The following is a 115,343-nucleotide window of genomic DNA, read 5'->3' on the forward strand; positions in this document are numbered from 1 at the left end:
CTCCGATGCCGGTTCGCAATACACGAGTTTCCGACTCGCCGAGCACCTGGACGCCGCCGGCATCGCGGCCTCGATCGGCTCCGTCGGCGACGCCTACGACAACGCCCTCATGGAGTCCACGATCGGCCTGTTCAAGACCGAGCTGATCAAACCCGGGCGACCCTGGAGGACGCTCTCCCAGGTTGAGCTGGCCACCGCGGAATGGGTCGACTGGTACTGCCACCGCCGACTCCACGGTGAAATAGGGCACATCCCACCCGCCGAGTACGAGACCAACTACTACTTCATGGCCACGAAACCCCAGGTCACAACCACAAACTGAAGTCTCTACCGAACCCGGAACGGTTCACTCTGACCTGGGCTTTTCCGTGATGCGCTCAGGCCGACCTCTTCCCGATGACCCACCACATGGAGTGCGTCGCCATCCTGGAGCCCGCTTCGAAGCGCTCCTGACCTGCGGTTGTCCCGCCGAGGAGTTCCGCCCCTCCTGCTGATCGGCCTACCGAGCCGGAGAGGTCGGGACCTGGCGGGGTTTCCACGCTCTCCGCACACGAGATGCGGCTGGGATGGGCCCCCTGCACACCCGGGGCCAGTGTGTTCCCACGACGGTGAATCGTGGGTGGCCCAACGTGATCCCACCACGTCGCGCGCGCCGCCTCGTACGAAGTCCGCGGTGGGCACAGGACATGTGCCTACCGCGGACTTCGGCGCTTCTCCCGGGGTAATTCCGCTGTAATGTCCGTCTGGGTGGCTGTGCGGGCCGCTGGTAGTCACGCAGCGGCTTGCCGGGTTTCGGGCGAATCGAGTCAGGGTCCGGCGTCGAACGTACTTCCCACTCGATCGGCCTTTCGTGGTTCAGCGAAGGGGCAGGCGGTCTCCGTCTGGCCCCGGGCGAGGGAGTGCACCAGAAGGTTCCGGGTCGGCCATACTCGGTGGCTGCCGTGCTGGAGACGTAGGCCGCACGAGACTCTCCGAAGGGCTGGCTCTCGGCCGCGAAGAAGCAGCTGACCTGCCTGGTTCCTGGAAGGTTCAACCACGCACCTGCGTGATGACCCACCACGTGCAGTGCGTCGCGATCACCTGCGTCCGCATGGCCGCACGCGATGGTCGCCTCCAGGTACGCGTCGAGCGGGTGGCGTCGGGCGGTCCGATGGTCGAGGCCGTCGCGACGTGCCCGCTCGGACCTGGCCCCTTTCGTCGGCGTCGCGTTCTGCGCGCCTCCCCAGCCGTGGTGTGAGATTCAGCCAAGCGCTCGGACCCCCTGTTCTCGGGAGCGTTCGCGGCACGACAAAATGGCTGCCGATGACTGACACAGCCGACGGTCTGGCCGGTGAACCGAACGGGTTCGGCCCCTTTGTCCACCTCGCTGTGCAGAACACGGCGCTCTACCGCCAGGTGATGCGGGCGTTCGTCACGGCCAAGGAGCGCTTCGCCGTGCACCTGCGCCCCGAGGACGTGCACGCCGTGCTGCCTGGGGAGGTGCGGCCCGGTGAACTCGACGGGGTCGTCAAGGCCCTGGACAAGCTGGTGGAATGGGGAAACCTGCGAGCCGACCCCGATACGGGCCGGGTCGCCGCCGTCGAGGACTTCTACCGCAAGCGGTTCATCTACCAGCTCACGCGAGCCGGGGAAGCCGCTGAGGAGGCCCTTGCCGCATACGACGAGGCGCTCGGGCGGCGCGGCGCCCTCCAGGCCGTCGCCTTGCACGACATCGTCACGCAACTGCGGGCCCTTCTCGTACTCACCGGCGACGCGCAGCCTGATCCCGGCAAGGCACATCTCGCGCTCGACGCGCTCGCGAGCCGGTTCGCCGCCCTCGCGGACAACGCGCGCGCCTTCATGGGCTCGCTCCAGCGCACCATTGATCTCCACGAGGTGGAGGAAGAGGTCTTCCTCGCCTACAAGGATCGCCTCATCCAGTATCTGGAGCGCTTCATCCAGGACCTGATCACCTTGGGAGGGCGCATCGCCCAGCTGATCCTGGAGCTGGAGGAACCGGGCCGGATCGAGGTCCTGCTCAGGGCTGCCGCCGGGCGGGAGGCCGCCGATGCCGCGCCCGAGGAGGCGGAACACGCCGCGCGGGAGGCGTACGCGCACTGGGCCGGACGCTGGGACGGGCTCGCGGCGTGGTTCCTCACCCGGAACGGTCGTGAGTCGCAGGCCAGGCTGCTGCGTGGCCGGGCTCTGGGAGCGATCCCGCAGATGCTGGCAGTCGTTCGTGCGCTGGGGGAGCGCCGGGCCGGGCGCTCCGACCGTTCCGCCGACTTCCGCACGCTCGCCCGCTGGTTCGCCGAGACCTCCGACGACACGTCACGGCACCGGCTGTGGCGGGCGGCCTTCGGGCTCTATCCCGCCCGCCACCTCACCATCGACGCCGACACCCTGGCCGCCCGCGTGGCCGCTCCGGTTCCCGCCGCCACTCCCTGGGCCGCCGCGGAGCCGCTGCGGATCAGCCCTCAACTGCGCCGCACCGGGAGCTACGAGCGGCGGGGCAAACCCCGCAAGGTCGAGGGCCGTCAGGAGCTGCGTCGCCACCTGGCCGAGGTGGCCGCCAAGCAGGTTGCCGAGACGGCAGCGGCCCGGGCCCGGCTGGTCACGGACGGAACGGTCCGGCTTTCCGAACTGAGCGATCTCGACCCGGCGTCCTTCGGGCTCTTCCTCCAGTTGCTCGGCGACGCACTGGCAACGTGGCGGCCCGGTATGCGGCACACCGTGGCCACCAGCAATGACGGCGCCATGGAGATCCGGCTCAGCGCACTGACCGACGGATCGGCGGCGGAGATCCGGACGCCGTCCGGCACGTTCCACGGGCCTGATCACCTCATCGAGATCGTCGACCTGACCGAAGGCGTGACGCACAGGGCAGGCGAGCGATGATCACGCCACTGGCCGAGGTCCTTGAAGGACAGCACGCCGCGGATCTCCGCAAGGCGGCCCGCGCCCTTCTGAAGCAGCCCCTCCTCCTTTCCCACGGCAGGCACGCGGACGAGTTCCGCCTCGTGCGGCGGCACGCTTCCGAACTCCGCGAATGGTTCGACCGCAACACCGGCTGGCTTCTCCACGTGGATGCCGAGACCGCCCGGCTGCGTAAGATCCCCGGTGTCCTCGACGACGCGACGCACCCCGCTCGCGAGGCGACCCGGTCTGCCGCTCCCTTCACCCGCCGCCGCTACGTCCTGCTCTGCCTGGCCCTGGCAGCCCTGGAGCGCGGCGAGTCGCAGATCGCCCTCGGCCGTCTCGCCGATCAGGTCGTCCTGGACGCGGCCGATCCCCATCTCGTCGCGGCAGGCGTGCAGTTCACCCTGGACCGCCGAGACGAGCGTCTCGACCTGGCCGCGGTGGTACGGCTCCTGCTCAGTCTTGGCGTACTGCGCCGGGTCGCCGGAGACGAGGACGCGTATGTGAAAGGCGCCGGCGACGTGCTGTACGACGTCGAACGGCGGGTGCTGGCGGGACTGCTCGCGACGCGTCGCGGCCCCTCCACCGTGCAAGCCGACAGCCTTGCCGACCGGCTGGCGCAGCTCGTCGCCGAGACGGCCCTGGACAGCGAAGAGCTGCGCTTCCGCGCGGTGCGGCAGAAACTCACCCGCAGACTCCTGGACGATCCGGTGCTCTACTACGACGAGTTGAGCGACACCGAACTGAGCTACCTCACCCGGCAGCGGGGGTTCCTCACCGCCCGCGTGGCCGACCTGACCGGTCTGGTTCCCGAGATCCGGGCCGAGGGCATCGCCATGGTCGACGCCGAGGACGACCTCACCGACGTCCGGATGCCCGAGCAGGGCACCCACGGACACATCACCCTGCTGCTCGCGGAGCACCTTGCCAGGGCGGGCGGGCCCGTCACCGCCGGCCAACTCGCCCAGCGAGTACGGGAACTCGCTGCCGAGCACGGCGGATTCTGGGCCAAGACGGCGCGGGAGCCGGGCGTGGAGGCAGAACTCGTCGAGCAGGCCGTGGCCCGGCTCGCCGCCCTCGGCCTGGTCTCCCGTACCGCCGAGGGGGCCGAACCCCGCCCCGCCCTGGCCCGCTACGCGGTCGGTGCGCCTGTCGTGCGCGAAATCGGCAACGCACGCATGCCGACACAAGGAAAGGCCGGTCAGGCATGACCACCGCACATCCCGAACCGCTCCGCTCCCGCTGGCAGCCCCTGCGGATCGGGCTCGTCGATCTCTTCCACTACGACGTCGAGGAATTCCACTTCCGCGACGGACGTCTGCTGCTGCGCGGAAACAACGGCACCGGCAAGTCCAAGGTGCTCGCGCTCACTCTGCCCTTCCTGCTCGACGCCGATCTGAGCCCGCGCCGGGTCGAACCGGACGGCGACCCCGGTAAACGGATGGAGTGGAACCTCCTGCTCGGCGGTGAGCACCCGCACTCCGAGCGTCTCGGCTACACCTGGATCGAGTTCGGCAGACTCGACTCGGCTAGCGGCGAGGCTCACTTCCGCACACTGCTGTGCGGCCTCAAGGCGGTGAGCGGGCGGGGCATCGCCCGACACTGGTACGCGGTCACCGGCCAACGCGTCCACCACGGCTCCGACACCCCCGCGGAGGGTTACCTGAGCTTGGTCGACGCCACGGGCACGGCGCTCTCGCGGGACCGTCTCGTCGAAGCCGTCGGCAGCCACGGCATGGTGTACGACCAGGCCAAGACCTACCGCCGAGCCGTGGACGAGGCGCTCTTCGTGCTTGGCGAGCAGCGGTACGGTGCCTTGGTCGACCTGCTCGTCCAGCTGCGTCAGCCCCAGTTGTCCAAGCGCCCCAACGAAGGGGCCCTGTCCCGCGCGCTCACCGAGGCCCTGCCGCCGGTGGACCAGGCCGTCATCGCCGACGTCGCCGAGGCGTTCCGCTCGCTGGACGAGGAGAAGGACGAACTGGCGGCCGCCTCCGCCGCCGAACGTGCAGCCGCCGGCTTCCTGGAGCACTACCGGCGCTACGCCCGCATCGCCACCCGCCGGCGCGCCCGCCTGCCGCGCGTCGAGCACTCCCGCTACGAGCATCGCCAACGGGAACTCGCCGAGGCACAGGCTCAGCAGGCCAGGGCCGAGGAGGAGCGGGAGGCCGCGGCGGAGTCGACCGGCATGCTGGAGGAACAACAGGCCAGGCTGCGCGCACAGGACGCCGCCCTGCGCGAAGGCCCCGAGATGCGCAGCGCCAGGGAACTCGGCCAGGCACACCAGGAGGCGGAGCGAACGGCGCAATCCGCGGAGCGTGCGCGGAGCGACCGGGACCAGGCGGTCGGCCTGCACGCCCGGAGCCTGGATCGGCTCGGTGCCGCCGAGAGTCGTCTGCGGTCGGCCGCGCAGCACGTCACCGACACCTATGGACAGGCGGCGCAGGCGGCTGCCGCCGCCCGGGTCGCCCTGCCCGGCGAGGACGGGCTCACCGCGAGTGAACTGCGCAGCTCCGCCGAGGAGTCCATGGAGCGGGGCCGACGTGCCCTCTCCCATGTCGAGGGCCTGGCCAAGGCGGCCGCTCGTGCTGCCGAGGAGCGGCGCACGCAAGCCCTCCGGCTCGATGAGGCCGATGCCGACCGGGCCTCCGCCTCCGCCGTGCTGGAGCTGGCCGAGGAGGAGGTGGCGCACACCGGCCGGGCACTGCTCGACGAGGTCCGTACCCGCGCCCGTGGCTGGACCGAACTCGCCTATCCGGACGAGCCGGGGCTGCTGGACGAACTGAGTGAGTGGGTCGGTCGTCTCGACGGTCCCTGCCCGGCGCGGGCCGAGGCTGCGCGCGCCCACAGCGCCGCGTCCGCCCGCCTGGCCGAGCAGGCCGCCGAGACCTCCCGCCGCCGGCGGGAACTCAACGAGCAGGCGGACGGGCTGCACCAGGAGCTGGCCGCGCTGGAGGCCGGGGTGCGCCGTCCGCCGCAGCCGCCCCACACCCGTGCCCCTGGTCTGCGTGAGCGGCTGACCGGCGCCCCGCTGTGGAGGCTGGCGGATTTCCACGAAGGGCTCCCCGAGGGGGAACGCGCCGGTCTCGAAGCGGCGTTGGAGGCGTCCGGACTGCTGGACGCCTGGGTACTCCCCGACGGCGTGGTGCTCGCGGCCGACAGCCATGAGGTCCTGCTCGCTCCTGCCTCCGGACCGGTCCGGGGGCCCTCGCTCGCAGGGTTGCTGCGCCCGGCCATGGACCCCGAGGACGCCGGGGCCGTGGCCGTGGGGGAGGGCACGGTGGCCCGGCTGCTCGCCGCGATCGGTGCCGGACCGGGCGCTGCCGGACCGAGCGGTGCACAGGCAGACGCGACGGGTGGTGAGGCCGGAACCTGGGTGGCGGTGGACGGACGCTTCCGGTTGGGTGCGGTCACCGGCCGGTGGGCCAAGGCCGCCGCCGAGTACCTCGGTGAAGGTGCGCGGGAGGCCGCCCGGCGGTCTCGTATGGCAGTACTCCATGCCGAACTCGGCCTGGTCCAGGAGGAGTCGGCGGCCGTCGCGGATCTGGACGCCTCCGTGACCGCCCGGCGTGGCGTCCTGGACACCGAGCTGGCGCAGGTACCCGACGAAGGCCCCCTTACGCGGGCCCACGCGCGGGTGGCGGCCGCCGCCGAGGCCCTGCGCCGGTTCGCCACGCGGCGCGAGGAGCGGGCCGCCGCCCTCCGCGCGGCGGCTGAGCGAAGCGAGCTGGCCGCGGCCGAACTCGCGGAAGCCGCCGGGGACCTGGGACTGCCCGCCGACCACGAAGGGCTGGGCGCGGTACGGGACGCGCTCGCCTCCCTGGCCGAGCGGCTGGCCGCCCTCTGGCCCGCGTTGCGGGAACGCGGCGAGGCCGCCGTTCAGGCGGAGGACGAACGTACCGAGGCCGGACAGGCGGCGGAGCGGGCAGCGGTGCTCACCGAACGCGGGAGGGAGTCGGAGCGGGAGGCGGCGCTGGCCGACGAACGCCTCACCACATTGCGCGCCACGGTCGGCGCAGCCGTCGCCGAGCTCCAGCGCCTGCTGGAGCAGACGGCGGAGGCACTGCGCACCTGCGAGAAGGAGCAGCGCCTCAGCCGCACACGCCATGCCGAAGCCGACCGGGCGGCTGCCAGGGCCGAGGGCCGCATCGAGCAGTTGCACGACGGGCTCAGGGAGGCGGCCGAGGCGCGCACGGAGGCAATCGCCGCACTCCAGCGGTTCACCGGGACGGGTCTGACGGCCGTGGCTCTGCCGGAGGTGCCCGTGCCCGCCCAGGACGGCGAGGCCTGGGCGGCCACCCCCGCCATCACGCTGGCTCGCGCCCTCGACGCGGGTCTGTCCGCCACCGACGACTCCGACAGCGCCTGGGAGCGGGTGCAGCGCCGGCTCAGCGAGGAGCTCAAGACTCTTCAGGACACACTGTCCCGGCACGGGCACAGCGCCTCCGCCCGGATGGTGGAGGACGCGATGGTCGTCGACATCGTCTATCAGGGCCGCGCGCGGGCCGTACCGGAACTGGCCGACGCGCTGGCCGTCGAAGCCGGGGAACTCGCCCGCATCCTGTCCGCACGGGAACGGGAGATCCTGGAGACCCATCTGGTCACCGAGGTCGCGGGCACGCTCCAGGAGTTGATCGGGGCGGCGGAACGCCGGGTACGGGACATGAACGTGGAGCTGGAGGAGCGGCCGACCTCCACCGGCATGCGGCTGAGGCTGGTATGGCGAGCATCCCGCAAGGCTCCCCCCGGGCTCGCCCAGGCCAGGGACCGGCTGCGCCGGTCGGCTGACGTCTGGAACGCCGAAGACCGCGCGGCGGTCGGCGAGTTCCTCCAGGAGCAGATCGCGCGTCAGCACACCGACGACGTGTCGGGCAGTTGGCTGGAGCACCTCACCGCCGCACTCGACTACCGGGCCTGGCACGAGTTCGGCGTCGAACGGCACCAGCAGGGCCGCTGGGTCCCGGCCACGGGCCCCGCGTCGGGCGGCGAGCGGGCGCTGGCCGTCTCCGTGCCGCTGTTCGCCGCCGCGTCCTCCCACTACGCGAGCGCCGGCAGCCCGTACGCGCCGCGCCTGGTCACCCTCGACGAGGCATTCGCAGGCGTGGACGACGACTCCCGCGCCAAGTGCCTGGGGTTGCTGCACGCTTTCGACCTCGACGTCGTGATGACCAGCGAGCGCGAGTGGGCCTGCTACCCCCAGGTGCCCGGCATCGCCATCGCCCAGCTGTCCCGGATCGACGAGGTCGCGGCGGTGCTCGTCACCCGCTGGGAGTGGGACGGCACCCGCAGGCTGCGCGGTCCGGACCCGGTGCGCCCCGAGGACCAGGCGATCCCCCGGCCGAGCACCGAAGCGCCCGCAGGGGCGGAGCGGCTGTGGAACTGACACCCGGCACGGCGGTGACCGTCGACGAGGTACGGCTGCGCAGACTGCTGGGCGCCCCTGGGCTCGACTGGCTGGTCGACCGCGCACGCCGACGCCTGGAACGCGGGCAGCCGCTCACCGGACCGGTCTCGCTGAGCGCACCGACTGAGGGACAACGCGCGGCTGCCGAAACGTTGTTGGGGCGGGCCCCCGGCAGCGGCCGGTCCCTGTCCGTACGGCTCGACGCGGTGGACGGCCTGCTGCGCCGCTCCGGCATCAGCCCGGCAGGACTGGCCGCGGCCGTGGTGGTGCTCACCGGGCCGGTCACGCACCTGGGCCCGGCCCGTGCCGAGGAAGCGCGGGCGTGGCAGGAGGCGTACGTTCCGGTGGACGCGCTGGCGGCACAGGTCCCGGCCCTCCAGGGCTGGGCCGACCGGCTCCGGAGTGACGGGCTGGTACGGCGCCTCGCCCGCACCCCGGCGGAGGCGGCCGAACTGCTCGGACGGGCCGCGATCGCCCTGCGCGCTCTGCCGAAGGAACCGCCGGTATCGCTGCCCGCCTTCTCGGTCCGCCTTCTCGGCGGTGCGCACGCCCTGGACGACGGAACGCCCCTCTCCACCCTCACCCTCTCCGGTGTCCGGGCGCTGACCGGCTTTCCGGACGGCGGCGGCGCACAGTGGCGACGCGACGCGTGGGCTTCGGCAGGACTGCTGCGTGACGAACTCTCCTCCACCGTGCTCACCCTGAATCTGCGGGGCACACCCGCCCTGGACTGGGCGGCCGACGTGGGCGAGCCCGCCGTACTGACCCTGCGGCAGCTGACCCGGCACCCGCCGCTCTGCGCACCGCCGACGGTCCGGATCTGCGAGAACCCCGCTGTTCTCGCCGCGGCGGCCGACACGTACGGCGCGGGTGCCGCACCCCTGGTCTGCGTGCAGGGGCAGCCGTCCGCCGCCGCCCTCGTCCTCCTGCGCCATCTCCACACCGGCGGCGCCCGCTTGCGCTACCACGGCGACTTCGACTGGGGAGGTCTGCGTATCGCGGCGTCCCTGCTGCGCCGCGTTCCCTGGCGCCCCTGGCGCTACACCGCCGCCGACTACCGGGCCGCTGTGTGCGCGCTGCCCGAAGGCCCGCCCCTGACCGGGGCGCGGGCCGACGCCCCGTGGGACGCGGACCTGGCGGACGCCTTGGAGGCCTCGGGCGTGCAGGTGGAAGAGGAAGCGGTACTGGACGACCTGCTCTCCGACCTCGGACAGGGGGCGCCACAGGGGGAGGACGTTGACGCGAAACCCCCTGGATACACTCTGCGGGCGACCGAGATCCACCACCGCGCAGGGGAGGCCCGCCACCCGTGGAGCCATTGAGGGACGACGATCCGCGGACCATCGGCGCGTACACGCTGGCGGCCCGGCTCGGCGCGGGCGGCATGGGGCAGGTCTACCTCGGGGAGTCACCGGCCGGACATCTGGTCGCCGTGAAGGTGATCAAGCCGTCGGTGCTCGACGAGGACAGCAGGGCCCGCTTCCTGCTCGAAGTGGACAGCCTCAAGACGGTCTACGGGCCGTTCATCGCGTCCTTCGTCGCTGCGGACGCTCACGCGGAGCGCCCCTGGCTGGCCGTCGAATTCGTCAACGGGCCCGACCTGCTGGCCCAGGTCACCGGCCACGGCCCGCTGCCGCTGGTGGAGACGGCCAGCCTCGGGGCGCTGCTCGCCGAAGGGCTCGGGACCGTGCACGAGGCGGGGCTGCTGCACCGTGACCTCAAGCCGCAGAACATCCTGCTCGCCCCGACCGGCCCCAAGGTGATCGACTTCGGGCTCGCGGTGCTGGCCGAGCGGCGCTCCACACTGACCGCCACCGGCGTGGTCGTGGGTTCCGTCCTGTGCATGCCGCCGGAGCAGACTCAGGGCGAACACCGCCTTGACCAGGCCGCGGACGTATACGCCCTGGGGGCGGTCCTGCTGTACGCGGCCACCGGCCACTACCCCTACACCGGCACCAGCTGGCAGGCCATCGCCCGGCGGATCGAGGACCCCGCCGTCCTGCCCGACCTGACGGGCCTGCCGCGCCAGCTGCGACCGCCGATCTCCGCGATGCTGGCCCTGGACCGCGCCGACCGGCCGACGCTGCTCCAGGTCACCGAGCTGCTAGTGCACGTCATGACAGGCCGGGGAGTCACCCCTGTACAGGCCAAGCACCGGCTCACGGCACTGGCTCCCGAGGCCGCGCCGCCGGTGCCCCCACCGTCGCCCGAGCCGCCGCGTCCTTCCGAGGACAGGGCTGGCTACACCCCGACCATGACGGACGTCGCCGTGCGTGAGGACGACGAGACGCCGTGGCAGGACGATGTTCCGCCGACGCGGGAGGACGGCCGACCGCACGAGGACGGCGACGCCGACGGTGACGAGGACGCCCCGGGGAAGCCGCAGGCGAGCGAACCGGCCCGGCCGAGCCGGCCGGGTCCCCGGCTCGCCGCGCCACTGCGGATCGCCGAGCAGCTGAGGGTCGCGTACGCGAGCGACGCGCGTTTCTGAGCAGCCGCCCGCACCTCCCTCCTGGCGCGAGCCCGTGCGCGGTGTTCTGGACCGGACTCCTCTCGCCCGCATTCCGGCACGGTCCTCCCGCACCCCGTGAAAGACTTCGCGCGTACGGAATCACGCCGCATTTCCCGGTACGAACAACGGAGTGACCACGGGTGGCAGAACAGGGACAGACGCGGTTTCCGCCTGGGGCCCAGATCCTCGTCCGGGACGAGGAGTGGCTGGTTCGGACGGCCCGTCGGACCGACTACGACGGCGACCGGATCGAAGCCACCGGTGTCTCGGAGTTCGTCCGGGACGAGGAGGCGGTGTTCTTCACCGGCATCGACACCGTCGAGCTGCTCGACCCGGCGAGGACGCGCCTGGTATGCGACACCTCCTCCTACTTCCGGCGCGGGCGCCTCTTCCTCGAAGCCGTCCTGCGCAAGACCCCGCTGCCGCAGACCGAGCGCGGGCTCGCCCTGGCCGACCGCTTCCTCCTCGATCCGCTGCCCTACCAGCAGCGCCCCGCCGAGCTAGCCCTGTCGATGCGCAACCTGCGCCCCCGCATCCTGATCGCCGACGTCGTCGGCCTGGGGAAGACCCTCGAAATCGGACTCACCCTCGCCGAGCTGATCCGCCGGGGCCGCGGCGAGCGGATTCTCGTGGTGACCCCGCAGAGCGTGCTGGAACAGTTCCAGCACGAGCTGTGGACGCGCTTCTCGATCCCGCTGGTACGGCTCGACTCGCTGGGCATCCAGCGCATCCAGCGCGAGATCCCCGCGGGCCGTAATCCGTTCACCCACTACAAGCGCGTCATCATCTCCGTCGACACGCTCAAGAACATCGGCCAGTACCGGCACCACCTGGAGCGCATCCAGTGGGACGCGGTCGTGATCGACGAGTCCCACAACCTCATCAACCAGGGCAGTCAGCGCCGCGCCCTCGCCGAGACGCTGACCCCGCGCACCGACGCCCTGCTCCTCGCCAGCGCCACCCCGCACAACGGCGACAAGCGCTCCTTCGCCGATCTGGTGTCGCTGCTCGACCCCGCCGCCATCGCGGACCGTGACCACTACGACCCGGCCGGCGACCTCGGACACCTCTTCATCAGGCGTACGAAGATCAGTCCCGAGGTCCGCAACGGCATCGGCACCGAGTGGGCGGACCGCGGCCCCACCCGCTCGCTGCACTGCCCGGCGAACGAGGCCGAGGAGCGGATCTTCGCGGAGCTGACCGAGCACTGGCTGCCCGCGCCGTCCGGAAGCAGCGAGTTCGGCACCGCGGGGGAGGAACGGACCTCGGTGAGCACCGATCCGCTCTTCGCCTACAACGTCCTGAAGACGTTCCTCTCCTCCCACCTGGCCCTGCGGGAGCTGGTCGACCGGCGCGTCACCGCTCTGGGTAGACGGGCAGCGGACAGGGCGGCCGGGGGCGAGCGGCCGGACCCGGCGATCGACGACGAGCAGGCCGCCCTGGTCCGGCTGCGCGGCCTCATCGCCGGGATGGGGGACGGCACCGCACCGGGCGACTCCGCCAAGCTGGACACCCTCGTCGAACAGCTGGCACAGATCGGCGTCGGGCCGCGCAGCGACACCCGCGCGGTGATCTTCTCCGAGCGGGTCGAAACCCTCAAGTGGCTGGCCGAGAAGGTACCCGCGCGCCTCGGTTTCCCTCCCGGCGAGGACGGCGGCCACCCTGCCGTGCGCCTCATGCACGGCGGGATCGCCGAGGAGCAGCAGCGCGTGATCCGCGAGGAGTTCAGCCTCGCCGGTGCGCCGGTCCGGCTGCTCTTCGCCGGTGACCTCGCCTCCGAGGGGGTCAACCTGCACCGCCAGTGCCACCATCTGATCCACTACGACATCCCGTGGTCCCTGATCCGCATCGAGCAGCGCAACGGACGCATCGACCGGTACGGCCAGCGCCACGAGCCGCAGTTCCGCGCACTGATCCTCACCTCCGGCCGGCCGGGGGCCAAGGACGACCGGACCGTCGCCGAGAAGCTGCTGGCCCGTGAGGAGGAGGCCCACAAGCTCAGCGGTACGGCGGAGGCGGAGACCGGCTACTACCGTGCCGACGAGGAGGAGCGCCGCCTGATCAGGGAACTCATGGAAGGCGGCACGGTCGAGGACTTCCTCACCTCCGCACCCGCCGCGGACGACGCCGACCTGGCGGGGCTGTTCGGCCAGGTCGACACCATCACCGCCGAGGAACTCCCGGACCGCGCCGAGGTCCCCTCGCTGTTCGACGGCGACACGGCCGCCTTCGTCGACACCGCCCTCGCGGAGCTGTACGAGGGCCGTGCCGAGGATGCCGTCGGCCTGTCGCGCAGCGAGGACGCCCAGCAGCGCCCGTACTTCTCGCTGTCCCCGGAGAAGGCCCCCGACCTGCTGCGCCGCCTCAAGGCCCTGCCGCCCTCCTATCTCAAGGAGCAGAAGGTGGCCGAGCGCATGATCCTCTCCTTCGACCGCGGCCTCGCCCAGGACAAGCTGACCGAGGCGCGCGAGGCGACGGACACCATCTGGCCCACCGTCTCGTATCTGAGTGACATCCACCCGGTGGTGGAGTGGCTCACCGACAAGGTGCTGGTGCAGTTCGGGCGGCAGGAGGCGCCGGTGATCACCTCCCCGTACGTGGATCACCCCACCTTCCTCATCCAGGGCATCTGCTCGAACGCGCTCGGCCGCCCCACGGTCGTCCGGTGGATGGCCGTCAGCGCCGACCCCGACGCCCCCGTGGGCGAGATGACCGAGGCCCTGCGCGCGGCGAAGGTCCGGCCCGACCTCGCCCGGACCGGTGACCCGGGTGATCTCGCACACCTCCAGTCCCTGGTGCCGACGGCGGTGGCACGCGCCCGCGCGCACCTGGAGACGCACCAGGAGAACTGGGCCCGCCAGATCAGCGGCCCGCTCGCCGCCTACCGCGACCGGCTGGCCGGCTGGCGTCAGGACTCCCTGGACTCGCTGTCGGGCGAAAGCGCCCGGCGCAAGCGGCAGGTCGAACAGACAGCGGACGAACAGGCGAACCTCCTGGACCAGTTGCACACCACCGGCCTCCCGCTGCTGCGAGTCCTCGCGGTCCTGGACCGGCCGGCCCCGGACGGAGCACTGACGTGACGTACGACTCGCTGGTCAACCACGGCGACTACCTCTCCGCGCACTACCTCGCCGCAGTCCTGCCGAAGGATCTCAAGGCCAAGGACGGCCTGCTCGCCCGGTGGACCGAGGCCGAGGAGCGCGAGCGGCGCGCCCACAGCGCGGCCGTCGCCGAGGCCAAGGCCGCCGGGCGCGACCCCGCGACCGTCCCGCCGCGCGCCCGCACCCCTCGCGAGGGTCTGCGTGCGCTGCACGGCACCTATTTCGCCTCCCGCGCCGACTTCGCCCGGGACGCGGAGGCCCTCGCCGTACCGGACGCGCCGGTCCCCGCGGACTGGGCGAAGCGCCTCACCGAACTGCATCTGGCGACGCTGCGTGCGCTGGGCTTCGCCGAGGCCCACGAGCAGGCCGTCACCCTGCACCGCTCGGGCCACGACCACCCGGTCCAGGCCCTGCACACCGAGCCCGGCTTGATCGCCGTCTCCTGCGGCTGGACCGACGCGCCGGACGCGGCCCTCGACCCGGAGGGCGCGGGCCGCCTGCTGCACCCGGTGGCCCTGGAGGCATCGGCCCGCCTCACCGACGCGAAGGCCCTGGCGGACTTCCTCTTCGAGTGCGACGAGCCGCCGCGCTACGTCCTGATGCTGGTCGGCGGCGTCGTGGTGCTCGCCGACCGTCTCGCCTGGCACGAGGGCCGCTACCTCGCCGTCGGCCTGGACGCCGCCCTCCACCGCCGCGACGTGCGAGGCGGCGGTGAACTCGACACGATCGCCGCGCTGTTCGGCGCGGACTCGCTGCGCCCGCCGGAAGGGGGCGGCACGGCGCCGCTCGCCGGTTTCGTCGACAAGTCCGGCAAGCACGCGGTCGGCGTCTCCACCGAACTGCGCGAGGGCCTGCGCCTGTCCGTCGAGTGGATCGCCAACGAGGTCCTGGCGCGCCTGCGGGACCAGGGCGTCACGCCGGAGCAGATCGACGAGCCGACCCGCCTGGCCAAGGAACTCGGCCGCGAGTCGCTGCGCTATCTCTACCGCGTCCTGTTCCTGCTGTACGCGGAGGCTCAGCCCTCACTCGGCATCCTGCCGGCCGACGACCCCGAGTACGCCCAGGGCTACGGCCTCCAGCGCCTCGGCGATCTCGTCGTCCGCGACCTGGTGGGTGAGCGCTCCCGGCACGGATACCACCTGTACGAGTCGCTCGACCTGCTCTTCCGGCAGGTCCAGACGGGCCATCGGGAGTTCGGCAGCGAGCCTGAGGACCAGGCGGCCCAGGCCGCCGACCGGGCGGCCACCGAGGCCGAGCGGGAGGCCGCCGCGCTGCTCGCGTCCGGAGACATCACCGGGGACGAGTGCGCGGAGCGCGTCCGCGAGGCCGACCGCGCCCGCCGGGCCGCCGCACGCAGCGCCGATGTCGGCCTGCGCTTCGAGCCGCTGCGTTCCGACCTCTTCCGGGGTGACGCGGTACGCCTCATCTCGGCCGACCAGATCGAGAACCCGGCGTACGAGGAGGGCTCGGGCCTGCCCGAGTTCCTGGACACGCGGCTGCGCAACGAGACCCTGCACAAGGTGCTGCGCCGCCTGATGCTCACCCGGGGCAAGGGGCGCGACCGCGGCGGCTTCATCTCGTACGCACAGCTCGGCATCAACCAGCTCGGCGCCGTGTACGAGGGCTTGATGTCCTACACCGGCTTCATCGCGGCCGAGGATCTCTACGAGGTGGCCAAGGGCGGCGACGCGTCCGGCGGCAGCTGGATGATCCCCGCCTCCCGGGTGCAGGACTACCCGGACGAGGTGTTCGTCGCGCGCCCCCACGAGGAGACCGGCCGACCGCAGCGCGTCGTTCACCCCAGGGGCTCGTTCGTCTACCGGCTGGCGGGCCGGGACCGTCAGACGTCGGCCTCGTACTACACGCCGAAGTCCCTGACCGAGGTCACGGTCGAGCTGGCGCTCAAGCACCGCCTCGACCAGGACGGCACGCAGACGTCGGCAGCGGAACTCCTGGACTGGAAGATCTGCGAGCCCGCGCTCGGCTCGGGCGCGTTCCTCAACGAGGCCATCGACCAGGTGGCGGCGGAGTATCTGCGGCGCAGGGAAAGGGAGTCGGGCCGCCGTGTCGATCCGGAGGCGCGCCCCGTCGAACTCCAGAAGGCCAAGGCGTACATCGCCCTTCACAACGCCTACGGCGTGGACCTGAACGCCACCGCTGTGGAACTGGCCGAGGTCTCGCTCTGGCTCAACTCCATGCACCCGGGCATGCGCGCACCCTGGTTCGGCCTGCACCTGCGGCGCGGCAACTCGCTGATCGGCGCGGGCCGCAAGGTGTACGGGGCGGACGCGCTGCCGCACGGCCAGTGGCTGTCGAGGAGTGCTCCGCTGCCGCCCACCGAACTCCCCTTCCGGGACGGCGGCTTGCCGGAGGGCGCGGTGCACCACTTCCTGCTGCCCGCACTCGGCTGGGGCGCGGTGGCGGGGGAGGCCGAGGCGAAGAGGCTGGCACCGGACCAGGCGAAGGCGCTGGGGCAGTGGCGCAAGGGGGTGCAGAAGGCGCCCAAGTGCAAGCCGTTCCAGGAGCGGGAGGACGAGCCGCACGACAAGCGGCAGGCACGCTACGCCAAGTGGGAGAAGGCGGCGGCCAAGTCCGAGCTGGGACGGATGCAGGCGGTGGCCCGCCGGGCGGAGTTCCTGTGGAGCCTGGTCGCCAAGCGGCTCGAACTCTCCGAGCGGAAGATCTCGCGCCGCATCGACGTCTGGGGTGCGGACTGGCTGGAACCTGCCGGCGAATCCACCGACAAGCAGCGCGTCCTGGACGACCTGACGGCGGCGGGCACGCCGTACTGGCGGCTGAAGACGGTCATGGACGCGTGGTGCGCGCTGTGGTTCTGGCCGCTGGACCAGGTGGGGCTGCTGGACGGCACGGACGCGCAGTACGCGGCGGGCGGCGGGGCGTCCGAGGCGGCGCCCGGCTCGGAGGCCGGGGAGGCGGAGGAGGCTGCGGAGCGGGAGGCTGCGGAGCCGGAGGCCGCCGCCCCGAGTGGCCCTGCGCCGGGCGACCTCGCCTGGCGGGCGGCCGGGCTCTTCGACGACCCGGACGGTGAACAGGACGAGTTGGGCGCGGCCGGGGGCAGTGACGGCGGCTTGGAGATCAAGCGCCTGACGATCAAGGGGCGCAAGGCGAGCGGCCGGAAGTCCGGAATCGCGGAGGACCGGCGGCGCCCCGTCATCCCGCTGAAGACGTGCGCCGACTGGCTGGAATTCCTGGAGCTGACCCTGGGCACGAAGGACGCGGACGCGGGTTCGTTCCTGGACGGCTTGGACGATCTCTCGGTCGACGAGGCGCTGCCTTTACTGGAGGGGTACGAGCGCAGTCTGGACGGCGTGCTGGGCATGGACTCGCCGTTCAAGCTGGCCGAGCGCTTCCCGTGGCTGGACGTGGTCGAGGACATCGCGGGCACGACCGAGCGCGACATAAAGACGGAGGACGGTCACGGCTTCTTCCACTGGGAGCTGCACTTCGCGCACATCTTTCGGGGTGAGCGCGGCGGATTCGACCTCCAGGTCGGGAACCCGCCGTGGGTGCGGCCGGACTGGGACGAGGCTACGGTTCTCGCGGAGTTCGAGCCGTGGTTCAAGCTGGCCGAAAAGCCTTCGGCTGAGCGGTGGCGTGAGCGCAAGGACAAGGCGCTGGGGGAGAAGGGGCGGCTAGGGACCTATTTCGCGGAGCTGGCTGCCACGGTGGGAACTGCGACGTTCCTGAGTGATGCGACGACCTACCCCTTGCTGGCGAGGACTCGCCCGGACCTGTACCGGGCGTTCATGTGCCAGGTGTGGCGACACGCAGGGGGTGCAGGAACCGCCGGACTCGTTCATCCAGACACCCATTTCGGTGGAGTGAAGGAAGGGCGACTACGGGAGGCCGCGTACCGGCATCTACGGGTGCACGCGCATTTCTCGAACCGGCGCGGAATTTTCTCGGAGATCCACGCGAATACCGAGTTCGGTGTTCAGATCTATGGAGTGGATCAGGAGCCCCGCTTCACCCACCTCAGCTGGCTCTTCGATCCGACAACGCTACGGGACTCTTTCGAGCACAACGGCGAGGGAGAACTGCCGGGCATCAAGTCCGGCGGTCAGTGGGAACTCCGCTCACACCGAGAGCGGTTGATCGAGGTTGATGGGGAACTGCTCACGCAGTGGCATCGGCTCGCAGGCGAGTCGGCAATCCCGGACCGTCAGGCGGCTCTGCTCTATCCCGTGACCACTGACGAGGAGGGGGCAATCGCCGCTCTGTCCGCAGTCGTGGTCCGGCTTGGCCAGCACGAACCGCGAATCAGCCAGGGTTACAACGAGACGAACGGGAAAAAGGACGGCTTGATCGCCTGGGACACTTCGCATCCCGACTCCCTGCCTGAGTTGATCCTGCAAGGCCCCCACTTCGGGATCGCGGCTCCTGTGAGCAAACAGCCGAACATTCCGTGCCGGACCAATCGGGACTGGTCGAGTTGGGACTACACGAATCTACCTGCTGACACCTTGCCGCGCACCAACTACGTGCGAGACTGCGATGTGGAACGCTATCGGGGGGTTCAGGACCGCTGGATGGACAGGGCGCGGCTGAACGTTGACTGGCAGCCCACGGTTGAGCAGTGGGCGAAGCGTGGTGAGGTGCTCGGAGAGGCGGAACTCAAGCTTTCCGAGGAAGAACAGCAAGAGCTGCTGCGGAAGCGGCTGTGGTGGTTCCGGCCATACACAGAGTTCTATCGGTTGGCGTGGCGGCGCATGATCGCCTTCGATACAGAGCGAAGTCTTTTCGCTGCGTTGATTCCGCCAGGTCCTGCACACGTGGACGCTGTAAACTCGATGGCCTTGACGAATAACTCCGACACTGCGGTGAACGCGGGGTTCTGGTCTTCCCTGCCCGTCGACTACGTGCTCCGAATCACGGGCAGATCAGACTTGAGAGTCGCCGAGGCTCACAAGATGCCCTACGCCGACCCCAGTCATCCTCTTGCGGGCGCTTTGCTGCTCCGTACCCTTCGACTCAATTGTCTAACCGAGGCTCACGCCCCGATCTGGGCAGAGCTTTACGACCGGGCCTGGCCAACTTACGAGAACTGGGCGGTGAAGTGGCCGAGGCTCCTGCCGCTCTCGGAGCACCTCACGCCAGCTTGGGGGTTGGCCACCCCGTTGCGTACCGAGTACGAGCGCCGGGCGGCTCTTGTCGAGATCGACGCATTGGTTGCGGTATGGCTCGGGGTGACTGCCGACCAGTTGGTGGCGCTCTGCAAGGGGCGCTACCCCATCCTCACCGACTATGAGGAGGTCACCTGGTTCGACGTCAACGGGCGCAAGTTGACCGGGAACCACCATGCTTACGGCCACGGCCAGACGAAGCAGGACTACGAGCAGTTCGTCGCCTACGACAAGGGCGAGCGTCCCGAGCCGCCGGACGGCTACACCGCCCCCTTCTACAAGGCCAACCGCGAGGCGGAGATGCGCGCCGCGCACGCCGTCTTCGAGGAGCGGCTGCGGAAGGCGCAAGAAGGCGGGGCGTAAGGAGAGCGCCCTGCCCGGGACATGTGTCCGGACAGGGCGCTCAGGCGCGCGGCGCCGTCAGTTCTGGGTCGCGTAGGAGAGGAAGCTCCGCCACGACTCCGGGGCGACCGCGAGCTGCGGGCTCTGCCGGAGCTTGGAGTCCCGCACGTGGACGGCCGTCGGGCAGGTTGCCACCTCGATGCAGCTGTCGCCCTCTGAGCCGCTGTAGCTGCTCTTGAACCAGGTCAGTTCGGACGTGCTCATAGCGCTCCTCGCATTCGCTTCAGCAGGCCCAGGGAGTCCTCGGGGGTCAGAGCCTGTGAGCGCATCTTGGCATAGCGCTGCTGGAGCACGCTGATCTCCTTCGGATCGGTGATGAGCCGTCCGTTCTTCTGGCCCTCCGAGTACCCGAACCACCGGTTCTCCGGTGTCTCCGCCAACTGGAGCGGCCCGTCCAGCCCTGCGTGCACCGGCTGTCGCAGCGGCATCAGCTGGAACTCGACGTTCCAGTGCCGTTCGATCACGCCCAGCAGGTGGTCGTACAGCTCCCGCGTCACCTCCTCCCCGCCCGTGTGCCGCTCCAGCACCGCCTGTTCCACGATGAAGCTGAACGCCGTGGGCGGCTTCCGGCTGGTGGACAGCAACTCCTGGCGGGCGAGCCGGGCAGCGATGCGTTCGCTCAGCTGCTCCTCGTCCGGCAGCGGCGGCACGCTGAAGGAGACCGCCCGCGCGTACCCCTCCGTCTGCAACAGCCCCGGCACCACCCGGCACTCGTACGTGTACAGGCTCACCGCCTCCGCCTCGAACCTCGCCCACTGCCGGAACCAACTCGCCAGCCCCGGCTGCCGGGACAGGTGCCGCGCTGCCGCCCGCAGTACCCCGAACGCGTCGAGGACGTCCTCCGCGCGCTCCACGAACTCGGCCGAGGGATACCGGCGGCCTTGCTCGATCGCGGCGACCGTGGGGACCGAGTACCGCACCCTCGGGGCGAATTCCTCCTGTGTCAGGCGTGCCCGTTTGCGGAACGCCTTGGTGACCTCGCCGAACGTCTTGAGGCTGTCCGACACTTCCGGCTCGCCGCCACCGTTGCCCGCACCCGTACCATCCGTCATGCCAGGAACCTCCCGCGCACCAGACCCACTGCTACCCACGACCGAGTCTTCAATGGTCACAGTCAGTCACCAGGACTGTCTACCCCGCGTACCCCTACGCTGGCCCTGAGTAGGGGTTGCTGACCTGGTGAACCTCCCCTCCGGGCCGCCACGTTGGCCGCATGACAGCGCCATCGCCCTCCCCCCACCCCGTCACCGTACGTGTGTTCGCGCAGCGGCTCAGCTCCACTCCGCGCGGCGCCCGCCTCGCCCGCCGCCTCGCCGTGTACGCGTTGAACGACTGGGGCATCCCCTACGGCTCCGACACTTCGGACGTCGCCGCGCTGCTCGTCGCCGAGCTTGCCGCCAACGCCGTCACCCACGGCCGCGTCCCCGGCCGGGACTTCGAGCTGAGGCTCAGCCTCGACGCGCACACCCTCCGCATCGACGTGTCGGACTCGCGAGGTGAGCGCCGCCCCGACGGGCCGGGCCGCCTTGCCGCCCCTGCCGACTGGGTGGACGGCGGCCAAGGGCTGCTGCTTGTCGAGGCGCTGGCCGACCGGTGGGCCGTACTCGACCGTCCGCCGTCCGGCAAGACGGTCCGCGCCGCGCTGGATCTGCCGCACTGACGGGCCCGCCCGCCGTCTATAGGCTTGCCGTGGACCAAGGTCATCAGTGACGGACGAGTCAGGGCGATGGGGATTCATGACGGGGCTTGAGGACAGTGGCAGCGGCCTTGCTTCCGGGCGCGGGCGGGTCGTCGGGTATCAGCGCTACCAGTTCCCGCAGGAGGACACCGAGCAGCTTCAGCCCGGTCTCTTCCCCTCGCTGCACGGGCCCGTCGAGGTGGGGAACGACGGCCTGCCGACGGGCGTGGAGCTGGAGCAACTCGTCGACGAGGAGGACGAGGCCCGCGACGCGGGCGAGATCTCCGCGCCCTTCCGGCCCGAGAACATCAAGATCGAGACCCAGACGACCACCGTCGATCTCCTCCTCTCCCGGCTGCGGGAGGGGATGATCGACCTCGCGCCCGACTTCCAGCGCCGGGCCGGTATCTGGACCGACGTGCAGCAGAGCCGCCTCATCGAATCGCTGCTGCTGCGCATCCCCATCTCGTCCTTCCACATGGCTCAGGACGAGGAGGACAACTGGGCCGTGGTGGACGGCATCCAGCGGCTCACCGCCATCGCCCGGTTCATGGAACCCGCGACGGTGGGCATGCCGCCGCTGAGACTGTGCGGGCTGGACTATCTGCGGGACTTCCACGGCGACGGCTACCAGGACCTGACCGGGCGGCTGAAGATCAGGCTGCGCGAGACCCAGCTGGTCGTGCACATCATCCAGCAAGGCACCCCGGAGGCGGTGAAGTTCAACGTCTTCGCGCGCATCAACACCGGAGGGATGCCGCTCAAGCCGCAGGAGATCCGGCACGCCCTGATCGGCGGCCCGGTGCGCGGCTATCTCGCCGATCTCGCCGAAGATCCGGCCTTCGGCGAAGCCACCGGGAACAGCGTCTCCAGTGAGCGGATGGCCGACCGGGAGATGGTGCTGCGCTTCCTGGCGTTCCGGCTGAATGACCCGGCCGAGCACACGCAGCGGGACTTCGACCAGTTCCTCATCGGCGCCATGCACCAGGTGAACCGGCTGAGCGAGGAGCGGCGGAACGAAGTGACCGTGGAGTTCCAGCGGGCGATGGAGTGCGCGGCAGTGATCTTCGGCGGCCACGCCTTCCGGAAATGGCGGGGGGGAAAGGCCAAGTCGCCCATCAACAAAGCCCTGTTCGAGGCCGTCGCGGTCAATCTCGCCACCCTGGACGATCACGAACGTGAGCGACTGGTAGCGTCGCGTGACGAGGTGCTCGAAGGGTTCTTCGAGCTGATGGGGGACTGGGACTTCGACCGCGCCATCTCCGTCGCCACCGGTGACACGAAGAAGGTGCGCACGAGGTTCACAGCGATGGCGAAGCTCTTCCGGGGAGTACTGGACAGTGATTGACCAACTGACGCTGGCGAACTTCAAGGCGTTCCAGCGGGTGGACCTGCCGCTCGGGCCCCTGACCCTGCTGACGGGGCTGAACTCCTCCGGCAAGAGCAGCGTCCTGCAGGCGCTCGGGTTACTCCAGCAGTCGCACACGGCCGGTGTCCTGGACGACGTACGGGACCTCGTAGGCGAGGAGAGGTCGGGCGAGGTCACCACCGCCGACAACGGCTTCCTCCTCAACGGCGAGCTCGTCTCCCTGGGCACCGGACGCGACGTCCTGCACGAGGACTTCGGCGGTGAGCACGCGGAGATCACGCTCGCGGTGAGCGAGGGGGCCTACCGCTACTCGTGGACCGTCGCCTACGAGGCGGAGCAGAACCTGCTGCCGCTGACGCGTGTCGACCTCCCGCTGACCAGCGAGGGGGCGAAGCCCCCCGCCGGTGCCGCCGCCGTGATCCCCGGATACCTCACCGCCGGGTTCCAGTACCTGCACGCCGACCGTGTCTCGCCCGCCGAGTTCTATCCGCGCGACCATCACGCCGCCATCGGGCGAGGATTCCTGGGCGTGTGCGGTGAGCACACCGTCAACTACCTGCGCCACCACGCCAGAGACGTGGTTCCCGACGGCCCGATGCGGCACGCGGGCGCCGCATCGGCGCGGCTGCTGGACCAAGCTGTGGCGTGGATGGGCGAGTTGTGCCCGGGGGTGGACCTCCAAGCCACGGCCATCGAGGGCACGGACTCGGTGCGCCTGTCGTACGGCTTCGACGGCCCGCAGGGCACCCGGCGGCGCCCCACGAACGTCGGCTTCGGTCTCACCTACGCCCTGCCGGTCGTCGTGGCCGCGCTGACGGCGCGGCCCGGATCGCTGGTCCTCCTGGAGAACCCCGAGGCGCATCTGCATCCGCGCGGCCAGACCCGGATGGCCGCGCTCGTCGCGGCGGCGGCGGCGCAGGGGGCGCAGCTGGTCGTGGAGACGCACAGCGATCACGTGCTCAACGGGGTGCGGCTCGCCGTCAAGCGCGGGGTGCTGGCGCCGGAGGGTGCCGTTCTCCACTACTTCCGGGGCGGCTCCATGGGCAGCGAGGTGGCCAGCCCCCGCATCGACCGTGACGGGCTGCTCGACCAGTGGCCCGAAGGGTTCTTCGACGAGCTGGAGAACACGCTCGACGAACTGCTGACCTGAACTCTCCTGACCTGACCTGATACGCGGACCGGGCGGGGCCGGTCGGCAGGCACGTACGACATCACCGAGGGGGAAGTGTGCCGCAGCTGTTCCTGAACGAGATCTCCTGTGACACCGCCTGCGACCCGGCACGCGCCGAGCGGGCCATGACGGACCTGGCCCGTGCGGTGCTCGCGGTAGTCCGGGTGGATCGGCGGGGCACGGTCCTCGTCGCGCGCGAGCCGGTCACCGGACTCCAGATCGCGAAGGGACAGCCGGTCGGGAAGTGGTCGGGGAAGAACAAGGAGATGTGGCAACGGCTGCTGCTCATGCAGAGCAAGTGGCCGCACCGCGCGGTGTACCCCGAAGGCGAGGGCTTCCTCGACGTCGAGTACCGGCACCGGGGAGGTACGGCGGACGGCCTCGGCGCCGCACACCTGATGGAAGGTCTCGGCGTCTCCTTACCGGTGGAGTCCTGCTGGGACGCCGCCGAAGTGCGGGTGGAACGCGAGCGGCTGGTGGAAGGCGCGGACGGTGAGAGCCGCTTCGAGACCGACGAGGTAGCAGTCCGGCACCTGTCGTCCGAGGCACACTGCGAGACGCACGGTGCCTGGATCAGGGAGGGCGTCGAAGCGGCCCGCAGGGGTGGCCTGGCAGCGGTGACGCGCGGCACCGAGCTGTGGGAGCGCCGCGCCGCGCTCTTCCCCCACCTGGAGTTCCTGCCGGAGGTGGAAGCGCAGTTGCTGGGCCTGCCGACGTACTGGGTCCGTCCGGCGGGGAGCCGGCTGGACGAGCTCGATCGGGCGGTGGCCTCCTGGCGTCCGGGCCGCGAGCCCGAGGGACCGCGGTGGCACTCCTGGGTGACGGGGGAGCACCAGCAGCGGGCGCGCGAGTTCTGCGTGTTCACGGACCTCGACGGCCAGCCGCGGATGTTCGACACGCACGCCCGCTTCACCCCGGTCCCGGGCAGGGTCTACTTCCGGGTCGTCCACGAGAAGGGGACCGTGCGCGTCGCCCACGTGGGACGCAAGCTCGGCGTCTGAGAGCAGCCGGGCGGCCTCGGGCCGCATACGGGCCCGGCGCGATTACGGTAGGGCTTGGCCCAGGACGGGCCCTCACGAGACGGAACACCAGGAGGAGCGCGCGTGCGACCGACCCTCGCCGCTGAGCAGGTACGCGACAGCCTGAGCCAGTACCTGTCGACGACGTACGCGCTGGCGGACGAGAGCACCCGCAGCGCCCTGGAGCAGTTCCTCGGCGACGCCGACGACGGCATCTTCCGTGGCCCGTACCTGCGCATCCGTACCCCCTTCCGTCCGGCCGGGAGTGACGACTGGCAGCGGCACCTCACCTGGTGGCCGCGCGGCTTCCACCCCCACCGGCACCAGGAGCGGGCCTGGGAGCGCCTCTCCACGCTGCACGGTGCCGCCCTGCCCACGCTCGTGACCACCGGCACCGGATCAGGCAAGACCGAGGCGTTCCTCGTACCGCTGCTCGACCACTGCCGACGGGAGCGCGAGGCGGGCAGAGAGGGCGTCAAGGCCGTCCTCCTCTACCCGATGAACGCGCTCGCCACCGACCAGGCGCACCGCATCCACAGCCACCTCGACAACCCCCGGGACGCCCGGCTCCGGGACGCCGGGGTGCGCGCCGCGCTCTACATCGGCGACAAGGCGTCCAAGGAGTTCAAGCAGTCCAACCCGCGCGTGGCGGTCGACCGGGACGAGATCCGGCGCACCCGGCCCGACATCCTGATCACCAACTACAAGATGCTGGACCTGATGCTCCAGCGGCCCGACGACCAGCGGTTGTGGCAGGAGCCGGGCGGCTCCGCGCTCGCCTACGTCGTCCTGGACGAGTTCCACACCTACGACGGCGCCCAGGGCACGGACGTGGCCATGCTGCTGCGCCGGCTCGGCGCCGTCACCGGCCTGGCCGAGCCGGGGCGGCCACTCGGCCCGGTCTGCCCGGTCGCCACCTCGGCCACCCTGGGAGAGGGCTCCTCGGGCACCGGGGGCGGGGCGATGCTCGGCGTGGCGGAGCAGGTGTTCGGCGTGCCCTTCCCGCCGGAGGCCGTGGTGGGGGAGGACCGGCGCAGCGCCCAGGACTTCGCCGGGAACAGCGACTTCACCCTGCCCTTCCCCGCCCCCCACGAGGTGGCGGGCCTCGCCGATCCGGCCGTCGGACCCCAGGCGCTGGACCAGCTCGCCGCCGCCTTCACCGGCAAGAGCGGCCTGGATGCGGTACAGCTCGGCAGGCGGCTGCGCCGCCACCGGCTGACCGCCGCCGTCCTGGAGATCCTCGACGGCCAGCCGCGCACCATGTCCGAGATCACGGACGTCCTGCCGCGCTACGCCTACCACTGGGGTCTCGCCGTCCAGCAGCGCCCGGCCCTCGCCGCCGCGGCCCTCGCGCGCTACGTCGCCCTGCTCTCGGCGGCCCGGGACCCCGAACACCCCACCCGCCCGCTCCTGTCGATCGAGGTGCACCACTGGGTGCGCTCCGTCTCCCGGGTGCTGCGGGGCATCAGCGCCGCGAGGGCCGAGTTCCGCTGGGACGACGAGCGGGTCGCCACCGGCGGCAGGCTGGTCGCCCGTGGGGCCGGTCGCGGTGAGGCCGTTCTCGGTGAATCCGGTGCGCTCGGCTCCGGAGGAGACCCGGGCCCGGCCGCTCCCGCCGGCGACAGCGCGCCCCCACCCGCGCAGGTGTTCCTGCCCGCCGTCTTCTGCCGGGAGTGCGGACGCTCCGGCTGGGCGGCGCTCTCCCCGGAGGCGGACCCGGCGGAGCTGGACATGAGTGCGCCGAAGATCCGCCGGGCGTCCGTCGGCCGGGACAAGAGCCGTGTCCGCAACATGATCGCGGCGACCGGGCAGCAGGCGTACGACGCCGCGTTCGTGGCCGAGAAGCAGCGCAGCGGGCCGACCGTGATGGTGCTCGACGGCGAGAGCGGGCGGGTGCGTCCGCTCTCGCGCGAGACCGACTTCGATCCGCCGCCCGACGGCGAAGGCCCCTACGTGGCCAAGCCGTTGCACGACGCGGCGTTCGTCTGGGCGGATCTCGGTGACGACCGGGCGGCGCGCGGCGACCAGTGCCCCGCCTGCCGCACCTTCAACGCCATTCGCTATCTCGGTACCGGCCTCGCCGCGCTCGCCGCAGCCGCCATCACCCAGCTGTTCACGGGCGGCGAGCTGGACAAGAACCTCAAAGAGGACAAGACCCTCCTCTTCAACGACTCCGTCCAGGACGCCGCCCACCGCGCCGGGTACGTCGCCAGCCGCTCGTACACCTTCTCGCTGCGCGCCCTGCTGGCCAGCCGCATCGACGAGGACGAACCTGTCGCGCTCAACGAGCTGGCCGCCGACCTCATCGCGGACGTCGTGGACAGCAAGGCCGTCCAGGCCGCCGTGATCCCTCCGGACCTGCACGTCGTGCGCGGTGTCGACACGCTGCTGTCCGGGCGCGGCCACGGCTCCCGCGCCACCTGGGAACTCATCGCGCAACGCCTCGCCTTCGCGGCGGTGCTCGAATTCGGGCTGAGATCCCGGCGAGGCCGCACCCTGGAGCTGACCCGCACCGTCGCCGCGGACGTGCCCCTCCAGGACCCGGACGCGGTCGCCGAGATCGTCCGGGAACTCCTGCACACCACCCCCGGGGACATCGCGCTGCCGGACGGCTCCCTGCCCGGCCCCGACTGCTGGGTCGGGCACGTGCGCGGGCTCCTCGAACGGCTGCGCACCCGCGGCGCCATCCGGCACGCCTGGCTCGACGGCTGGCTGAACGAGGCCGGTGTGCGGCGCTGGCTCGTCTGGGGCGGGCGCAAGACGGGAATGCCGGCCTTCCCGCCCGGCGTGTCCGCCCCGGCGTTCCTGCTCGGCAGCCCCAAGCAGGGCAGCGACGACTTCGACGTGGTCACCGGCCGGCTGGGCTGGTACCAGGACTGGACCAGGCGGAGCCTGGGCCTGCGCCCCGACGCCGCCAACGCCTTCCTCGCGCGGCTGCTGCCCGCGCTCGTCGACGTGGGCGTGCTGTCGGCCCGTACCGCCAAGGACGGGGCGACCCGCGTCTACGGCCTGCAGCCCGGTCACGTACAGGTGCGCAGACTGGCCGACGACCAGGTGGCCGACGCCTCTGCGCACTGCCCGGTCTGCTCCTGGGAACAGACGGTCCACCCCGACCTGGCCGACCAGTGGCACGGGCAGCCGTGCCCCCGCTACCGGTGCGGCGGTCTGCTGCGCACCGGGCAGGACCTGGCGAGCGGTGTGCGGCGCCGGGACTTCACCCAGGACTTCTACCGGCGGATGTACCGCGAGGCGGGCGTCTTCACCATCAACACGGCCGAGCACACCGGCACCCTCAGCCGCCCCAGGCGCGAAGCCGTGGAGAAGGCGTTCCGCGCCGGTGTCCAGGCCCACTACGCCAACCCGCAGGTGCTGTCCTGCACCCCCACGCTGGAACTGGGCATCGACATCGGCGACCTGTCGGCCGTGGTCCTCGCCTCCCTGCCCAAGGGGCCCGCCAACTACGTGCAGCGGGTCGGCCGGGCCGGGCGTGCCACCGGCAACGCCTATCTGCTGACCATGGTCGACCGGGGCCCCCGGGACCGCTACTACCTGGACGACCCCCGGCAGATGATCGCCGGGGACATCCAGCCGCCCGGCTGTTTCCTCTCCGCGAGCGAGATCCTGCGCCGTCAGTACCTCGCGCACCTGCTCGACCTGGTCGGCGCCGGACGGCTGCCCGCGCCGGACCGCAGCGGGGAGGCGCTCGCTCCGATGCCCCGCCTGGCCTCCGACCTCTTCGGCCCGTCGGCGTGGCTGTCCGAGTTCCAGCAGGCCGCACTGGCCGCGGGCCCCGGTCGCTGCGAGGCCTTCCTGCGGCTGTTCCCGCCGTACGACGAGGCGAAGGGCACCGGGGTCAGCCCGCAGGCGGCCGAGGAGCTGTGCGCGTACGCGGCCGGGGGGCTCGCCGATGCCCTGGGCGCCGCCCGCGCACAGTGGGAGGACCGGCGCGGCGAGATGCAGCACCGGATCACCTCGATCGACCAGGCGCTGAACGCGCTGGTGTCCGGTGACCCGGACCACGCACGGCAGCGCAGGGAACTCATGGCCGAACGCCGAGCCGTCTCCCGGCACGCGGGCGAGATCAGCCGCGGCACCGCGCACGGCGCGCTCGTCGACCTCGGACTGCTGCCCAACTACAGCCTCGTCGACTCGCTGACCGAGCTGGAAGCCACCCTCACCTGGCGGGAGGACGGCAGGGACGGAGAGCCCGAGCACCACAGCAAGGTCCTGCGGTACGAGCGTTCGGCGCGCCTGGCCCTGACCGACTTCGCACCCGGCAACCACTACTACGTACAGGGCTACAAGCACCGCGTCACCGGGCTGGACATCGGCAGCCCGAACCGCCCGGCGTGGCTGTGGTGGCGCTTCTGCCCCGACTGCGGGCACGTCCGCACACGCCAGGCACGAGCGGACTCCACCGCCTGTCCGCGCTGCCTGTCCCCGGCCATCGGTGACGTCGGCTGCCTGCACAAGGTGCTGGCGCCCCACCGCGTGATGGCCCGTGACCAGCGGGACGACATCCGCGTACGCGACGACACGGACGAGCGGGAGCGGCGCCACTACACCGTCGTGCCCGCCGTGGACATCGCGCAGGAGGACATCGAGGCGGGGTGGAAGCACCAGCGGGCCACCTTCGGCTGGGAGTTCACCCGGAATGCCGTGATCCGGCACATCAACGTCGGCGCCACCCGCGTGGACACCGGGGTGGAGGACGCCTTCGCGGGACGCCAGGTGCGGCTCAACCCCTTCTGGGTCTGCGACTCCTGCGGATTCGCGGACCCCGACGGGGGACCGGCCGCCGCACACACCGGACAGCAGGACGCCTTCGGTGCCCCCCGAGCCACGAAGTACCACCGCCCATGGTGCCCCCGGTTGCGCGACGGGCTCGGCGAGACGAACACCGCACAGCAGGGCGTGAAACTGCTGCTCGCCCATGAGCTGCGCAGCGAGGCGCTGCGCATCCTCATCCCCGCGGTCACCGCCCACACCGAGGAGCGGCTGGCCACCTTCAAGGCACTGCTCCTCGCGGGTATCGCCCAGAGCTACGGCGGCGACCCCGACCACCTGGCGGTCGTCACCGACTCCATGCCCGACCAGGGCAGCGACGTGCGCAGGCACTTCCTCGTGCTCTATGACTCCCTGCCGGGCGGCACCGGCTATCTCCACCGGCTCGCGGGACCGGACGGTCTGTTCGACGTACTGACCCGGGCCCGCCGGGTCGTCGAGCAGTGCCCGTGTGTCGGTGAGGAGCGGTCGGCCTGCCATCGCTGCCTGCTGCGGTACGTCGACAACAATGAGTACGAGCTGGTCTCGCGCGAACACGCCCTCGACATGCTGGGTGAACTCCTGGGCCGGGGCGGCGAGTCCTGGAGCATCGTGGAGGCCGGGACGACCGAGGAGATCAGCCTCGTCCGGCAGGTGGAGAGCGAACTGGAAGCGCTGTTCCGCCGGGGATTCCTCGCCTGGGCCGAGGGTTCCGACATGGTGAGCGTGCGCAGCGCGGGTCCGCCCGACGGCGAGCGTGACACGAGGCTGCGGTTCACCGCTCCCGACGGCGAGGTCAGCAGCTGGTGCATGGAGACGCAGCCCGACCTCGGCTTCACCGTGCCGGATGTGGTCTTCCGCAGCCTGAAGGACGAAAGCCGGCGGGTAGCGGTCTACCTCGACGGCTACCGCTACCACGCGAGTCCCGACCACAACCGCATCGCGTCCGACGCCACGAAGCGGACCCGGCTGCGCTCCGGAGGCGGCTGGCAGGTCTTCCAGCTGACCTGGGACGACGTACGCGCGTGGACCGCCGATACGAGGCCTCCGGCCGATCCCGTATGGGTGCCGTACCAGCACACGGCGCAGAAGACCGCCTCGGACATCCACCGGCGCTTGCACGGAGACGACCCGCGTGACCTGCAGCGCTTCGTGTGGACGAATCCGGTCGAGACGCTGATCGGCTACCTGACCACCCCGGATCACGGGGTGTGGCGGCGGCGTGCCCAGAGTGCGCTGGCAGGGTTCGCCGCGGTCTCCGCGACCAGCCGGGCCCTCGCGGACGGGCCTGAGATCGGGCACCGTATCGCTGAGGCGCTGGAAGGCAAGCGGCTTGCGGGCGGCCAGGGCGGCGTCCAGGTCATGGCCACCCAGGACGGCAGCGGATGCCCACTCACGGTCGCCCTCGACCTGCGTAAGGGGCAGGCGGGCGCGGTGTGGACCGCGCTGGCCGTGCTCGACGACAGTCCGGAAACGCTGAGCCGGGACGAGAATGCCCACCGCAGGCGTTGGCAGGCGTGGCTGTACTGGACCAATCTGCTGCAGTTCCTCGGCGACGGGGAGGGTGACGGGGTTCAGCTGGCGACCAGCCAACTGCCGGGCTTCGATCCGCTGGAGCTGGCCGTGACGGGTGGAGCGGGCTGGCTGGAGTCGTGGCGAGGGCGACAGCGGCCCGACGCGGAACGGTCCGCCGCTGAAGCCACCGAGCCCGCCGGAGCACCCGGCGAGCCGTCGTCGCACGCCGGGGCACCGCTGCACGCGGATGAGGCGTCGGGGGCTGTGCGCGATCCTGCCTGGGACGAGGTCCTCGCCTACCTCATGGAGGAGCCCGGCCTCGCCGAACTCGTCGACGTACTGGTCCGGTGCGCGGCACCCGCTCCCCAGGCCGGATTCGAGCTCGGCGACGCCGCCTGGCCCGCCGAGCTGGCCTGGCCCGCCCACCGCATCGGTGTCGTCCTCGCCCCCGCGCGGGAGGACGAAGCCGCGGTGGCCGAAGCGCTCGACCGCGACGCCGCGTACGCGGCAGCGGGATGGACGGTGGCGACCGCGGCGGACTGGGACGCGCGAGCACTCGCGGCTGCCCTGAGCCGGCCGGCCGAGGCGGCCGGTCACCCGGCCGCGTACAACGAGGAGGAACGGGACCAGTGATCAGCACAGGCGCGCCGGCCACGAGCGCGACCCTCCGCCTGCTCGACAAGGCGGACAAGGAAATCGTCAAGCTGGACCGGGCGATCATCGGGGCGGTCTACAAGTTCCAGCACGAGTTCCGCAAGAACCCCGGGGCTCCGGGATTCGACCTCAAGCCGCTCAAGGGGCACGAACGGCTGTGGTCGGCGCGGGTCAACCGTGAGTACAGGGCGCTGCTGGTGCGGTTGGGCGGCAACGACTGGCTGCTGGTCTCGGTCAAACACCGCGGACACGTCCACCGCAACCTCGGCCGGCTCGCGTACGGCATCAACCAGATCACGGGTGCGATCGAGTACGTGGACCTCCAGGTGGTGGAGGACGACGTCCTCGGTGCGCGAGGCGACCGGCCGCGTGCCGGAACCGCCGAGGACTCCGCTCCGGAAGCCGCCCCCGACGCACCGCTGTTCGCCGGATACACCTCGGAGCAACTGGCCGGCCTGGGCGTGGCCGAGCCCCTGATCCCGGTCGTCCGCAAGCTGACCACGGACGACGAGCTGCTCGGGCTCGCCGAGTACGCCCCGCGGCACACGGGAGAGGTACTGCTGCGCCTGCGCGACGGCGTGCCGTACCAGCAGGTCATGGATGAGGTCACCGCACCGGTCGCGGTCGCGCCCGGGGAAGCACCCGAGAGCGCCGGTGGCGAGGACCGGCAGGCGGCCGACGGGTGGCAGGCGGCGGCCGACCGCTCACAGGCCGTGGTGCTCACAGATGACGAGTCGCTGCGGAGCGTTCTGGAGGAGGGCGACTTCGGCCGGTGGAAGGTCTTTCTGCACCCCACCCAGGAAAGGCTGGTGGGGCGCACGTATTCCGGGCCCGCCCGGGTGAGCGGCGGCCCCGGAACGGGGAAGACGATCGTCGCCCTGCACCGGGTGAGGCATCTCGTGGACCAACTGCCTCCTGGCCACAGCAAGCCGGTCCTCTTCACCACCTTCAACAAGAACCTCGCCGCTGACCTGCGCTCCCGCCTCCTTTCGCTCGGCGGTCCGCAGACGCTCGCCCGCGTCGACATTCTGCATGTCGACCAGCTGGCGACGCGGGTGGTCAGTGAGGCTGACCCCGGGAACGCCAAGCGCAGGATCGATGACACGCACGCGTTGCGCGAGTGGCGTCAACTGCTCGTGGAGGCGGGGGAGAGCCGTTGGGACGCGGAGTTTCTCAGCGATGAATGGAACCAGGTCATCCTCGGTCAGGCGGTGGCCTCGCGGGCCGACTACTTCCGGGCCCGGCGGGCCGGGCGGGGCCGCAGCGTGAGCCGTGCCGACCGGGCCGAGATCTGGCAGCTGGCTGAGCGCTTCACCCAACGACTCGCTGTCAAGCGTGTGGAGACGCACCGTCAAGTAGCCGAACGTGCGGCTCAGCTGGAGGTGGCCCGGCAGCACAAGATCGAGGAGCGCCGCCGTCAGGAGGAGGCGCGTGGCGGGCCGGGCAACATCCATGCGGAGTCGGGGACCGGCGCCTGGCTGCGCTACCGCTACCGGCACGTCGTCGTGGACGAGGCCCAGGATCTGGGTGCCGCGCACTGGAAGATGCTCCGGGCCATGGTGCCCCACGACACCGACGACATCTTCCTCGTCGGTGACACACACCAGAGGATCTACGACAACCAGGTCACTCTGGGAAGCCTGGGCATCAACATCCGGGGCCGCTCGGCGAAGCTGACGCTCAGCTATCGCACCACGCGGGAGATCCTGCGGACGGCCATCGGCATCCTGGAAGGCGCCGACTTCGACGACCTCGACGGCGGCACCGATGACCTCGCCGGATACCGGTCGGTGCTGCACGGCGGACGCCCGTGCCTGCGCAGCGCGGAGAGCTGGGACGAGGAACTCGATCTCGTGGTGGAGCAGGTGCAGGCGTGGCACGACGTCCCGCGCGAGTCCGTCGCGGTCTGCGTGCCGACGAACGAGAAGGTCGACGAGGTGGTGGCGCGGCTCGGGCGGCGCGGAATCATGGCCACGAAGATCACAGGTGACGGGGCGCGAGGGGCCGAGGGGGTGCACGTGGGCACGATGTACCGCTTCAAGGGCCTTGAGTACCGCTGCATGATCATCGCTGGCGTCTCGGAGGGCTCGGTCCCCCGCTCGACTGTTGATGCCTGGGAACGGACCGACCGACTCCGCCACCGGCGCGAACTGCAGCGGGCCCGCTCCCTGCTGTTCGTCGCAGCCACCCGAGCGCGGGACGCACTCACCATTTCGTGGAACGGTGAGCCCAGCCGCTTCCTCCGCCCGCTTCGGGAACACCTGTGCCCGCGCTGCCGTCATGGCCGGACGCCGTCGACGGCGCCCTGCCTTCACTGACAGCTCAGCTGTCTCTCAGGCTGTGCCGCCTCATCGCCTGCCGCGAGGGCAGCGCAGGGTGCCGTGGTGGGGAGACGCTAGTGCTGCTTGGCGAGCCACTCGTCGAAGGTGGTCGGCGCGATGCGGGCGCCCGCATGGGGCAGCAGCACGTCACCGGCCATCGCCGGGCCGAACAGCGATGACCACGTCGGCAGGAGCTTGACCGTGCGGCCGCGCGCGTCGTTGGTGCGCCGGGCCATGTCCACCAGGTCCTGCGGCTCGGGACCGGCGACCTCGCGGTAAAGCCCCTGCGGTGTGCCCGTGGCGATCTCGGCGAGGACGTCGGCCGCGTCCGCGGGTGCGATCGGCTGGACGAGCAGTGGCGCGATGGCGGCGGCGCCGTCCTGCTCGGTCCAGCTCGTCACCATCGCGGCGAAGTCGTGGAACTGGGTGGCCGGAACGATCGTCCAGGGCACCGGACCTTCGGTCACGAGGCGCTCCTGTTCGCGCTTGCCGGCGTAGTGCGCGTTGCCTTCGACGCGGTCGGTGTCGGCGATCGAGAGCAGCAGGTGGTGGCGGACACAGTCCGTTTCTCGGCGGTGAGCAGGTTCCGGGTGGTGGCGCCGAAGTACGCCACCGCTTCGTCCCGGTCGGTCGCCGTGCAGTTCGTGGTGTCCACGACGGCCTCGACGCCGGCCAGGGCGGCGTCGAGGCCGTCGCCGGTGGCCAGGTCCACGCCGAGTGAGTGAAGCTGCCTGTGAGTACGGAATGGCTGTTGCACTGCGCCACGTCGCTGGCGCAGCTTGAGACGGGGAGCACCGCGTCGGCGGCACGACTCGCCCGGCACTTCGACCTGCCGGCGGCCTATCTCGCCAAGCAGCTGCAGGCGCTGGTCAAGGCTGGCGTGCTGGCCGCAACGACGGGCCCGCGCGGCGGTTTCCGACTGGCCCGCCCTGCTTCCGAGGTCACGCTCCTGCAGATCGTCGAGGCAGTCGACGGTGCGTCCTCGCCGGGACCTCCCTTGCCGAGGTCATTGCCACACTGCCCCCCGTCGGCGCCGTCCCGCACCCGCCTGCGCCTGACCGGGACGCCGTAGCGCATCCGGCGCCACGTGCGGCGTCTTGGAGGTCGCGCAGACGGGCGGCTGGTCAGGGCTGGCGTCGGAGGTCACCCCACAGCCCCTCAGCGGCAGGTGGTCCAAGTCTGGCGGATCACGTACGCACGGTGATGATCGCGTCCGCGAGGTCGAAGAACGCGTCAATGACGAGGGTGCAGGGTGTCGACGAGCCGGGAGAGGGTCGGGTCGGGGCCACCGGCCCGAACACGGCCGGTTCCGGCGGCTCCTTTCGCTCACCTGACCACCCGTCGGACAACCTGCTTCATGAAAGCGCGAGGCCAGTGCACGGTCCGGTTCCCGCATGGCTGCCGCAGCCCGAAAAGTAACACTGAGTGACCACTGCTCGATGGTCCGCCTCAGGGCAGCTCCGGGAGGCGAAACAGCCAGCCGGGGCCAGCCCTGAGGAGCGTTCACTTTCGCCGGAACAGGTGGCGCGTCACCGAAGCCAGGTCGCCTATCCGTTCCGTTGCGGCCCAGTGTCAGATTCGCGTCATGGTCGAGGTATAGCCGCCTCCGCCCGGGTAGACCCAATCACCCGTCGCCGTGGTGCCGTCGGCGCTGAACCTGCCCTCGAAGTAGGCCGGGCTGCCCTTCGCGCCGGCCCAGATGGTCAGCTTGTCGTCGACCAGTTCGTACACGTAGTCGAAGGTGTTGCCGTTCGAGTCGTAGAACCGCGACACCACGTCCGCACCGACCGGCTCGCCGAACGGGTGGAGGTTCCCGATCAGCTCCATGCCGGTGATCGGCTCGCCGAACTGGGTGAGTTCAACGTGCTGGATCAGGAAGAACCGGCCGGGCATCCACTCGTATCGCACGGTTCCCTCGGCGCCGCCGGTAACCGCCCAGGTGCCGACCAGTCGGTCCAGGGCTTTCAGTTCGGCGCTCGGCAGGTTGGTCTCAGACATGTCGTCCTCCTTGATGGGTTCTCACGGCTACCTCGGAGCTGCTCGCCGGTTCTCGACGCCCGCCGGATGTGCCGTAGGTCACTTTTCCGGTGAGTCGAGATCCCGGAACCGGCACCGAGGTAGCCGCGAGAACCCATCAAGGAGGAAGCCATGACCGCCCCCGCTGTCGCCACCGCCCGCACCCAGGACCGCTTGCTGGCCGCCGGAGCCCTCGCCGGTCCGGTCTTCGCCGCCTCGGCCGTCATCCAGATGCTCACCCGTACGGGCTTCGACATCACCCGGCACCCGATCAGCCAGCTCGCCACCGGCGGCCTCGGCTGGATTCAGGTCCTGACGTTCGTGCTCGCGGGACTCGGCGGTCTTGCACTGGCCGTCGGCATCAGGCGCACCGTCCGTGACGGATCGGGACGGCGGGTGCTGCCGGTCTGCGTCGGTATCTTCGGCGTCGGGATGATCGCCGCCGGCGTGTTCACCATGGATGCGGAGAACGGCTTTCCGGTGGGCACCCCGGACCGGCCGGTCGCCCAGGTGTCCTGGCACGGCGTCGTGCACTCGGCCTCGGCGGCGATCGCCTTCTTGGCGCTGGCCGTCGCCGCCGTCGCCCTCACCGTACGGTGTGTCCGCCGCCGTGCGGTGCTTCCGGCCGTGCTGAACGCCGCGGTCGCGCTCGTCCTGTTCCTGCCCATGTCACCGGACCACATGAGTATCCAGATCGCCGTGAACGGCCTGTTCGCGTTCGCCTGGACAACCGTCGTCGCGATCTCCCTGCGGCGCACCCCGTGACCTGCTCTATTCTTGTCCGGGAGAGACAGAAAGGGGCAAATGCAATGAAATATCTGCTACTCGGCTACACCTCGGCTGCCTCCTGGGACGCCGCGACCGCCGAGGTCCCGTCCCCGGATGCGCTGGCCGCGTTCGCCGTCTACCAGAGGTTCGAGCGCGAGCTGCTCGACACCGGTGAGCTGGTCAGCACCGAGGGCCTGGGCCATCCGGCGGTCAGCACCACGGTCCGCCGGACACCGGACGCCACGATGGCGACCGACGGACCGTTCGCCGAGCTGAAGGAAGTTCTGGCCAGCTTCGCAGTGATCGACGTGGCCGACCGGGCACGGGCCGTGGAGATTGCCTCACGGATCGTGGAGGTGCTGGGCGAACCGATCGAAATTCGGCCGATCATGAGCGAGGACTTCACGGCGTGACCGGCGGAGCCTCACCCGGACCGACCCGGCCGACAGGCCACGCCGGGCCGGTGAACGGCGGCCCGGGCACGACCACCGACGTCGAGAACCTGTTGCGCGCCGAAGCACCGCAGGTGCTCGGCGCGTTGCTGCGACGCTTCGGCCGCTTCGACATGGCCGAGGACGCGGTGCAAGAAGCGCTGCTGGCGGCGAGCCGGACATGGCCGACCCAGGGCGTCCCGGAGGATCCGCGCAGCTGGCTCATCCGCATCGGCTATCGGCGTATGGTCGACGTGCTCCGCTCCGACCAGGCCCGGCGTCGACGTGAGCGGGAAGCGGGCGTGGCCGAGTTGGCCATGCAGGAAACGAACCGCAGGGCGAGCCCTCCGCAGGAGACCGACGACAGCCTCACCCTGCTGCTCCTCTGCTGTCACCCGGTGCTGAGCCACGCCTCCCAGGTGGCGCTCACACTGCGCGCGGTCGGCGGCCTGACGACCGCCGAGATCGCGCATGCCTACGGTACGTCCGAGGCCACCATGGGGACGCGGATCAGTCGCGCCAAACGGCAGCTCACCCGGGCCGGGGCCCACTTCACCGCGCCCACCGCCGCCGACCGGCCCAGCCGCGTGAGCGCGGTCATGCGGGTGCTCTATCTGATCTTCAACGAGGGTTACGCGGCTTCCGCCGGCGACGAACTCGCGCGCCTCGACCTGACCGACGAGGCGATCCGGCTGACCCGGACGCTCGTCGACGCCATGCCGGACGAGGCGGAGGCGACCGGGCTGCTGGCGCTGATGCTGCTCACCGAGTCGCGGCGCGCCGCCCGCACCGGCGAAGACGGGCGATTGCTGCCACTGGACGAGCAGGACCGGACGCGATGGAACCGTGGCCTCATCCGGGAGGGCACCGAGCTGATCGACAAGGTCTGGAACCGGGGCGAGACCGGACCGTACCAGCTCCAGGCGGCCATCGCGGCCCTGCACGCCGCCGCTGCGGCACCGCAGCACACGGACTGGCCGCAGATCGCCATGCTGTATCTCTGGCTCGAGCGCCTCACCCCGACCGCGCCGGTGCGACTGAGCCGGGTGGTCGCCGTGGCCCAAGCCTTCGGACCGGCCCGGGGTCTGGCGCTGCTCGACGACCTCAACCGGCGCCACGGACTGGACCAGGACCCTCTCACCCGGCGACGCGAGCGTGCGGTGCGCGCCCATCTGGTGCAGATGACCGGCGACACGGCCGGAGCCGCGACGCTGTACCGCGAGGCGGCGAGCCTGTCCGACAACCAGGTGGAGCGGCGCTACCTGCTCGGCGAAGCCGACCGCCTCACCTGACCGGCCCACGCCGGGTGCCGGGCCGCTGCCGGCGCCCAGGCACCAGGCCACCGGCCGCCGCCACCTCGTCGGCGCAGATCGGTGTGGGTGGCGTGGGACGAAACGGGTCGGATCATGGCGTGGCCCCGTCGGGTTCGGCGTGGGAGACGTCTGCGGTGGTGCGGTCGAAGGCGGCGGTGGCCGAGGCGTACGCGGCACCTGGTCCTTGGGCTCGGGTGACGATCGTGTCGTGCCGGACGCGGACCGCGTACTCGATGGCGTCATCGGCGTCGGGAACGGCCCCAGGCCCGGCGCGTGGTGGCTGCGTTGGCCGAAAGCCCAGGTAGGCCCAGTGCAACTGGCTTTCGGCCGCCTTGCGACCGGGCTCGGTCTCCGGGGACCCGGGACAACAGCCGGGACGTCGCGGGTGAAACGGGCCCTGCGTCCCCCGGGCCCGCAGGGCCCGGGGGACGCACCAGCACGCCTCGCTACAGGCAAACCCCGCCTGACGCGGCGCTATCGGACGTGCCGCGCCGGGCCCACCTCCAGCCAGGTGTAGCGGTCCGCGGGGAGGTTCCGGTCGCGGATCTTGAAGGTCGTCTCCAGCAGCATCCCCGTCTTGGGATCGACGATGTAGCGGTCCGTGGACCAGTACGTCTCCGGCTTGTCCGAGCCCTCGGCGACCGACGTCTTGCGGCTGGTCTCCAGCGCGACCCCCGAGCGGCCCTTGCTGTCCTTCGTGGCACCGAGGAGCTTCACGCCGGGGACGTCCGCGAGGATCCGGAAGAGCGCCGCGCGCAGTCGAGGACCTGCGGGCGAGTCCTCCAGCATGGCCGTGACCTCGTGGAGCCGCGCGGTGGCGTCCTTCGAGAAGCGGGACGTGAGGGCCTTCTCGTCGGTGGGCAGCTTGCTGAGCTGGGGCCAGGTCAGGAACTCGTCGCCCACCAGCCACTTCTTGAGCTTGCCCCCCTGGCCGACCGGGGTCGCGTGGACCGTGCCGTCCGCGTCGACCTGCCAGATACGGCCCTTTCGGTCGAAGTAGTTCGTCTCCGTGCGCCTCCCGTCGTCCTGATTGACCGTCTCGAACCGCACCTTCCAGTACGGGGCCTGCGACGCGTGGCCCTCGGCCGCGACCTCCGCCATCTCGTCCAGGAACTCACTGGCCGAGGCCGTCGCCGCGGGCTCGCTGCCGAGGTCGAGGACCGGGTACGCCACGGCTCCCACCGCGATCGCGGCCACCGCGGCGGCGGCCACGTACAGCCTGCGGCGGCGCGGCGGCGCCCCGGCGTGCAACGGCACGGCGGCTGCCGGGGGCGGTGCCGTCCCGTGCCGTGTCCGGAGGCTCGCCTCATCCTGTGCCGCGGCGGCCACCGCGGCCTGCGCGGCGGCGACCACCCCGGGCGCGGGCGCGGCCACGGCGCCGGCCGCGACCAGTTCCGCGGCACCGGGGAAGTCGAGGAGACCGGCCTCATCCGGGACCTCGGGGCGCGCCGGGTGCTCGGCGCCGCCGCCTGTGTGCTTCGTACGTTCGCTCATACCAGGTCTCCTGTCATCTTGAGGGGAAGGCCCACGCGCAGCCGGGCCCGGGCGCGGTGCAGGCGCGAGCGGGCCGTACCCGCAGGGATACCGATCACCGAGGCCGCCTCACTGGGTGTCAGCTGCTCCCATGCGACGAGCAGCATCAACTCCCCTTCCTCCGGCGGTAGTTGCCGGAGAAGCTGGCGCAGCCGCGGCGCGACGGCCGCCGCGTCGAGCCGCTCGTCCACGGCCTCCCACGGGTCGTCACGGTCACCCTCGTGCGGCCCTGGGCGCTGCCGCTCGGTCCGCCGCCAGTGCGCGGACAGGATGTTTCTGGCCACGCCGAACAGCCAGGCCCGCGCGGGCCCCCGGTCCGGGTCGAAGCCGTGCCGTGCGGTGTACGCCTGGAGCCATGCCTCGGACAGCAGGTCGTCCGCGGCGTGGGGCGCGCGGCGGGCGAAGTAGCCGTGCAGCGCCGCCGAGTGGCGCCGTACCAGCGGCTCGAAGGCCGCGGCGTCGCGCCTGGCCCGAGCGAGCAGCTCCTCGTCCGTCGCGTTGCCGCCTGTTTCGGGGCCGTCCCGTTCGTTCGGAGTCACGAGCCCTCCCTCTCCGACCGCCGGTCGACGGTCTCACCCCTCACTTGGCGGCAGCGCGCCGAAGCGTTCGCGGTCCTGGGCGGGGACATCAACTACGCGCCGGCCTCCACCAGGCACCCGCTCCCGGGCTTCTCCGAGATGAGGCCGTACAAGCTGGGCTCGCGCACGCTCCTGCGGGACGGCGTCGCCTGGCATGGTGCAGTCGGGTAGGGGAGCTCCGAATGCTCGGAGCGCGCCACGCTCTCTTTTGGTGCGGTTCGACAACAGGCGCGCGGTCTTGGCCTGCGAAGGTTCGGCTTCCGAAGGGCACGGTAGCGGTCGGCCGATACTGCTCGTAGGCCCGGAGCGGCCGGTCTGGCATCCGCGCGTTGCGGAGCATGCCGCGGTCCGGGGCCGCTCCGCAGGCGCGTCGGTACGCCGTCGAGCGAACGCGGGTGCACGGCCCCACGCGGTCTCTGTCGGTGGCCGCCGCTACCATCCCCGGATGCTCCCCGCAGATGCCGAACGCGCGGCCCAACGCGTCCTCACCGATCCCGCCCGGCTGGTGCACGACGCCCCCGCTGACATCATTCCGCTGCTGCGCCACGCGCGCGGCGGCCCTGCCCTCCTGGCCGCAGCGGTCTACCGCACCTCCCTCCAACGCCACCGCCGGGTCGACCCCGCGCGGCGCGCACAGGCGCTCGCGCTCGATGCCGCGCGCTGGGGTGCCGACGACCTCGCGCGTGCTCTGGCCGCCGTGCCGACCAGCTCCGCGTACGAAGGCACCGCCGTCGACTGGAACACCGGGACGCCGCCCAACGACCGCCTCGTCCGGCGGTTCTCCGGCCGCACCGATCACGTGGCGGCGGTGGCGACCGCGGACCTCGACGGCCGCGCCGTCATCGTCACCGGCAGCTACGTCAGAGACAGCGTGCGCGTGTGGGACCCTGCCACCGGAACCGAACTGCGCGCCCCCCTGGCAGCCTGCCCCACTGCCCTGGCCACCACCGTGCTGGATGGCCGGCCCGTCATCGTCACGGGTGAACTGCGCGGTGGCATCCGCCGGTTCGATTTGGCCACGGGCGTGGAGATCGGCGTCGCCCTGCCCGCACACGGCAACTCCCACGCGATCGTCGTCACGGAGCTGGGCGGCCGCCGCGTGGCAGTGAGCTGCGCCTACCCGTCCGACGCCGTCCAGGTGTGGGACCTCGCCTCGGGAGCACGCGTCGGCGAGCCGCTCGACGGCCACACCGAGCTGGTGAAAAGCGCCGATGTGGCCGAGGTCGACGGCCGTGCAGTGCTCGTCACTGCCAGCATGGACCGCACCGTGCGCCTGTGGGACCTCGCCGGTGGCACGCAGCTCGGCGAGCCCCTGGACTGCGTCAGCAACGCCGTCGCGACGACCGTCCTCGACGGCCGTCCCGTGGCGGTCACCGGCGGCGGCCCTGGAGGCGGGCTGCTCGTGTGGGACCTTGCCGAACGCGTCCCCGTGGGCGCGCCGCTGCACGGCCATCGCCTGGGCCCCGCCGCCATAGCCATCACCCAGGCCGAGGGCCGGCCGGTCGCCGTCAGCGCCGGCTTCGACCACACCGTCCGGCTCTGGGACCTCGCCGAGGGGGTCCAGCTCGGTGCCGCGCTCACCGACCACACCAAGGCGGTCACCTGCGTCGCGGTCACGGAGCTGGAGGGGCGTCCCGTCGCGGTCACCGCGAGCAGCGACGACAGCGTGCTGCTGTGGGACGTCTCTTTGCGGGGCCCCGCCCGGCCGCGAGGGGAAGCACGGGAGGGCCGCCCGGCGTGGCGTCCGGACTGGGCCACGGGCTCCGATCTCAGTGAGCGCGCGCTGACGTCATTCTCCGGGACGGCGAACGCGCTGGCGTCCGGGTCCCTCCACGGCCGTCCCCTCGTGGTGTCCGGCGGCGACCGCGAATTGCGGGTGCTCGACCTCGCTACGGGGGAACCGGCCGGGCCGCCCCTGACCGGTCACAGCGAAGCGGTGAATGCGGTGGCAGTCACCGAGCTGGACGGGCGGACCATCGCCGTGAGCGCCTCCGCCGACACCACGGTGCGCCTGTGGGATCTCGCCGGAGGCGACCGGATCGGCGAGCCGCTCAAGGGGCACACCCGGGCGGTGCAGGCGGTGGCCGTCGCCGAGGTCGACGGGCGCACCATCGCCGTCACCGGCGGGCGCGACACCACCGTGCGGCTGTGGGACCTCGCCGAGCGCGCCCAGATCGGCGAGCCGCTGACCGGCCACACCACCGCGGTCAGCGCCATCGCCGTCACCGAACTCGCCGGCCGCCAAGTCGCCCTCACCGCGGGCGGAGCCTTCCCCCACAAGGACACCGCAGTGCGGTTGTGGGACCTGGCCACCCGGGAACCGCTGGGCGACCCACTCGACGCCGGCACGAGCGAGGTCCTCGATATCGCCGCGGCGATGCTGGACGGCCGGCCCGTCGCCGTCGTCGTGGCCCGGGACGAGGACGCCGTCGTGTGGGACCTCACTACGCGCACCGAGATCCGCCGCCTGCCGACCGCGCGCCACCGGCCCCAGGCCGTCGCCGTCGCCCGGATGGACGGGCGCGCCGTGGTCGTCATCGGCGACGGTACCGGCGAGATACTGGGCGGCACAGTGCGCCTGTGGGACCTCGCCACCGGCGAGCCGATCGGTGAGCCCCTGGCCACCGATCCCACCACGGCAGTGACGACCGCCGAGATCGACGGCCGCCCGGTGGCGGTCACCGGAGGGGACGGCTCCCCCGTGCGCGTGTGGGACCTGTCGCGGAACGCGCCGATTCCGGCCCGCCCCCGCGCCGGACAACTCGGCGGGCTGGTCGCGGCCGGGCTGACCGAGCTCGACGGCCGTCCCGTCGCGGTCACCGGGGCCCATATCGGGGGCACCGTGCGCACGTGGGATCTCGACAGTGGCGAGCACGCCGGCGCCCCCATCGACGTGGGCTACCTCAGCGACCTGGCGGTCACCGAGATCGACGGCCGCCCCGCCGTCGTCCTCAGCCCGAACAACGACTTCGGCGCCTGGGACCTCGCCACCGGCGAGGAGCTGCTGCGCTACCCGACCGACCACGTCGCCGAGGTGCTCGCGATCGCGGTGGCGCGCGACCGCGACCGGCAGCTGGTCATCACCGGGACCTGGGACAACGCGGTCTCCGCGCATGTCCTGGGAACCGGGGCCCGGGCCGGGCGGCGCAGGACGACCCTGCACGGTGACCCCGTCCGCGCCGCCGCCGTCGCCGAGGACGGCCAGGGCCGTCCGGTCGCGATCACCGCGGGCGGCTCGGTGTCGGCCGAGGCGAACGTGTGGCAGGCGCGCAACGGCCGCCAGGTGTGCTGGGCGGACGCGGGCCACACCGACGACGTGAACGCAGTCGCCACGCTGCCCCTCAACGGCCGGACGGTGGCGGTCACGGCGGGCCGCGACAAGGCGGTGTGCGTGTGGGGCATCGACGACGGCGAGGCCGTGCTGCCGCCCCTGCGCGGCCATACCGGATACGTCAACGCGGTGGCGGCGGCCGTTGTCGACGGCCGGCCGACCGTGGTCTCGGGTGGCGACGACCGCACCGTCCGGGTGTGGGACCTCGCCGGCGCGCACCCGGCCGGTGACCAGCTCGTCTTCCCGCACCCGGTGACGGCGCTCGCTCTCAGCCCCCAGGGGCGCATGGTCGTGTGCTTCGGCGGCGACGTCGCGGTGTTCACCCGGCTCCCCGCGGCGGCGCGGGAGTGAGCGCGCGGGAGTGAGCGTGCGGGGCGGGCGCGGACCCGGGCCGAGCGGGAGCGACCAGCGCGCCGGACTACTCGGCCGATCAGGCGACGCAGGTGATGGCCGTGCCAGGGCGGCTGGCGGGTCGAACGTTGCCTGAGGCGGCGCTGGGCGGCGAAGCGGCCCCGCTCGGGCCGGGCATCAGCCTGCGGGCTGGCGGCTTGTGTGCTGGGGCTTGCGGGGCATTCGGCGGGTCCCGCAAGTGACCCCGCACGGTCCGCCCGTCGCTCCTGCGACCCTCCTGGCCCGGGGAACTGCCCGTCGCCGGGGTCGCGTCCCTGCGTCCGCTCCGTACGCGTCGCCGCTGCGGAACGTCAGGCTGCGGACGGCGCGTTCGCCCCGGTGGGCCTCCCGCCCGTGCCGGCAGCGGCAGTTGCCGGGGACGAGGGGTGTGGTCCGCCTCGCCGGTCAGGGGGTGTCGCTGCGGGCGGGGGCCCGGGAGAAGGTACGGGTGCTGGGGACGAGGGCGGCGGCGGCCGGTGCCGTGAAGCAGACGACCGCGCAGCCCGCGAGGACCGGCCTGGTCCCGAAGGCGTCGACGGCGGGGGCGATGAGGGCGAGGCCGACCGGGGCGAGGCCGTAGGAGAGCAGGAAGTCCAGGGAGGAGACCCGGGCCAGTCTGTCCGGGGCGACTTCGCGCTGGGCGGCGGTGAACCAGGGCACCTGGAACAGTTCGACGCCGATGCCCGCGACGGCGTAGGCGGCCAGCACGACGGCCGGGTGCACGGGGAACACGAGGCTGAGCGGGGCGAATCCGTAGGCGGCGAGCCCGGCCAGGGCGGCCCGGCCGGGGGAGCGGGGGCGCCAGCGGGCGATGAGCAGCGCACCGGTCAGCGCTCCGCCGGTGTAGGCGGTCATGGCGCCCGCCAGGACGACCTCGGTGCCGTACTCGTCCCTGCTGATCAGGGGGAGTGCGACGCCGGTCGCGGAGTAGCCGGTGGCGATGACGGCGGTCAGCGCGCCCAGTCCGGCGAGAAACCAGGGGTGCCTGCGGGCCTCGCGGACTCCCTCGGCGAACTCGGCCCACAGGGACGCCCGGCCCGTACCGGCCGGGGCCGTGTTGTGCGCGGCTCCTGGCCGTGCGTCGGGTGCGGGAACGCAGGCCGCTACCAGCCAGAGCAGTCCGATGCCCACCAGCAGGGCCCGGATGTCCAGGAAGACGGCGAGCAGGGCGGCCAGTGAGGGTCCCACGAGGGTGGTGACCCGCACCGCCAGGGTCATGGCGGCGTTGGCCTGCTGCCTGCGGTCGGCGTCGACCACCTCGGCGGTCAGGGCCTGGAAGGCGGGTCGGCAGGCGCCCTGGCCGGCTCCGGCCACCGCGGTGGCCGTCACCATCAGCAGCACGGAACGGTCCAGGCCGACGGCGATCACCGGGGCCGCGGCTGCGGAGGCGAGCCCCGCCCACAGCACGACGCCCCGGCGGGAGTGCCGGTCGGCCAGCACTCCGGCCACGGGCACCGCGGCGATGAATCCGATCGTCCGCGCCGCGAGCAGCAGGCCGAGTCCGGTGGCGGTGAGGGTCCGGTCGAGGACCGCGAGGCCGAGGACGAAGGGCAGGGCCCAGGTGGCCAGGCCCGATGCGGTGGCGCCCGTCCAGAGGCGGAGGAAGGGCGGATGGAGCAGGATCGAACGCTGCTCGAGGGGCGGGGACCCGGCGGAGGCGGGAGGGGCGGAGGGGGCGGGCACGTGGGGCGTACTCCTGTCCTGTCGGGGATGACGGATCGGACGCGAACGGGCCGCAACGTCCCTGCCTGGCAGTGGGGTTGTGCGACGGGAGCGGTCGTGGCGCACGGCGGGCAGCGTAGCGGCGGCAACGCACTATCGCAATGATAATCATTTCCATTAGAGTGCGACCGGTCACCCCTCGTGCAGCCGTGCTAGGTTCCCGTACATGAATATGATTTCCATTAGCGAGAGGGTGTGAAGGTGCCGCACACGACTCCGCCCCCGGTCTCCGCGCCCTCGGCCGACGGGGACGCGGTCGGCCCGGCCGGGGAGCCGGAGTCCCGGGCCGCGGCGGCCGTGCCGGGTCGGCCAGCGCCCCGGAAAGCGCTGCTGCTCAGCTGCGGGGTGCTGGCCGCCGTCCTGCTCGTGTCCGTCGTCGTCGCCATCGGACTCGGCCCCGCGGTCGTCACCCCGGCGGAGACCGCTCGCCACCTGTGGGCGGCTCTCAGTGGAGGGCGCATCGGCTCCGACGAGGTGACGACGTATCAGATCATCTGGCAGATCCGCACACCGCGCGTGCTGCTGGCGGCGCTCGTAGGAGCCGGGCTGAGCGCGACAGGAGTGGCGATCCAGGCCATGGTGCGCAACGCGCTGGCCGACCCCTTCGTCCTCGGCGTCTCCTCGGGCGCCTCCGTGGGCGCCGTCGGGGTCACCGTCACCGGAGGGCTCGCGGTGCTCGGCATCTACGCCGTCTCCGTCGGCGCCTTCCTCGGCGCGCTTGTCGCCTCGCTCCTGGTGTACGCGGCTGCCTCCCGCAGGGGTGCGCTGTCACCGCTGCGCCTCGTACTGACGGGCGTGGCCATGTCGCTGGGCTCAGGCTGTCATGAGCCTGATCATCTACTCCGCGCCGGACGGCGAGGCGACGAGCATGGTCCTGTACTGGACCATGGGCAGCTTCGGCGCCGCGGCCTGGGGCGCGTTGCCCGTCGTCTCCCTCGTGGTGCTGGGCGGTCTCGCGGTCCTGTACCGCTACGGACGGGCGCTGGACGTCCTCTCCCTCGGCGATGAGACCGCCGCGAGCCTGGGCTTCGATCCCGAGCGGCACCGCAAGGTGCTGCTGGTGCTCGTCTCGCTCGTCACGGGCGTCATGGTCGCCGTCAGCGGCGCCATCGCCTTCGTCGGACTCGTCATGCCCCACGTGGTGCGGATGGTCACCGGCGCCACCCACGCCCGCGTGCTCGCCGTGGCCCCGCTGGTCGGAGCGATCTTCATGGTGTGGGTCGATCTGGCGGCGCGAACCCTGGTCGCCCCGCGCGAGCTGCCGCTCGGGGTCATCACCGCACTCGTGGGGGTGCCGGTCTTCATCGCCTTGATGCGCCGCAGGGGCTACACGTTCGGAGGGCGCTGAGGTGAACCTGGGACTCGAAGAACTCTCCGTGGTGACGGACGGCACAAGTCTCGTACGCGGGCTGTCCCTGGAAGTGCCGGACGGCCAGGTCGTGGGGCTCGTGGGGCCCAACGGAAGCGGCAAGTCCACCGCGCTGCGGTGCGTGTACCGGGCGCTGCGGCCCAGTTCGGGAACGGTCCGGGTGGGCGAGCACGACCTGACCCGGCTCCCGATGCGCGAGAGCGCACGGACCGTGGCGGCCATGACCCAGGACGGCGGCGTCGACTTCGACTTCACGGTCGAGGAGGTCGTCGCCCTCGGACGCGCGCCCCACCTCCGTGGGAACCAGGCACTCAGTGGCCGGGAACGCGACCTGTGCGAACGGGCGATGGACCAGCTCGACCTCCGGCACCTCGCGCACCGGGGCGTGCTGACGCTCTCGGGCGGCGAGCGCCAGCGCGTCCTGCTGGCCCGTGCGCTCGTGCAGGAACCGGAGATCCTCGTCCTGGACGAGCCGACCAACCATCTGGACGTCCGCCACCAGGTCGACCTGCTCTCGCTCCTGCGCGGGTCGGGGCTCACCGTCCTCGTCGTCCTGCACGACCTCAACCTCGCCGCGGCGGCCTGCGACCGGCTCGGCGTGCTCTCCCAGGGCCGGCTGGTCGCCTCCGGCACGCCCGCGGACGTCCTCACGGCACAGCTCGTCGGTGACGTCTTCGGCGTCAGGGCCACCGTCGTCCCGCACCCGCTGACCGGCGATCCCCAGCTCCTGTACTCGCTCAACTCCAACCGCTGAGAGGCTGCTTACGCATGCGAACACCCCGAACCCCCGCCACGGTCCGCCGGCCCGCCGCCCTCTGCTCCGCCCTGGCGGCCGCCCTGGTGCTCAGCGGCTGCGGCGCCGAGGTCGCGTCGGACGCCGAGGCCTCCGGCAAGGTCACCGTCAAGCGGTGCGGTGAACCGGTGCGGTACACGGTGCCCGAGCGGGCCGTCGCCTACGAAGGCGGCAGCGCGGACAAGCTGTTCGCCCTCGGCCTGACGGAGCACGTGCACGGCTACGTGATGCCTCCCGCGAACCCGCCGGTGAGCGAGTCCCCGTGGGCGTCCGAGTACGCGAAGGTGAAGATGCTCAGCGACGACCTCCTGAACAAGGAACTCGTGGTCGAGGCCGAGTCCGACTTCGTCGTGGCGGGCTGGAACTCCGGCTTCAAGGACGAGCGGGGCATTACGCCCGAGATCCTGGACAAGCTCGGCATCCAGAGCTTCATGCACACCGAGAGCTGCTTCAACTATCCCGGCCACCCCCAGAAGATGCGCCCCTTCGACGCTCTCTACACCGACCTTGAACGGCTCGGCAGGATCTTCCGGGTCGAGCAGAAGGCCACGGAGGTCGTCGACGGGTTGAAGAAGCGCGCAGCGGAGGTCGAGGCCAAGGCCCCTCAGGGCGATCCGGTGCCCGTCTTCCTCTACGACTCCGGCACCGACCAGCCGTTCACCGCGGGCAACCAGGTGCCCCCCGACGACATCATCAGGACGGCGGGCGGCAGGAACGTCTTCGACGGGCTCGACGAGCGCTGGACCCAGGTCAACTGGGAGTCCGTCGCCGAGGCCGAGCCCGAAGTCGTCGTCATCCTCGACTACGGCGACCTGCCCGCCGAGAAGAAGATCGACTTCCTGAAGAAATCCCCGCGCACCAGGGAACTTCCGGCCGTGCGGAAGGACAACTTCTTCATGCTCGACTACAACGAGGGCATCAGCGGGCCCCGCAACATCGACGGCCTGGAGAAGTTCGCCGCCTACCTGCGCGAACTCAAGGGCTGAGCCACCTCGCGCCACGGCCTGCCCGCAGGGCGGCACCCTGCGGGGACGACGGCTGCCGAGGGCGGTCCTCGCGGGGTGCGGAGACTGTGCCACGATCATCAACCACGTGTGTGCACAGGAGGGTTCGATCAGGTGAGTCCACACGAAGACCTCTTCAGGCCGCTGCCGGAACTCCTTCGGGAACACGCCCGGCACGCCAACGACAAGACCGCCTTCGAGGACCGCCGCTCCCGTCTGACCTACGGGGAGCTGGAAGAGCGGACCGGACACCTGGCCGGACATCTGGCGCGGCTCGCCCCGGCTCGCGGTGCGCGCGTGGCCATTCTCCTCGACAACCGGGTAGAGGCGGTCGAGAGCCTGCTCGCCGTCACCCGGGCGAGCGCGGTGGGCGTTCCGCTGGACCCCGCGTCCTCCGAGGCCGAACTGGCCCACCTGCTGGACGACAGCGGCGCCCAGGTGATCATCACCGACCGTCCGCACCTGGCGCGCCTGCGGCCGCTGTTGGCACGGCACCCGCGGCTGACCGTGGTGGCGGCCGAGGACGGAGCCGGCGCGGTGCACCGCGGCCCCGGCGAGCCGCGGGCGGAGGGCGTCCTGAGCTACGAGGACCTGGCGGGCACCCAGCCGTCCGCTCCGGCCCCGGACGATCTCGGGCTGGACGAGGTGGCCTGGCTGCTCTACTCCTCCGGCTCCACCGGCACCCCCAAGGGCGTTCTCTCCACCCAGCGCAACCGTCTGGCGCCGGTCGCCGCGGGCTTCGTCGGCGTCCTCGGCCTGTCGCGGCACGACCGCCTGCTGTGGCCGCTTCCCCTGCACCACGCCATGAGCCAGGTGCTCTGCGCCGTCGCGGTGACCGCGACCGGTGCGAGCGCCCGTATCCTGCCCCGGTTCTCCGTCACGGAGGTGCTCGCGGAACTGCGCCGTACGGACGCGCCGTACACCCTCGTCGGCGGGGTGCCGACGACGTACGCCGAACTGCTCGACGCGGTACGCGGCCAGGAGAGCGAGGGGCTGGGCACGCCCGCGCTGCGTGCCTGCCTCAGCGGGGGTGCGCCGGCCGGCGCCGTCTTCCGGCAATCCTTCGAGGAGGCCTGCCGGGTCCCCTTCCACGAGCACTACGGCAGCACCGAGGCGGGCCCGGTCACCATGCCCGCACCGGGTGACGGCACGCCGGGCGACTCCTGCGGCCCCGTGGTACCGGGCACCCGGGTGCGCGTCGGCGGCGGCAGTGACGGAAGCGACGTGGGCGAGGGCGAGCTGTGGGTCAGCGGGCCGGGGGTGATGGCCGGCTACCACCGCATGCCCGAGGCCACCGCCGAGGTGCTGCACGAGGGCTGGTACCGCACGGGCGACCTGGCCCGGATCGACGCCTCCGGCGAACTCGTCATCACGGGCCGGGCCGGTGACCTGATCGTCCGCGGCGGGGAGAACATCCACCCCGCCGAGGTGGAGGCGGTGCTGCGGCAGCTGCCGGAGATCGCGGACGCCGCCGTGGCCGGACGCCCGCACCCCCTGCTCGGCGAGGTGCCGGTCGCCTACCTGGTCCCCCGCCCCGGCGGTTCACTCGACCGGAAGCTGATCCTCGCCGCCTGCCGGCGGCAGCTCTCGCTGTTCCGGGTTCCCGCCGATCTGTACGAGGTGGCCCGGATTCCGCGCACCGCCTCCGGGAAGGTCCGGCGGCACGCGCTGAGGAGCGAACCCGCGCGGCTCCTGGAAGCGGCGACCGCGCCGCAGGCGGACCTCCCGGCCGCGGACGCGCTGGCCCTGGTACGGGCCGAGGCCGCGGCAGTGCTCGGCTGCACGGCCGACGAGGTGGAGCCCGGCACAGCCCTCCGGGACCTGGGCATGGACTCGATGACGTCGACGGCGCTGCGCGAGCGCCTGTCCGCGGCGACGGGGCTCTCCCTCTCCGAGGCCGTCGCCTTCGACTTCCCGACGGCCGCCGCACTGGCCGCGCATCTGCGGGCGCGCGGCGTCGCGGAGCCGGCCGGCACCCCGCTCGCGCGACGAGAAGCGCCCCGTGCCGACGACGACCCCGTGGTGATCGTGGGGATGGCCTGCCGCTATCCCGGTGGCGTGACCTCGCCCGAGCAGCTGTGGCAGCTGGTGACCGGCGGGGTGGACGCCATCGGCCCCTTCCCCACCGACCGGGGCTGGGACACGGAGGGGCTGTTCGACCCGGACCCCGGGCGGGCCGGGCGGACCTACGTACGCGAGGGCGGCTTCCTCACCGGGGTGGACCGCTTCGACGCGGCCTTCTTCGGCATCTCCCCGCGTGAGGCGCTGGCCATGGACCCGCAGCACCGGCTGCTGCTGGAGGTGGCCTGGGAGGCTTTCGAACACGCCGGTGTCGACCCCCGCACCGTGCGCGGCTCGGCCACGGGTGTGTACGCCGGAGTCATGTACAGCGACTACGCGGGCCGCTTCGCGGTCACACCGGAGCGGGTCGAGGGGTACCTGGGCATCGGCAACGCCGGGAGCGTCGCCTCGGGCCGCGTCGCCTACACCCTGGGTCTGGAGGGACCGGCGCTCACCGTGGACACCGCCTGCTCGTCGTCCCTGGTGACCCTGCACCTGGCTGCCCAGGCGCTGCGCAGGGGCGAATGCACCCTCGCGCTGGCCGGCGGTGTCACGGTCATGTCGGGGCCGTCCTCGTTCGTCGAGTTCAGCCGGCAGCGCGCGCTGGCCCCGGACGGGCGCTGCAAGGCGTTCGGAGCCTCGGCCGACGGCACGGGATGGGCGGAGGGCGCCGGCATGCTCCTGCTGAGCCGCCTGTCCGAGGCACGCCGCGCCGGACATCCGGTGCTGGCCGTGGTGCCGGGCTCCGCGGTGAACCAGGACGGGGCGAGCAACGGCCTGACGGCCCCGCACGGACCGGCGCAGCAGCGGGTGATCCGGCAGGCGCTCGGCGACGCGGGGCTGACGCCCGGGGAGATCGACGCCGTCGAGGCGCACGGCACGGGAACGCAGCTGGGCGACGTCATCGAGGCGGAGGCGTTCCTCGCGACGTACGGGCGGGAGGCGCGGGAGCGTCCGCTGTATCTCGGCTCGGTCAAGTCGAACATCGGTCACACGCAGGCCGCCGCGGGCGTGGCCGGTGTCATCAAGACGGTGCAGGCGATGGCGCACGGTGTGCTGCCCCGTACGCTGCACGCCGAGGCACCGACCCCACGGGTCGACTGGTCCTCGGGGACGGTGTCGCTGCTGTCCCAGGCCGTGGAGTGGCCCCGGACGGGCCGCCCACGCCGGGCGGGGGTGTCCTCCTTCGGGATCAGCGGCACCAACGCGCACGTGATCCTCGAACAGGCACCGGCCCAGGACGCGCCTGCCGGCGCCCGGCCCGCGCGGCCGGTACGGACAGCGGCGCCGCCCCCGGTGCCGTTCCCCGTGTCGGCCCGGAGCGCCCCGGGGCTGCGCGCGCAGGCCCGACGGCTGCACGACCACGTGGCTGCCGACCCCGGCGCGGACCTGGTGGACCTCGGCTGGTCGCTGGCCACGACCCGTACCGCTTTCGAGCACCGTGCCGTGGCGGTGGCCGCGGACCGCGAGGAACTGCTCACCTGCCTGCGGGCGGTGGCCGAGGGAGTGGACCGGCCGGGTGTGCGTAGCAGCGGCCCCCGCCAGAGGGGCCCGCTCGTCCTCCTCTTCACCGGGCAGGGCAGCCAACGGCTGGGCATGGGAGGCGAGTTGTACGGCCTGCGCGCCCAATATCCCGCCTTCGCTGAGTCGTTCGACGAGACCTGCGCGCTCTTCGACACGCTGCTGCCGACGCCCTTGCGGGAGGTGGTGCTCGCCGGCAGCGGTTCACCGCAGGGCGCGCTCCTGCACGGGACGCGGTACGCGCAGCCGGCGCTTTTCGCCCTGGAGACGGCCCTGTTCCGGCTGCTCGAATCCTGGGGTGTGCGTCCCGACCTGGTGGCGGGACACTCCATCGGCGAGATCACCGCCGCACACGCCGCCGGGGTGCTGTCCCTCGCGGACGCCTGCACCCTGGTGGCGGCACGCGGCCGGCTGATGGGGGACCTCCCCGCGGGCGGCGCCATGGCCGCCGTGCAGGCCGGTGAGGACGAGATGGCCGCCTACCTGGCGAACGGGCCCCGGGCGGTGGACCTCGCCGCCGTCAACGGGCCCTCCTCCGTCGTCCTCTCGGGGGACGAGGCGGCGGTGACAGAAGCGGTGGCGCACTGGGACGGGCGGGGCCGGGCCACTTCGCCGCTGCGAGTGAGCCATGCCTTCCACTCCGCGCGGATGGAGCCGATGCTCGCCGCGCTCGCGCCGGTGGCGCGGGGACTCTCCTACTCCCGGCCGAAGCTGCCCCTGGTGATGTCCCTGGCGGGCCGGACCGCCACGGACGAGGAGCTGTGCTCGCCGGACTTCTGGGTGGACCACGTACGCCGCCCGGTCCGCTTCGCCGACGCGATGACCTGCCTGCGGCAGCGGGGGGCGACGCACTACGTGGAAGTGGGCCCGGAGGCCGTGCTCACGGGCCTGGCGCGGACCGCTCTCGCCGCACCGCCCCCGGCACCGGCGGACCCGGCCGCCCCCGGCGCCCCCGCGCCGCTGGCCGTGCCGACGCTGCGCGGCCCGGAGCGGGAGGCGGAGGCCCTGCTGGCCACGGTGGCCGCGCTCCACGCCAGCGGCGTGCCGGTGGACTGGCGGGGGGTGTTCGCCGGACGCGGCGCCCGGCGCACCTCGCTGCCCACGTACGCGTTCCAGCGCCGCCGGTACTGGCTCGACGCCGATCCGCCGCCCCAGCCGAGGGCGGCCCCCGGGGCGGACGCGATCCCGGACTCCGTCCTTCCGCTGCACCCCTTCCTCCGTTCGGCCACGCCGACGGCGGACGACGGCGGCCTGCTGCTGAGCGGGACGCTCTCGCTGCGCGACCACCCCTGGCTGGCCGACCACGCGGTCGCGGACACCGTGCTGCTGCCCGCGACCGCGTTCGTCGACATGGCCCTGCACGCGGGCGGGCTGACCGGGGCGCCCGTCCTGGACGAACTCACCCTGACCGCACCCCTGCCGCTGTTGCCGGACGAGACCGTCGAGGTACAGGTGAAGGTGGCGGGAGCGGACCGGAGCGGCAGGCGGGCGGTGGTCTGCTACGCCCGCCCGCGCACCGTGGCAGACGGCCGGTCCTGGCGGCAGCACGCCGCCGGGACGCTCGCACCGGAGCAGCCGTCCGACAGCCGGGTACAGGAGGCAGACCGCCCCTGGCCGCCGCCGGGCGCCGTCCCGGTGACCCTGGACGCCGGCCCCGGGGAGGGGCCCGGCCTGTACGCGCGCCTGGCTCGCGGCGGACTGCGCTACGGTCCCGCCTTCCGCGGTCTGCACGCCGCCTGGCGCCTCGGCGACGAGGTGTACGCCGAGGTCGCGGTCCCCGAGGCCGCCACAACCCTGCCACCCGCGCAGGGCGCGCCCCGATTCCCCCTCCATCCCGCTCTGCTGGACGCGGCGCTGCACGCAGTGGCGCTCGGTGGCCTCCTGGCGCGGGAGGCGGCGGGAGAGAGGGAGGAGGGCGACGGTGCGGTGTCACTGCCGTTCGCCTTCGGCGGTGTGCGGCTGCACGCCTCCGGTGCGCGGCGCCTGCGGGTGCGGATGTCTCCCGGGCGCGACGGCCGGGCCCAGCTGGAGCTGGCCGACCACGCGGGCGCGCCCGTCGCGGCGGTCCGTTCGCTGGCTCTGCGGCCCTTCCCACGGCACGGACGGCACGGGTCGAGTACGGCGGACACGCCGGACGACTGCCTCTTCCGTACGGACTGGGTACGCGCCCTGCCGGGCGGACCCGCAGTTTCGCCGGTGCCCTCGTGGGGAGTTCTGGGCGAAGCCGGTTCCCCGGTGCGGGAGGTACTGCTTCCTCCCGGCTCCCCGGTCCCGGTGTACGCGGACACGGCGGCGGCGGGCGCGGAAGCCCCGGCCGTCGTCGTCGCCCCCTGCCCGCCCCCGTCCGGCGCGGGCGGTGCCGACGGCGCCGCCGAGGTGCACCGTACGGCGGCCTGGGCGCTGGGGCTTGTGCAGGAATGGCTCGCCGAACCACGCCTCTCGCGCTCCCGCCTCGTCCTTCTCACCTCCGGCGCCGTGGCTGCGGACGCCCCGGATGGCCGGGACGTCGATGCCCCCGGTACCGGCGCGGGCACGCCCGCACCTGCCCATGCCCCGGTGTGGGGGCTCGTCCGCTCGGCGCTGCGGGAGAACCCGGGCCGCTTCGCGCTCGTCGACCTGGACGGCCACCCCGACTCCGCGCGTACGCTGCCCGCGCTGCTGGCGCGCGGGGAGCCGGAGACGGCAGTCCGGCGGGGGAGGGCGTACGTGCCCAAGCTGGTCCGCGCAACCGCCGCGGCGGACGGGCCGCCGCGGCACGGGCTGGACCCCGAGGGCACCGTCCTGGTCACGGGAGGCACCGGCTCGCTGGGCATGCTCGTCGCCCGCCACCTGGTCACCGCGTACGGTGTCCGGCACCTGCTGCTCGTCGGCCGGCGCGGACCGGACGCGCCGGGAATCCGCGAACTGTGCGCGGAACTGGGCGAGTCGGAAGCCTCGGTGACGGTCCGGGCGTGCGATGTCGCCGACCGGACGGCGCTCGCCGCCCTGCTGGACGCGATACCGGCAGCACACCCGCTGACGGGAGTGGTGCACAGCGCGGGCGTCCTGGACGACGGGATCGTCCCGGTGCTCACCCCGGACCGCCTTGACCGCGTGCTGCGGCCCAAGGCGTACGCCGCCCTCGCCCTGCACGAACTCACCAGCGGTCACGACCTGGCGATGTTCGCTCTCTTCTCCTCGGTGGCCGGCACGTTCGGCTCCGCGGGCCAGGCCAACTACGCGGCAGCGAACTGCGCCCTGGACGCCTTGGCGTGGCACCGCAGGCGGCTCGGTCTGCCCGGCACGTCGATCGCCTGGGGCCCCTGGCAGCAGAGCGGCGGCATGACCGCGCATCTCCAGGACGCGGATCTGCGGCGGATGGCCCGTTCCGGATTCGCGCCGCTCAGCACGGACGAGGGCCTCGCGCTCTTCGACGCCGCGGTCGGGAGCGACCACGCGGTGGTGGTGGCGGCCCGTCTCCACGCGGCCGGCGCGGAAGACGAGCGGCAGCCGGCACCCGCGCAGGCCAGGACGCACGTCCCCGGAACGGCGGCAACTGCCGCGGAGAGCGGCGGCCGGACCTCGCCCGGCCGTCGGCCGGCCGCGGCGCCGCCCGAGGAACGCGGCGCCGCCCTCCTCGCGGAGGTGCGGACCCTGGCAGCCGCCGTGCTCGGCCATGACGAAGGGCAGTCCGCGATCGACGCGGACGACGTCCTCGCGGACCTGGGGCTCGACTCGCTGGCCGCGGTCGACCTGCGCAACCGCCTGGCGACCGCGACGGACCTGTCCCTGCCGCCCACGCTGCTGTTCGACTTCCCCACCCCTCGCGCGGTCGCCGCCCACCTGGAGGAGCGGTGCGCCGAGGAGGTGAGGGCGCACGACACCCGCGACGCTGCTGGTGCTGTGGGCGGGAAGGTTCACCGGCCCGCGTCGCCTGGCACGGCACCTGGCTGCGTTGTCGCAACGCGCGAGTACGACGGGTACGAGCTGCGATCCTCCGCCTTGCCAGCTACCGCACCAGACGCCGCGGGCACACCGGCAAACCTCCCCACCCACAGCACCAGCCACCCGCCCGGTGCGCCCCACGCGCCGGTCACCGGCAGGGAGTCCCCGGACTCCCTGTCCGCCCTCTTCCGCACCGCCTGCGCCCACGGGAAGGCGTGGGACGGCATGGCCCTGCTGACGATCGCCTCGCGCTTCCGCGCGGTCTTCGACAGCGCCGGGGCGCCCGGCGCGGCGAGGGGGGCCGTGCCGCTCGCCTCGGGCGGAACCGGGCCCCGCCTCATCTGCTTCCCAGCGCTCAGTGCGCTCTCCGGCCCGCAGGAGTACGCACGCTTCGGCCTCGGGCTGAAGGGCCTGCGGCCGGTCTCGGCACTGCGCCACCCCGGGTTCGAGCGGCAGGAGGCGCTGCCGGCCACGCTGGACGCCTTCGTCACGGCTCAGGCCGCCGCCGCCCTCGCGTGCGCGGGCCGTGAACCGTTCGTCCTGCTGGGGCGCTCGGCCGGCGGCTGGGTGGCCCAGGCCGTGGCCGAACGCCTGGAAGCCCAGGGTTCTGCTCCGGCCGCCGTCGTCCTCGTGGACACCTATCCCGGTGACACCGGTGCCGACGGCGAGCCGCTCTCCGCCATGACGGCCGACATGCTGCACCGGGCAGCCGAGTTCGCGTCGGACGACCCGGACCGGCTCACCGCGATGGCCGCCTATTTCGATCTGTACGCAGGCTGGGAACCCGCGCGGCTCACGGCCCCCACCCTCTTCGTACGGGCCCGGGACGGCCTGCCGGGCACCGAGCCCGCCCCAGCCTGGAGCCTGCCGCACACCGAAGTCACCGTCCCCGGCGACCACTTCACCGTAATGGAGGACCACGCCCGTACCACCGCCCTCGCCGTGCACCGCTGGCTCACCGCGTGAACGCGGGCGAGCGCGCAGTAAAAGGCGCTGAACGGGCAGTACGCCTACCTGGTGGACACCGCCGCGCAGGGCGGAGCCGTCTCGTCCGGGCGCGCCGCCCTTGCCAGGGCAGGGGCGGCGCGCGGCCCCATGACCGCCAGGCACCGCTCCTTCACCCTCAAGATGTGGGGGACCTCGTGCGGGCCGGCGCCGTCCTCCAGACGCTCTCGCGCGTCGAACGCGAAGCGATGCAGGCGCTCAGCAGACTCTGAGGGCTGTCCCGCGGCGCTTGTCGGCCGGACCCGAACTCCAGGCCGAACCCGAACCCGAAGCCCCGCCGGACCGGAGGGGATTCATCCCCCGTCGCGGCGGAAGTGGTAGGTCTGTGCCGTCGGCGAGCCGGTGACGCTTGCCTCCAAGGTGTCGCCCTCGACCGTCACGTCGAGGCTGACCGGCACGTCCACGGTGACGCACGAGGTCCGCGCCGAGAACGCGATGCGGTAGTCCGACCCGTCCTCGGTGTCCTCCTCGGCCGTCACCTTCGCGCCACCGCACAGGTTGCTGGGCGCGAGGCCGAGGACGGCCTCGCCGTCCTCGCCGACGCGGATCGTGGCCCCGTCGGCGAAGTGGAGGTGCCCGCCGGGCTGTGTCCCGTCCGCCGTCCATTCGCCGACCAGCGGACTGACGGGGCCGGAGTCCGAGCAGCCGGTCAGCGGACCCGCCAGTGAACCGGCCAGCAGGGAGGCACAGATGGCGGTGCCGACACGCGTCCGACGCATGGATTCCCCCGCTCTCCGCACGAACGCGACCAGTATGCCCCGGAGTTGGGCGCCCCGGTAGCGCAAGAAGCCGGGGCCGCACCCAGAGGGGCGGCCCCGGCTACGCCGGACGCTTCAGCGTCAGGCGGGGGTGATGTTCTCCGCCTGCGGGCCCTTCTGGCCCTGGGTGACGTCGAAGCTCACCTTCTGGCCTTCCTGGAGCTCGCGGAAGCCGGTGGCGGCGATGTTCGAGTAGTGGGCGAACACGTCAGCGCCGCCACCGTCCTGCTCGATGAAGCCGAAACCCTTTTCCGAGTTGAACCACTTCACGGTGCCTGTAGCCATGTCATATCTCCTTCGGGGCAATACCCATGGGCCCACACTGTGCGGACCACGAATCGCCGCGATGATTACCCCGTCCGGAAACAAGTACCGGAAATACAAAAATGCACCTATCGGCATCAGTGCCGACAAATGCACTCGAAGTCTTTGGGAACCACAACCGCAACTGAGAAGTACAGTAGCACGGCGAAGCGCATCCCGGAGGAAAATCTGGACTGCCTTAGTGTCGGGCCGGAAAACCTTCGCCGGGTCATACCCGGATTTCTGTGCCCGCGGCGGGAGATTCGCATGCGGAGGCTGTGTTGCTCCGTACACGTCAACCCGCTGCCGGCAGTTCGGCCGACGGTGGTTCGCCCGGCCGCGAGACCGGCTAAATTGGCGGGCAGCGAGGCTGAACGGCCCCGCGCGGGGTGGGGCCAGGCGTACTCGACGGGGGGCTCGTGGGCGGGGAGTTGGCGCCGGATCGCTCGGCCGCAGCAGGGGCACCGCCTACCGGCAGACCGGGGCATGCGGTGCTGCCTCCGTCGCTGTGCGCGCCGCTGGCGGTGATGGCCGCCCTCGCCGCGCTGACGGCCGTCGTGCTGGGGTTCCTCTGGGCCGACCGCAGCCGCCCCGGCACGGTGGACTCGTGGATACAGCCGGGTGCGGAGGGGGTGCGGGAGCCGTGGCGGCAGGCCGCGCTGGCCACGGACTTCCTGGGGGAGCCCGCCGGGGCGGCGGCGCTGGTCGTGGCCGCCGTGGCGTGCTGCCTGCTGCTTCGGCGCCCTCGCGCGGCGGTGCTCGTGGTCGTCGGCTCCGGCCTGACGGTGGTGACCACGAGGCTGGCCAAACCCCTGGTGGGGCGCACCATCCACGACGTGCACCTGTCCTACCCGAGCGGGCACACCGCCTTCTTCACCGCCTTCGCCTTCATGGCGGCGCTGGTCGTGGCCGGGTGGCTCGGCCTTGGCCGGGCCGTCGGCATGGCGCTGGTGGTCGCGGCGGCGCTGGTCGCCGGCGCTGCCATGGGCTGGGCGCAGGTCGTCCTGGGAGCGCATTACCCGACCGACGCCTTCGGCGGCTGGTGCACGGCGCTGGCGGTGGCGCCGGTGACGGCGTGGCTGGTGGACCGGACGGCCGATGCCCGCGACAGGCGTCGGCGCCACTGACCCGGTGCCACCTCACCTCACCTCACGCCAGGCGCCGGAAGACGGGCTTCACCGGCCGTCCGGCCATCCAGGGGCCGGGGTCGGCGGCGCGCAGGCTGGCGCGCACCGTTGGGAGCGGGAGGAGCTGACGCGTGGACACACCCACTCCGCTAACGCCGCCCGCCCCTGCCGCCCGCCGCCTCCCGGCCCTCGCGGGCGCGCTCACCGCCGCCGTGCTGCTCACCCTCGGACTGGGGCGGCGTCGGAGCGCTCACCGAGAACTTCGGGGAGCGACTGCGTCGCCTGGTGCCAGCAGGTCAACGACCGGGCGGAGACGTGGCTTCCCCGGCTGGTGTTCCTGGCGTGGTGCTGTCCGCTGCTGGGCCTCCTCGTGCCACGCCGGTTCGCCGTGCTGGCGCGAGTGGTGCCGGTGTGGCCGTGGCCTGTTTGCTCACCGGCGCGGCTTTGGGCGCGCACGCCATGACCGTGACCGGTGCCCGCTCCTCTGAGTAACGGCAGTGGTGGTGGGTGAACATGGCTGTTGGGCAGATAAGTGAGAGGGTGGGGGATTCGTGGAGTTCGGCAGGCGTGCAAGTCCTGGTGATGCCGCTGGGGACAGATCTGTCAGCCATCGATACCGCCGCCGGAGCGATCGAAGTTGGACCACGGAAGCGGGGGAATCTGGTGATGGCGGCGACGGGCCAGTCTGCGGAGCGTGGACCGGCGATCAGTCTGGTGAAGGTCCGCGCCCAGGCACCGGGCCTGGTGAAGCACTACGAGTCGGCCGCGGTCAGCCTGCGCAAGCACGACCTGGGCGGTCAGCGCGCAGCGGTCTACCTGGTACTCGACCGGTCGGGCTCGATGCGTCCGTACTACAAGGACGGCACCATGCAGCACTTCGCGGAGCAGGTGCTTGCGCTGTCCGCACACCTGGACGACGACGGGATCGTGCCCACGACGTTCTTCTCCACGGACGTCGACGGTGCCGCCGACCTGAGCCTGTCCCACTACAGCGGCCGGATCGACGCGCTGCACCAGGGTCTGGGGCACATGGGTCGCACCAACTATCACTGGGCGATGGATGCGGTCATCGACCACTACCTCGTCTCGGACAGCCGGGCCCCCGCCCTGGTCGTGTTCCAGACCGACGGCGGGCCGACCAGCCGACCGGCCGCTGAGCGCTACGTGTGCAAGGCGGCACGGCTGCCGCTGTTCTGGCAGTTCGTCGGCTTCGGCGACCCGCACGACAACGAGTTCGCGTTCCTGCACAAGCTCGACGACCTCGCCGTCCCGGCCGAGCGGGTCGTCGACAACACCGGCTTCTTCCACGCCGGCGCCACGCCGCGCTCGGTGGGCGACGCTGTGCTCTACGACCAGTTGCTGAACGAGTTCCCCGACTGGCTGAACGCCGCAAGCGCGGCCGGCATCCTGCCCCGGGACACGGCGCGCGAGTGACGGGGCAACGGCAAGCTCGCCGCGCCCTGCCAGGCGTGACCCCACCCTGACTCGGGCCACCTGGCCATTAAGGCGCCATCGTGGATCGGACTCCACCTGAGACTACGGCGAGTGTCCGAAGTGCTTCTAGGCTCTCGCCATGGCTGAGTCCGAACAGGTCGCGCAGGGCACAGCGCTGGTGCACATCGACTACAGGATGTTCGCCCTCGCCGACCCGATGGCAGCTTTCCCCGTCGATATCGAGTCGGTCAATGGCCTGGTGTTCTCCCAGAGCGGTATCGCCGTGATCCTCACCGGTGTCAGCGGCGGCTGTGTAGCGGTCACCGTGGAGGTTCACTCGCACCGACCGGGCTCAGTGGCCACGGACGGCTGGGACGACGTGGTGGATCACACCCTTTACACCGCAGCCGGGCAGGTCAGTGTCCGTTCCGTCATGGAGGCCGGACCTGATCTGCCCCTGCTGACTCCGTACGGACCCGGCCAGTACGGTATCCGGGTACATGTGCGGGGCCGTGATCACTGTCCTGACGGCATCTCCGAGGAAGTGGCCGAGGAGTACCGCATACTCGTATGGCCCCTGAGCCCTGACACCAGCGTCGTCCACAAGCAGACCGATCAGGTTGGCTCCAGTTGGCGCGCCTCATACATGCAACAGGCAACGGAGCGCCGCAGGCCCGTACAGGAGCGGCTGGTGAAGGTGTGCAGCCGACCGGACGTGAGGGCATGGCGTGGCAGACGGGCACCGAACTCCCCGGCGATCGCTTCCAGCAGCGACCGTTCCGTTTGGGCACGGTGCTCTCCGGCACCGTCCGCCTGGGCACCGTCGGCACCGTCCTCCAGGTCCCCGAAGAACCGGCTCGGGTCCAGCGCCGGCGGTACGTCCCCGCTCGATCGGACCTCTCCGTCGACGTAGGTGAACGCGTACTGCTCGACGCCGTCCAGCGCCACCGAGAGGTGGAAGCACGCTGCCCCGCTTCGTGCGCGCTTCCCAGGACGTCATGGGTGCGTTCAGCATGCCGGCATCCCCACCTGTCCCCTCCGTGAGGCGCCCGGGCAACTCCTCGGGCTCCACGCCCTCCACCAGGACGAACCGGTATGAGGTGCGGCCGCCGCCTGACTCAGGCTCTGCGAGCCACGCCAGACCGCCCGGGTCGAGCCCGGGTGTCGGCTCCGGTGCCTCGCCCGGCTGCCCGGCCCGGGGGTGGACAGCAGCTAGCGGCCCCGTGCCTCGGTCCGCAGCGGTCCGAGCAACGGGTCGGCCACCCACCCCAGCGGCGCCAGGTGGTCCGGTCCCAGCCGCTCCCACAGCGGCAGGGCGTCCATCAGCCTCCGCCACGCACCGTCGGTCTCTCCCCACCGCGCCAGCTCCCGTGCCCTCTCGACCGCCTCCCCGAACGGTCCGCCAGGCGTGTACCGGTAGGTGCCCTCGCGCACCCGGGCCAGCGTCGCGCGGGCCAGCGCTACCAGGTCCTCGTCTGCTCCCCGCACGGAGAACTTCAGCGTGGAGTCGTCCCGGTACGAGTGCGCCGCGTGTTCGGCGACCAGCGGCGGCAGCAACTCGGCCGCGTACCGCGGATCCGTCGCCAGCTCATGGAAGCCCACCATGTCGCTCTGTCCGAGCAGGCGGCGCATCTGGTCGCCCAGGCCGGCCGCCCGTGGCCTGCCGTACCCCTTGGCCTCGTCCAGCGTCCTGACGGCCTGTTCCCAGTCGCCGCGCAGTGCCGCCAGCCGGGCCTCTTCCACCAGGCCGTCCAGGCTTCGCGTCGTGGCGTTGTCGAACGCCGGTTCCCCGTCGCCAGGCTGCGCCCGCAGGCTGTGGAACTCCCGGTGCATGTCCCGTATGAACTCGGCGAAGCTCGCGTAGCGCTTGGGTGGCGCGGCCCGCCAGCCCGCCCACGTGTACACGGCCCACTCGCCGTCCTCATCCACGTCCTCGGGATCCATGAGGACGTAGGTCGCGTCGGACTCGACTTCGAGCTGGAGGCCGCGCCGCCAGAGGTCCGCCTCCCGCCACTCCTCGGCCCCGGCATCCTCGTCCAGGTGCTCCTCGAACATGTCCGCCAGGCCCGACGCGTTGTCGTGCCAGAACGCGTCCCTGGTCCCCGCCAGCAGCGTCACGAAACCGCCCGCGTGCCGCCACCCGTCGCTGACCTTGAGGAACTCCCGGTACGACGGGGGCATCCGCCGGCCGAGGCGCTCCTCCATGGCGGCGATCCGCTCCTCGGACGCGGGCGGCGACCCCAGCCATCGGGCCGATCGTGCGGCCTCGTCCTCGCCGTGGTTCGCGTCGTGCGCGAGGGAATCCGCCCATTCCTCGCTCCACCTGAGCAGGAAGGCCCGCCAGTCGAATGCCTCGATGCCCGTCATATGTCCGATGCTGCCACCCGGCACTGACAGTGCCCGCCCGCCGGAGACGGCGCGTCAGGCGGGCCGGTCGGCGCCCACGAGGCCGCGCCGCCGCAGCCCGCCGTCCTTCAGCACCGTGACGTCGTCGGCGACCTGGCGCACCACCTGCGGGTCGTGCGTGATGACGAGCAGCCCCAGCGACTGCCCCTCGCACAGATCGCGTACGAGGTCCAGTACGGACGCCTGCGTCACCGAGTCCAGCGCGGAGGTCATCTCGTCGCACAGCAGGACCCGCGGGGACGCGGCCAACGCCCGCGCGAGAGCCACGCGTTGGCGCTGACCGCCCGAGAGCCGGCCGGGCAGTCGCCGCGCGAGTTCCGGCGGGAGGTGGACCAGGGACAGCAGACGCGCGATCTCGTCGTCGATCTGGTGCGGGTCCCGCATGCCCCGGAACACGCGGAGGGGCCGTACCAGCGCGTCGCGGACCGGCCGCAGCGGATGCAGGGTCTCCGCCGGGCTCTGCGGTACGAGCTGGACGGCCGCCCGGTCCCGGACTCCTCTCTTGTGCGCGCGTCCCGGCAGCGGCAGTTCGTCGAGCAGCACCGTCCCGCCGGCGGGCGGGTGGAGCCCTGCCAGGCAGCGCGCCAGGGTGGTCTTGCCGCTGCCCGAAGCGCCGGTGACGGCCAGGCACCGCCCGGGGTGCACGGTGAGTCCGACGTTCTCCAGCACCCGCCTGGAGCCGTGGACCGCGGTGAGCCCTTCGGCACGCAGGACCGGTGGCGTCCCGCCCTTGGTCGCCGCTCTCCGGCCGGCCGCCGGCGACGCGGCGTCCACGAGCGCTCTCGCCGCCCCGGACGCCGGAGAGGCCAGGACGCGAGACGCCGGGGCGTCCTCCGCGATCCGGCCGCCGTCCAGGACCACGACCCGGTCGACCAGCCCCTCGACGGACGACAGGTCATGGGTGATCCACAGCAGGCCGACACCGGCCTCGCGGACGCGGGCGAGTTCCGCGCGGACCTCCTCCTTCGCCGCGGGATCGAGGGCGGAGGTGGGTTCGTCGAGCACCAGAAGCCGCGGGTTTCGCGCGAGGGCCACGGCCAGGGCCGCGCGTTGCTGCTGGCCTCCGGAGAGTTCGGCGGGCCTGCGGCGGGCGAGCGGGGCGGGCAGACCGACACGCTGGAGGAGGGCCTGCACGCGGTGGTCGTCCCGTGTCCCCAGAGCGGTGCGCAACGTGCTCGACAGGCGCCGGTAGGGGTTGAGGGTCGTGCCGGCGTCCTGCCCGAGGTGGGCGACGGCACGGCCGCGCAGTTCGGGGTGGGGGACGGGCAGCGTGTCGTGTCCGTCCACGCGGACCCGTCCGCCGTCCAGGCAGATGCCCGGACGCAGATGCCCCAGGACACAGAGGGCCAGGGTGGTCTTCCCGGAGCCGGACGCGCCGACCACGGCCAGGGCCTCGCCCGCGTCGGCGGCCAGGGACACCCCCCGCAGGACCGGGCCGCGGGCCGAACTCAGTCGCAGGTTCTCGATGCAGAGCATCTCCCGCCTCACTTCTCGCGGTCGTGGTGGGTCAGGGCGTCGGACAGCAGGTTGACGCCCACGGCCAGGGCGGCGATCAGGACCAGCGGTGCCAGCAGCGCGTACGGCTGGAGCGCGGCACCGGGGAGGGCCTCGTGGACGAGGGTCCCCCAGTCGGAGCCCGAGACCCCGAGTTCCAGGAAACCGGCGGCGCTGACCAGGTAGAGGGAGAAGACGAAGCGCAGCCCGGCATCGGCGAGCACGGTGGTGACGATCAGCGGCAGGACCTCGTACCGCATCACCCAGGTCACCCGCTCGCCCCGGGCCACCGCCAGTTCCACGTGGGGTCTGCGCAGGACGGGCAGGGCGGCGGCCCGGATGACCCGGGCGGACAGGGGGACGCCCGCCACACAGGCCGCGAGCACGACGCCGGTACGGCTGGGCACGGCGGTGAGCACGAGCAGGAGCGCGAGCATGGGCGGCAGCGCGGCGAGGGCGTCGAAGGGGCGCATGACGACGCCCTCGGCGGCCGGCCGGCGGTGGGCGGCGAAGGCCGCCAGCAGTCCGGCCGCGGTGCCCAGCACCACGGTGACCGCGGTGGCGCCCGCCGTGGTGAGCAGTGTCGGCGGACCTCCGCGCAGCAGGCGGGAGAGCACGTCGCGGCCGAGGTGGTCGGTGCCGAGCAGGTGAGCGGAACCGGGACCCGCGTACGGTGCCGCTACCGACTCGGTCGCGGAGTGCGGCGCCAGCCACGGTCCGGCCAGCCCGGCCACCACGACGACACCGACCAGGGCGGCCACGGTCAGGGCGCCCACGGGCAGGGCGCGCGCCCCGCCGCTTCGCGGGGACGGGCTGGGAAGTGGAGGCGGTGGCGGGGAGCGGTGGACACCGCTCGGCGGCGGGGCGTGGGCACTCATACGGACCTCGTTCTTCCGACCGCGGTGCCGACGACATCCGCGATGATGGTGGCCAGCAGGGTGAGGGCGCCCATGATCATCGCAAGCGCCTGCACCACCGGCAGGTCACCGGTGCTGACGGAGGAGACCAGCACCTTGCCGATGCCGGGGTAGCTGAAGACCACCTCCACGAGGACCGTGCCGCCGAGGAGTCCTGCCGAACTGACCAGCCAGATCTGCACGGCGGGGGGCAGCACGGCGGGCAGTACGGCCTGGCGCAGGACGGCCCGCTCGGGAATGCCGTTGAGCCGCATCGCCTCCACATGCGGGGCACGCAACGCGACCAGCGTCTGCGCCCGGACCACGCGCGTAGCGTAGGCGAGGCTCACCCAGAGCAGGCTGAGCACCGGCAGTACCAGCACGTCAGGGTGGGCGAGCGGCGAGGCGTCGGCGGGAACCAGCGACGTCGCCGGCAGCCAACCCAGCTGCGCGCCCACCACCAGGGCCAGCGTGCCCCCGACCACGAACTCGGGTACCGCCGTGGTCAGTAGAAGGAGGACCGACCCGGTGCCGGCGGCCCGGCGGCCCGCCCGGCGGCCGAGAGCGACGCCGAGGGTGAGGGAGAGGGGGACCAGGAGCAGGATGGTCAGTACGGTCAGGACGGCGGTGTTGCCGAGGCGGCCGGCGAGCATGTCGGCCACCGGGGTGCCGTTGGCCGAGGTGCCCAGGTCGCCGTGGAGCAGACCGCTCGCCCACTCCAGGTAACGCTGGGCCAACGGCTCGTCCAGGCCGAGCCGTTCGCGTGCCGCCGCCGCCTGGTCCGGGCTGGTGCCGGGCCCCAGCCGGGCGGTGGCCGGGTCGCCGGGGAGCAGGTCCACGCCGACGTAGACCAGCAGTGACAGCGCGGCCAGCATGGCCGCCGCGGTCACGAGCCGGCCGGCGACGTAGCGGACCGTGACCCTTCTCACGAAGTGAACCCGGCCTTCCCCAGCCAGGGGTACTTCGGTGACGCGCGGTTCTCGAAGCCCGTCACCGTCTTCCCGGCCAGGCTCAGCACGTCACCGCGGCCCCAGGCGACCCAGTTCCCCCGGTCCGCCATGACCCGCTGGGCCTTGGCCCAGGCGTCGGCCCGGGCGGCCTCGGAGGTGGTGGATATCGCAGTGGCGACGGCCTTCGTCAGCTCCTCGTCGGGGAAGGCCAGCGTCTCGTAGGCGGCCGACCGCGTGTAGGCGAGGGCCAGGGAGACGGGGCCCAGGGGGAAGGAGATGGCGTCGCACGCCTTCATGCCGGCCGGGTCGTACCCCTCGGCCATGGTCGTCTTGACCAGCGAGGCGTCCAGGCCGAGGCCCTTGAGCTGCTCGACGAACAGCTCCGCGGAGGCGTTCAGCCCCGTCTCGTAGGGGGAGGTGCGCACCACGAAGGGCTTGCCCGTGGCGCCGGCAGCCTTCAGCAGCCGCTTCGCCTCCGGCACGTCGCGTCTGGGGACGGGAACGCTGTCGAGGTAGTACTCGGCCCCGGCACCGAACAGGTCGTTGGCGGGCTCTCCATAGCCGAGGAAGACGGCCTCGACCAGTGCCTCACGGTCGATTCCCAGCTTGACCGCCTGCCGCACGCGGGGATCGGAGGGCAGGTCGCGGGAGACGTTGAGGACGAAGCCGTAGGTCGTACGCAGGTCAGCGCCCGCGTCACGGATCTGGAGGCCGGCTCCGGGCGGTCCCGCCTTCGCCGTGGTGAAGGAGATGTCCGAGGCGTAGTCGGCCTGGCCGTCCTTGACCGCGTTGACCCGGGCCTGTGCGTCGTCGACGCTGAGCAGGACGAGCTTCTCCGCGTAGCCCTTGCCGTCCCAGTAGTCGTCGTGGCGCTCCAGCCGGGTCTCGACGCCCGCCGTGAATGCCGTCACGCGGTAGGGCCCGGTGCCGACCGTGCTGCCGGGGGAGAAGGACGAGGTGCCCTTCTTGATGACGTACAGCTCGGCGCCCGCGAACAGCGTGGCCGGGTCGCCGGCCGGCTGGACGGTCGGTACTACGACGGTGTGCTTGCCGCGTGCCTCGGCGGCGGCGAGGTCGAAGTAGGCCGACAGCTCGCTGGGGAAGGCGCGGTCGGGGGACGCGCGATGCCGGAGGGTGTGCACGACGTCGGCGGCGGTGCAGGGCGTTCCGTCGTGCCAACGCACTCCCTGACGCAGTGTCAGGACGCAGTCTCCGGTCTTGCCGTCGACCTTGGCCGCGGTGGCGAGGGAGGGTTTGGGCGCCCCGTCGGCGAAGAAGAAGAGCACGTCGAAGACGACCGCGTAGCGCGCGAGGTCGCAGGGCGAGCTGCTCACGGTGGGGTCGAGTGACTCGTCTGCTCCCGCCCCGGCGAAGGCGAGGCGCAGGATCCCGCCGCGCCGGGGCTTGCCGGTGGGCGTACCGGTCACGGTGGGCGCGGCCGCTCCGCCGGACGTGCAGCCGGCGAGGGAGGGGGCGGCCACGGCGGTGGCGCCCAGCCCGAGAAGGGAGAGCACGTTGCGCCGGGTGAGGTGAGAGGGCGTCACGCGGCGGTCGGGGGACGGGATGCCGGGCATGGAACTCCGATGCGAAGAAAGGCCCCCGCGAGCTGGACGAGCGGGAGGGGCGGGCGTGAAGGGCCGCTGCTGAAGAGGGAGTTGGGGCAGTTGAGGAAGGTGTCACTAGCGGTGAAGCTTAGGCAAGGCTAACCTTACAAGCGACCCACCTCGTGTGTCGGCCTGCGGGGGTGGCGTCAACCTTAATGACATTGACAATTATGTTCAATAAGACTTTCATGGCCGAGCCCGACGCTCCCGCCGGCCCGCACCCCTCGTGTGCGGTGCCGGGACGGTCCTGCCCCGTCGGACGCGCTCCGCCGAAGGGAGAAAACGCACGTGACGGACGCCTGGCTGCGCTGTCGAACACCCCGGCACGGTCCTTCCGCCCGCCTGGTCTGCCTGCCGCACGCCGGTGGCACGGCAGGCCCGTATGCGGCCTGGGGAGCCGCCTTCCCCGAGGACGTGGAGCTGTCCGCCGTGCAGTACCCGGGGCGGGAGGACCGGTTGTCGGAACCGCCCGCCGAGGATCTGCGGACCCTGGTCTCGGGGGTCTGCGCAGCGCTACTGCCCCTGACCGACCGGCCGTTGGTCCTCTTCGGCCACAGCTTCGGTGCCGTCGTCGCCTACGAGATCGCGCTCCGGCTGACCGCCTGGGGAGCCGCGCCCGGGCATCTCGTGGTGTCCGGCCGCCGCGCCCCTTCTCTGCCGGCCCGAGGCGACATGCACACCCGGCCCGACGACGACCTGGTGGCGGAGGTGATCCGGCTGGGCGGAGCCGGGGGCGAGGTGCTGGCTGACCCGGCCGTCCGCTCCGTCTATCTGCCCGCTCTGCGCGCCGACTTCAAGCTCGCGGAGACCTATCACCGCTCCGCCGCCCCGCCGCTGGAGTGCCCTGTGACCGCCGTGCTGGGCGAGACGGACACCGAGGTCGACGAGGACCAGGCCCGTTCGTGGTCGACGCACACCACCGGTGCCTTCGCCCTGCGCGCCTTCCCGGGCGGGCACTTCTACTTCACCCCCCGACGCGAGCCGGTACTGCGCCTCCTCGCGGACGTCACCCGAACCGCCGCAGCGGCCGGTGCCCGCTGTCGACTGGAAAGCGAGAACCTCCCGTGACCCACCGGGCCCCCTTCCCCGAACGCGGACTCCCCTTCGCCGCCGATCCCGTGGCCGTCGCCGCCGCCCTCGCGAAGGCCACCGACGCGCCCCATCTCCTGTACGAGCACGGCGGCTCCGTCGTATGGAGCGAGGGCGAGTCCGCTGTGGTCGAGGTGGACGGGACAGCCGCCCGGCGGCACGGCACGGACGCGGGAGGCGCGGAGCCGCCCGCCGGTTCCCACCCGCTGGCCGCCGCCGGGCAACTCCTCCGTGAGCAGACCGGCGGCATCGGCACGGCACACGGCTGGATCTCCTTCGAACTCGCCCACGCCTGCCACAGCGGCGACGCGCCTGCGGGCAAGGCCCTCGCCCGCTTCGTCGTCCCGGAACGCGAGATCGAACTGACCTCCTCCGGCGCCCTCCTGCGGGCCGAGAACCCCCGCGCACTCGACGCGCTGGAGCGGCGGCTGCGCGCCGCCGTGGCCTCGGCCGCCGAGCCCCCCGCCCAACGCCTCACCGTCGACCTGGAGGAACACGCCGACTGGTACCGAGGAGCCGTCGCCGACGTCCTACGCGCCATCCGTGCCGGGGAGCTGGACAAGGCCATCGTCTCCCGCAGCGTGTCCGTGCCGGACGCGCTCGACCTGCCGGCCACGTATGTGGCGGGGCGGCGCGGCCATCTCCCGGCCCGCTCCTTCCTGCTGCGCCACGGCGGGTGGGAGGCCGCCGGGTTCAGCCCCGAGATCGTGGCCCGGATCGACGCCGACGGCCTGGTCACCGCCCAGCCGCTGGCCGGTACCCGGGCGCTGACCGGGGACTTCGGCGCGGACTCCGTCCGCCGCGCCGAGCTGCACCATGACGCCAAGGAGGTGTACGAGCACGCCGTCTCCGTACGCCTGGTGCAGGAGGAGCTGAACACGGTGTGCCGACCGGAGTCGGTACGCACCGAGGAGTTCATGTCCGTGGCGGAACGCGGGAGTGTGCAGCACCTCGCCTCCCGGCTGCGCGGCCGGCTCGCGCCGGGCCGCGACCGGTGGGACGTGCTCGCCGCGCTGTTCCCCGCCGTGACCGCCTCCGGGATACCCAAGCGGCCCGCACTCGCGGCGATCCGCCGTACCGAACCAGGCGAACGCGGTCTGTACAGCGGTGCGGTGGTACGGCTGGGGGCCGACGGCACCCTGGACGCGGCCCTCGTGCTGCGCACCGTCCTGCGGCGGGGCGGCCGGACCTGGCTGCGGGCCGGGGCCGGCATCGTGGCGGACTCCGACCCGGAACGGGAGCTGGAGGAGAGCCGCGAGAAGCTGCGCGCGGTCAGCGCCCACCTCGTGCCGGCCGCCCCCGAAGCGGGGCCGGAACGCGCGGGGACGGCGTCCGTACCGACTGCCGTGACCGTCGCGTGAGCAGGGCGGGGAGGGACGGGAGTCCGCTGCGCGTCGTGGTCGCCGGGACCGCCTTCGGCCGCGTCTACCTCGACGCCGTCCGCAGCGACCCGGAGGGGTTCACCCTCACCGGCGTCCTCGCCAAGGGCGGTGACTTCTCACAGCAACTGGCGGAGCAGTCCGGGGTGCCGCTGTACACCGATGTCGCGCAACTGCCCGGGGACACCGATGTCGTCTGCGTCGTCGTCCGTTCGGGCGCCACCGGCGGCCCCGGCTCCGACATCGCCCGCGCGGCACTGAGCCGCGGCATGCACGTGCTTCAGGAACACCCCGTCCACGCCGGTGAACTCGCCGACAACCTGCGAGCGGCCCGCGAGGGCGACGCCGCCTATGCTGTCGGCACCCTCTACCCCGACCTGGCGCCGGTCCGCGCCTTCCTGGCCGCCGCGGAGGTACTGCGTGCCCGGGGACCGGTCCGGTTCCTCGACGCCGCCTGCAACAGCCAGGTCGCCTACCCCCTGCTCGACATCCTCGGCCGGGCCGCCGGGACGCTGCGGCCCTGGGCCTTCCGCGCCCAGGGCGCACCCGGCCCCGAACCCGACGCCCTCGCCCACCAGGCGCAGCCCTTCCGTACGCTGCACGCCGTCGTCGGCGGCGCCCCGGTCACCCTGCGGGTGCAGAACGAGGTCCACCCGGACGACCCCGACAACCACTCCCACCTGCTGCACCGCATCGCCCTCGGCACCGACGCGGGCGTTCTCACCCTCTCCGACACCCACGGACCGGTGCTGTGGAACCCGCGCCTGCACGCCCCCCGGGACGCCACCGGCCGCCTCGTCCTCGCCGGACCGGGCACCGAACGCCTCGCCACACCCTCGACGGTGCGGCTGCACCCGGCCGCCGAGAGCTACCACCACGTCTTCGCCCACCTGTGGCCGCAGGCCGTTCTGAGCGCCCTGCACCGCCTGCGGGACGCGGCGGCGGACCCCGCGCTGAGGCCCGGCGCCGGGCAGTGGGCGCTGTCGGTCTCCCGCTGCTGGGCCGACCTGACCGCGCAACTCGGCATGCCGGCGCTGATCCGGCCGCCTGAGCCTCCCGTCGTGCCCTGGACCGACCTGCGGGCCGCCGTAGCCGCTGCCTCCCTGCCCGCCCCTACACCCCTGTCCGCACCCGTACCCGCTGGAGAGCAGGCTCCATGAACGATGCCTCCCCCCGTCCGGCCGCCGGCCGGCGGTGCAGTCACGTGCTCCTCCGCGTGCACGACCTGCCCCGCGCGGTCGCCGACTTCCGTACCGCCGGTTTCCAGGTCGCCTACGCGACCGCCCCCGAGCACAAGGCGCTGCACGCGCACGTCTGGTTCCCCGAGGGACCGGTGATCGAACTGCTGGCCACTCCGCCCGGCGCCCGCTGGCTGCGCCTGCCCGTCGACCTGCGCTTCGGCCGGGGCGCAGGCGGTCGCATGGTCCGCTGGGCCCGCCGGGCCGAGGGCTTGTGCGATCTCGCCCTGCTCGTCGACGACGTGGAACTGGCCACCCTCACCGGGGAACTGGCGGCCGACGGAATACCGTGCGGTCGCACCGTGCGCTGGAAGCGCAGGCGCCCCGACGGCGCCGAGACGCGGTTCGCCTTCGCCTACCCCAGGGCCGGACGCCTCCCGTTCCTCGTCACGCCCTACGACCCGCCCCAGCACCCTGCGGAGGTAGACCACCCCAACGGCGCCCGGGCGGTCACCACCCTCGTGCTCGGCGTCCGTCCGGCCGACCTGCCCGCAGTCCGGCGCCTGGCCGGCGACTCACCGGACCTCCGGCTGGAAGAGGCGCCGGAGACCGCCGTACGTGCCGTCCACCTCGCCGGACTGACCGAACCGCTCGACCCGGCCCTGCTGCACGGGGCCGTGCTGCTTCCGGCCGACGCCGAGCCCGCACCGCCCACCACACACCGCAAGGGGTCCTCCACGCCATGACCGTACCCACCACCGCGGCCGCCCTCCTCGACGAACTCTCCTCCCTCGGCGTCGAGTTGTGGAGCGAGGACGGCCGGATACGGTTCCGGGCGCCGCAGGGCGTTCTCACCGAGGAGCGCCGTGCCGCCCTGGGGGCGCACAAGGCGCAGGTCGTCGCACTGCTCGAGGCGGAGGACACCGCCCGCACCGTCAGCGCCGACCCGGACGCCGCCCACGAGCCGTTCCCGCTCACCGACGTGCAGACCGCCTACCTGCTCGGCCGCCGGGACCCGTTCGGCCACGGCGGAGTCGCCTGCCACGGCTACCTGGAGGTCCACTACCCGGCCCTGGACCCCACGGCCCTGGAGGACGCCTGGAACGCGCTGATCGCCCGGCACGACATGCTGCGCGCGATCGTCCACGAGGACGGCTACCAGCAGGTCCTGCCCGAGGTCCCGCGCTGCCCGGTCGCCGTCACCGACCTCCGCGAGGCCCCCGAGCGCCGGGAGGCGCACCTGGAGGAAGTACGCGACGACCTGGGCCACCGCACCTACGACACCGCCCGCTGGCCCCTGTTCGAACTCCGGGTGACCCGGCTTCCGGACGGCGACGTGCTGCACTTCTCCCTCGACTCCCTGGTGGCCGACTGGGCCAGCGCCGCCATCCTCCTCGCGGAGCTGGACACGCAGCTCGCCTCGCCGGACCCCGCGGACACCTCCGGGATGCCCCGGCCCGCGATCTCCTTCCGCGATTACGTCCTCGCCGAACGCGGGCTGCGGGACACCGCCCGCTACCGCCAGGACCGCGACTACTGGCGTTCCCGCCTGACGTCGCTCCCGCCCGCTCCCGACCTGCCTTTGGTCACTGCGCCGGCCGGCGACGCGCCCCGCTTCACCCGGCTGACCCACCACCTGCCTGCCCCCGCCTGGGAGCGCCTGCGCGGAGAGGCGGCGGCTCGCGGACTGACCCCCACCGCCGCCGTCCTCGCCGCCTACGTGTGCGTCCTGGAGCGGTGGAGCCGCCGGAAGTCCTTCACCGTCAACCTCACGCTGCTCAACCGCCTGCCCCTGCACCCGGACGTCGACCGCCTGGTCGGAGACTTCACCTCCGTCACCCTGCTCGCCGTCGAGGCGCAGCCCGGGGCGGCGCCGGCCGAGCGGGCGAAGCGGCTCGGCGAGCGCCTCTTCACCGACCTCGACCACCGCCTGTACTCGGGGGTGGAGGTTATCCGCGACCTCACCCGGGCACGCGGCCGGGAGGCGGCCCTGATGCCGTACGTCTTCACCGGCTCCCTGGGCCTGGGCCCCGGCTCCTCGGAACGCAGCGGCCGCACGCTCGGGGCCGGCATCACCCAGACCCCGCAGGTCTTCCTGGACTGCCAGGTCGGTGACGGCTCGGGGGACCTGGAGGTCAACTGGGACATCCGGCGGGGTGTACTGCCCGACGGGATGGCCGAGGACATGCTCACCGCCTTCGGTGACCTGCTCACCTCGCTCGCCGACGACCCGGCCGCCTGGGACCGCGCCGACCCCGTGGGACTGCCCGCCTGGCAGGCGAAGGAGCGCCGCGCCGCCAACGACACCTCGGGACCCCTGCCCACGGGGCTGCTGCACGAGGGCTTCTTCGCCCGCGCCGGCCGCACCCCCGACGCGCCCGCCCTGCTGGGCGCCTTCGGCACGGTCTCCTACGGTGAGCTGGCCCGGCGTGCCGCGGCCGTGGCCGACACCCTGCGGGCGGCGGGTCGGGCGGGCGGCGACCGGGTCGTCGTCGTCATGGACAAGGGTCCCGAGCAGGCCGCCGCCGTGCTCGGGGCCCTGCTCGCCGGCTGCGTCTACGTCCCCGTCGACACCACGCAGCCCCGGCTGCGGCGCGCCCGGCTGCTCACCGCCTCGGGCGCCCGGCACGTGCTGACCCAGTCCTGGGTGGACGACGGCGAGGCCCGCCCCGAGGGCGTGGAGCGTACCGACGTCGACCTTCTCCCACTGTCCGAGACCCTGCCCGTGCCGCCGCGGGGTGACCCGGACCAGCCCGCCTACGTCATCTACACCTCCGGCTCCACCGGCGACCCCAAGGGCGTGGTCACCTCACACCGCGCCGCGCTCAACACCGTCGACGACGTCAACGGGAGGTTCGGCGTCACCGGCGGAGACCGCGTGCTCCAACTCGCCCAGCTCGGCTTCGACCTGTCGGTGTACGACCTCTTCGGCGCGCTCGGCGCGGGCGCCGCCCTGGTCCTGCCCGACCCGGCGCGCGGCGCCGACCCCTCCCACTGGGCGCGGCTGGTTTCCGAGCACGGTGTCACCCTGTGGAACTCCGTCCCGGCCCAGCTCCACATGCTCGCCGACTACCTGACGACCGAGCCCGCCGCACTGTCCACGCTGCGGCTCGCGCTGCTCTCCGGGGACTGGATACCCGTGACGCTGCCCGCCCGGCTGCGGACCCTGCTCCCCGGCCTGTCGCTGATGTCGCTGGGCGGCGCCACGGAGGCGGCCATCTGGTCCATCCACCATCCGATCACCGCGGCGGACGACGGGCTCACCAGCATCCCCTACGGAGTCCCCCTGCGTAACCAGGGCTTCCGGGTGCTGGACGAGGACGGCCACGACTGCCCGGTCTGGGCCCCCGGCGAGCTGTGCATCACCGGAGAGGGCCTCGCCCTCGGCTACCTCGGCGATCCCGACCTGACCGCCCGCCGCTTCCCGGACCACCCCCGCGACGGGCAGCGGCTCTACCGGACCGGGGACATCGGGCGATACCTCCCGGGCGGCGAGATCGAGTTCCTCGGCCGCGAGGACAACCAGGTCAAGGTCCGCGGACACCGCGTCGAGCTCGGCGAGGTGGAGGCGGTCCTGCTGGCCCACCCGGCGGTCGGCGCCGCCGCGGCCGTGGTGAGCGACCAGGACGGCGACCGGACGCTGCTCGGATTCGTCGAACCGGCCCCGCGCACCGCTCCCAAGGAGACCTCCCGAGACACCCGGCTGCGCACCGCCGCGCAGCGCTACGCCGACCGGCTCGCCCCGGACGCCGACCCCGTACGGATCGCCGCTCACCACGAGGCTCTGCACCGCGCGGCACTGCTGGCCATGCTGCATGCCCTGTCTCGGCGCGGCGCGCTGAGCGGCGGCGCCGAGAGCGCGGACGAGGTGCTGGACGCCGCCCGGGTGGCGCCCCGCCACCGCTGGCTGGTGCGGCGCTGGCTGGCCGCGCTGGCCGATGCGGAGCTGTTGACCCGGGACGACGACGGCCGCTACCGCGCCGGGCGGGAGACCGGCCCGGAGGCCGCCGCCCGTGCCTGGGACGAGGTGGCCCGAGGCGTCGCGGACGGCCTGTGCACGGACGACCACCTCGCCTACCACCGCGCGCACACCGTGCACCTGGACGAACTGCTGGAGGACCGCCTCAACCCCTTCGACCTGCTCTTCCCCGAGGGCGACGACGCCCCCGCCCGCGCCGTCTACCGGGACGATGCCCTCTCCCGCCACCTCAACGCCGCGGTCGCCGCCGTGGTCCACCGCCGCGCGGCCGAGCACGACGGCCCCGGGCCGCTGCGCGTCGTGGAACTGGGCGCCGGCACCGGCGCGACCACCGAGTCCGTCCTGCCGCTGCTCGACGGCTTCGCCGTGGACTACCTCTTCACCGACGTCAGCCCGTCCTTCCTGCCCCGGGCACGCACCCTCTTCCAGGGGCGGGGGCTGCGCTACGGGCTGGTGGACCTCGACCGCGACCTGCTCCCGCAGGGTCTGCCGCCCAACTCAGCGGACCTCGTGGTGTGCGCGGGCGTGCTCAACAGCGCCCGGGACAACGCCCGAGCGGTGCGCACCGCCCTGGAACTCCTCGCTCCTGGAGGGCTGCTGGTGGTGACCGAACCGGTCGGCGCACACCCGCACATCCTGCTCACCCAGGGGTTCATGATGGAGCCCGTCGGCGGCGACCGCGAGTCGGGGGCCTGCCCGCTGCTGGACGAGGACGGCTGGCGCGCATTGTTCGAGGGCGCCGATGCCGAACACGTCTTCACCCTGCCCGGCACCGGGCACGCCTTCGAGAGCGCCGGACACCGGCTGTTCGTCCTGCGTGCCAAGGCGGACCGGACGCCGCTGCGGTCGGAGGAGGTCGCCGCCTTCGCCGGCGAGCGTCTGCCGGCGCCGATGGTGCCGGGACACCTCCAGATCGTGGACGCGCTGCCGGTGACCGCCAACGGCAAGGTCGACCGCCGTGCCCTGGCCGCCCGGCGGCCCGGTGAACTGTCCGGAGCCGAGCCGGCCGCGGTGGACGCGGACGCCGGTCCCGAGGAGCGGCTGTGCGCGCTGTGGGCCACGGCGCTGGGCATCAGCTCCCTCGCCCCCGAGGACAACTTCTACGACCACGGCGCCGACTCGCTGATCCTCGCCCGGGTGGCGGGCCGGCTGCGGGAGGAGGTGCCGGAGGCGGCGGCCTTCAGCTACGACGCGCTGCTGCGGCAGATGCTCAACGAGCCCACCGTCCGGGCCCTCGCCCGCGCACTGCACGCGATGGCGGAGCCCTCCGCGGGCCCCGCGGCCGGTGAGGCCGCCGCGGCCCGCGACACCGGCGGAAACGCCCTGCTCGTCCCGTTCGGCGGAGCCCGGCACCCGCTCGGCACCGTGCGGGTCATGTTCCACGCGGCGCTCGGCACCCTGGACTACTTCCAGCACCTCGGCCGCGCCCTGGCCGCCCAGGACCTCGGTCCCGTCATCGGCGTCGCCGTCGCGGACGCCGAGCGCTACACGGCGACCGCGCCCGAGCACCTGGTGGCCACCGTCGCCGACCGCTACGCCCAGCGCCTGGCCGACGAGGGGCACACTCGCTTCCAGCTGATCGGCTACTGCCTCGGGGGGCTGCTGGCCACCGAGGTCGCACGGCGCCTGACCGAACGCGGCCTGCGGGTGGAGGACCTGACGCTGGTCGACAGCATCCCGATGTTCCTGGACACCGACGAGGAACTCGCCTACGAGTCCATCTTCGTGCCCAACCTCGGCCTGGACCCGGTGCCGGCCGTCTTCGGACCGGACGTCGCGGACGAAGACGTCTACCGCGCGGTGGAACTGCTCACCGAGCGCGGCGGCGGACGCGTCCCCGCGGGCGCGCTCGCCTCCCTGGAGGGTGACGCGGGTCTGGCCGCGGTGGCCGCTGCCGCGCTCCGTGCCGCTGAACGCCCCCAGACCGCGCGGCTCGCCGCCTACGCCCGCGCCGCCGAGCGCAACGCCCAGGTGCCGGTCGACGCCGAACTGGTCCCGGCCCTGTTCCGCACCTGTCGGCACAGCATGAAGGCCGCCCACCTGCAACTGGAGCCCTACGCAGGCGACATGACGTTCCTTCGCGCGGCGGAGCAGCAGTCGTTCGGGGTCACCGGCGGCGTCGGCCACCTCGCCGAGCCCTTCTGGGCCGAGACCTGCCTCGGCCGGTTCACCGTCCGCGACGTACCCGGCAACCACTTCAGCGTCATCGAGCCGCCGTACGTCCACACGGTCGCCGAGCACCTGGCGGCACCGCTGCGGCCGGGCCGGCGCACCGAGGGAGGCGGCGCCCGATGACCGCGACCGCCACCGAATCCACCACCGAATCCGCGACCGTGCCCGCGCGGCCCGAGGTCCGGCCGGCCACCGCCGACCGTGCCGAGGGGCGTCGCGCCGCCGAGGCCCTGCGCGAACTGCGCCGCCCCGTCGCCTGGATGACCCGGCTCGGCATCGTGTTCGGCGCGCTCGGCGCCGTCACCACGCTGGTGCCCTTCGTCGGCATCGCCGAGATCGGCCGCGCCCTGCTCGCGGACGGCCCCCTGGACCGCGACCGGCTGGTCACCGCGGCCGTCGTCGTCGCCGTGACCCTGGTCGCCGGCTGGAGCTGCACCGGCGCCGCCCTGTGGATCACCCACCTCGCGGACGGCCGGCTCCAGGCCGACCTGCGCCGCCGCATGGTCGCCAGACTCGGCCGGGTGCCGCTGGGCTGGTACTCGGCCACCACCTCCGGGAGGGTCCGCAAGGCGGCCCAGGACGACATCGACGACCTGCACCACCTGGTCGCCCACCACGACGTCGAACTCTCCGGTGCGATCGCGCTGCCGCTCGCCGGACTCGGCTACCTGCTGTGGGCCGACTGGCGGCTGGCCCTGCTGGCCGTCGCCACCGTGCCGGTCTACTTCACGGCGTACGCGTTCATGATGCGCGGCTTCGCGGCGAAGATGGTCGCGCTGGACACCGCGTTCGGGCGGGTCAGCGCTGCCGTGGTCGAGTTCGTGCACGGCATCGGCGTCGTCAAGGTGTTCGGCGGCACCCGCCGTGCCCACGCCGCGTACCGGGACGCCGTGCACGCCTACGGCAGCCAGTACGCGGGCTGGGTCCGGCCCGTGCTGAAGCTGGAGGCGTACACCTCCATGGCCCTGTCCGTGCCGGTGGTCTCCGTCGTCGGACTCGCCGGGGGTATCTGGTTCACGCACGAGGGCTGGGTCACTCCGGCCGACGTCGTCGCCGAGGTGCTCGTCGCCGCCGTCCTGCCCAGCACCCTGCTCACCCTCAACCAGGGCCTGACCGCGCAGCGCAAGGCCGTGGCCGCCGCCGGGCGGATCAGCGCGCTGCTGGAGGTGCCCGAACTGCCCGTCACCGACCGGCCGCGGCGCCCCCAGGGCCACGACGTCGTCCTGGACGGTGTCGTCTTCGGGTACGACCCCGGCCGGCCCGTGCTGCACGGCATCGACCTGGTCTGCCGGGCCGGCACCGTCACCGCACTGGTCGGCGGCTCCGGTTCGGGCAAGTCCACCCTCGCCTCCCTCGTCCCCAGGTTCCACGACGTCGACGGCGGCACGGTCCGCATCGGCGGGACCGACGTGCGCGACATAGCGCCCGGAGACCTCTACCGGCACGTCGGGTTCGTCCTCCAGGACGTGCAGCTGCTGCACGGCTCCGTCGCCGACAACCTGCGCCTGGGCCGCCCGGACGCCACCGACGACGAACTCGTCGCCGCCGCGAGGGCCGCGCGCATCCACGAGCGCGTCACGCGGCTGCCGCGCGGCTACGACACAGTCGTCGGTGAAGGCGCCCAGTTCTCCGGTGGCGAGGCACAGCGCCTCACCATCGCCCGCGCCCTGCTCGCCGACACGCCCGTCCTCGTCCTCGACGAGGCCACCGCCTACGCCGACCCGGAGTCCGAGGCGGAGATCCAGGACGCCCTGTCCACCCTGGTGCGGGGCCGCACCGTACTGGTGGTCGCCCACCGCCTGTCCACCATCACCGGCGCTGACCAAATCGCCGTGCTGGACGCGGGCCGTGTCGTCGAGCAGGGCACGCACACCGAACTGCTCGCCGCCCAGGGCCGCTACGCCCACATGTGGGCGGCACACCACCCCGACCGCGCGCCCGGTTCGGAGCCGACCGAGGAGGCCGACCGATGATCCGCCACCTGGCCACCGTCCTGGGGCCCGACCACCGGGGCGCACTCCACCGCTACCTCGCCTGGCTGGTCGCCTACGCGGTCCTCGAAGGCGTCGCCATGGCCTTCCTCGTGCCCGTACTGCGCGCGCTCTTCGACGGCGACACCTCGGGGGCGCTGCGGCACCTGGCGGTGCTCGCGGCCCTCGTGGTAGTCGTCGGTGTCGCTCGCTACCAGCAGGCCATGCGAGGCTTCAAACTGGCCGTGGTCACCCTGACCACGCTGCATGACCGGCTCGGCGACCACCTGGTCCGGCTGCCCCTGGGCTGGTTCACCTCCGAGAAGGTCGGCCGGGTCGCACGTTCGGCCACCACCGGCACCTTCACGGTCACCAACGTCTTCGCCCACCTGCTGACTCCGGTCGTCAGCGGTGTCGTCACCCCCGCCACCGTCGTCGTCGCCATGCTCGTCCTGGACTGGCGGCTCGGCCTGGTCCTGTTGTGCTGCGTGCCGCCGCTGTACGCCACCCACCGCTGGTCGGCCTCCTGGATCGGCCGCAGCGAACGGCAGCGGGACGCCGCCGACGCTCTCGCCGGCAACCGGGTGGTGGAGTTCGCCCGGGCGCAGAAGACCCTGCGGGCCTTCGGCCGCGACCACGAGGGCTACGGCCCGCTGGAGGCCGCGGTGGAGGAACGCAGCCGCGCGGGCGGGCGGATGCTCGCCGAGACCATGCCCCGGCTGCTCGCCAACGGGCTCGCCGTTCAGCTGTCCTTCGCCGCCCTGGTGGCGACCTGCGTGACCCTGGCCCTGCACGACGCCGCCGAGCCCGCCGCCCTGGTCGCGCTGCTGGCGCTCGCCGCCCGCTTCGTGGGCCCACTCTCCGAGGCCGCGGGCATGAGCGGCATGCTGCGCATGGCGGGCAACGACCTCGGCAGGGTGGCCGCGCTGCTGAACGAGCCGCCCCTGCCCGACACCGGCACCCGCGCCGCCCTCGACCGTCCCGGCGAACTCGCCTTCGAGAACGTCACCTTCGGTTACGGCGACGGGAGCCCGGTCCTGCGGGACGTCTCCCTGCGCGTCCCCGCCCGCACCATGACAGCGGTGGTGGGCGCGTCCGGTGCGGGCAAGACCACGCTGGTCCGGCTCCTCGTCCGCTTCTTCGACACGGACACCGGGACGGTACGCGTCGGCGGCGCCGACGTGCGCGAGATGTCCGTCGAACAGCTCATGGCCCAGCTCTCCCTTGTCCAGCAGGACGTGTACCTCTTCGACGACACCATGGAGGGGAACATCCGCGTCGGCCGGCCCGACGCCACCGACGAGGAGGTGCGCGAAGCGGCCCGGATCGCCGGGGTCGACGAGATCGTCGAGCGGCTGCCGGACGGCCTGGCCGCCCGCGTCGGCGAGGGCGGGGTCGCCTTGTCCGGCGGCGAACGGCAACGCGTCTCCATCGCCCGTGCCGTGCTCAAGCGCGCCCCCGTCGTCCTGCTCGACGAGGCCACCGCCGCCCTGGACCCGGAGACCCAGAGGCACGTCCAGCGGGCCTTGCGCACCCTGATGCGGGACTCCACCCTGCTGGTGATCGCCCACCAGCTGTCCACCGTCATGGCCGCCGACCAGATCCTCGTCCTGGACGAGGGCCGCGTCGGCGAGATCGGCACCCACGAGGAACTGCTCGCCGCCGATGGCCTGTACGCACGTTTCTGGGAGCGGCGCCGCCGCAGCCGAGGCTGGCGGCTGGTACCGGACGGCACGGCGGAGGTGATCCGGTGATCGGCGTGGCCGGCGGGTACGGTGACGTGGGCGCCCACACCGTCCTGGCCCTTCGCCGGGCCGGTCACCCCGTCCGCGTCGGCGGGCGGTCGCAGACCGCCGCGGCGGAGTTCTCGGCACGGCACCTGCCGGGGGACGCGGCGGTGGAGCACCGGGTGGTGGATGTCCGCGACGAGGACAGCGTGGCGGCGTTCGCCGAGGGGCTGAGCGTCCTGGTCAACTGCGCGGGCCCCTCCCACCTCACCGGCTCCGTCGCCGCCGACGCCGCCTTCCGGGCGGGGACCGACTACGTGGACGCCGCCGGGGACGATCTGCTGTACGCTGCCCTGGACGACGGCCGGTACCGGAGCGCGGGCCGCACCGCCGTACTCTCCGCCGGCCTGCGCCCCGGTCTGACCGGCCTCTTCCCGAGAGCGGCGGCCCGATGGGCACGGGCCGCCGGGATGATCCGGCCCGATACCGTCACGGTCCGCACGCAGGTGGTGGACCTCTTCACCACCACCTCCGCCCTGGAGTACCTGCACGGCGCCTCAGCCCCGGGTCCCGGATCTCTGTCGGCCTGGCGGGACGGAGCACCGCGCCCCCGTGCCCTGACCCGCCGCACCGTCACCGACCTGCCGTTCTTCCCGGGCACCAGCACCGAGATGCCGCAGCTCTCCGCCGAGGATGTGCGCAGCGCCCGGGCGCTGGGGGTCCGCGACGGCGACTGGCTGACCCTCGTTCAGGGCGAGCACGTGCTCGCCGCCTTCGACCGGGTGCACGTCCTGTCGCCGGACGAGGCGGTGCGACGTCTGTGCCGGGCGGCGCGACTCGACCTCGCGGGGCGTTCTCCCGCCGTCACCACGGCCGTGGTCCTGACGGGGCGGGGCGCGGACGGAGCGCCCCTCAGCCGCACCGCCGTCCTGCGCGGCACCGGCAACGCCCCGCTGAGCGGCGCCGTCGCCGCCCATGCGGCGACGAGTGTGCTGCGCGGCGGGATACCGCCCGGGCGGCACTTCGCGGCCGACGTCCTCGACCCGGAGGCGGCCGTCTCGGCACTCACTCCCGCGGCCGGGGCCGGCCGTCCGGGCTCCTGCGCCCGAGTCGAGTTGCTGCCGGACGGAGCCGACCCGTTCGCGCCGGATGCGGCGGCCGAAGTGGGGGCGCTGTGAACGACGCGCTCGCAAGCGACGCCGCCGAACTCCGGCTGCGCCGCGACCTGCACCATCTGGACGCCATAAGCCGTGCCGCGATGACCGCCGTACTCCGCCCCGCCCTGCCCGCCACGGCGGACCGGCTCGCAGCCGCCCTCGCCGTGGCCCCGCGCCACCGCTCCCTCCTGGGCCGCTGGCTCGCCGCACTCACCGCCTCCGGTGCCGTCCGCCGTGACGAGGACGGCGTCTTCCACGCGGCGGACCGGGCCGCCCCCGCCGCCGTGCACGAGCTGCCCGCCCGGTACGCGCGGCTCGGCTTCCCCACGGAGATGGCCCTGCTGCACCGAGCCGCCCTGGAGCGCCTGCCCGACCTGCTCGGCGACCGCGTGACCCTGGCCGGTCTGCTGCCCCCGGACACCGACACGGTGACCTCGCTCGGCGCCTACCAACGCAACGTCTTCACCGGCCGGCTGCACGCGCGGTGCGCGGAGCTGGTCGCCGAGCAGGCCGCCCGAAACCGTCCCGGCGGAGTGCGGGTGGTGGAGCTGGGCGGCGGATCGGGAGCCACCACCGAAGTGGTGCTCAAGGCCCTGCGGGGCCACGGTGCCGACTACGTGTTCACGGACGTCAGCCCCCTGTGCACCGCTGCCGCCGCCGAACGGTTCGAGGTCGCCACGGCGTTGCTCGACGTGAATGCCGACTTCACCGCGCAGGGCCTCCCGGCGGCCGGCGCCGACATCGTGGTGGCGGCGAACGTGCTGCACAACGCGACGGACGTGCCGGCCACGCTGCGCCGCGTCCGCCGCCTGCTGGCACCCGGCGGAACCCTGCTGGCCGTGGACTCGGCGGGCGACTGCGACACCGTGCTGACCTCGATGCAGTTCCTGCTCTCCCCGCCCGCCTCCTCGGCCCAGGCAGCCGACCCGCGCACCCGGTTCACCGACCGCCGGTCCGGTACCGACACCGTCTTCCCCGCGGCGGGGGAGTGGAGGGAGGACCTGATCGCGGCCGGCTTCGACATCCGCGCCCGGTACCCGGACGACACCTGCGGCCCGGCCCCGGCCGGCCAGTACCTGTGGCACGCGACCGCCCCCGGGACTTCCGATGTGGACCCGCTCCCGCTGCGCAAGGTCCTGGGCGGCCTGGGCGCCCGGGGCGGTGAGCCGCTCTGCACCGTCGACGGCACGGACTTCGACGAGGCGGCCCTCCTCGCCTCCGTGCCGCCCGCCCCCGGGGCCCGGCTGCCGCAGGAGGCCGTCCGGTTCTTCTCGGCCGTCGCCGCAGCCCTGGGGGACCGAGGCGCCATGGGGCGAGAACCCGCGTCCGACCCCGGGCCGCCACCGCACACCCTCGTCGTGAGCGGCGACCCGGCGGGCGCGGCGGCGGCGCTCGAGACCTGGGCCCGCCGCGGCCGGGTCACGTCGGTCCCGCCGGACACCGGTCCGGCCCGGCTGCTGGCCGCCCTGGAGCGGTCGGAGGCCACCGAGGCGGTCCTCTCGCTGCCACAGGTGCGCTCCCTGCCCGGGACACCCGCCGCGGCCTTGACCGATCTGTCCGCCCTGACCCGTGTGGTCTGCGCGGAGCCCGGAGCGGGCCCGGAGGACGCCATGGCCTGGGCGGCCCTGGGCCCGCGCCTGGAGGCGGCGGAACCACCGTCCGGCGCGCGCCACCTGGCGGGGGAGGACCTTGCCGAGGAGAACCTCGCGGACGCGGCCTCCGCGGCGGCCGACACGGCCCTGGGCGGGCTGGACGCGCACGCCTCGGTCGGCGCGGCCCGCGAGGTGGCACGGGCCGCCCTGCACAGCATGCTGCACACGCTCCACCGCGCGGGCTGCTTCGTCCGCCCCGGTGATCGCCACACCCCGGAGCAGATCACGGCCGCGGTGCGCCCGGTGCCCGGCCACCGGCGGCTGCTGCGCCGCTGGCTGACCGTGCTGGCCGAGGAGGGGCTGCTCGCCCCGGACGCCTCGGGCGCGCTGCGCTGCATCGCCGGCCCGGAGGCGTACGGCGACCTCGACACGGTGTGGCGGCCGGCCGGGCAGCGCTGGCGCGCCGCCCACAGCTCCGCCGCGACCGTCGCCTACGCCCGCTGTGCAGCCGGGGAACTCCTGGCACTGATGCGGGCCGAGCGGTCCGCGGCCGAACTGCTCTTCCCGCGAGGGGAGACGGACACCGCACGCTCGCTGTACCGCGAGAGCGCCACCGCCCGCTACCAGCACCACGCCGCCGCCGCACTGGCCGTCGCCCACCTGCGCGGAGCCCAGGGCGTCCGCCGCGTTCTGGAGGTGGGCGGCGGCACCGCGACGACCACCGAGGTGGTCCTGCCGGAACTGGAACGGCTGCCGGGGCCGCCTGTGGAGTACCTGTTCACCGACGTGTCCCCCTTCTTCCTCGACCACGCCCGCGCCCGCTTCGGCGACCGGCTGCGCTACGGCCTGCTGGACGTCGACCGTGATCCGGCGGCCCAGGGTCACCCGGCCGGATCCTTCGACGTGGTCGTGGCCGGCGGCGTCCTGAACGCGGCCGTCGACACCGACCTCTCCGTACGCGGACTGGCCCGGATGCTCGTGCCGGGCGGGCTGCTGGTGCTCACCGAACCCACCCGGGAGGAGTACTGGGTGCTGGCCTCGCAGGGCTTCCTGCTCGCGGCCCCGCGCGATGACCGGGCGGCGACGGGGGCGAGCTTCCTGACCCATGCCCGCTGGCGGGACGTGTTCGACGGCGCCGGCCTCCGCACCGTCGCCGACCTGCCCCCTGACGACCACCCCCTTCACCCGCTGGGCCACCGGGTCTTCGCCGCCCTCCGCCCGCCGCCCTGACCCCGGGCCGCCCCCGCTGACCCGACCCCGGCCGGCCGGCCCGCCCGCCTACCACCGACCCCGAGGACCTCTCATGCCCCTGCTCGACGGATTCACCCCCTGGCCCGAACCGGAGGCCGCCCGCTACCGCACCGAGGGCCGCTGGACCGGTGCCACTCTCGGCTCCGTGCTCAGGGACGCCGCCCGCCGCACGCCCGGACACACCGCGCTGGTCGCGGGCGGACGGCGCCTCACCTACGCTGAACTGGACGAGGCCGCCGACCGAGTGGCAGCCGGCCTGCGCGCCCACGGCCTCAGGGCCGGCAACCGCCTGCTGGTCCACCTGCCCAACGGACTGCCGTTCGTCCTGACGCTGTTCGGCTGCTTCCGCGCCGCCGTCGTCCCGGTCCTCGCCCTGCCCGCACACCGGGAGAGCGAACTGGTCCACCTCGCCCGCCTCTCCGGCGCGGCCGCCTGCGTCCTGCACAGCGGCGGGCCGGAGTCGGTCCGGCTCGCGCGGGTGGTGTCCGCGGCCGCCCACACCGTACGCCGCGTCTGGCTCGCCGGCCCCGCGGACTCCGGCGCCTTCGAGTCCTTCGACGACCTCGCGCACACCGATCCGGATCCGGGCACCCCCGACGACGCCCGCCCCCAGGAGGTCGCCCTCCTGCTGCTGTCCGGCGGCACCACCGGCCTGCCGAAGCTGATCCCGCGCACCCACGACGACTACGCCTACAACCTGCGCGCCAGCAGCCGCGTCGCCGGTCTCGACGCGAGTGGCGTCACCCTCCTGGTGCTGCCCGCCGCACACAACTTCGCCCTGGCCTGCCCCGGCCTCCTGGGCACCCTGTACAGCGGCGGCACCACCGTGCTGGCGCCCTCGCCGGACCCGGAGACCGCCTTCGGCCTGATCGCCCGCGAACGCGTCACCACCGTCGCCCTCGTGCCCCCGCTCGTGCTGGCGTGGCTCGACGCCGCCGAATTCCTCGCACCGGACCTCAGCAGCCTCACCCTGCTCCAGGCGGGCGGCGCCAGGCTCAAGGAGGAGGCCGCCAGACGCGTGCCCCCCGTCCTCGGCTGCGCCCTGCAACAGGTGTACGGCATGGCCGAGGGCCTGCTGAACTTCACCCGCCTCGACGACCCGGAGGAGACCGTGTTCACCACCCAGGGCCGTCCCCTGTCCGATGCGGACGAGGTCTTCGTGGTCGGCCCCGATGGCGCCGAGGTCCCCGACGGTGAGACGGGCGAGCTGTGGACGCGCGGCCCCTACACCCTGCGCGGCTACTTCCGCGCCGAGAAGCACAACGCCACCGCCTTCACCCCGGACGGTTTCTACCGCTCCGGCGACCTGGTACGCCGCCTGCCGGGAGGCAGCCTCGTCGTCGAGGGGCGGCTGAAGGACGTCATCAACCGGGGCGGCGACAAAGTCCCGGTGGAGGAGGTCGAGAACCACCTCCTCGCCCACCCCCACGTGCACGACGTGGCCGTGGTCGGCTACGCGGACCCGGACATGGGAGAACGCACCTGCGCCTTCGTCGTCCCCCGTGGCGGGACCCCCACGCGGCGCGACCTCGTCCAGCACCTCGTGGCCCGGGGGGTCGCCGCGTTCAAACACCCCGACCGGGTCCGCACGGCCGAGCGCTTCCCCCGCACCGGCGCGGGCAAGGTCGACCGCGCCGCGCTCGCCCGCACGCTCAACCCCGTCGCCGGGGGCCTGTGACGCGCCGGACACCCGCGACCGACCCCGTACCGCCGTGCCGGCCCGTGCGCCCGGCGACACAGAAGGAAGCCCCTGTGCTGACCGATTCGACCGACCCGACCAGTCCGACGGACCCGACCGACCCGGCCGTCGCCGAGACGACCAGCCTGGAGGCCCTGCGTACCCGGCTCGCCGCGGTGCTCGACCTGCCGGCCGATGCCGTCCGCGACGACGACAACCTCATCGCGCTGGGCCTGGACTCCATCACCCTGATGAAACTGGCCGCGCGCTGGCGCCGCGCCGGCGCCGACCTCACCTTCGGAGCTCTCGCCGCCGACCCGACACCCGCCGCCTGGCACGCCCTGCTCTCGGCCCGGGCCGCGCCGGGCGACTCCGCCGCCCTGGAGCCCGTGCCCGTACCGACTCCGAGTGAGAAGGCCACGGGCCCGTTCCCGCTGGCACTCATGCAGCACGCCTACTGGGCGGGCCGGTCCCCGGGACAGCGGCTTGGTGGCGTGGCCGCGCACTTCTACCACGAGTTCGACGGCTGCGGCGTGGACCCTGACCGCCTCCAGGCCGCCGTACGGTCCGTCCTCGCCCGCCATGACATGCTCCGGGTCCGCTGCCTCGAGGACGGCACCCAGGAAGTCCTGGACACGTCCCCCTGGCCCGGCCTGCGCGTCACCGACCTGCGCCGCACGAGCCTGGAGGAGGCCGGGGCGGAACTGGAACGAATCCGTGGCGCGCTGTCCCACCGCACCCTGGACATCGGAGCCGGGGAGGTCTTCGACGTCCGGCTCACCCTCCTGCCGGACGGCCGTACCCGCACCCATGTCAACCTCGACATGATCGCCGCCGACGCGCTCAGCCTGCGCGTCCTGCTGGCAGACCTCGCCGACGCCTACTCCTCCGGGGGCGAGGTGCGCACCGCCGCGCCGGCCTACTCCTTCCGCCGCTACCTGTCCGACCGCGAGGCCCATCGCGCGGGGCCGGGTCGTGCGGCGCGGGAGGCGGACCGGGCCTGGTGGCGGGACCGTCTCGACACGCTGCCCGGGGCACCGGAGCTGCCCGCCGCCGAGCACGACGCCGACGCCACGACCGTCGTGCGCCGGCACCGACTGCTCCGCCCCGAGCGGGCCGCCGCGTTCGAGGGGCGCGCCCGCTCCCATGGCCTGACCCCCGCGCTCGCGCTGACCGCCGTTTTCGCGGAGGTGCTCACCGCCTGGAGCACCGAGCCCTCCTTCCTGCTCAACCTGCCCCTGTTCGACCGCGAGCCCCGGCACCCCGATGTCGACCGGCTGGTCGGCGACTTCACCTCCTCCGTCCTGGTGGCCTGGGACGGAACCGTGCCCGGTACCTTCGCCGAGCGTGCGGGACGGCTCCAGGAGCGGTTCCACGCGGACGCCGCGCACGCCGGGCACTCCGGCGTGGAGGTGCTGCGCGACCTGACCCGCAGCCGCGGCGCGCGCACCCTCGCCCCCGTGGTGCACACCAGCGCCCTCGGCCTCGGCCCCCTCTTTCCCGCCTCGGTCACCCGCGCTTTCGGCGACCCGGTGTGGATCATCTCCCAGGGCCCGCAGGTCTGGCTCGACGCCCAGATCACCGAGTTCGACGGAGGACTGCTGGTCAACTGGGACGCCCGTGAGGCCGCGTTCGCGCCCGGCGTGCTGGACGCCATGTTCCACGCCTACGGCGCCTTGCTGGACCGGCTCACCGAGGACGAGAGCGCGTGGACGTCCTCCGTGGGCGACCTGCTGCCCGCAGGGCAGCGGCGCACCCGGCGGTCCGTGAACGACACCGGCCGGCCGCCCGGATCCGGGCTGCGCCTCCACGACGAGTTCTTCCGCCGAGCCGCCGCCGAACCCGACGCCCCGGCGCTGGTCTGGGGCAGCGGCACCGACACCGGGCAGTACACCTACGGCGACCTCGCGGCCCGCGCCCTGACCGTCGCGGGTCACCTGCACGCCCGGGGAGTACGCCCCGGCGACCTGGTCGCGGTGAGCCTGCCCAGGTCGCCCGGGCAGGCGGTCGCGGTCCTCGGGGTTCTCGCGGCCGGCGCTGCCTACCTTCCCGTCGCCGCCGAGCAGCCGCCCGCACGCCGCCTGCGCATCCTGAAGTCCGCGGGTACGCCGCTGCTCCTGGACGACCTGGACGAGGCTCTCGCCGCCGATCCCCTTCCCGCCCCGGTGCCCGGTTCGCCCGACGACCTCGCCTACGTCCTCTACACCTCCGGCTCGACGGGTGAGCCCAAGGGCGTCGAGGTGGCCCACGCGGCGGCCATGTGCACGGTGGCCGACCTCCGGGAACGTCTCGGACTCGGTCCCGCCGACCGCGCCCTGGCACTGTCCGCGCTGGAGTTCGACCTCTCCGTCTTCGACCTGTTCGCGCCGCTCGGCACCGGGGGAGCGGTGATCTGCGTACGGGAGCGGGAACGCCGCGACGCCGAAGCGTGGCTGCGGCTGGCCCACGCGCACCGGGCGACCGTGCTGAACTGCGTACCCGCCCTGCTCGACATGATGCTCACCGCCGCCGGGACCGGGCCGCTGCCCTTGCGGGCCGTCCTCCTCGGCGGCGACCGGGTCACCACCGACCTCGCGGAGCGGCTCGCCCGCCAGGCACCCGGCTGCCTCCTCGCCGGCCTCGGCGGCACCACCGAGACCGCCATCCACTCCACCTGGCAGCAGGTCACGCATCCGGTCCCAGGTGACTGGAGCATCGTCCCCTATGGCCGGCCGCTCACCGGAGTGCGCTGCCGGGTCGTGGACGCGCTCGGCCGGGACCGCCCCGACTGGGTGCCCGGCGAACTGTGGATCGGCGGCGGGGGAGTGGCCCGGGGCTACCGCGGCGACCCCGACCGCAGCGCCGACAGCTTCGTCCTGCACGACGGCGAGCGCTGGTACCGCACCGGGGACCGCGCCCGCTACCGCCCCGACGGCAGCCTGGAATTCCTGGGCCGCACCGACCACCAGGTCAAGGTGCGCGGACACCGCATCGAACTGGGCGAGGTGGAAGCCGCGCTGGCGGCCCACCCCGACGTGGCGAAGGCCGTCGCGGTGCTGCTGCCGAACCGCCGGCTGGCAGCGGCCGCCGTGCCTGCCCCCGGGCGGCAGCCGTCCTCACCGGCGCGCCTCAAGGAGCACCTCGGCGCCCTCCTGCCGCCCGCCATGGTTCCGGACGCGACGGTGGTCCTCTCCGAACTCCCGCTGACCCGCAACGGAAAGACCGACCGCGCCGCCGTCGCCGCCCACGTGGTGGAACTGGCAGCCGCCGGCGCCGGGCCGGAGGGGCGCGCCCGCCACGTGCCGCCCCGTACCGAGACCGAACGCCTGGTCGCCGCCGCCTGGCAGGACGTGCTCGGCACACCCGAGCCCGGCCCCGGCTGCACCGACGACTTCTTCGCCCTGGGCGGCGACTCCCTGACGGCCACCCGCCTCCTCACCAGGCTGCGCGCGGACGGGGCGCGGGGGGCCGCGTTGAGCGCCCTGTTCGCCCACCCGGTTCTCGCCGAGTTCGCCGAGACCCTCCACTTCGGTCCGCCCCGCCCTCCGGTGCTGCCGCCGGCCCCCGACCCCGGACACCGCCACGACCCCTTCCCGCCCACCGACGTCCAGCTCGCCTACTGGCTCGGTCGCGGCCGGGAGTTCACCCTGGGCGGCGTCGGATGCCACTTCTACCGCGAGTACGAGGTCCCCGGCCTCGACGTCGCCCGGCTGGAGGAAGCCGTCAACCGCCTCGTCGCCCGGCACGAGATGCTGCGGGCCGTCTTCGCGGACGACGGCACCCAGCGCATCCTGGCCGACGTACCCCGCTTCACCGTCGCGGTCACTGACGCCGGACCGGACCTGGACGCGGACGCGGCCTGCGGCATCCTGCGCGACACCTGGTCGCACCATGTCTTCGCCCCGGACCGGTGGCCGCTGTTCAGCGTCGCCGCCGTACGCGACGGCCGGCGGGTGCGGCTCGCCGTCGGCATGGACAACCTGGTCCTGGACGCGCTGAGCATCCTCACCTTCTACACGGAGCTGTCCGCGCTGTACGCCGACCCCGACGCCGAACTGCCCCCCGTGGACGTCTCCTTCCGTGACCACGTGCTCGCCGCCCAGCCGGAGGCGGAGGAACTCGAAGAGGCGGAACGGTACTGGGAGAAGCGGCTCGACACGCTGCCCGCCGCCCCCCGGCTACCGCTGGCCCTCGACCCCGCCGACCTCACCCGCCCCCGGTTCGCACGGCGCACCGCCACCCTCGACGCGGCTGCCCGCCGCGCCCTGGAGGAGCGCGCCCGCGCCCACGGCGTCACCCCGTCCGCCGTCCTGCTGACGGCGTACTGCGAGGCCCTGTCCCTGTGGAGCGCCGAGCGGGACCTCACGGTCAACCTGACCCTGTTCGACCGCCGGGAGGCGCACCCGCACATCACCCGCGTCCTGGGCGACTTCACTTCGCTGGTGCTGGTCGGCCACGAGCACCGGCCCCACGAGCCCTGGCTCAACGGCGTCCGCCGTACCCAGCGCGAGCTGTGGCAGGCCCTGGACCACCGCTCCCTCTCCGCCGTCCAGGTGCTGCGCCGGCTCGCCCGCCGCACCGGGCAGGCCGACGCGACCATGCCGGTCGTCTTCACGAGCGCTCTGGGCCTGGACGCCGGTGACGACCCGGCCGGACTCTTCACCGACCAGGTGTACGGCGTCACGCAGACCCCCCAGGTGTGGCTGGACCACCAGGCCGTCGAACGTCGCACGTCCGGCGGCACCGTGATCGACCTGCACTGGGACGCGGTGGAGGACCTGTTCCCCGAGGGCGTTCTGGACGCTGCGTTCGCCACGTACACCGCACACCTGCGCGGCCTGCTCGACTCCGACTGGAGCACTCCTCGGCCGCTCCGCCCGCCGCCGGCGCAACAGGCCGCGCGGGACGGTGCCGACGACACCGCCGGGGTCCAGCGGGAGACCTCCCTGCACGCTCCCTTCTTCCGGCACGCCGCCACCCGGCCGGACGCCCCGGCGGTCCTCACCGACGGCACCGTCGGGCCTGTGACCTACGGCGAGCTGTCCCTGCGGGCCCGCCGGGTCGCCGCCCTGCTCGCCGCGCACGGCGTGGCTCCGGGCGAGCCGGTCGCCGTCTGCCTGCCCAAGGGCCCGGACCAGATCGCCGCCGTGCTCGGCGTGCTCGCCGCCGGGGCCGCCTACGTCCCCGTCGGCGTCGACCAGCCGAGGGTCCGCCGCGACCGCATCCTCGCCGGGGCGGGCGTACGGCTGGCGCTGACCGGGGACACCGCCGCCGACGACGACTGGCCGGCGGTGCGCCTGCCGCTCCCCGAGGCCGACGGGCACCGGCCGGTCGCGGCCCCGGTCGCGGCCGCCCCGGACCAGTTGGCGTACATCGTCTTCACGTCCGGATCGACCGGCGACCCCAAGGGCGTGGAGATCACCCACGCTGCGGCCGCCAACACGATCGAGGACGTCAACGACCGCTACGCGGTCGGCGCCGACGACCGCGTCCTGGCCGTGTCGGCCCTCGACTTCGACCTGTCGGTGTACGACGTCTTCGGCCTGCTCTCGGCGGGCGGCGCGCTGGTCACCGTCGGTGAGGAGGAGCGCCGCGACGCCGAGCGGTGGGCGGACCTGTGCCATCGGCACGGGGTGACGGTGTGGAACACCGTCCCGGCGCTGCTCGACATGCTGCTCACCGTGGCCGAGCACCAGCCCGGCCGGGTGCCCCGCACCCTGCGGCTGGCGCTGCTGTCCGGCGACTGGATCGGGCTCGACCTGCCGGTGCGGCTGTCCGCGCTGGTCCCCTCCGGCCGGCTCGTCGCCCTGGGCGGCGCCACGGAGGCGGCCATCTGGTCCAATGCCCACGATGTCGAAGGGCTGCTCCCAGGCTGGCCGTCGATCCCGTACGGTCGGCCGCTGCGCAACCAGTGCTATCGGGTCGTGGATCCTCGAGACGGCGGCGACCGGCCGGACTGGGTGCCCGGCGAACTGTGGATCGGCGGCGCCGGGCTGGCTCGCGGCTACCGGGGCGCTGCCGAGCTGACCTCGGCCCGCTTCGTCACGGCCGGCGGCCGCCGCTGGTACCGCACGGGCGACCTCGGCCGGTACCGGCCCGGGGGAGTGCTGGAGTTCCTCGGCCGCACCGACGACCAGGTGAAGATCCGGGGACACCGCATCGAGCTGGGGGAGATCGAGGCGGTGCTGGCCGCGCACCCGGACGCGGCCCGCGCCGCGGTCGCCGTGTCGGGCACCGGGGCCGCGCGCGAGCTGGTGGCCGCCGTCGTGCCCGCCGCCGCCGCGCCCGCCGCCGAGGCGCACACCGAGGCACCGGCCGACGGTCACGACGGGACGGCGCTTCCGGCGGCACTGCGACGCTGGTTGGAGGAACGGCTGCCCCTGGCCATGGTGCCGCGGCGGATCGTGACACTGCCGGCGATCCCGCTGACCGCGAACGGCAAGGTCGACCGGCGGGGCGTCGCCGAGGCCGCGGCGGCGGCCGCCGACCGGCAGACCGTGGAGGGCGCGGCACCCCGGCCTCTCGATCCGGCCGAGCGCGCGGTCGCGCGGCTGTGGGAGAGCGTCCTGGGAGTCCCGGTCAGCACATCCGAGGACAACTTCTTCACTCTCGGAGGCGACAGCGTCAAGGCGGTTCGGCTCGTCGAACGGGCCGCCGGCGAACTGGGCGTGCGGCTCACCCTCGCCTGCTTCTTCGCCCGGCCGACCGTCAGCGCCTTCGCGGACCTCGCCCGCGCCCAGACGTCACCGGCGGGTGGTGCGCAGGAGGGAGTGGAGGAAGGGGTTCTCTGACACGCCTCCGTGCCCGCCCGCTCCGTGCCGGACGGGCGTCGAGCGTGGCGCGTGCGCGCGTCGCGCTCGACGAAGAGGAGCGGGCGGGCGGCTGGCGGGTCCGGCCGGTGGGCTTTGTCAGTGGAGGGGTGTGGGAGCCGTGGCGGCAGGTCGCGCTGGCCACGGACTTCCTGGGGGAGCCCGCGCTGGCGGTGGCGCCGTTGACGGCGTGGCTGGTGGACCGGACGGCCGCTGCCCGCAGGCGTCGGCGCCACTGACCCGGTGCCACCTCACCTCACCTCACCTCACGCCAGGCGCCGGAAGACGGGCTTCACCGGCCGTCCGGCCATCCAGGGGCCGGGGTCGGCGGCGTCCAGCGCCTTCCGGTACACGGCACACACCTGGGCCACCACCTCAGCGGTGTGGTCGATGTCGGCGTCGTCCAGGGCGCTGCTCACCACGAACGACGGAGCCAGCACCCCGCCCGCCAGCAGCCCGCGCAGGAAGAGCGTGCGGTACCGCTGCGACGGCTGCCCGTTCTCGTCGAGGGTGGCGAAGACCAGGTTGCTGGCCCGGCCCCGCACGACGAGGTGGTCGCCGACGCCCATGCTGGCCGCGGCGTCGCGGACACCGGCGGCCAACCGCTCGCCGAGCGCGTGCAGCCGTGCGGTGACGCCCTCCTCGGCGTAGGTGGTGAGCACGGCCATCGCGGCGGCCAGCGAGTGGGTTTCCGCACCGTGGGTGGTGGACAGCAGGAACACCCGGTCGCCGGAGTGGCGCAGCCCGCCCCGCTCCATCAGGTCGCGGCGCCCGGCCAGCGCGGAGACGGCGAACCCGTTGCCCAGCGCCTTGCCGAACGTGGAGAGGTCGGGGACCACGCCGTACAGGCCCTGCGCTCCCGCCTCGGACCAGCGGAGACCGGTGATCATCTCGTCGAAGATCAGCACGCAGTCGTGCCGGTCGGCCAGTTCGCGCAGCCCGGCGAGGTACGCGGCGGTGGGGTCGGTCCCGCCTTGCGGAAGGGGGGAGCCTGGGGAGGTAGCCGTGTGGTCGGCGGGTTCGAGGATCAGGCAGGCGATCTCGCCCCGGTACCGGGTGAGCAGCGCCTCGGTGGCGGCCAGGTCGCCGTAGGGGAACGCCACGGTGAGTTCGGCGGTCGCCGCCGGAACACCGGCGGACAGCGGCGTCGTGCCGATGAACCAGTCGTCCACGGAGTAGAACGGATGGTCGCCGCAGATGGCCACCCGCGGGCGCCCGGTGACGGCGCGGGCGAGGCGCACGGCCGCGCTGGTGGCGTCGGAGCCGTTCTTCGCGAACTTCACCATCTCCGCGGTCGGTACGGTGGCCAGGAAGCGTTCGGCGGCCTCGACCTCCACGACGGAGGGGCGGACGAAGTTGCTGCCGCGGCCGAGTTCCCGCCGCACCGCCTCGATCACGCGCGGATGGGCGTGGCCGAGGCTGACCGACCGCAGGCCGGAGCCGTACTCGACGTAGCGGTTGCCGTCGAGGTCCCATACGTGGGCACCGCGTCCGTGGCTGATGACGGGGGCCAGGCCGGCCGGGTACTGGTCGTCACCCTTGGCGTAGGTGTGGGCGCCCCCGGGGACCATGGCGTGCAGCCGCTCGTTCGCCAGCCGTGAGCGGGTCAGGCGGAGCTCCCCGGTGTCCCCGGTGTCCCCGGTGCCTGCTGTGCCTGCTGTGGTTTCTGTGCCTGCTGTGCCGTCCGTGACCGGCATGCCCTCGGTGTCCACGGCGCCTCACCCCTCCCGGTGCTTCAGGACCTCGGCGAGGCTTCGCGCCGCCCGGTCCCGCGGGGACATCGACGCGACCGGCAGTGGCCAGGGAATGGCGAGTTGCGGGTCGTCGAAGGCGATCGTCACGTCCTCGGCCGGATCGTGCGGGCGGTCGATCCGGTACGAGACGTCGGCGGTCCCGGTCAGCGCCTGGAAGCCGTGCGCACATCCCGCCGGGACGTACAGGGTCGCCTGCGTCTCGCCGGACAGCTCGAAGAAGGCGCGGGCGCGGTACGTCGGCGAGTCCGTCCGCAGATCCACGACGACGTCGAAGACCTTCCCGTACGAGCACCGCACCAGCTTCGCCTCGCCGGAGCCGGAGCGCAGGTGCAGGCCGCGCAGCACGCCGCGGGCCGAGCGGGACACGCTGTCCTGGACGAACGCGGCCGGGTCGAGGCCTACCGAGCGGATAAGGCCGGCGTCGAAGGTGCGGCAGAAGAAGCCGCGTTCGTCGGTGTGCGGTGTCGGCTCGAACAGGTACGCGCCGTCGATCGCCGGGACTTCGATCGCCTTCATGGGGCCTCCCGCATGGTGTGCGTGTGCGTGTTTTGGGCGTGCGTGGCGGCCTGTGTGCGGCCGTGTGTACGGGCCGGGCCGGACGGGGGCAACAGGGCCGCGGTCAAGGCGGCGAACTGCCGCTGGAGGCGCCCGGCGGCGCTCAGGTTCCGCTCGGAGAGCGTCCGGCGCAGCTCCGGCGAAGCCCGCTCCAGTGCCCGGAACTGCTCGAGCAGCCGGTCGGCGTCGGCCTCGCGGGCCGGGTGGCAGTAGGCGCCCAGGCCCATCCGGGCCATGAGCGCGTCACTCTTGGCGGAGTAACTGAGCGCGAGCGTCGGCGTGCCGGACATCAGCGCGCAGATCAGGTTGTGGTACCGGGTCGCCACCACGGCGTCGGCCGCCGCCGCCTCCTGCATCAGGTCGGCCAGCGAGGCCGCATCGGCAGCGGTGACCAGCGGCGAGTCCACGGAGTCGAGGATCGCGTCGACCACCGGCCGGTCGAGTTCGTCGCCGGTCAGGAGCCGGACGGGTCTGCCGCTCTCGGCCAGCGCACGCACGAAGGCGGTCGTCCCCTGGAGATAGCGCCGGTGGATCTCCTCGGCCCGGGCGCGGTCGTCGTCGCTGCCGTGGAAGGCCATCACTCCTACGCAGACCCGGCCCCGCGTACCCTGCGCCGCGTCCGCGTCCGCGTCCGGCGCCGGCAGGGCGAAGACCAGGTCCTCGTAGACCTGGTCGCGCGCGGTGTCCACGCCCATCGCCCGCATCGCGTCGCGGGAGTGCTCGTCCCGGTACGAGCGGTACGCGGCCAGCCGCGCCGACCAGCGGACCAGAGTCCGGGTCGGCCTTCGGCCGATCGCCGCGGCGCCCACGCTGACCAGCGCGACCCGGGTGCGGAACAGCCGCCCGGCCGCGCAGAGCAGGAAGAGCGAGTACGGGAAGCCCCACGGCCGCAGCGGCAGTGTGGCCTCCAGGACGCCCGTGCCCGGCACGATCACCACGTCGTGCCGGCGCACCCAGGCGGCGGTGCGGAAGGCGTCGACGAGCTTGCCCGCCGCCTTGCCCGCGACCGCGGCCGGACGGGCCGCGGTCCGGTACTCCCCCCGGTACCAGTGCAGCCGCGTCGCGGGAATCCGGTGGCGGGCCGCGACGACCCCGGGGCCGCCGCACAGCGCGTCCACGACCGCCTCGGGGTGCTCGTCACGGAGGTAGCCGAGCACTGCCTCGAGCGACCCGTCGTTGCCGAGGTTGCCGGCGCCGAAGAGGCCGAACACCCCGACGCGCAGTGGGGCCTCGCGCGCTGCCGTCATGCCCGCCGCCCCTCGCGCCCGGCGACCAGGGCGTCGAGGGAGACGGTGAGCCGGCCCGGGTCGACCGGGGCGCGGTCCTCGACCCGCTCGCCGGCACCGGGCCGTACGCGGCTGGCCAGCCACGCGGTCAGGTGGCGGTAGCACGCACGCCGGTCGGCCGGAGACAGCGGTGCGCGCCGGATCGCCGCGACGAAGCCCCAGACGTACTCGGCCAGCAGCCGGGGCGTGGGGTGCAGCGGCCCCGCACGGCGCGGGTCCAGGTTGACGCACCGGGAGCGCTTGCCGGGGTTCGCCCGCTCGGCGCGGGTGGGGTGGTCGCGGCGGAAGTACAGCAGTTCCGGCACCTGGTGGAAGGGGCCGCGCAGGCCGATCTCGGCGACGAAGGTGCGGTCCGCGTGGTGGTAGCTGTCGTGCGGTTTGACCCGGCGCAGCACGTCGGCCCGCATCACCCCGTAGAAGTCGTCGCCGCCGGGCTCGAAGAGCATGCTGCGGAAGCGCTCCGGCGCGTGCGGCGAGTCGGTGGCGAGCCCGTACTCGTAGGGGACCTTCACCTGGCCGTCGCCGTCGATGACCGCCTGGCCGCTGTGCGCGAGGATCACCTCCGGCCGCTCGTCCAGCGCCGCCACGCAGCGCCGCAGCAGGTCCCGGGCGTACAGGTCGTCGTGCGAGGCCCACTTGAACAGCTCGCCGCGGCACTGGGCGAACACGTGGTTGTGGTTCGGCGCGGCACCGATGTTGCGGGGCAGCCGGAGGTACCTGACGCGCGAGTCCCGCGCGGCGTACCGGCGGCAGATGTCCGGGGTCCCGTCGGTCGAGGCGTTGTCGGAGATGACCAGCTCGAAGTCCTCAAAGGTCTGGCCGAGCAGGGCCTCGAGCGCCTCGGCGAGGTACTCCTCGCCGTTGTACACGGGCAGGCCGACACTGAGCCGGGGAAGGGTGGTCATTGGGCTCTCTCTTCGCGGTTGGGGTTCAGGGGGGTGCCGGAGGGGGCTTCACGGCGGTGCTCGCGCAGCGCGGAGCGCAGGTGCAGCCACCACACGGCCGAGCCGGTGACGGACGCGGCGGCGACGCCCCAGGCCGAGCCGATGGTGCCGGCGACGGCCGCCCCGCCGAGGCCGCCGCCGACGTAGCAGGCGGAGGCGAACAGCTGGGAGCGCAGGCTGCGCCGGGCCGCGCCGAGCGCGCGCAGTCCGGCCGCCGCGCCGCTGCCGAGGCCGGCGCCCGCGACGCTGAGCGTGGCGGGCACGATCAGCTCCGAGGCGGGGTGCCAGACGCTGCCGAGCACCAGCTCGCCGAGCCGGTCCGGCACCAGCAGCAGTGCGCCGCCCCAGAGCAGCGCGGCGGCGGCCTGCCCGCCGCCCAGCAGGAGGCAGAACGCGCCCAGCCGGTGCGGTGCCTCCCGGAGCATCCGCGCCGCCTCGGCGACGGTGACCAGCGTCAGCCCCATCAGCACGGCGAGGAACGGGCCGAGCAGGAGTTCGGCGCCCCGGACCACGCCCACCGCGCCGACGCCGACGATCGCCCCGAGCCCGTAGGCCCGCAGCTGGCTCGCGCCGCTGAGGCAGGTGTTCTCGACCAGGTAGCGGTAGCCGAGGTCGCGCTGTTCGCGCACCCACGCGCGCGCCTTGCCGGGCCGGGGCCGGATGCCGGACTGCAGGCAGCCGTAGCCCGCGGCCACCGCGGCGGCCCCGCCCCAGGCGAGCACGAACGCGGCCACACCGCCCACGCGGGCCGCCACCACCATGGCCGGGATGAGCGCGAGGCCCCACACCACGTCGTTGACGAAGGCCTTGCGGCCGGCGCCGGCGGCGAAGAAGGAGTACCGCCAGGCGTCCTGGAGGAGCAGTCCCGGCAGCACGACACCCAGGCCGGCGAACGCGGCCCCCACGCTGCCGCCCAGAGTCAGCCCGCCCGCCAGGCACGCCGCGCCGATCGCGGCACCGACCATGAGCGCGGTACCGGCGGACCGGGCCGCCGCAGCGCGCCAGGACGCCTCCGGTACGGCGCTGAAGCGCACGACGAGCGGGTCGGTGGCCAGTCCGCGGGAGACGCCGAGCACCACGCCGTAGGTCACCCAGGCAAGGCTGAACACGCCGAACGCGGCCAGTCCCAGGGAACGTGCCACGTACACGCCCACCGCGAAGTTGGACACGCTGGAGGCCGCCTGGTCGGCCAGCCCCCAGGACAGCCGGCCGACGACGGCCAGTCGGCCGCCCCGCCGGGCGTGGCCGCCCCGCCTCGCCGGGGCCGTCGTCCGCTCGCTTTTGGTGGTCACGGCGTCAGGTCCCGATCAGCCCGGCGCCGTGCAGGGCGTCGGCCGCGGCGGCGACGGTGCCGAACGGCAGCCCGGACCGCTCGGCGACGTCCAGCACGCTGTGCTCGCCGTCGGAGAGGCTGAGCACCCAGAGCATGGCCAGCTGGGCCTGTTTCGCGTCGCTGCGGCCGCCGAGCGAGTCGTACAGTCCGCGTCGGCCCAGCTGCGGCTCGCCGTAGGGGCTGAGGTTGACGTAGCGGCGGTTGCGGTCCAGTACGGAGAACGCCTCGCGGCAGACGGCGAGAGTGTCCGCCATCGCCTCGGGGGAGACGAAGTCCAGGTTGTCCGCCGAGGTGTGGTACTCGGGGTAGCCGGCGTACGGGGTCCGGCTGAGGGAGCCCACGCCGAGGTCGAACCCGGGCGAGCAGAACTGTCGCTCGTCGTAGCCGTACGGGGTGAACTCGGTGACGCGGTGCGGGCGTTCGGAGGCGGCCAGCACGTGCCGCAGTACCCGGTCGATCTCCGCGTCACCGCGCCTGCTCTGCTTGTACGTCAGCGCGCCCGGGTCGCCGGCGCAGGCCAGCACCAGCCCGTGCCGCACCTGGGCCACCCGCTCCGAGTTGCGCGCCAGCCAGGTGATGGCCCCGATGGTGCCGGGCGCGAAGAGGAACCGGTAGGTGTACCAGGGGGTCTCCTCCGCCAGTGCCCGGGCCAGGAACGTCGCCACCGCGATGCCGGTCAGGTTGTCGTTGGCCAGCGACGGGTGGCAGACGTGGCAGGAGACGATCACCTCGTCGGTGACCTGCCCGGGGACCACGTGCTCGGCGTAGGTGAGGTGCCCGTCGGCCAGGGTGGAGTCGACGCGCACCTCGTAGTCGCCGTCGGGCAGCGCGTCCAGGGTCTCCTGGGACAGGCAGAACCCCCACTCCGGCGTGTAGTAGCTGGTGCGGTAGGGCACCCAGGACGGGTGCTCCGGCAGGGTGTGCAGGTGCGCGCGCAGCTCGGAGAGCGGCATGGTCGCCGACACCGGCACGCTGTAGCCGAGCACGTGCAGGCTGGACGCGGCGAAGTCGACGACCCGGTCGCCGGCAGGGCCGGTGATGGAGGCGCCCTTGATGTTCCACTCCTGGGGCACCGTCCAGTCGAGCACCCGCGTGCCGGTCGGCACCTCGTGCACCTGCAGCGGGACGTACTCGTCGATGATCTCCAAGGTGGCGCGCACCCCGTCGCCGGTGATGCTCCGGCACAGCGGGTACAGCCGCTCCACCAGGTCGTACATCCCCTCGCCCGCCGGGGTCACCGGCGCCACCGCAGGGTGTTGTCGACGGCTCCGGAGTCGGACGCAGCGCGCAGTACGGCGAGCCGGGTGAAGCGCCGTTCGAAGTCCTCCTCGTGCAGCCCGTGTTTCCGGTAGGCGTCGGCGAGTTCGTCCGCGCCCTGCCGTACCGTCCACTCGCAGTCGAAGCCGGGCACCGCGGCGCGGAAGCGGGAGAAGTCCACCCGGTAGGACCGCGGATCGGCGCCGGTCTCACCGGTGATCACCACCCGCGAGCCGGGCACCGCCTCGGCGACCTGCCCGGCGATCTCGGCGACCGTGACGTTGTTGACCTCGCTGCCGATGTTGAACGCCCGGTCGTGCACCGCTTCGCGCGGCGCGGTCAGTGCCGCCGCGAAGGCCCGTGCCAGGTCGGCGGCGTGCACCAGCGGGCGCCAGGGGGTGCCGTCGGAGAGCACCCGTACCTCGCCGGACAGGAGCGCGTGGCCCACCAGGTTGTTCAGCACGATGTCGGCGCGCAGCCGGGGCGAGAAGCCGAAGGCGGTGGCGTTGCGCAGGTACACCGGGCTGAAGTCGCCGTCGGAGAGCGCGTGCAGGTCGTCCTCCACCCGCACCTTGGACTCCGCGTACGGCGTCACGGGGCGCAGCGGCGCGTCCTCGGTCACCAGGTCCGCCGCGTCGCCGGCGGCGCCGTAGACCGAGCAGGTCGACGCGTACAGGAAGCGCCGCACCCCCGCGTCGCGGGCCAGCCGGGCCAGCCGCACGGACGCGTGATGGTTGATGGCGTAGGTCAGGTCCGGCGCCAGCGCCCCCAGCGGGTCGTTGGAGAGCGCGGCCAGGTGGATCACGGCGTCCACCCCGGCCACGTCCTCGGCCGTGACGTCGCGCAGGTCCACCCGGCGCCCCGGCACTTCGGTAGGCGGCGGGCCCAGCACGCAGTCGGCGAAGAGGCCCGAGTCCAGTCCGGTGACCTCGTGCCCGGCCGCGGCCAGGACGGGTGCCATCACGGTGCCCAGGTAGCCCTGGTGTCCGGTCAGCAGTACGCGCAAGGTTCATCCCCCCAGATTGAGTGTGAGTTTGGTGACGGCGAACGCCTCGGCGTAGCGCGCGTGGCATTCGATACCGCGGATACGGGCCAGCCCGAGGAAGGCCTCCCGGTCGTACCAGGGCCGGTGCCGCTGCGAGGGGTAGTGCTCCCGCAGCAGCCGCACCTTCTCCTCGGCGATCTCCGGCGACAGCGGCTGGTACGCGGCCATGCGCCCCAGGTCGCCGTCCCACTTGACGATCTCGTAGCCGAGCACGAGGTGGTCGCGGAACGCGGTGGACACCAGCTTCGCCAGGCAGCGGTGGTCCTGGTGCGCGTCCTCGGTACGCGGGGCCAGCACGAGGTCCGGCTCGGTGCGCAGGCGCAGCTCCTCGACGGCGGCCTTGGCCTCGTCCCAGTGCGCGGGCAGCCGCCCGTCCGGCAGCTTGAGCACGGTCAGCCGCAGGTCGGCGCCCGGGCAGAAGGCGTCGAGCGCGGCCCGCTCCTCCTGCTCCCGCTCACCGCCGCCGCCGGAGAGCACCAGCGCGTCGACGCGGACGCCCGGCCGAGCGCGGCACATCGTCAGCAGCGCGCCGCCGGCGCCGATGGCCAGGTCGTCGCAGTGCGCGCCCAGCACGGCGAGCCGGTCCAGGGGCCGGGCTCCGGCCCCGAGGCGGATCACGCGCCCACTCCGGCGCCGCTCCTGCCGCCGTCCGCGTCCGCGCCCGCTCCCGCGCCGTCCCGCTCCCACACCGCCCACGGGCGGTCGCCGCGCGTGTAGGCGGCGTCGAGCGCGGCCCGCTCCTTGACGGTGTCGGTCGGCTTCCAGAAGCCGCGGTGCTGGTGTGCCAACAGGCGCCCGCCCTTGGCCAGCTGGGCGCAGCCGTCGGCGACCAGGTCCCCGTTCTCCGGGATGTGGTCGAAGATCTCCTGGCGGAGCACGAAGTAGCCGCCGTTCTCCCACAGCGGCAGCTCGCTCACCGCGGTGATGCCTCCGACCAGGCCGTCTTCGCGCAGTTCCACGCAGTGGAACGAGGACTGCGGGGGCACCACCATCATCGACGCGCCGGCGTCGCGCCTCGCGAACCGGTCGATCACCTCCGGCAGCGGGGCGTCGGTGAGCACGTCGGCGTAGTTGGCGAGGAACATCTCGTCGCCGTCCAGGTGGTGCCGCACCCGGCGCAGCCGCTCCCCGATCGGCGACTCGATGCCGGTCTGCGCGAACGTGATCGTCCAGGAGGCGATGTCGGTGGACAGCAGCTCGGTCTGCCCGTTGCGCAGTACGAAGTCGTTGGAGGTCGTCTCCTCGTAGTTGAGGAAGAAGTCCTTGATGTGGTGGGCGCCGTAGCCCAGGCACAGGATGAACTCCCGGTGCCCGAAGTACGCGTAGTAGCGCATGACGTGCCAGATCAGCGGACGCGGCCCGACCATCGCCATCGGCTTGGGCATGCCGTCGGCGGCTCCGTCGCGCATACGCAGCCCGTAACCGCCGCAGAACAGTACGACCTTCATGGCTTGACCTCGACAATGCTCAGTTCCGGGATGGGGAAGACCAGCCGGCCGCCCCATTCGTGGAGGAAGGACAGCTGCTCGGTCAGCTCGGCCCGCAGGTTCCACGGCAGGACGAGCACGTAGTCCGGCCGGTCGGCGCTGATCCGCTCGGGCGGCAGGATCGGGATGCGGGTGCCCGGGGTGAACCTGCCGTGTTTGTAGGGGTTGCGGTCGACTGTGTACGGGAGCAGGTCGGGCCGGATACCGCAGTGGTTGAGCAGGGTGTTGCCCTTGCCCGGGGCGCCGTAGCCCACGACCGTCTCACCGCGCTCGGCCGCCTCGATCAGGAAGCGCAGGAGGTCCCGGCGGACCTTGGCCACCCGGGCCGAGAACTCGCCGTACCCGGACAGCTCCTGCAGTCCGGCGGCCTTCTCCCGGTCCAGCACGTCGGCCACCTCCCGCGTCGGCTCCCCGGCCGCCTCGGCCGGCCGGGCCCACAGCCGGATGGAGCCGCCGTGCGTGGGCAGCAGTTCGACGTCCACGAGCGTGAGTCCGCCGGCGGCCAGCGCGCGGGCCGCCGAGGCGACCGTGTAGTACTGGAAGTGCTCGTGGTAGATCGTGTCGTACTGGTTCTCCTCGATCAGGGTCAGCAGGTGCTGCACCTCGATGGAGACCCAGCCGTCGTCGGCGACCAGGGCGCGCAGCCCCTGGGTGAACCCGACCACGTCGGGGATGTGCGCGTACACGTTGTTGGCCACGACCAGGTGCGCCGGGCCGTGCTCACCGCGGACGCCCGAGCCGGTGTCCGGGTCCAGGAACGCCGTGAGCGTGGGGACACCCGCCGCCCGCGCCGCGGCGCCCACGTTCACCGACGGCTCGATGCCCAGGCAGCGGATGCCGCGGTCCACCAGGTGCCGCAGCAGGTAGCCGTCGTTGCTCGCGACCTCGACCACGAAGGCGTCGGGGCCCAGCTCCAGCCGCCGCACGGCGTCGGTGACGAAGGTGCGCGCGTGCTCCACCCAGGAGGCGGAGTAGGAGGAGAAGTACGCGTACTGCGTGAACGTCTCCTCCGGGGTGATCAGCGGCGGGATCTGCGCGAGCCAGCAGTCGGTGCAGACCCGCAGGTGCAGCGGGTAGGCCGGTTCCGGCAGGTCCAGTTGGTCCGCGGCGAGAAAGCTCTCGCACGGCGGAGTCGCGCCCAGGTCGACGACGCTCGCCGTCGCCGACGAGCCGCAGAGCCGGCATCGTGTCATCTACTTCCCCCATCCCTGCCCGCGCGGGTGTCCCGGCGCGGGTGAGTGCTTGTGTCCCCTGCCGGCGGCGGGCCGTTCCCGCCGCCGGTGGAGCCCGCGATCGCCGCGCGGTACCCCTCCACCAGGCGCTCCAGCCCGACCGCCGGGCTGAAGGCCTGCTCGTAGCGCTGCCGGGCCGCCCGGCCCAGCTCCCGGTTGAGGGCCTTCTCCGCCGTGATCCGGCGGATGCGGGATGCCAGCGAGGCGGGGTCGCCCGGCCGGTGCAGCAGCCCCGTCACCCCGTCCTCGACCAGTTCGACGAAGGCGCCGTGTCCGGCGGCGACGGACGGGACCCCCGCCGCCATCGCCTCCGCGACCACCAGGCCGAAGGTCTCCTGGGCCACCGAGGGAGCCACCACGGCGACCGACCGCGCGACGGCCTCCCGGCACTGCGCCGGGTCCCACAGGCCGGCGTACCGTACGTCGTCCCGGCCCGCCGCCCACGCGGCCACCTGCCGCTCCAGCGGCCCCCCGCCGGCGAGTACGAGCGGCACGCCCACGCCGCCCTCCGCCGCGATCCGGTCCCACGCGGCCATCAGCAGCGCCACGCCCTTGGCCTCCGCGAGCCGGCCGAGGAAGAGCAGGTGCTCGCCGGTGTCCGCGCGGCAGGCGCCCGGTTCGGGCACGAAGTTGTGCTTGACCGCCAGCCGCTCGGGCGGCATGCCCGAGCGCACCAGGACGTCGCGCTGCGCCGCCGAGATGCAGAAGAACCGCTCCACGCCGGTCCACCACCGCCGCCGGTTGACCGACAGGCTGACCGCGAGCGGCACCGTCGCCAGCCGGGAGCCGCGGTAGCAGCCGTGCCGGACGGCGGGCAGCGCCGTCGCCGTGCCGACGCACTCGGTGCACGGCCGGCCGTCCCGCTGGAGCGTGCCGGGCGGGCAGACCTGGGTGTAGTTGTGCAGCGTGGCGACGGCGGGCACCCCGGCGTCGGCGCACGCGGCCAGCACCGCGGGCGACAGGAGCGGGAAGACGTTGTGGAGGTGCACGATGTCCGGCCGCCCGGCGCGGAGCCGGGCGGTGAGTTCCGCGCGGACCGCCGGGTTCCACGGCACGAGGAAGGGCAGCGCGGCCTTGCCCGCCAGGGACCGGGCGGCGATGTCGTCGCTGCGCCGCTCGAACACCTCGACGCGGTGGCCGGCCGCGCGCAGCAGCCCCACCTCCTCGTCGACGACTCTGTTCTCCCCGCTCGGCTGCGCCGAGGAGTAGCGGTTGTGCACCACGAGGACATGCATGGTCGAGTTCACCTCCTGATCCGTCGGGGGATGCGCCGACGCGGGAGCGCGAGCGCCGCGGCGGCGGGGGGCTCGGCCGGTGCCGCCAGCAGCGCGGCGGCCAGGGCCAGATGCAGCAGATACGGTGAGGCGTCGCCCAGCCCGGCCTCGGTGTACGAGGAGATCGCGCAGTAGCTGATCAGGAAGAGCGCACAGGCCCTCGGCAGCGACGGCGGGCGCAGCAGCGCGACGCCGCCCAGTACGGCGAGGAGCGTCGCTACGAGGGTGACGCCGAGCAGCCCCTGCTCGTGGTAGACCGCCAGCCAGCTGTTGTCGATCGGCAGCCCGCCGTACGACTTGTCGCCCAGGCCGGTGCCGAACGACTTCTCCGCGGGTGTACGGGGCGCCGCCAGCAGGGCGTCCCACACCTTGGCCCGGCCGGTGAGGTTGGAGAAGTTCTCCTGGCTCTGCCCGCGCAGGAACCACGCCCGCAGCGCGCCGCTGAACGCCACCGCGGCCACCGTGGCGCACAGCACCGTCCAGGCGAAGAACCGGCGGGCGGCGGCGCTGGTGGCCAGGAGCGAGCAGATCGCCAGCGTCAGCCCGACGAGCAGGCCCAGCGTGGCGGTGCGGGTATGGGTCAGCGCGAGCAGGGCGAGCGAGGGCACGATGACCACCGCCGCGCTCACCCGGTCGGTCCGGCGGCCCAGCACGAGCAGCACGGTGAGCCCGATGATCACCGCCGCGTACTGCCCGATCTGCGGCGGGGTGAGCGGCCACAGGGCGCCGACCAGCCGCCCGCCGTAGTACTCCGGCAGGGCCGTCCCCGGTGAGACGGCCAGGCCGACGGCCACCGAGACGAGCACCGCGAAGTACATCCGCACGTGGTACCGGACGAACGTCAGGCTCCCGTCCCACCAGCGGCTGAGGAGCCACAGCGTGCCGACGAAGAGGGCCAGCCGGGCGCAGCGGAAGAGCGCGCCGTAGCCGACCTCCAGGTTCGCGCTGGAGATCACGCTCGGCAGCAGCAGCAGGGTGAGCAGGAAGACGAAGGCGCCCGGCCGGACGCGCAGCCGGAGATTGAGCGCGAGCGCCAGCGTGAACGCGGCGACCAGCGCGCCCATGGTGGCCATCTGGATCAGGGAGCGGGGCAGCGGGACGACGGTCTTGGCCCCGGCGGAGCCGAGCGTGTTGAGCGCCAGCAGCGCCCAGACGATCCCGACGGCTTTGGGGACCCGCTCGCCCGGCGGCACCCCGCTCGCCACTTCGCCCCCCGCCCCGCGCGCCACCTCGCCGCCCACCTCAGCCACCGGCCCGCGGGTCGAAGGTGCTGCCCGCGTCCTGCCGGTACGGCGTGCCCTGCCACTGCCCGGCGTCCAGCCTGCGGCCCGGGTCGGCGGCGACGAAGTTCCACGGTCCGCGGTAGGTGTTGTCGTGCCACCGGTTGTCCTGCTTGCGGGTGATCGCCTCGGCCACCCGCTTGCCCTTGTACGGCGACCAGTCGGGGTAGGTGCCGTAGTTGGCCAGCACGGCCATGCGGGCGCAGGCCGTCTCGCACTTGACGACGGAGGTGTCCAGCACGAAGCGGTTGCCGTGGATGTCCACCCGCTGGGTCTTCCACCGGCAGTCGGCGTACAGCGGAGCGGTGGCGATCGCCGGGTGCGCGCAGCGGTCGGTGTCCTTCACCAGCAACGTGCAGTAGCCGGTCGAGGTGTTGGCCGGGCTGTTGCAGAACCGGTCGGCGTTCTCCCACAAGGTGATCCCCGACCAGTTGTCCTCGAACACGTTCCGGTAGATGTCGATCTTGTCCGTGCGGGCCTTGATCCGGGGTTCACCGCCCGCCTCGGACACGTAGACGGCCGCGTACGGGAAGTCGTCGCCGCGCTCGGCGTACTTGCGGCCCTCGACCCAGTTGTTCCGCCGGATCGTGTTGTTCCGGATGACCGCGTTGTAGCTGGTCTCGTACATCAGCGCGGCGCCGTCGTTCTCCTCCAGTACGTTGCCCTCGATGCGGAAGTCGTTGTTGTTGTTGTCCGCCCACAGCCCGGCGCCGCGGTTGTCGTGCACCCAGTTGCCGCGTACGTCGGCGCCGTCGACGGCCCAGAACTTGATGCCGCCGGTGCAGCCGCAGCCCGGCTTCCGCCGCTCCCAGTCGTCGGTGTTGTTGCCCACGACCTCGTTGCCCTCGACCACCAGGCCGCGGATGGTGTCCCCGGTCTTGTACGCGTTCATGCCGTACTGCCCGTTGCCGCGCAGGCAGCTGGCGCGGACCCGCTGGCGCGCACCGGCCATCAGTCCGGCGCCGGAGTTGTACTGGATCTTCGCGTGCTCGATCAGCCATCCGTCGGCCATGTCGTGGTTGACCACGCCCTCGTTGTTCGGCGCGACGAAACGCTGCACGGTCAGGTGGCGGATGGTGACGTCGGGGGCGGTGCCGCTGAACGCGTACTGGTTGACCTTGCGGCCGTCGAGCACCGCGCCCGGCGCGCCGAGGTAGCGGTTCCCCTTCTTGGCCATGACCTGGGCGTAGCGGTCCGGCTCCAGGCGGTGCTTGCCCGGCCGAAGCCAGAACGTGGTGTTCGGGGGGCTGCTCCTGGTCTTCGCGGCCAGGTCGTCCACCACCGTGGGGTCGACCGTCACCGCGCCCGCCGGGGCCTTCGCGGGCCCGGCCGCGGGCTGGGCGCACACCCGGGCCACGGGCGTGGCGGGCGCGGGGGAGGTGGAGGGCTTGCCGGACGGCTCCGCAGGGGCGTCCGGCGTGCCCGTGCACCCGGCCGCCGCCAGCAGGGCCAGCGCCAGCGGTGCCGCCGGCAGCGCCCCGTACCGCCTCCCGGTCAGCACGCGTCCCCCTGGCCGCGGAACCTGAGGACGGTGGTGAACTCCCGGGTGCCGTCGGCGAAGCCGGTGCCGATCAGGGTGGTGGCGGGTTCCTTGCGCCCGAAGCCCGCGGAGTACCAGCCCAGGATGGGGTATCCCCTGCTCGAAGAGCTTGGGGAAGGGCCGCTCTCGCCGCGGTGCGCCCGCCAGCTCAGCTGCCCCGGCAGTTCCAGGACGGCCCCGCGGTCCTGGCCGTGGCGGGTCCAGGTGAGCACGGCCCGGTCGCCCGCCAGCTGCGCGGTGACCGCCGGACCGAGGTGGAAGGCCAGGCGTGCGGGAGACCGGCCCGGGCCGCGTACCTCGTCCACCACGCGCAGCTCCCGGCTCGCGGCCGTCAGTTCCACGCGGCGGCGGTGCACGCGGCGCCGGTAGCCGTCGTGTTCGGCGCACCAGCGGACCGTCCCTCCCTCCGGCGCCTCGGCACTCGTGGCGGCCAGCACGCGGCTGCGGGCGTGCCGGGTCCACAGGAACGGGCCGCCGGAGACGGACTGGTCGGCACCGTCCAGCTGGAGGGTGTTGTGGCCGAGGGTCGAGCGGAAGTACCGCCGCCACTCGGGCTGCCCGTGGTAGCAGAACGTCCCCGGGTCGGCGAGCACGTCGACCCCGTCGTGCCGCACCTCCACGGACAGCGCGTCCGCGTGGGCGTGCGCGGCGATGGACAGGAACCCGTGCGGGCCGCCGTCGCACCGGCACCAGATCCCCTCCGGGCCGCGCAGCAGGGTCATGCCCGCCTCCGCGAAGTGGACCGGCCGGACGGCCGGGCGCACCTGGGCCGGTGCGGCGGGCCGGATGAGCGCGGCCAGCAGCCGGGTGCGCACATCGGTGCCGGCCACCGCCGGCCACCAGGGCAGCGAGCCGAACACGGCGTCCCCGGTGGCCAGCAGCGAGCCCCAGCGGTCGGTGCCCGCGCCGTCCACGATCAGGCCGTGCCCGTCGTCCGCGTCCCCCTGGCGCGGGGGCCGCAGTGTGCCGTCCACGACGGCCGCGAGCGCGTCGGTCATGCGCAGCAGCACCGAACGGACCGGCGCGGGGACCGGCACACCGGCGCGGTCCGCCTCGGCCACCGCGGCCAGGCCCAGTTCCAGCACGAGTCCGTGGTACTCGGTGGCCAGCTCCCGGTTGAGGCCGCAGCCGAAGGTGTTGCCGCGCAGGTGCCGCTCCAGCGACCGCAGCGCGCCGGTGCGCCAGTGCGCCGAGGCGGGGAACCAGGCGAACGCGCAGGCCGCCGCGAACTGCCCGGCCGCCTCGGCGATGACGTGGTTGTTCGCCGAGGACCCCCGGCTGGGGAAGGCGGCCAGCCAGCGCTGGTGGTACCAGATCTGCTGGAGCGCCACCGGGTTGTCCTCGAACAGCCCGGCCGCGCCCGGCCAGCCCTCCAGCAGCCGGCGTACCCACACCCACGACAGCAGCCGGATGCCCAGCTCGATGCCGCTGGTCCAGTGCACCCCGCGCAGCGGCGGGTTGGCCGCCCACCACGACCGCAGGTGCTCGCCGACGCGCCCCGCGTACCGGTCCTCCCCGGTGACCGCGTAGGCGGCGGCGAGGACGGTCAGGTGCTGGTGCCGGGACAGCTCCCAGATCTGCTTGATGTCTCCGACCGCCTCCTCGTCCCGGTAGGGCACGTCGAAGGCGTAGCCCGAGGGGGCGCGGCGCCCGGTCTTCGGGTCGTACCACCAGTCCGGATCGGCCAGGTCGTCGCGGGCCACCCCGAAGTACTCGGCGTGCCCGTCCATCAGCCGGTCTGCCTCGGCGAGGAGGCGTTTCACGGCGTCCGGGGGCAGCGCGGCGATCGTCCCGGCGGGCAGGAACGCGGTGAAACGGGCGCCGGTCACGCTCGGGCAGTCCGGCGGCGACGACCGCCACCGCCGCCTGCGCACCGTGTCCGCCACCCGGCCGCCGACCTCCCGCGGCCCCATCCGGGAGAGCCGCCGCAGGTACCAGCCCGGCGTGGCGCTCGCGGTCATCGCGCCCCCGCCAACGCCACCGGCGCGCCGCCGGCCAGGCTGGCCCGTACGGCGAGGGTGGCCGCCGTGGTGGCGGCCAGCGACTCCAGCGGCACCGGCATGGGCCCGCCGCTGCGCACGGCCGCCAGGAACGCGTCCAGCTGGGCGCGCTGGCCCTTGTCCCGTGCCTTGGGCAGCCGCGAACTGACCCACCGCTTGCGGCCGAGCCCGCCGTCCGCGTAGACGGAGGCCCGGACGAAGTCGTCCAGCCGCAGCGCACGGCCGTCCGCGAGGAGGTCGAGCGTCTCCTTGGGGAAGCCGGGCGGGCCGGTGGTGACGTAGCTGAGGGAGGCGGTGGACCCGCCCGGGTAGCCCAGCACCACGTGCAGGTCCTCGGTGCCCGGCGTGGCGAAGGCGTGCACGGAGACCGGGTCGGCCGCGAGCAGCCAGCTCGCCGTGTCGACGAAGTGCCCGCCCTCGCCGGCGAACCTCGAGCCCTGGGTGTCCTGCTGGAGGTACCAGCTGCCGTGCTGGAGGCGGCCCGCGTTGACGAGGTAGCGGAGGCTCGCGGGGCCCCTCGGGGTGCCGAACCGCCGCCTGGCCTCCCGCAGCAGCGGTGCGAAGCGTCGGTTGAAGCCCACCTGCAAGCGGTCGTTGCCGGACTCCTCGACCGTCGCGAGCACGCCGGCCAGCTCGTCCTCGGTGAGCGCCAGCGGCTTCTCCACGAACACCGCCTTGCCGGCCAGCAGCGCCCGCCGGGTCAGCTCGGCGTGCGAGCTGTGCCGGGTGACCACGAACACCGCGTCCACCGACGGGTCGCCGAGCATGGCCTCCAGATCGGTGGTCGCCTCGGCGAAGCCGAACTTCCGCTTCGCGTTGGCCGCGGAGAGCGCCGTCGTGGTGATGACCGTGGACAGCTCGACGTCGTCGCGCTGCGCCAGGTGCGGCAGCAGCATCGACGTCGCGTAGTTCCCCGCACCGGCGAACGCCAGCCGCACCGGCGCCCCTGCGGGCCGGGACGGGGCGGACGCCGCGCTGCGGCGCCGCACTGCGGGCGGGGAAACCGGTTGAGGCGCCGGGGCCGCCGGGGTCTGCGCCTCTGCCGCCTGCTGCGCGGCCTCGGGGTAGCGGAACAGCACGGCGACGGCCTTGAGTTCGCCGTCCTTGAGGCGCTGGTAGGTCTGCACGGCGTCCGCGAAGTCGGCGACGTGGGAGACCAGCGGCTCCACGTCGACCCGGCCGAGGGCCAGCAGGTCGAGGAAGCACGCCAGGTTGCGGCGCTCGGTCCAGCGCACGTAGCCGATCGGGTAGTCCCGGCCCTGGAGTTCGTACTCGGGGTCGTAGCGCCCGGGACCGTAGGAGCGGGAGAACCGTACGTCGAGTTCCTTCTCGTAGTACGCGTTCCACGGCAGGTCCAGGCGGCACTTGCCGATGTCGACGACTCGGCCGCGGTCCCGGCTCAGCCGGGCGGCCAGCTCGACGGGCTGGTTGCTGCCGCCGCCCGCCGCCAGATACACCTGGTCGACCCCGTGCCCGCCGGTGAGCCGGGCGACGGCGGCGGCCACGGCCGCGGAGGCGGGATCGCCGCAGGCCGCGGCGCCCAGGCGCTCGGCCAGCGCGCAGCGCGCCGGGTCGGGGTCGGCCCCCACGACGCGGACTCCCGAGGCGGTCAGCAGCTGCGCCACCAGCTGCCCGATCAGCCCGAGGCCGATCACCAGCGCCACGTCGCCGAGCCCTGGCTCGCCGCGGCGGACGCCCTGCATCGCGATCGATCCGACGGTGCCGAAGGCCGCGTGCCGTGACGGCAGGCCCTGCGGCATCGGTGTGTAGAGGTGCTTGGGCACCCAGTTCAGCTCGGCGTGCAGCGCGTGCTCGTTGCCCGCGCAGGCCACGAGGTCACCCACCGCCACGTCGTCGATCCCGGCGCCGACCTGCTCGACCACCCCGCTCAGCGAGTAGCCCAGCGGTGTGTAGGAGTCCAGCTGGCCGACCACCTTGCGATAGGTGGCGGGCAGCCCGTTGGCGGCCACGCTCTGCATGACCTTGGCCACCTGGTCCGGCCGCGAGCGGGCCTTGCCCACCATCGACAGGCCGGCCTCGGACACCTTCATCAGCTCGGTCCCGGTGGAGATCAGCGAGTAGGCGCTGCGGACCAGCACACCGCCCGGCTTGCACCCCGGCACCGGCACCTCCAGCAGTGCCAGCTCGCCACTCCGGTAGTTCTGCACAACCTGCTTCACCCGGGCTCCTCCCTCTCTCTACGCCGTCAAGCCGCTCGGCTCTGGCCGGAGCCAGAGGTCGCGCCGCGATACCAGTACTCCAGGGTCAGTACGTGCCACAGGTGCTTGGAGAAGTCCCGCTGCCCGGCGGCGTCCTCGGCGACCAGCCGCTCCAGCGCGTCGCGGCGCAGGATGCCGGAGCTGACGAGCACGCCGTCATGCACCACCTCGCGCACCAGCGGTGCCAGATCCCGGCTCATCCAGGCCCGCAGCGGGGCGCTGAAGAGGCCCTTGGGCCGGTAGACGATCTCCCGGGGCAGGATCGAGGACGCCGCCTCCTTCAGGACGGCCTTGCCCTGCCGCCCGGCGATCTTGCGGTCGCCGGGGATGGCGAACGCCGCCCTGACCACCTCCACGTCCACGTACGGCACCCGCACCTCGGTCGAGGCGGCCATGCTGGAGCGGTCGGTGTAGGCGAGGTTGAGACCCGGCAGGAACATCCGGGCGTCGCCCAGGCACATGCGGTTGACGAAGTCGTCCAGGCCGTTGTCCAGGTAGATGTCCGCGTGCTCGGTCAGCACGTCCGAGACCGTCCCGGCCAGGTCCGGATGGATCAGGGCGAGCAGCTCGTCCTGGTCGTACATGGTGTAGCTGCGCCGGAACGCGGTCTCCTCCGGCAGTTCGGCGAAGGAGAGGAACCGCTTGGCGAAGCGCACCGACCGGTAGCCCCGGCGGGAGGTGGCCACCGGCAGCCGGTCCACACCCGCGGACAGGCCGCGCCGCAGGGGCCGCGGGACGCGCTGGTAGCGCAGCGCGAGCAGGTTGGCCAGGTGTTTGCGGTACCCGGCGAACAGCTCGTCGGCGCCCATCCCCGAGAGCATCACCTTGACCCCGGCCTCCCGTGCGGCCGAGCAGATCAGGAAGGTGTTGATCGCGGCCGGGTCGCCGATCGGCTCGTCCAGGTGGTAGGTCATCCGCGGCAGCAGCTCGAGCACGTCGGGAGCGATCTCGATCTCCCGCAGGTCCACGCCGAACTGTTCGGCCACCCGCCGGGCATGGCGCAGGTCGTCCGGCATCGCCTCGAACTTGGCGTCCTCGGCGCGGAACCCGATGGTGTAGGCGGAGATCCCGGGCCGTTCGCGGGCCGCCAGCGCGGTCAGGTAGCTGGAGTCCAGCCCGCCGGAGAGGAAGGTCGCCACCGGTACGTCGGAGAGCAGGTGCCGCCTGTTCGACTCCTCCACGACGGCGGCCAGGTCCGGCTGTTCGCCGCTCAGGGCCCGCTCCCGCCCCTCGGCCGCGACGTCCCGGAGGTTCCAGAACCGGCCGCGCTCGGTCCGGCCGTCGGGCCGGCACCGCAGCCAGGTCCCCGGCGGCAGCTTCTCCGCCTCACGGAACGCGCAGCGCGAGTCCGGCACCCAGTAGTAGAGCAGCGAGGCCACCAGCGCCGCCTGGTCCACCTCCAGCGACCCGCCGCTGACCGCGGCCAGCGCCTTCAGCTCGGAGGCGAACATCAGCCCCGTGCCGCGCCGCAGCAGGAACAAAGGCTTGACGCCGAGC

The 115,343-nt window shown here is 73.1% G+C and carries 66 protein-coding genes and 3 pseudogenes (1 of these 69 running past the window's edge); 38 read left to right on the forward strand and 31 right to left on the reverse strand.

The genetic code is table 11. From position 1 onward, the window contains the following. The 8 genes from H299_RS0111535 to H299_RS0111570 all read left to right on the forward strand — a co-directional run. On the forward strand, positions 1-322 hold a 322-nt coding region (locus H299_RS0111535), incomplete at its 5' end, for an integrase core domain-containing protein (protein WP_027748533.1). A gap of 980 nt (positions 323-1,302) precedes the next feature. Next, complete coding sequence (locus H299_RS0111540; protein ID WP_037758717.1) at positions 1,303-2,877, forward strand: TIGR02677 family protein; 1,575 nt, start codon at positions 1,303-1,305, stop codon at positions 2,875-2,877. Then, positions 2,874-4,109: a TIGR02678 family protein gene (locus H299_RS0111545; RefSeq protein WP_027748535.1), complete on the forward strand. Its 1,236-nt coding sequence runs from the start codon at positions 2,874-2,876 to the stop codon at positions 4,107-4,109. Before H299_RS0111540 ends, H299_RS0111545 begins: the two co-directional genes overlap by 4 nt. Continuing rightward, on the forward strand, positions 4,106-8,278 hold the full coding sequence (locus H299_RS33590; RefSeq protein ID WP_051262361.1) for a TIGR02680 family protein: 4,173 nt from the start codon (positions 4,106-4,108) through the stop codon (positions 8,276-8,278). The genes H299_RS0111545 and H299_RS33590 overlap by 4 nt, the downstream gene beginning before the upstream one ends. Then, positions 8,269-9,621, forward strand: a complete 1,353-nt coding sequence (locus H299_RS33595; RefSeq protein WP_078512655.1) for a TIGR02679 family protein — start codon at positions 8,269-8,271, stop codon at positions 9,619-9,621. Before H299_RS33590 ends, H299_RS33595 begins: the two co-directional genes overlap by 10 nt. Continuing rightward, on the forward strand, positions 9,609-10,790 hold the full coding sequence (locus H299_RS0111560; RefSeq protein WP_027748536.1) for a serine/threonine-protein kinase: 1,182 nt from the start codon (positions 9,609-9,611) through the stop codon (positions 10,788-10,790). The genes H299_RS33595 and H299_RS0111560 overlap by 13 nt, the downstream gene beginning before the upstream one ends. A 161-nt stretch (positions 10,791-10,951) precedes the next feature. Then, positions 10,952-13,891: a DEAD/DEAH box helicase gene (locus H299_RS0111565; protein ID WP_027748537.1), complete on the forward strand. Its 2,940-nt coding sequence runs from the start codon at positions 10,952-10,954 to the stop codon at positions 13,889-13,891. Further along, the gene (locus H299_RS0111570; protein ID WP_027748538.1) at positions 13,888-19,419 is read left to right on the forward strand and encodes a hypothetical protein; all 5,532 of its coding nucleotides are present in this window, start codon (positions 13,888-13,890) and stop codon (positions 19,417-19,419) included. Before H299_RS0111565 ends, H299_RS0111570 begins: the two co-directional genes overlap by 4 nt. Before the next feature lie 57 nt (positions 19,420-19,476). Here H299_RS0111570 and H299_RS0111575 read toward each other — a convergent pair whose 3' ends face one another. Both H299_RS0111575 and H299_RS0111580 read right to left on the reverse strand, forming a co-directional pair. Next, entirely contained in the window at positions 19,477-19,662 is a 186-nt protein-coding gene (locus H299_RS0111575) for a DUF397 domain-containing protein (protein ID WP_027748539.1), read from the reverse strand. Further along, the gene (locus H299_RS0111580) at positions 19,659-20,510 is read right to left on the reverse strand and encodes a Scr1 family TA system antitoxin-like transcriptional regulator (RefSeq protein WP_027748540.1); all 852 of its coding nucleotides are present in this window, start codon (positions 20,508-20,510) and stop codon (positions 19,659-19,661) included. Before H299_RS0111580 ends, H299_RS0111575 begins: the two co-directional genes overlap by 4 nt. 161 nt (positions 20,511-20,671) lie before the next feature. Between H299_RS0111580 and H299_RS0111585 the strand changes: the two genes are divergently transcribed. The 6 genes from H299_RS0111585 (at position 20,672) to H299_RS33605 (ending at position 33,946) form a co-directional block, all read left to right on the forward strand. Next, positions 20,672-21,118: an ATP-binding protein gene (locus H299_RS0111585; protein WP_027748541.1), complete on the forward strand. Its 447-nt coding sequence runs from the start codon at positions 20,672-20,674 to the stop codon at positions 21,116-21,118. 76 nt (positions 21,119-21,194) lie between these two features. After that, positions 21,195-22,484, forward strand: a complete 1,290-nt coding sequence (locus H299_RS0111590) for a DUF262 domain-containing protein (RefSeq protein ID WP_027748542.1) — start codon at positions 21,195-21,197, stop codon at positions 22,482-22,484. Further along, a complete protein-coding gene (locus tag H299_RS0111595) occupies positions 22,477-23,655 on the forward strand; it encodes a DUF3696 domain-containing protein (protein ID WP_027748543.1) in 1,179 nt (392 codons plus the stop codon). Before H299_RS0111590 ends, H299_RS0111595 begins: the two co-directional genes overlap by 8 nt. A 77-nt stretch (positions 23,656-23,732) precedes the next feature. Continuing rightward, positions 23,733-24,677, forward strand: coding sequence for a hypothetical protein (locus H299_RS0111600; protein ID WP_027748544.1), 945 nt, complete (start codon positions 23,733-23,735; stop codon positions 24,675-24,677). 102 nt (positions 24,678-24,779) lie between these two features. After that, on the forward strand, positions 24,780-31,607 hold the full coding sequence (locus tag H299_RS33600; RefSeq protein WP_051262362.1) for a DEAD/DEAH box helicase: 6,828 nt from the start codon (positions 24,780-24,782) through the stop codon (positions 31,605-31,607). Further along, on the forward strand, positions 31,604-33,946 hold the full coding sequence (locus H299_RS33605; protein WP_486587240.1) for a UvrD-helicase domain-containing protein: 2,343 nt from the start codon (positions 31,604-31,606) through the stop codon (positions 33,944-33,946). Before H299_RS33600 ends, H299_RS33605 begins: the two co-directional genes overlap by 4 nt. 77 nt (positions 33,947-34,023) lie before the next feature. Here H299_RS33605 and H299_RS40380 read toward each other — a convergent pair whose 3' ends face one another. Next, a complete protein-coding gene (locus H299_RS40380; RefSeq protein WP_486587241.1) occupies positions 34,024-34,416 on the reverse strand; it encodes an SDR family oxidoreductase in 393 nt (130 codons plus the stop codon). Further along, positions 34,413-34,661 carry a hypothetical protein gene (locus tag H299_RS40385; RefSeq protein ID WP_486587242.1) on the reverse strand — a complete coding sequence of 83 codons (249 nt, stop codon included), beginning with the start codon at positions 34,659-34,661 and terminating at the stop codon, positions 34,413-34,415. Before H299_RS40385 ends, H299_RS40380 begins: the two co-directional genes overlap by 4 nt. Positions 34,662-34,670: 9 nt before the next feature. Between H299_RS40385 and H299_RS33615 the strand changes: the two genes are divergently transcribed. After that, positions 34,671-35,021 carry an RrF2 family transcriptional regulator gene (locus tag H299_RS33615; protein WP_078512681.1) on the forward strand — a complete coding sequence of 117 codons (351 nt, stop codon included), beginning with the start codon at positions 34,671-34,673 and terminating at the stop codon, positions 35,019-35,021. Positions 35,022-35,521: 500 nt separating this feature from the next. On the opposite strand, the gene H299_RS0111630 is transcribed toward H299_RS33615, so the two are convergent. Then, complete coding sequence (locus H299_RS0111630; RefSeq protein WP_027748545.1) at positions 35,522-35,947, reverse strand: hypothetical protein; 426 nt, start codon at positions 35,945-35,947, stop codon at positions 35,522-35,524. 150 nt (positions 35,948-36,097) lie between these two features. On the opposite strand from H299_RS0111630, the gene H299_RS0111635 reads away from it, so the two are divergent. From H299_RS0111635 to H299_RS0111645, 3 genes are read left to right on the forward strand one after another with little or no spacing between them, the layout of a single operon-like run. Beyond that, positions 36,098-36,730 carry a DUF998 domain-containing protein gene (locus H299_RS0111635; protein ID WP_027748546.1) on the forward strand — a complete coding sequence of 211 codons (633 nt, stop codon included), beginning with the start codon at positions 36,098-36,100 and terminating at the stop codon, positions 36,728-36,730. Between the two features lie 44 nt (positions 36,731-36,774). Then, positions 36,775-37,146 carry a YciI family protein gene (locus tag H299_RS0111640; protein WP_027748547.1) on the forward strand — a complete coding sequence of 124 codons (372 nt, stop codon included), beginning with the start codon at positions 36,775-36,777 and terminating at the stop codon, positions 37,144-37,146. A gap of 50 nt (positions 37,147-37,196) precedes the next feature. After that, on the forward strand, positions 37,197-38,456 hold the full coding sequence (locus H299_RS0111645) for a sigma-70 family RNA polymerase sigma factor (RefSeq protein WP_027748548.1): 1,260 nt from the start codon (positions 37,197-37,199) through the stop codon (positions 38,454-38,456). A 495-nt stretch (positions 38,457-38,951) separates the two neighbouring features. Here the strand turns inward: H299_RS0111645 and H299_RS37550 are convergent, their stop codons facing one another. Together H299_RS37550 and H299_RS0111655 are read right to left on the reverse strand one after the other, a co-directional pair. Further along, the gene (locus tag H299_RS37550; protein WP_051262363.1) at positions 38,952-39,971 is read right to left on the reverse strand and encodes a hypothetical protein; all 1,020 of its coding nucleotides are present in this window, start codon (positions 39,969-39,971) and stop codon (positions 38,952-38,954) included. Further along, positions 39,968-40,549, reverse strand: coding sequence for an RNA polymerase sigma factor (locus tag H299_RS0111655; protein WP_051262364.1), 582 nt, complete (start codon positions 40,547-40,549; stop codon positions 39,968-39,970). Before H299_RS0111655 ends, H299_RS37550 begins: the two co-directional genes overlap by 4 nt. Before the next feature lie 484 nt (positions 40,550-41,033). Here H299_RS0111655 and H299_RS33625 point away from each other — a divergent pair, with 484 nt between their 5' ends. Further along, positions 41,034-44,270, forward strand: coding sequence for a WD40 repeat domain-containing protein (locus H299_RS33625; RefSeq protein ID WP_027748550.1), 3,237 nt, complete (start codon positions 41,034-41,036; stop codon positions 44,268-44,270). A gap of 444 nt (positions 44,271-44,714) precedes the next feature. Here H299_RS33625 and H299_RS0111665 read toward each other — a convergent pair whose 3' ends face one another. Then, complete coding sequence (locus tag H299_RS0111665) at positions 44,715-45,992, reverse strand: MFS transporter (RefSeq protein ID WP_078512657.1); 1,278 nt, start codon at positions 45,990-45,992, stop codon at positions 44,715-44,717. Between the two features lie 336 nt (positions 45,993-46,328). Between H299_RS0111665 and H299_RS33630 the strand changes: the two are divergent. The 5 genes and pseudogenes from H299_RS33630 to H299_RS40390 all read left to right on the forward strand — a co-directional run. Continuing rightward, a pseudogene (locus H299_RS33630) lies at positions 46,329-47,379 on the forward strand (FecCD family ABC transporter permease). Between the two features lies 1 nt (position 47,380). Further along, on the forward strand, positions 47,381-48,154 hold the full coding sequence (locus tag H299_RS0111675) for an ABC transporter ATP-binding protein (RefSeq protein WP_027748552.1): 774 nt from the start codon (positions 47,381-47,383) through the stop codon (positions 48,152-48,154). Between the two features lie 14 nt (positions 48,155-48,168). Beyond that, on the forward strand, positions 48,169-49,179 hold the full coding sequence (locus H299_RS0111680) for an ABC transporter substrate-binding protein (protein WP_027748553.1): 1,011 nt from the start codon (positions 48,169-48,171) through the stop codon (positions 49,177-49,179). Positions 49,180-49,311: 132 nt separating this feature from the next. After that, positions 49,312-57,669, forward strand: a complete 8,358-nt coding sequence (locus tag H299_RS33635; protein WP_037758723.1) for a type I polyketide synthase — start codon at positions 49,312-49,314, stop codon at positions 57,667-57,669. A 42-nt stretch (positions 57,670-57,711) separates the two neighbouring features. Beyond that, positions 57,712-57,828: pseudogene (locus H299_RS40390) on the forward strand (lantibiotic ABC transporter); the annotation flags it as partial. Positions 57,829-58,001: 173 nt separating this feature from the next. Here the strand turns inward: H299_RS40390 and H299_RS0111695 are convergent. Both H299_RS0111695 and H299_RS0111700 read right to left on the reverse strand, forming a co-directional pair. Further along, the gene (locus tag H299_RS0111695) at positions 58,002-58,427 is read right to left on the reverse strand and encodes a hypothetical protein (protein WP_027748554.1); all 426 of its coding nucleotides are present in this window, start codon (positions 58,425-58,427) and stop codon (positions 58,002-58,004) included. Positions 58,428-58,547: 120 nt separating this feature from the next. Continuing rightward, positions 58,548-58,751, reverse strand: coding sequence for a cold-shock protein (locus tag H299_RS0111700; protein WP_027748555.1), 204 nt, complete (start codon positions 58,749-58,751; stop codon positions 58,548-58,550). Positions 58,752-59,296: 545 nt separating this feature from the next. Between H299_RS0111700 and H299_RS0111705 the strand changes: the two genes are divergently transcribed. Together H299_RS0111705 and H299_RS0111710 are read left to right on the forward strand one after the other, a co-directional pair. Next, on the forward strand, positions 59,297-59,896 hold the full coding sequence (locus H299_RS0111705) for a phosphatase PAP2 family protein (protein ID WP_051262394.1): 600 nt from the start codon (positions 59,297-59,299) through the stop codon (positions 59,894-59,896). Positions 59,897-60,562: 666 nt separating this feature from the next. Next, complete coding sequence (locus H299_RS0111710) at positions 60,563-61,330, forward strand: vWA domain-containing protein (protein WP_027748557.1); 768 nt, start codon at positions 60,563-60,565, stop codon at positions 61,328-61,330. Positions 61,331-61,945: 615 nt separating this feature from the next. Here the strand turns inward: H299_RS0111710 and H299_RS33640 are convergent. The 5 genes and pseudogenes from H299_RS33640 to H299_RS0111740 form a co-directional block, all read right to left on the reverse strand. Further along, a pseudogene (locus H299_RS33640) lies at positions 61,946-63,697 on the reverse strand (SMI1/KNR4 family protein). 54 nt (positions 63,698-63,751) lie between these two features. Beyond that, a complete protein-coding gene (locus tag H299_RS33645) occupies positions 63,752-65,212 on the reverse strand; it encodes an ATP-binding cassette domain-containing protein (RefSeq protein WP_051262365.1) in 1,461 nt (486 codons plus the stop codon). A gap of 8 nt (positions 65,213-65,220) precedes the next feature. Then, positions 65,221-66,108 (reverse strand): ABC transporter permease subunit, encoded by an 888-nt coding sequence (locus tag H299_RS33650; protein ID WP_078512659.1) that lies wholly within the window; start codon positions 66,106-66,108, stop codon positions 65,221-65,223. Next, a complete protein-coding gene (locus H299_RS0111735; protein ID WP_027748559.1) occupies positions 66,105-67,055 on the reverse strand; it encodes an ABC transporter permease in 951 nt (316 codons plus the stop codon). The genes H299_RS33650 and H299_RS0111735 overlap by 4 nt, the downstream gene beginning before the upstream one ends. After that, on the reverse strand, positions 67,052-68,650 hold the full coding sequence (locus tag H299_RS0111740) for an ABC transporter substrate-binding protein (protein ID WP_051262366.1): 1,599 nt from the start codon (positions 68,648-68,650) through the stop codon (positions 67,052-67,054). Before H299_RS0111740 ends, H299_RS0111735 begins: the two co-directional genes overlap by 4 nt. A 318-nt stretch (positions 68,651-68,968) precedes the next feature. On the opposite strand from H299_RS0111740, the gene H299_RS0111745 reads away from it, so the two are divergent. The 12 genes from H299_RS0111745 to H299_RS0111805 all read left to right on the forward strand — a co-directional run bounded on the left by H299_RS0111745 (position 68,969) and on the right by H299_RS0111805 (position 94,879). Further along, complete coding sequence (locus tag H299_RS0111745) at positions 68,969-69,748, forward strand: alpha/beta fold hydrolase (protein WP_027748561.1); 780 nt, start codon at positions 68,969-68,971, stop codon at positions 69,746-69,748. Beyond that, a complete protein-coding gene (locus H299_RS33655; RefSeq protein WP_037758728.1) occupies positions 69,745-71,130 on the forward strand; it encodes a salicylate synthase in 1,386 nt (461 codons plus the stop codon). Before H299_RS0111745 ends, H299_RS33655 begins: the two co-directional genes overlap by 4 nt. Before the next feature lie 35 nt (positions 71,131-71,165). After that, positions 71,166-72,308: a Gfo/Idh/MocA family oxidoreductase gene (locus H299_RS33660; RefSeq protein ID WP_486587243.1), complete on the forward strand. Its 1,143-nt coding sequence runs from the start codon at positions 71,166-71,168 to the stop codon at positions 72,306-72,308. 44 nt (positions 72,309-72,352) lie between these two features. Further along, positions 72,353-73,072 carry a VOC family protein gene (locus H299_RS0111760; RefSeq protein WP_486587244.1) on the forward strand — a complete coding sequence of 240 codons (720 nt, stop codon included), beginning with the start codon at positions 72,353-72,355 and terminating at the stop codon, positions 73,070-73,072. Further along, a complete protein-coding gene (locus H299_RS0111765) occupies positions 73,069-78,600 on the forward strand; it encodes a non-ribosomal peptide synthetase (protein WP_027748563.1) in 5,532 nt (1,843 codons plus the stop codon). Before H299_RS0111760 ends, H299_RS0111765 begins: the two co-directional genes overlap by 4 nt. Beyond that, positions 78,597-80,450, forward strand: coding sequence for an ABC transporter ATP-binding protein (locus H299_RS33665; RefSeq protein WP_078512660.1), 1,854 nt, complete (start codon positions 78,597-78,599; stop codon positions 80,448-80,450). The genes H299_RS0111765 and H299_RS33665 overlap by 4 nt, the downstream gene beginning before the upstream one ends. Continuing rightward, positions 80,447-82,201 carry an ABC transporter ATP-binding protein gene (locus H299_RS0111775; RefSeq protein ID WP_027748564.1) on the forward strand — a complete coding sequence of 585 codons (1,755 nt, stop codon included), beginning with the start codon at positions 80,447-80,449 and terminating at the stop codon, positions 82,199-82,201. Before H299_RS33665 ends, H299_RS0111775 begins: the two co-directional genes overlap by 4 nt. Beyond that, positions 82,198-83,352, forward strand: coding sequence for a saccharopine dehydrogenase NADP-binding domain-containing protein (locus tag H299_RS33670; protein WP_051262367.1), 1,155 nt, complete (start codon positions 82,198-82,200; stop codon positions 83,350-83,352). The genes H299_RS0111775 and H299_RS33670 overlap by 4 nt, the downstream gene beginning before the upstream one ends. Continuing rightward, positions 83,349-86,153 (forward strand): class I SAM-dependent methyltransferase, encoded by a 2,805-nt coding sequence (locus H299_RS37555; RefSeq protein WP_051262368.1) that lies wholly within the window; start codon positions 83,349-83,351, stop codon positions 86,151-86,153. Before H299_RS33670 ends, H299_RS37555 begins: the two co-directional genes overlap by 4 nt. A gap of 73 nt (positions 86,154-86,226) precedes the next feature. Then, positions 86,227-87,852 carry an AMP-binding protein gene (locus H299_RS0111795; protein ID WP_037758734.1) on the forward strand — a complete coding sequence of 542 codons (1,626 nt, stop codon included), beginning with the start codon at positions 86,227-86,229 and terminating at the stop codon, positions 87,850-87,852. A gap of 74 nt (positions 87,853-87,926) precedes the next feature. Continuing rightward, a complete protein-coding gene (locus H299_RS0111800) occupies positions 87,927-94,622 on the forward strand; it encodes a non-ribosomal peptide synthetase (RefSeq protein WP_027748566.1) in 6,696 nt (2,231 codons plus the stop codon). Positions 94,623-94,666: 44 nt separating this feature from the next. Beyond that, the gene (locus H299_RS0111805) at positions 94,667-94,879 is read left to right on the forward strand and encodes a hypothetical protein (protein WP_027748567.1); all 213 of its coding nucleotides are present in this window, start codon (positions 94,667-94,669) and stop codon (positions 94,877-94,879) included. 27 nt (positions 94,880-94,906) lie between these two features. Here the strand turns inward: H299_RS0111805 and H299_RS0111810 are convergent, their stop codons facing one another. The 16 genes in view from H299_RS0111810 to asnB are tightly spaced (at most 26 nt apart) and all read right to left on the reverse strand, a layout consistent with a single transcriptional unit that may run on beyond the window. Further along, complete coding sequence (locus tag H299_RS0111810) at positions 94,907-96,352, reverse strand: glutamate-1-semialdehyde 2,1-aminomutase (RefSeq protein ID WP_486587245.1); 1,446 nt, start codon at positions 96,350-96,352, stop codon at positions 94,907-94,909. 6 nt (positions 96,353-96,358) lie between these two features. Continuing rightward, on the reverse strand, positions 96,359-96,910 hold the full coding sequence (locus H299_RS0111815; protein WP_027748569.1) for a dTDP-4-dehydrorhamnose 3,5-epimerase family protein: 552 nt from the start codon (positions 96,908-96,910) through the stop codon (positions 96,359-96,361). Beyond that, the gene (locus H299_RS33685) at positions 96,907-98,196 is read right to left on the reverse strand and encodes a polysaccharide pyruvyl transferase family protein (protein WP_051262369.1); all 1,290 of its coding nucleotides are present in this window, start codon (positions 98,194-98,196) and stop codon (positions 96,907-96,909) included. The genes H299_RS0111815 and H299_RS33685 overlap by 4 nt, the downstream gene beginning before the upstream one ends. Then, complete coding sequence (locus H299_RS0111825; protein ID WP_027748570.1) at positions 98,193-99,140, reverse strand: glycosyltransferase family A protein; 948 nt, start codon at positions 99,138-99,140, stop codon at positions 98,193-98,195. Before H299_RS0111825 ends, H299_RS33685 begins: the two co-directional genes overlap by 4 nt. Continuing rightward, the gene (locus tag H299_RS33690; RefSeq protein ID WP_051262370.1) at positions 99,137-100,471 is read right to left on the reverse strand and encodes a hypothetical protein; all 1,335 of its coding nucleotides are present in this window, start codon (positions 100,469-100,471) and stop codon (positions 99,137-99,139) included. The genes H299_RS0111825 and H299_RS33690 overlap by 4 nt, the downstream gene beginning before the upstream one ends. Positions 100,472-100,475: 4 nt before the next feature. Then, the gene (locus H299_RS0111835) at positions 100,476-101,759 is read right to left on the reverse strand and encodes a DUF4910 domain-containing protein (protein ID WP_027748571.1); all 1,284 of its coding nucleotides are present in this window, start codon (positions 101,757-101,759) and stop codon (positions 100,476-100,478) included. Then, entirely contained in the window at positions 101,747-102,775 is a 1,029-nt protein-coding gene (locus H299_RS0111840) for an SDR family oxidoreductase (RefSeq protein WP_027748572.1), read from the reverse strand. The genes H299_RS0111835 and H299_RS0111840 overlap by 13 nt, the downstream gene beginning before the upstream one ends. A gap of 3 nt (positions 102,776-102,778) precedes the next feature. Then, positions 102,779-103,432 (reverse strand): PIG-L family deacetylase, encoded by a 654-nt coding sequence (locus tag H299_RS0111845; RefSeq protein WP_027748573.1) that lies wholly within the window; start codon positions 103,430-103,432, stop codon positions 102,779-102,781. Further along, positions 103,429-104,262, reverse strand: coding sequence for a glucose-1-phosphate cytidylyltransferase (locus tag H299_RS0111850; RefSeq protein ID WP_027748574.1), 834 nt, complete (start codon positions 104,260-104,262; stop codon positions 103,429-103,431). The genes H299_RS0111845 and H299_RS0111850 overlap by 4 nt, the downstream gene beginning before the upstream one ends. Further along, positions 104,259-105,494: a class I SAM-dependent methyltransferase gene (locus H299_RS0111855; protein WP_027748575.1), complete on the reverse strand. Its 1,236-nt coding sequence runs from the start codon at positions 105,492-105,494 to the stop codon at positions 104,259-104,261. Before H299_RS0111855 ends, H299_RS0111850 begins: the two co-directional genes overlap by 4 nt. Beyond that, positions 105,491-106,768: a glycosyltransferase gene (locus tag H299_RS0111860; protein WP_037758805.1), complete on the reverse strand. Its 1,278-nt coding sequence runs from the start codon at positions 106,766-106,768 to the stop codon at positions 105,491-105,493. The genes H299_RS0111855 and H299_RS0111860 overlap by 4 nt, the downstream gene beginning before the upstream one ends. Before the next feature lie 8 nt (positions 106,769-106,776). Beyond that, positions 106,777-108,048: a membrane protein gene (locus tag H299_RS0111865; protein WP_027748577.1), complete on the reverse strand. Its 1,272-nt coding sequence runs from the start codon at positions 108,046-108,048 to the stop codon at positions 106,777-106,779. A gap of 1 nt (position 108,049) precedes the next feature. After that, the gene (locus H299_RS0111870; protein WP_037758807.1) at positions 108,050-109,585 is read right to left on the reverse strand and encodes a right-handed parallel beta-helix repeat-containing protein; all 1,536 of its coding nucleotides are present in this window, start codon (positions 109,583-109,585) and stop codon (positions 108,050-108,052) included. Continuing rightward, the gene (locus H299_RS0111875; RefSeq protein ID WP_027748579.1) at positions 109,582-111,588 is read right to left on the reverse strand and encodes an alginate lyase family protein; all 2,007 of its coding nucleotides are present in this window, start codon (positions 111,586-111,588) and stop codon (positions 109,582-109,584) included. The genes H299_RS0111870 and H299_RS0111875 overlap by 4 nt, the downstream gene beginning before the upstream one ends. Then, positions 111,585-113,807, reverse strand: coding sequence for a bi-domain-containing oxidoreductase (locus H299_RS0111880; RefSeq protein ID WP_027748580.1), 2,223 nt, complete (start codon positions 113,805-113,807; stop codon positions 111,585-111,587). Before H299_RS0111880 ends, H299_RS0111875 begins: the two co-directional genes overlap by 4 nt. A 26-nt stretch (positions 113,808-113,833) precedes the next feature. Then, positions 113,834-115,343, reverse strand: partial view of an asparagine synthase (glutamine-hydrolyzing) gene (asnB, locus tag H299_RS0111885; RefSeq protein WP_027748581.1) — the 3' portion only. 419 nt of this gene lie beyond the right edge of the window; 1,510 of the gene's 1,929 nt are visible here — the last part of the coding sequence; the start codon falls outside the window, past its right edge; its stop codon occupies positions 113,834-113,836.

The sequence above is a fragment of the Streptomyces sp. CNH287 genome (assembly GCF_000424825.1).

Coding starts and splice junctions, on each gene's coding strand:
- H299_RS0111850 (WP_027748574.1), bottom strand. CDS start 104,262: ATGAAGGTCGTACTGTTCTGCGGCGGTTACGGGCTGCGTATGCGCGAC.
- H299_RS33590 (WP_051262361.1), top strand. CDS start 4,106: ATGACCACCGCACATCCCGAACCGCTCCGCTCCCGCTGGCAGCCCCTG.
- H299_RS33665 (WP_078512660.1), top strand. CDS start 78,597: ATGACCGCGACCGCCACCGAATCCACCACCGAATCCGCGACCGTGCCC.
- H299_RS0111695 (WP_027748554.1), bottom strand. CDS start 58,427: ATGCGTCGGACGCGTGTCGGCACCGCCATCTGTGCCTCCCTGCTGGCC.
- H299_RS0111580 (WP_027748540.1), bottom strand. CDS start 20,510: ATGACGGATGGTACGGGTGCGGGCAACGGTGGCGGCGAGCCGGAAGTG.
- H299_RS0111710 (WP_027748557.1), top strand. CDS start 60,563: ATGGCGGCGACGGGCCAGTCTGCGGAGCGTGGACCGGCGATCAGTCTG.
- H299_RS33645 (WP_051262365.1), bottom strand. CDS start 65,212: ATGCTCTGCATCGAGAACCTGCGACTGAGTTCGGCCCGCGGCCCGGTC.
- H299_RS33650 (WP_078512659.1), bottom strand. CDS start 66,108: ATGAGTGCCCACGCCCCGCCGCCGAGCGGTGTCCACCGCTCCCCGCCA.
- H299_RS0111765 (WP_027748563.1), top strand. CDS start 73,069: ATGACCGTACCCACCACCGCGGCCGCCCTCCTCGACGAACTCTCCTCC.
- H299_RS0111740 (WP_051262366.1), bottom strand. CDS start 68,650: ATGCCCGGCATCCCGTCCCCCGACCGCCGCGTGACGCCCTCTCACCTC.
- H299_RS0111705 (WP_051262394.1), top strand. CDS start 59,297: ATGGCCGCCCTCGCCGCGCTGACGGCCGTCGTGCTGGGGTTCCTCTGG.
- H299_RS0111575 (WP_027748539.1), bottom strand. CDS start 19,662: ATGAGCACGTCCGAACTGACCTGGTTCAAGAGCAGCTACAGCGGCTCA.
- H299_RS0111680 (WP_027748553.1), top strand. CDS start 48,169: ATGCGAACACCCCGAACCCCCGCCACGGTCCGCCGGCCCGCCGCCCTC.
- H299_RS0111640 (WP_027748547.1), top strand. CDS start 36,775: ATGAAATATCTGCTACTCGGCTACACCTCGGCTGCCTCCTGGGACGCC.
- H299_RS0111545 (WP_027748535.1), top strand. CDS start 2,874: ATGATCACGCCACTGGCCGAGGTCCTTGAAGGACAGCACGCCGCGGAT.
- H299_RS0111590 (WP_027748542.1), top strand. CDS start 21,195: ATGACGGGGCTTGAGGACAGTGGCAGCGGCCTTGCTTCCGGGCGCGGG.
- H299_RS0111875 (WP_027748579.1), bottom strand. CDS start 111,588: ATGACCGCGAGCGCCACGCCGGGCTGGTACCTGCGGCGGCTCTCCCGG.
- H299_RS0111825 (WP_027748570.1), bottom strand. CDS start 99,140: ATGACCACCCTTCCCCGGCTCAGTGTCGGCCTGCCCGTGTACAACGGC.
- H299_RS0111700 (WP_027748555.1), bottom strand. CDS start 58,751: ATGGCTACAGGCACCGTGAAGTGGTTCAACTCGGAAAAGGGTTTCGGC.
- H299_RS0111795 (WP_037758734.1), top strand. CDS start 86,227: ATGCCCCTGCTCGACGGATTCACCCCCTGGCCCGAACCGGAGGCCGCC.
- H299_RS0111860 (WP_037758805.1), bottom strand. CDS start 106,768: ATGCATGTCCTCGTGGTGCACAACCGCTACTCCTCGGCGCAGCCGAGC.
- H299_RS0111775 (WP_027748564.1), top strand. CDS start 80,447: ATGATCCGCCACCTGGCCACCGTCCTGGGGCCCGACCACCGGGGCGCA.
- H299_RS0111585 (WP_027748541.1), top strand. CDS start 20,672: ATGACAGCGCCATCGCCCTCCCCCCACCCCGTCACCGTACGTGTGTTC.
- H299_RS33685 (WP_051262369.1), bottom strand. CDS start 98,196: ATGACGGCAGCGCGCGAGGCCCCACTGCGCGTCGGGGTGTTCGGCCTC.
- H299_RS0111855 (WP_027748575.1), bottom strand. CDS start 105,494: ATGACACGATGCCGGCTCTGCGGCTCGTCGGCGACGGCGAGCGTCGTC.
- H299_RS0111635 (WP_027748546.1), top strand. CDS start 36,098: ATGACCGCCCCCGCTGTCGCCACCGCCCGCACCCAGGACCGCTTGCTG.
- H299_RS37550 (WP_051262363.1), bottom strand. CDS start 39,971: ATGAGCGAACGTACGAAGCACACAGGCGGCGGCGCCGAGCACCCGGCG.
- H299_RS0111815 (WP_027748569.1), bottom strand. CDS start 96,910: ATGAAGGCGATCGAAGTCCCGGCGATCGACGGCGCGTACCTGTTCGAG.
- H299_RS0111630 (WP_027748545.1), bottom strand. CDS start 35,947: ATGTCTGAGACCAACCTGCCGAGCGCCGAACTGAAAGCCCTGGACCGA.
- H299_RS33625 (WP_027748550.1), top strand. CDS start 41,034: ATGCTCCCCGCAGATGCCGAACGCGCGGCCCAACGCGTCCTCACCGAT.
- H299_RS0111540 (WP_037758717.1), top strand. CDS start 1,303: ATGACTGACACAGCCGACGGTCTGGCCGGTGAACCGAACGGGTTCGGC.